Raw genomic sequence first — 98142 nt, forward strand, 5'->3', positions numbered from 1 at the left:
ATGGTGGCCGACGCCGAACAGCACCGCGAGCGGCTGGCCACGTGCAACGAGACCGACGGCCCGATGTTCAAGATGCGCCGCGACCCTCGCGTCACCCGGGTCGGCCGACTGCTGCGCCGCTCGTCCCTGGACGAGCTGCCCCAGCTCCTCAACGTCCTTCGAGGTGACATGTCCCTGGTCGGCCCGCGTCCGCCGCTGCCGGACGAGGTGTCCCGCTACGACGAGCGCGAGCTGAGACGGCTCTCGGTCAAACCGGGGCTGACCGGCCTGTGGCAGGTCAGCGGACGGTCCGACCTGTCCTGGCAGGAGACCGTGTCGCTCGACCTCTGGTACGTGGACAACTGGTCGGTGGCCACGGACATGGGACTGATGGCCCGCACACTGCGCGCCGTCACCGACGGCCGCGGGGCGTACTGAGTGCGGCGGCGGAGGCTGGTTTCCGGCGGCCCGGCGGGCGGCGGCGTGACGGTGTCCGCCCGGCCGGCCGGCCGGGCGGTCCGCCGGTCAGACCTGGGCGCCCTGCTCCTGGAGCCACCAGGCGTAGGTCGCGGCGATTCCGTCACGCAGCGCGATCCTCGGCGCGAAGCCGAGAGAGGCCAGCCGGGACACGTCCAGCAGCTTGCGCGGGGTGCCGTCGGGCTTGTCGCCGTCCCATTCGATCCGCCCCTGATAGGACGTCACATCAGCTACTGTCGAAGCGAGTTCACGGATCGTCAGATCTTCGCCGGAACCGACGTTAACGGGCTCCTCGCCGTCGTAGCGTTCCAGCAGCAGCACGCAGGCGGCGGCCAGATCGTCGACGTGCAGGAACTCCCGCCGGGGGCTGCCGGAGCCCCAGAGCGTGACGGCCGGGGCCCCGTCGCGCCGCGCCTCGTGGAAGCGGCGGATCAGCGCGGGCAGGACGTGCGAGGTCTCCAGGTCGAAGCTGTCGCCGGGCCCGTAGAGATTGGTGGGCATGGCGCTGATGTAGGAGGCGCCGTACTGCCGGCGGTAGGACTGGATCTGCACGATCCCAGCGATCTTCGCGAGCGCGTACGCCTCGTTGGTCGGCTCCAGCGGGCCGGTCAGCAGGGCGCTCTCCGGAATGGGCTGCGGGGCGTGCTTGGGGTAGATGCAGGACGAGCCGAGGAAGAGCAGCCGCTCGATGCCCGCCGCGTGCGCCCCGGAGATCACGCTCAGCTGGATCCGCAGATTCTCCTCCAGGAACTGCACCGGGTACGTGCTGTTCGCCATGATCCCACCGACCTTGGCGGCGGCCAGCACCACGGCGTCCGGCCGCGCGTCACGCAGAAAGGCCGCGGTGCGCCCGGCGTCGCGCAGATCCAGCCGGTCGCGGCCGCGAGTGACCACCTCATGGCCTTGCGCGGTGAGGCGGCGCACCACGGCGGAGCCCACCAGACCTCGGTGGCCGGCGACGAACACCCGGGCGCCGGGCCGTAGCAGGGACGGGACGGATTCCTGGGAAGGGCCGGGGAGATCAGTCGTCATGGCTCGGATTGTGCCAGCAGCTCCACGACGCGGTGACGTTTTACCGCAGATCGCTCAAACTCTGAAATTTCGACGGCCAACAGCCTCTCGGGCGACCACAGAAGGGGGAGACGTGGCGAAGACCGCGCTCATCACCGGCGTGACCGGACAGGACGGTTCGTACCTGTCCGAGCTGCTGCTCCACAAGGGATACACGGTCCATGGACTCATCCGCCGTTCGTCGAGCTTCAACACCGAGCGGATCGACCACATCTACCAGGGCCCGGAGGAGGCGGACCGCTCGTTCGTCCTGCACCACGCCGATCTCGCGGACGGGGTCGCCCTGGTGAACCTGCTGCGCGACATCCGGCCCGACGAGGTCTACAACCTCGGCGCGCAGTCACACGTCCGGGTCTCCTTCGACGCCCCGCTGTACACGGGGGACATCACCGGGCTCGGCACCACCCGCCTGCTGGAAGCGGTGCGCGCCAGCGGCATCGACACCCGGGTCTACCAGGCGTCCTCCTCCGAGATGTTCGGCGCCAGCCCGCCGCCGCAGCACGAGCGGACGCCGTTCCACCCGCGTAGCCCGTACAGCGTCGCGAAGGTCTACTCGTACTGGTCCACGGTCAACTACCGTGAGGCATATGGGATGTTCGCGGTCAACGGTATCCTTTTCAACCACGAGTCCCCGCGCCGCGGCGAGACCTTCGTGACCCGGAAGATCACTCGCGGGGTGGCCCGGATCAAGGCGGGGCTCCAGACGCGGCTGCACCTGGGGAACCTGGACGCGGTCCGCGACTGGGGTTACGCCCCCGAGTACGTGGACGCCATGTGGCGGATGCTCCAGTGCGATACCCCGGACGACTACGTGGTGGCCACCGGCGAGGGGGTCAGCGTGCGGCAGTTCCTGGAGTACGCCTTCGAGCACGCCGGTCTGGACTGGCGCGAGCATGTCCGCTACGACGCGAAGTACGAGCGTCCCAGCGAGGTCGACGCGCTGATCGGGGACGCGTCGAAGGCGGCGGAGCTGCTCGGCTGGAAGCCGGCCGTCAAGTCCCGGGAGCTGGCCCGGATCATGGTCGACGCCGATATCAGGCAGCTGGCCGACCAGCTCACCGGAGCCGCGGTGCGGGTGGACCGGTGAGCGGCCCCGAGCGGCCGGGGCCCACCCGGGGTGGGGTCTTCGCCGCCGTCCTGGCGCTCACCGCCGGGGTGCTCACCGTCTCCGGGGCCGCCGCTCCCCCGGCCGCCGCGCTGACCCCGCCCGTCGCCTTCACCGCCGACAGCCTCGCCACCTACCAGACGAACGGGATCGTCTGGTCGCTCGCGGAGGCGAACGGCGTCGTGTACGCGGGCGGCACGTTCACCGGCGTGCGCCCGGCCGGCTCCCCCGCGGGCAGCGACACCACCCCCGCCGTCAACTTCGCCGCGTTCGACGCCGCGACCGGCGCGCCCACCGGCTGCGCCCTCTCCTTCACCCGGAGCAGCGGCACGGCGACCGTGCGCGCGCTCGCCGTATCGCCCGACAAGTCCACGCTGTACGTGGGCGGTTACTTCAACCGGGTCAACGGGACGGGCGCCAACGGCCTGGTGGCCGTGAACACCGCGAACTGCACGCCGCGTCCCGGGTTCGCGCCGAACTTCAGCGCGACCGTGCGGGCGCTGGACGTGGCGAAGGACGGAACCGTCTACGCGGGCGGCGACTTCCAGAGCCTCGACAACCTGCCCCGCCGGTTCTTCGGCGCGGTCACGGCCGCCGGTGCGGTGACGGCGTGGAACCCGGACGCCGACGATCCGGGCAGGACCCTGAAGGTCACCCCGGACGGGCGGAACGTGCTGATCGGCGGTGACTTCTTCACCGTCGGCGGGGCGGCCTCGCATGCGCTCGCGGTGACGAGCGCCGGTTCGGGCGCGCTGACCCGTGCCTACGCCGGCGGGTTCGTCCCGTCGTCCGCCGTGATCAAGGACATCGTCACGGATCCGGCGTCGGGTGGCTGGTACGCCGGTGGCGAGGGGGCCGGCGGCGCCTCCTTCGACGGACGCCTGGCGATGGGGCTCGACACCTTCGACCAGCGCTGGCGGGACACCTGCCAGGGCGCCACGCAGGCCCTGCGGGTCTACCGGGGGGTGCTCTACGCGGGCAGCCATGTCCACGACTGCTCGACCATGGGCGAGTTCCCCAACCAGGTCCGCAAGCACCTCACCGCCCAGTCGGTCGAGGACCCCGCCATGCTGGGCTGGCTCCCGGACACCAATGACGGCATCGGTGAACCGGTGGGGCCGCGCGCCCTGACCGTGTCGTCCGGGGGCGGCCGCGACTTCCTCTGGGTGGGCGGCGAGTTCACCACGGTGAACGGGGTGGCGCAGCAGGCTCTGACCCGGTTCGCCACCGCCCCGGACACCGGGGCGCCCTCCGTGCCCGTGGTGAGCGTCTCCGCGCCGAGGTCCGGTGAGGTGCGGGTCAGCTGGCGCTCCTGCCTGGATCTGGACGACAGCCTGCTCACGTACCGGGTGTACCGCGACGGCGGCTCCACGCCCGTCCACACCACGACCGGCTCCTCGCTCTTCTTCAGCAGGCCCCAGCTCACCTTCACCGACACCGATGTGGTGGCGGGCCGGAGCTACTCGTACCGGGTCACGGCGAGCGACACCGCCAACACCAGCGCGCTGTCCGCCGACGCCTCGGTCACCGCGGCCGGTTCGGCGAGTCCGTACGCGGAGCGGGTGCTCGCCGACGGAGCGGATCTGTACTGGCGCTACGACGAGGCGGGCGGCGCCTTCGCGGCCGACGCCTCGGACAACGACGACGGCGGCGTGTACGCGAACGTCCCCTCGTACCGTTCGACGCCGTCCGCCGTCGCCGGGTCCGCGGCGCTCACGCTCAACGGCAGCGACACGTACGTCTACAGCGACCGGCTGCACCACTACAGGTCACCGGCCCCCTACTCCATCGAGACCTGGTTCCGTACGGACACCCGTCGGGGCGGCCGGATCGTCGGCTACGGCAACAACATCGGAACCGGCCAGGGGCACACCAGCGGGATCTCCGACAAGGTCCTCTACCTCACCGACAACGGGCGCCTCGCCTTCGGCGTCCAGGTCGGCAGCACCAGCAGCCGCCCCACCGTCACCTCCGCCGCCTCGTACAACGACGGCGTCTGGCACCACGCGGTCGCCACCCAGGGACCGTCCGGCATGCGGCTGTACGTGGACGGGGTGTCCGTCGGCTCGAACGCGACGGCCGGGAACCGCTCGTACAACGGGTACTGGCGGGTCGGCGGGGACGCCATGGCCAACGGCTGGCCGAACCGCCCGACCAGCACCTATTTCGCCGGGCAGGTCGACGAGACTGCGGTCTATCCGTCGGCGCTGACCGCGGCGCAGGTGGCCGCGCACCACGATCTGGCGGACGCCCCGCAGGGCCCCGGTGACACCACGGTCGCCCTGACGCCGACGGAGGACGCGTACGTGAACAGCGTCGCCCCGAACACCACGTACGACGACAACCAGCTCGCGTCGCGGGGCACCACGGCCTATCTCAGCTATCTCCGTTTCCAGCTGCCCGCCGCACCGGCCGGGCAGCGGCTCAGGAGCGCCCGGCTCGGCTTCCGTACCTCGTCGGACCCCACCGCGGGCTCGGCCGACAGCCACCGTCTCGTGCCGGTCACCGGCGCATGGACCGAATCGGCGGTCACCTACAACTCCCGGCCCTCGCTCGCCCCGACGGTGCTGGGGACCATATCCGGCGCGACCGCCGTCTCCACCGGCTACTCGGTGGAGCTGGACGCGCCGGCCCTGGGCGGGGCCCTGGGCTCCGCCTACTCGTTCGCCCTGACCAGCGACGGAGCGGATTCGCTCCGCATCTGGTCGGGCGACGTCGCAACCGCGGCCCACCGGCCGCAGCTCGTTCTCACCTTCGGAGCTGAATAATGAACGAAAGTACGGGGCGCAGATCCCGTGGTCACGGCCGGGTACGGGCCGCGGCCGCCGCGCTCTGCCTGCTCGCAGGGGCCCTGGGCGCCGCTGCCGGGGGCTCTCCCGCGGCGGCGCTCACCCCTCCGGTCTCGCTCACCGCGGACGACCTCTCCACCTGGCAGACCAACGGAATCGTCTGGTCGTTGGCCGCGACGGACGACGGGCTCGTCTACGCGGGCGGTACGTTCTCCACCGTACGGCCGCCGGACGCACCGGCCGGGACGTCGGAGCAGCCGGCGGTGAACTTCGCCGCGTTCGACGCCGCGACCGGTGCGCCGACCGGTTGTAAGCTGTCGTTCACACAGTCCTCCGGCACCGCGACCGTGCGGGCCCTGACCCTCGCCCCCGACGGCAAGACCCTCTACGCCGGGGGCCAGTTCGCCTCGGTGAACGGCGTCGGGGTGAGCAACATCGCGGCCATCGACACGGCGAGCTGCACCCCGCGCACGGACTTCAAGCTCGCCGTCTCGGCGACGGTACGGGCGCTGGCCGTCACCGACGACACGGTCTATCTCGGCGGTGACTTCAACAGTGTCGCGGGACAGACCCGGAACAAGTTCGCCGCGGTCACCACGGCCGCGGCGCTGAAGCCGTGGAAGGCCAACACGGATGAGGTCGGCCGGGCCGTCCAGGTCACTCCCGACGGCCGGCACGTGGTGATCGGGGGCGACTTCTTCACCGTCAACGGCACCACGTCGCACGCGCTCGCGGTGGTGAACGCGACGACGGGCGCCCTGGACAAGAGCTATCCGGGCTTCATCCCGAACACCTCGACGGTGCAGGACCTCACCGCGGACGCCACCAAGTTCTACACCGCCAACGAGGGCACCGGGGGCGGTGTCTTCGACGGCCGGATCGCGGTGGACCTGACCACCTTCCAGCAGGTCTGGCGCGATACGTGCCTCGGTGCCACCCAGGCCGTCCTGGTGCACAGCGGGGTTCTCTACAGCGGCAGTCACGCGCACGACTGCTCCTCGATGGGCGAGTTCCCCGACCAGCCGCGCAAGCATCTGCTGGCCCAGTCGGTGGACGATCCCAAGCTGCTGCCGTGGTTCCCGGACACCAACGACGGCATCGGGGAGCCGGTCGGCCCCCGGGCGATGACCCAGACCGACAAGGGCGGCCACCACTACCTCTGGGTGGGCGGCGAGTTCACCACCGTCAACAGCTCACCGCAGCAGGGGCTCACCCGCTTCGCCGACGGTCCGGACACCGGGGCGCCCTGGGTGCCCAACGTCAGCGTCTCCACGGTCGCCGCGGGCAAGGTGGACGTGAACTGGCAGACGAGCTTCGACACGGACGACGGTGAACTGACCTACCGCGTCTACAAGGACGGCGCGAGTACCCCCGTGTACACCACGACGGGCTACTCGGTGTTCTGGGACCGGCCGCAGCTGCGGTGGACCGACACCGCTGTCGCGGCGGGCGAGACGCACACCTACCGGATCAGTGCGAGCGACGGCACCAACACCAGCGCCAAGTCGCCCGCGGTGACCGCGACCGTGGCGGCGAAGGCCGAGGCCTACCCGGCCAGGGTGCTGTCCGACGGGGCGAGCCTGTACTGGCGCTACGACGAGGGCACGTCCACCTTCGCCGCCGACACCGGTACGGGCAAGGACAACGGCTTCCTGCGCAACTCGCCCTCCTACCGGCAGACCCCGGCGGCCGTGTCCGGCCCCTCGACCGCGATCGGGTTCAACGGGACCACCCAGTACGCGTACAGCAACCGGGCCCATGACCAGACCTCGAAGTTCTCCGTGGAGACCTGGATCAAGACGACGACGACCAAGGGAGGGAAGATCATCGGCTTCGGCACCAACACCATGGAGCTCAGCGGCAAGTACGACAAGCATGTGTACATGCTCAACAACGGGCGCCTCACCTTCGGCACGCACAACACCGGCGGTCAGACCGTCAGCACGACCGGGGCCTACAACGACGGCGCCTGGCACCATGTGGTCGCCACCCAGGGATCCGGAGGCATGGCCCTGTACGTGGACGGAAAGCTCCGCGCCTCGAACGCGTCGTACACCAAGAACGAGACCTACAAAGGCTACTGGCGGGTGGGCGGGGACAACCTGGCGACCTGGCCGAACCGTCCGACCAGCAACTTCTTCGCGGGGCAGATCGACGAGACCGCCGTGTACCCGACCGCGCTGACCGCTGCCCAGGTCAGCGCCCACTACGCCCTGAGGACAGGTGGATGAGACATCCGTTCCTGGCCGGTGCCGCCGCCGTGATCACGGCGGCGGCGCTGGCCGCCTGCGGCTCCTCGTCCGGTGGCGGCGGGGAGAAGACGGCCGCCGCCGGGCCCGCGTCCGCCGCGGGGCCGGTGGCCGGCTCGCCCGCGGAGCCGTCCGGCTCCGCGCCGGCCGGTCCGCGGGCCTCGCGCTCCAGTGAGCCGCCCAAGACCCCGACCGACGAACTCACCCCGGCCACCGGCACGTTCACCAAGAAGCAGAAGAAATACCTGGTCGACCGGGTACCCAAGGGCATGGACCCGGCGGCGGTGCTCCAGACCGGACAGGCGACCTGCGACCGGCTGACGTATCTGGTCAAGGTCGACCGGGACATCGCGATCGGGGCCGTGGCCACGGGCGAGATCGCTGATGCTGAGCCCGCGGCCGGGCAGCTCTGCACCCAGCACAAGGAGCTGGTGGCGGAGGCCTCGCGGGCCTACCCCGACGGCCGTTACGAGGGCGCGCGGCTGCGGCCCGGCCGCTACCGCGATGTCTCGCCGACGAAGAACTGCGGCTGGGAGATCACCGGGGCGAACGGCAAGAACCTGGCGTCGGGTTCGTCCGACGACGGGAAGCGCAGCAGCATCACGATCCCGGCGGGGGCCACCGCCTTCACCTCCACAGGCTGCTACGCCTGGCTGCCCGAGGGAGGCAACGGATGAACAGGCTGCCGATAGCCGTGGCCATCCCCACGAAGAACGAGGGTCTCAACATCGCGGAGGCGGTGAAGTCGGTCCTCGGGCACTTCGAGGCGGTCGTCGTGGTCGATTCCCACAGTACGGACGACACGGCGAAGACCGCCGCGGAGTGCGGGGCCGAGGTCGTCATGTACACCTGGGACGGCGGGCATCCCCGGAAGAAGCAGTGGTGCCTGGACCATGTCCGCACGGACCTGGACTGGATCCTGCTGCTCGACGGGGACGAACGGCTGAGCCCCGGTCTGCTGGCCGAACTGCGGCAGATCTTCGCGGATCCGGAAACGCCGAAGCCCGCGGCGTACGACATTCCGCTGGGGTACTGGTTCTCCGGGAAGCGGCTGCGGCACGGCTACACCATCCGCAAGCGGTCGCTGACCGACCGCACCCGCAGCCGGTACCCGGAGGTCGGGGATCTGGACGCACCCGGCATCGGTGAGGTCGAGGGCCACTACCAGCCGGTCGCTGAGAGCGCCGGTACCCTCCGCAACCCGATCGAGCACCAGGATCTCGACCCGGTGACCGCCTGGTTCGAACGGCACAACAGGTACTCGGACTGGGAGGCGTGGCTGGAGCACCATCCCGAGGTCAAGGAACAGGTGCGCAGGGTCAAGTCCCGCCAGGGGCAGCTGTTCCACAAGGCGCCGTTCAAGCCGCTGGTGTCGTTCGCGTACATGTACGTGTACCGGCGGGGCTTCCTGGACGGCCGGGCGGGCCTGGACTTCGCCCTGGCGATGAGCTTCTACCGGTGGCAGATCGCGCTGAAGTCGCGCGAGGCGCCCGCTGGTTGACTCACCGGCGCTTCCGGCGGACCACGTCCTCGTAGGTCCGCCGGAGCGTCCGGGTCACGGCGTCGATGGTGAAGTCCTTCCCGACCAGCTCCCAGGCCGCCTGTCCCGCCTCGGCGTTGGCCTTCGGTTCCAGCAGTTCCAGGACCGCCCGCGCGACCTTGTGCGCGTTGGCCCCGTCCTCGCCCACCCGGCTGTCGATCACCCGGCCCGCACCGGCCCGCGCGACGTCCGGCCCGAGGCCGCAGGTGCGGGTGATGACCACGGGGGTGCCGACGGACATCGCCTCCAGGACCGAGACGCCCAGGGGTTCCTCGATCGACGGAAGGACGTACACATCGGCCTGCCGTCCCGCCGCCAGGACCTCTTCGTGGCCCAGCGGTCCCACGTGGTCGAGCGAGCCGAGCACGCCCAGCTCACGGGCGAGCCGGAGGGTGCCGGGCAGGGCCCCGGTGTCCGGTCCGGCCAGTACGAATCTGGCGTCCGGGTGCTCCGCCAGCACGGCGGGCATCGCGGCGACGAAGTCCTGCGGGCGCTTGCGCTCCTGGATCCGGGCGAGGAAGAGCACCGTCGGCGGGCGCGCGGGATCGCGGGCGGGCTTGGGCTCCTGCGGCCGGACGCCGTTGACCAGGCGCACGGTCCGGGTGAGCGGTACGGGCGCCGCGACGGCGTTCACATCGACGCGCTCGGCCTCTGTGAGGTGCAGCACGGCGTCCGCCCGGCGCAGGACCCTGCGTACGCCCAGCAGGTCGGTCAGCCGCGCGACGCGGTTCTCCGTCGGGTCCACCATGCCGTGCGTCTGGACGACCAGCGGGGTCCCCGACGCCAGTGCGAGCAGGGCGGCGGGCAGCGTCACCAGATCGCGCATCAGGTGCACGTGGACGATGTCGGCGCCGCGCATCATCCGGCGTGCGGCCAGCAGCAGCGGTGCGGAGGTGATGCCGCTGACCTCGAAGCGGGGCAGCAGGTGGCGGGCAGGGTAGAGGTGGGCGGGCACCCCCTCCACGAGGGATGGCGGCGGACCCTCGAAGCCGTCCCCGAGCGCCATGATCCGGGCGTCGTCCCCCTCGGCGCGCTGGACCCGGGAGAGATTCAGGGCCACCCGGGTCGGACCGCCGAAGGCGTGGTCCGGGGTGTGCAGTGTGACGACGTGCAGAATCTTCACCAGGGTTCCCCTCGACCTCGGCAGCTGTACACAGACTAGTCATCACATCACCCCAAGTGGGTTGATTCGTTAGAGTGTTCACACGCTCACGGAACGGGGAACAGATGACGTCCGTGCACGGGGCGGCGCCGTCCGGTCCCGTCCTGGGGGGCGGTCCGCCCAGTCCGGTGGAGCCGCCCGCCAAGCCCATGTCCTGGGCGATGCTGTCGCGGGCGATGGCCGTACCGCTGATCCTCGGCCTGGTCTGCTTCCTGCCCGCGCTGATCGCCGCGCAGCCGGGGAGCGGGACCCGGGACACCGGTTACTGGCTCCAGCTGGTGCTGACGTGCTATTCGGGGGCGCGGCTGGCGACGATGATCCTGTCCACCCGGCGCCGGCTGCTCCAGGGCGTCTTCTGGATGTTCGTGTACATCGCGATGGGGGTGGCCCCGTTCGCCCAGGCGGTGATCGGGCAGACCCCGACCCCGATGGTCGGGCCGCGCTCCGATCTGGTGACCGCGATCGCGCTGGTCCTGGTGGGGTGCGCGGCGTTCGACCTCGGGGCGCTGCTCGCGTCGCGGCGTCCGCTGCGCAGGCGTACGGCCGCGCGCGGGGGCGGTGGCCGGGCCACCGCGCACCCGGTCCGGCTGCGGCTGCTGGTGCTGCTGGCGTTCGCCGCGAGCGGCTACTACGTGCTGAAGCTGGGCGGGCCCGCGGTCTTCTTCTCCAGCAGGCAGGAGATCAGCGCCTCGGTCGCGGAGAGCGGGGTGGTGTCGGGCGGTTCCAATGTGGGCTCCGCGTTCCTCAAGGGGTTCGGCACGGTTCCGGCGCTGCTGGCGCTGCTCTTCTTCACCCGGCGGCTGGTGACGTCGCGCCGGGCCCGTCGCGCACCGTCGACCGTACTGGTCTGGTGCGCGCTGCTGATCGTGAACCTGATCGTGAACAACCCGGTGTCCAACGCCCGTTACTGGTTTCTGACGGTGCTGGTCTCGCTCCTGTTCACCGCGTTCCCGAGCAGCGCGGCGATGTACCGCTCGGTGCTGGCGACGGGGGTGATCGGGGCGCTGGTGCTGTTCCCGTACGCCGACCGGTTCCGCTACGACGACTCCGGGTACCGGCCCGTCGAGTCGTCCTCGGTCTTCGAGCCGCTGGCCACCAAGGACTACGACCAGACCGTCATGTTCGCCAACACCATCTCCTGGGTCGACACCCGGGGCCACACCTACGGCCGTCAACTGGCGGGCTCCGCCTTCTTCTTCGTGCCCCGGGCGGCCTGGAGCGGGAAGCCCGAGGACACCGGGGTCCGGGTCGGGCAGTGGATGGGGATGAACATGACCAACCTCTCGGCGCCGCTCTGGACCGAGCTGTGGGTCGACTTCGGCGCCCCTGGCATGATCGGCGGCTTCGCCCTGATCGGGTACGCGGCCGCGCGCACCGACCGCCGGTACGCGCGGGCGGTCTCCCGGGACGGTCCGGGGCCCGGCAGCGTCCTGGCGATCGCCGCGCCGCTGATCGCCGGTTACACCTTCATCCTGCTGCGCGGCCCGCTGTTGCAGGCGGCGGGGAAGCTGGCCATCGCCGCGCTGTGCCTGGCGCTGGTCACGAGTTTCAGGGACCGGAACGGACAGCGTCCGCGCTGACCGGGATGCCCTCGGCGGCACGGCGACGGTTCAGCCGGGCCACCCGGGTCCAGGTCGCGACCGCCTTGCACGCGGAGCCCAGGCACAGGCCCCAGGCCGCGCCCGGCACACCGCCGAGCCAGTAGCCGCCGGCCAGAAAGCCCACAGAGGCGAGCGAGAAGACCACCTGGATGGAGAGCGTGGTGCGCGGATCGAGCAGTCGCAGCGCCAGCAGCCCGCAGGTGCCGACGGCCATCGCCGCGTACTGGCTGCCGGTCGCGGGGAGCAGCGCCGCCGCCGTGGGCCAGGTGTCGCCCAGCAGATGGCGGCCCACGGAGCCGGGCAGCAGCGCCAGCACGGTGGCCCAGCAGGCGGCGGTCGCCGCCAGTGCGGCGGCCAGGGCGGCGGTGGCCCGGACCCGCAGCCGGTCGGTGGCAAGCCGTCCGAGCAGCGGGGGGCCGAAGCCGGTGGCGGAGGTGAACAGCACGTTCAGCGGGCCGAAGAGGGTGGTGGCGCCGCGCAGTGCCCCGACCACGAGGGGGTTGCCGACCACGCCCAGGCCGAGCACGGAGAGCTGGCTGGTGGCGTTGCCCACCCCGAACTCGACGACGAACCGCCGGCCCAGGTGTCCGCGCCGCAGCAGCGGAGCCAGCCGCACGGGCGTTCCCGCCGTCCGCCGGTGCAGCAGGGTGACGGACAGCAGGAGTGCGGGCAGCGCGGACAGGCCCCAGACGGTGACGAGCCGGGCGGCCGGGGCGCCGTGCGGCTGTACGGTCAGCGCGCCGAGCACGCAGGCCAGCCGGAGCGTGTCCGCGCCCAGGGCCAGGTGCTGGGCCTGGAGCGTGGCGAAGGCGTAGCGGGCGGTGTCCTGCGCGAGGACGACGGGCAGGACCAGCCCCAGTGTCATCAGGGCCCGCGCGGTGTCTCCCGCGAGTACGGCGCAGACCCCGGCGAGCGCGCCGCCGAGTACGGCCGAGACGAGCAGGGTGAAGGTGACGGCGGAGCGGCAGGCGCCACGGGTCTCCTCGCCCGTGCCCCGGCGCAGCACGAGCGGCTGTCCGGTGTAGGCGCCGAAGACGCCGAGCAGCACGGTGAAGACCAGGTAGACGCCGGAGAACCGGGCGAAGTCGGCGACGGTGGAGAGCCGGGCCGCCACCACCAGGACCAGGATGTTGGTGAGCGCCGCCACCCCCTGGTCCGCGACCGAGCAGACGACCGCGGTGCGTGCCTTCACCTCTGTCCCGGCTGTCCCGCGGAACTGCTGTGGCCGCTGCCGCCGGTGTGGCCGTTCCCGCCGCCGTGCCAGGTGCTGCCGCCGTCCAGGGTGCGCAGGCCGAGCGTCTCCGCCGGGTCACCGGCGCTGCCGCCGGTCCGGCCGGGCCCGTCCGGGTGTGCCCGGCCGCCCTGTCCGTCGCGCCCCGGTCCCGGTGTCTGACCGTCACGGGCGCGGCGCTTGGCCTCCTTCCGGCGCGACCGGCCCTCCAGCCGTCCGTGACCTGGGTGCAGCAGGGTGCCGAGCACGGACCCGCCCGCGGCGCCGATGATCTCGCGGATCCGCTCCAGGTCGCTGCGGTGCACCTCGCGCGGGTCGCACACCACCACGACGCCCTCCACCCGGTCGATGAGGGCGACGGCGTCGGCGTACGAGAGGACGGGCGGGGCGAGCACGATGACGACGGCTCCGGGCCGGCCGCCCTCCGCGAGGATCCGGCCGACGGGCGCGGAGGTCAGGGCGCGCGGCACGTTGTCCATCCGGCGGCCCGCGATCAGGGTGAAGGCCCCGGAGCCCGGCACGTCCACGTTGGTGCGGCTGTCGGAGGGCCAGCCGCGCCCGTCGCGCCCGTCGGCCCAGCGGGGCCGCCCGCCCCGGTTCGCGGCTCCGAGGTCCCTGGCCAGTGACGGGGTGCGCAGATCGGCCTCGACCAGCAGGACGTCACGCCCCATCTCCGCGAAGGCGGCCGCCAGGTTGACCGCCGCGGCGGCGGCCATGGCGTTGTCGCCCCGGGGCGCCGTGACCAGGAGCCGTCGCCGCTCGGCGAACGAGGGGTCGTACGCGAGCCGGAAGGCCACCGCCCGGTACTCCTCCGCCAGCCGGCTGCCGCCGCGTCCGATGGCGAGCAGCCGGCCCGCCCCGGCGCGTTCCCTGGGCAGGGTGCCGAGCAGCGGGGCACCGAGCGAGCGGACGAGTTCCCTGGTGGAGCGGACCGCCGGGTCGAAGACGAGCCGTACCCAGGACAGCAGCAGGCCGAGGGCGAGTCCGACGACGCCGCCGAGTCCGAGGAGCAGGGGCAGTCCCGCGCCGGTGGGCCGCTCGGGCGCGACGGGCTTCTTGTTCAGGTAGCCGGGCGTGGTGTCCAGGGCGCGCAACTCCGAGATCTTCTGACTCAGTTCGGAGATGGCGACGATGATGTTGGCGCGGGCGCTGGTGACGTCGCTGCCGGCGGTGCCGGTCTCCTGCTCCGCCAGCCGGTCGCGCTGCTCGGTGAGCGGCTTCAGCTGGGCGCGGTAGCCGTCGACCATGTTGTCGATGCTGTTCTCGGTGCGTTCGCGGCGGATCTCCAGGTAGGCCTCGGCGAGCGCCTGGGCGCGCGCCCTGGCCTGTTCCGGGTCGCGGGCGGTGTAGGAGAACCTGAGCACCAGGGTGTTGGGCGGGTTGGTGACCTGGAGGCCGGTCAGCAGCTTGCCGACCTCGATCCGGTCGCCGTGCTTGACCAGCGAGCCGACGGCGACGGTGCCCACGACGTCGCTGACGGCGGTCTGGCGTTCGGAGCCGATGTTGATGCCCTTGTCGGCCGAGGCGCCCGCCGCGAACGGGTCGGAGGTGGCCGAGCGCACCGATACCTCCCCGACGGAGGTGTAGGTGTCCTCGCCGCTCAGGGCGAGCCAGCCGCCGCCGAGGAGCCCGAGGACCACGCCGCACACGAGCAGGGCGCGGTAGCGCAGGAGCTGCCTGAACTGATCGCGCAGCAGGGCGGGTTCGTCCTGGTCCTCCAGGGCACGGATCGGCTGGGTCATCGGCGTGGTCTCCCTTGGGCGGCGTCCTGAAGGACCTCGGTGAGCAGTGCGTCGAAGCGGGCGAGACCGGCTTCCCGGCCGAGGTGCCGTGCCACGTAACGGGGGCCGTGGGCACCGAGTTCGTCGGCGGCGGCCGGCTGCTCGACGAGCTTGCGGACGGCCGCCAGCACCGCGGCCGGGTCCTCGGGCGCGACGAGCAGCCCGGCCCCGGAGCGCTGCACCTCCTGGGCGGTGCCCCCCTCGTCCGCCACGGAGGCGACGACGGGGCGGCCGGAGACGAGGTACGAGGTCAGCTTGGAGGGCACGCTCATGTCGAGTACGGACGCACGCTGGGTCACGGCGAGGACGTCGGCGGCGGCCAGTATGTCGGTGAACTCGTCGGCCCCGGCCGCCGGCCGGAACTCGACGTTGGGCAACCCGGCCGCGCGGGCCAGCAGGGCTTCGCGCTGGTTGCCGTCGCCCATCAGCACGACGCGTATTCCGGGGGCGAGCCGGGCCGCGTCGACCAGGACCTCCAGCCCCTGCTTGAGCCCCATGTTCCCGGAGTGCAGGACCACCGGGGCGCCCTCGTCCCAGCCGAGGCGTGCCCTGGTCACGGTCCGGTCGACCGAAGGAGGCTTCACGTGGGTCCAGTTGGGGACGAGCCGGATGCGTTCCGGGTCGACTCCGTAGGCGGTGACCCGGGGGACGAAGCTCTCGTGGATGACGCCGACGAGGGTGGCGGCACGCAGTGCGTACCGCTCGGCCCGGGAGGCCACCGCCGCCGCCCTGTCTCCGCCGCGGATGCCGCTCTGCGCGGCGGCGGCGCCCATCAGGTCCTGCACGACGGGAACGTAGGGGACGCCGTGGCGGCGGGCCAGCCGCGCGCCGAGGACGCCGCCCGCGAGGCTCGGCATCTGGGAGATCACCGCGTCCGGCCGCACAGGGGGCGGGGAGAGTAGTCCGTGCGCGAGGACGGATGCCTCGAACGCGGCTCGGCGCAGGGCGCTCTGACGGGGCGGCACATAGTGTCTTCGCCGGTGGACCGTCACCCCCGAGCGCTCCTCCCGCGTCCGCCACACGCCCCGGTACTCCGGCTCGGTCCGCCAGGACGGGTAGTGCGGCATGCCGGTCAGCACATGGGTATCGGCACCGGACGCGGCCCAGTGTTCCGCGAGTTGAGCGGCGTACGGGCCGATCCCGGTCAGTTCCGGCGCGTAGTTGGTCGAGACGACCAGCAGGCGGCGGTTGTGGAACGGCTCGTGCCGATCCGCGTACGGCAGCTGATCTTCGTCTGGCATCGGACGGTCGCCTTCCCCCGGAGCCACCTGTGTTCCCCCCAAGGAACAGCCCCAAAAGTGAGCTTATCCGTTCACGAGATGCGCAAGTGGTCTTCACAGTAAGGTCGTTGCACGATCAACACCGATACCGATATCCCGCCGGACCGGACGCCATGTCCGGAAACCTGCCGGTGGGACACGGACATCGCGTTCACCGTGGGGGGAGAGAACGGATGGTGCACAGGGTCGGCTACGCGCCGGGTGTCTACGACCTGTTCCACGTGGGTCACCTCAACATCCTGCGGCATGCCCGCAGTCAGTGCGACTATCTCGTCGCGGGGGTCGTCTCGGACGAGATGGCCGCACTCGCGAAGGGCCACAGACCGGTCATTCCGCTGCCGGAGCGGCTGGAGATCGTCCGGAGCGTCCGGTACGTGGACGCCGCGTTCGTCGAGACCGTCCCCGACAAGGTGGAGACCTGGCAGCAGGTCAGGTTCGACGTCATCTTCAAGGGCGACGACTGGCGGGACACGGAGAAGGGCAGACGGCTCGAACGCGACTTCGCGGAGGTCGGCGTGGAGGTCGTCTACTTCCCGTACACCGTGCACACGTCCAGCACCCAGCTGCGCCGGGCGCTGGACTCGCTGGTCAGCCTGCCCGGAGCGCTTTCAGCTCCCTGAACCACTTGGCCAGGAACGCCACCAGGAACAGCGCGTGCACGGCGGCGAGCACGGCATAGCCGATCCGGAACGCCGTCTCGTCACCGAGCAGCAGGAACACCAGGCAGAAGACCCCGTAGTCGGCCGGCAGCAGCGCCGCGGCCCGCAGCCGGGAGACCGCCCTCGGGGGTCCGGCGCCGCCGTCCGGCTCCGGGCGGGCGGCGGCGGCCGCCTTCCCGAGCTGTTCCCGCAGCAGCCCCGCGCAGAAGGTCAGCACCGCCACGAACAGGAAGCCGAGCGGCAGCAGCAGCCAGCCGTCCGCCGGCAGGGCGAAGAAGCGGTGGAACGAGATCAGTACGGCGGTGTGGACGAGGATCATCTTGGCGCAGTCGACGACGTGGTCGAGCCATTCGCCGTCGGGGCCTCCCCGGCCGGTGAGCCGCGCGAGCTGCCCGTCGGCCGAGTCGAGCGCGAACCCCACGGCGAGCCCCAGGTAGACCAGCACGGCCAGCGTCCACGTGGGCCTGGCCAGCGCCACGGAGGCGACGGCCGCGAAGGTGAACACCGCGCTCACCGATGTGACTTGATTGGGCGTCATACCCAGTCGGAACGCACCGGCCGCGAAGATCCGCCCGGCCGGCCGGTTCACGTACCGCGAGTAGAGCGACACCCCTTTGGCCGATTTCTGCGCCCCGCGCAGCTCACGCAGCACCGTTCCCGTGCTTTCCATACGCCCCCCAGCGTGTCGCCGTTGCCCACAGCTCCCCCGGCGGCGCGTCGGCCGCTCCGCCGGAGCCGCATCATGGCACGCGGAACCCGCCGCGCGGGGCGGTTCCACAGGTTCAGCGGCGGGTTCAGGCGGAGGCGGTGCGGCACTCCGGGTGGCCCCAGCCCTGGTCGTTCTTCGCGATCGTGTCCTTGGCCGCGTACGGCTTGCCGCAGTGGCACCGCCCCGCGTACCTGGCGCGGATGGTGGCACCGGTACGGGCCGCCCCGCCGGTGCTCTTCGCCGCGCCCTTCGTCGCGCTCTTCGCCGTACCGCCGGCCCGGCGCCCTTCGGAGGCGCGGGCGGCCACGGGCACCGGCAGGTCCGCGGAGCCCTGGGAGGTGCCTGCCGCGCGCTGCGCCACGGCCACCTCGCTGGCCGCCTGGTCGGCCAGGGCGTTCAGCGGGTCGCCGTCCACCTGGTGGGCGGGCACATAGACGAACTCCACGGACCGGCCGGTCAGCAGGGCGTCGATGCGGACGACCAGCTCGCGGTTGGCGACGGGTTTGCCGGCCGAGGTCTTCCAGCCGTTGCGCTTCCAGCCCCGGAGCCACTTGGTGACGGCGTTCATCGCGTACTGCGAATCCATCCGGACCTCAAGCGCCACAGCCGGGTCCACGGACTCCAGCAGCTCCTGGAGCGCGGTGAGCTCGGCGACGTTGTTGGTGGCGGTGCCCAGCGGCCCCGCCTCCCACCGGAACGGCCTGCCGTCCGCGTCGGCCACCACATACGCCCAGGCCGCGGGCCCCGGATTCCCCTTCGACGCCCCGTCACACGCGGCGATCATGCGCTCGTTCATACCCCTGATCATGCCAGCGTCGCGGGCCCGCCGGTGCCAGGCCCGCTCCCGGAGCCCGTCCCACCTGGCACCTTCACGGTACGTAACGCTTCGGGGTGCGACGGTCCCGGAGCGCTGGTTCTCTGAGGGAGCCCGCTCTTCCCTACCGTCCAAGGAGCGACGATGAGCGTTGCAGGAGAAACCGGCCGAGCCGACCAGATGCGCGAGAAGGCCAGGCACATGACCGAGGCCGCGGAGCGCACCAACGACCCGGAGCAGCGCCGCCGGCTTCAGGAGAAGGCCCGGAAGCTGCAGGAGCAGAGCGAGCGGCCGGCCGGCCGGGGCGGCAGCGACCTCCCCGTGTAGCACCGCCTCACGTGTACCGCCGGTGGACTGTCACTCTTCCATGAGTGGGTGACAGTCCACCGAGCCGTTTCCGGACCCTCGCCGGACGGCGTTCGATCAGCACTCTCTACGCTGGCCCCTCGGCGGGAGCCACCGGGTCCTCGCACGGGAGTTCAGGGGTATCCACATCATGAGCCGTCATCCGGTCACTGTGGTCACCGGCGGCAGCCGCGGGATCGGCGCGGCCGTCTGTCTGCGTCTGGCGGCGGACGGCCACGACATCGCGCTGGGCCACCGTTCCGACGTGGCAGCCGCGGAGGCCGTGGCCGAATCCGTACACCGGACGGGCCGGCGCTGCGTCACGGTGCGGATGGACACGACCGACGAGTCGGGTGTCGACCGGCTCTTCGAGGCGGCGGCCGACGGGCTCGGCCCGGTCACCGGACTGGTCAACAACGCGGGCGTCGGCGGCCCGACGGGCCCGCTCGCGGACGCCGACCCGGCAGGGCTCCGACGCGCCCTGGACGTCAACGTCATCGGGTACCTGCTCTGCGCGCGGCGGGCCGTGCGCGACATGGGCCGCACCGGGGGCGGGGCCATCGTGAACATGTCCTCAGCGGCCGCCACCCTCGGCAGCCCCGGCGAGTACGTCCACTACGCCGCCGCCAAGGCCGCGGTGGACACGATGACCATCGGACTGTCCAAGGAGGTCGCCGCGGCGGGCATCCGGGTCAACGCGGTATCGCCCGGCATCATCCGCACCGAGTTCCACGAGGACCCCGAGCGCCCCGACAAGGCCGCCGCCGGCATCCCGCTGGGCCGGCCCGGACACCCGGACGAGGTCGCCGGAGCCGTCGCCTGGCTGCTCTCCGACGACGCCTCCTACACCACGGGGGCGATCCTGCGGGTGGCGGGCGGACGCTGACGCCCGGCGGTACGGTGCGCCGGTGACCGGTTCCGGCGGGCTTCCGCTGCTCTTCCTCGACGTCGACGGCCCGCTCCTGCCGTTGGGCCCCGCGACCGGGCCGGGCGGCGGCCACCCGACGTATCCGGCCGGTCCGTTTCCGCCCGGGTCCCGGGCGCACCCGCTGCTCGCCAGGATCGATCCGGGGCTCGGGCCCCGGCTGGCCGCGCTCGGCTGCGAGCTGGTGTGGGCGACGACCTGGACGCACCAGGCGAACGAGATCGTCGCGCCGCGGCTCGGGCTGCCGCCGCTCCCCGTGGTGCTGTGGCCGGAACCGTCGGCGGAGGACGAGCGGGACGCGCGTGCGGGTCTGCACTGGAAGACCCGCACGCTCGTCGGCCGGGCCGCCGGGCGGGCCTTCGCGTGGGTCGACGACGAGATCGGCGCGGCGGACCGGAGATGGGTGGCCGCACACCATCAAGGGCGGTTCCTGCTCCACCGCGTCGACCCCGGACGCGGTCTCACCGACGCCGACTTCCGGCAGCTCGACGCGTGGCTGCGCACGGTGTGAGGCTGTTGGGAGCGGTCCCGGCCGCCGTCCGGGTCACACCGGGGCGGCGCCGCGCACCAGCAGCAGTGCCACGTCGGCCGCCGCCACGGCCACGGCGGCGGCGAGCGCGGCCTCGCGCCAGTACCGGCCGAGCACCAGCCCAGCCAGCGCGACCGGCGCCGCCACCGCCAGGGTCACCGCTCCCCATCGCCCCGGCGGTCCGGCCGGGCCGAACGCCAGGACCGCGGAGGCCGCCACCAGCGGCACCGGCAGCAGCAGCCGGGTCGCGGTGGCACCCAGCCGGTGGGGCAGTCCGCACACCCCGTTGCGCAGGTCGTCGTCGATGTCGGGGAGCACGTCGCCGAGATGGGCGGCCAGGCCCAGCAGCGCACCGGCCGTGACGGCCCACCAGGCCGGGCCCGGACTCCCGGGCAGGGTCAGGGCGGCCACCGCCGGCAGGGCCGCGAACCCGATCACGTACGGCAGCCAGGACAGGACCGTCGCCTTCAGTCCCAGGTTGTACGCCCAGGCCGCCGCCACCGCGGCCAGGTGAACGGTTCCGGCGAGCGGGCCGCAGGCCAGCGAGAGCGGAACGCAGAGCAGCGCGGCGGTGAACGCCGCCGTCCACACCGCCCGGCGGCTCACGGACCCGTCGGCCACCGGCTTGCCGCGACGGCCGGACGCCGCGTCCCGCCGCGCGTCGAACGCGTCGTTGCACCAGCCCACCGAGAGCTGACCGCTCAGCACCGCTGCGACCAGGAGCGCGCTGCGGACCCCGTCGAGGCCCACGCCGACGCCGAGCGCGCCGGCCAGCACGCTCACCGCCACCACCGGGCCCGGGTGGCAGGAGCGGGCGAGCGCCGTCGCGCGGCGCGGCGGCCAGCCGGTCGCGGCGTAGACGCGCGGCGGGTCTGGGGTACCCATCCGGTGATCGTAGGTACTCCGTGCCGGAGAGGCATGACAGCCACACGGGCCGTTTGCGACGTTTTGCCTGCCATGCCCGGCTCTTTTGCGGGGTTTTGTCCGCCGAGTGGGGCAGGGTTGGGCCATGACGCCTCCGCACCAGGACCCGGGATGACCCGGATCGCCGCCGTTCACGGCACCCCGGCTCCGTACCGCCACACCCAGCGCGAGGTCACCGACATGGTGGCCCGCACCTGCCTGCCGCCGGGGGCAGACCGGCGGGTGCTGGACCGGCTGCACGAGAACGCCCGGGTGCGCACCCGGAACATGGTGCTGCCCCTGGAGCGGTACGCGGAGCTGGACGGGTTCGGCGAAGCCAACGACGTGTTCATCGGCGCTGCCGTCGACATGGGCGCCGACGCGCTGCGCGGGGCGCTGCGGACGGCCGGGCTGCGGCCCGACGATGTGGACTTCCTGATCTTCACGTCCGTCACCGGGGTGGCAGCTCCCTCGGTCGATGCCCGGCTGGTGGGGCGGCTCGGTCTGCGCCCCGATGTGAAGCGGCTGCCGGTCTTCGGGCTCGGCTGCGTGGCCGGGGCCGCCGGGGTGGCCAGGCTGCACGACTACCTGCTCGGCCACCCGGACGAGGTGGCGGTGCTCCTCTCGGTGGAGCTGTGCTCCCTGACGTTCCAGCGCCACGACGCGTCGGCCGCCAACCTGGTGGCGACCGCGCTGTTCGGAGACGGGGCGGCAGCCGTGGTGGCGCTCGGCGCGGGCCGGGCGTCCGGGACCGGGCCGCAGGTGGTGGCGACGCGCGGCCGCATGTATCCGGACACCGAGCACGTGATGGGCTGGGACATCCGCAGCTCCGGCTTCAAGGTGCTGCTCGATCCGGCCGTCCCCGATGTCGTGCGGCGGTATCTCGCGGACGACGTACGCGACTTCCTGGCGGAGCACGGGCTCAAGCCGAAGGACGTGGCGCACTGGGTGTGCCACCCGGGCGGCCCGAAGGTCTTGGAGGCCGTCTCGGAGGTCCTCTCGCTCCCCGACGGCGCTCTCGACGTCACCTGGCGCTCGCTGGCCGAGGTGGGGAACCTCTCGTCCTCGTCCGTGCTCCACGTCCTGCGGGACACGCTGGAACAACGGCGGCCGGAGCCGGGGTCGCCGGGGCTGCTGATGGCGATGGGGCCGGGATTCTGCTGCGAACTGGTGCTTCTGCGCTGGTAGGTCGGAGGACACATGATCTGGTACATGGCGCTGGTGCTGGCCGTGGCGGGCGAACGGCTCGCCGAACTCGTCGTCGCGCTCCGGAACACCCGCTGGGCGCTGGCACGGGGCGGTGTCGAGACCGGCCGCGCCCACTACCCGGCGATGGTCGCGCTGCATACGGCCCTGCTGCTGGGCTGCCTCGTGGAAGTCCGGCTGGCGGAGCGGCCGTTCGTACCGCTGCTCGGCTGGACGATGGTGGCCGTGGTGGCGGCCGCACAGGGCCTGCGCTGGTGGTGCATCCGTACGCTCGGCCACCGGTGGAACACCCGGGTGATCGTCGTGCCTGGGCTGCCGCTGGTGACCGGCGGGCCGTACCGGCTGCTGCGCCACCCGAACTACGCCGCCGTCGCCGCCGAGGGGCTCGCGCTGCCGCTCGTCCACGGCGCGTGGCTGACCGCGGCGCTCTTCACCGTGCTCAACGCGGCGCTCATGGCCGTACGGGTCCGGTGCGAGGAGGCGGCTCTCACCGCCGCGCCCGCGGACGTGACGGCGTGATCGACGTGCTGGTGGCGGGCGGCGGCCCGGCCGGTCTGGCGGCGGCGATCCGGGCGGCCCGGCTGGGCCTGGAGACGGTCGTGGTCGAACCCCGCGCCTCCCCCATCGACAAGGCCTGCGGCGAGGGCATCATGCCCAGCGGGGTCGTCGCGCTGCGCGCCCTCGGCATCGAGGTGTCCGGGCACCGGCTGCGCGGCATCCGGTACCTGGAGGGGACGCGCAGCGCGGAGGCGGTGTTCCGGGGCCGGACGGGGCTCGGCGTGCGGCGGACCGAGCTGCACACCGCCCTGCACGGCCGCGCGGTGGAGCTCGGCGTCCGGATCGTGCCGGGCAAGCTCTCCGGTGTGACGCAGCGCGACGACCGGGTCAGCGCGGGCGGTCACACGGCGCGTTGGCTGGTCGCGGCCGACGGGCTGCACTCGCCGCTCCGCCGCGAACTGGGCCTGGACGGACCGGGCTCGGCGGTACGCCGGTACGGGCAGCGGCGGCACTACCGGATCGCCCCGTGGACGGAGTTCGTGGAGGTCCACTGGTCCCGGCACGGGGAGGCGTACGTGACGCCGCTCGGGGACGGCCTGGTGGGGGTGGCCGTACTCAGCCGGGAACGGCGCTCCTACGAGGAGCATCTGACGGCGTTCCCCCGGCTGGCCGACTCGCTCGCCGGCCGGGACGCGGGGCCCGTACGCGGCGCCGGACCGCTGCGCCGGCGGGCGCTGGACCGGCGGGCCGGCCGGGTCCTGCTGGTCGGTGACGCCGCCGGGTACGTGGACGCGCTGACCGGCGAGGGGGTGGCACTGGCCCTGGCGACGGCCGAGGCCGCGGTGGACTCACTGGCGGCCGGCCGGCCGCAGGACTACCCGGCCCGGTGGCGGAGCCTGACCAGACGTCATCGCATGCTCACGGAGGGCCTGTTGGCGATGGCACGGCATCCGGCGACCGCCCGCCTGATCGTCCCGGCCGCATACCGCGCACCGGCCGTCTTCGGGGCGGCCGTGCGCGCGTTGCAGTAGTCCTCGGCGGCGCGAATACTGTCGGGACGGGGGCCGGTGACACGGCCGGGAGAGAGTGGATCGAGATGGATTCAGGTCAACAGAACACTGCTGCAGCACTGTTCGACGCCATCGGCGCCGAGTACGAGCAGGCGTTCGCCGGATCGGCCGCACACCACGCCTCGTTGGCACTGCTGCTGGAGCACCTGGCACCGCACAGCCGGGTGCTGGACGTCGGCAGCGGCACCGGACGGCCGACCGCTCAGACCCTGACCGCCGCCGGCCACGAGGTGCTCGGCGTCGACGTCTCGCCGGTCATGGTGGACATCGCGTCCCGGCAGGTGCCCCGGGCCGAGTTCCGCTGTGCCGATATCCGCGAACTGCCTCTGGAGGACGGGAGCCTCGACGCCGCGTGCGTGTACTTCTCCCTCCTTCAGATGTCGCGCGCCGACCAGTCGGCGGTGCTGGTCCGGCTCGGACGGGCGTTGCGGACCGGCGGCCATCTGGCCGTCGCCACAGTCCCGTTGGACCTGGAGGACGTGAGTGGTGAGTTCATGGGGCGGCCCGCGCGGGTGACCAGCTTCGGGCCCGCGCAATTGACCGCGCTGGTGACCGGGGCCGGATTCACGGTCCTGTCGGAGAGCAGCACCGTATTCACGCCGGCCCACCCTGCGGCAGCGCCCGAACCCCACCTGTTCCTGCTCGCCCGGCGGGGCTGACGGAGCCGGCAGGGCTCGCGGCGCACGGGGCTCGCAGAGCCGGCAGGGCGAACCTTGATCATCGTCGCACTTGCTGGTTGAGTGGGCCGGCATGACTGACGACCGCCCCCTGACCTGGCCGACCGCCCCGATACGGACCGAGCGGCTCGTGCTGCGCCAGTCCAAGGCGCGGGACCGTGCGACAGCCATCGAGCTGAACGCCTCGCCGGAGGTGACCACGTACCTCGGTGGCCCCCAGCCGCGCGAGGAGCTCGAACGCACGGTGCCCGAAGTACCCGGACAGCGCCCCGGCTTCTTCGTCGTCGAGCTCGACGGTGCGACGATCGGCACGATCCAGCTCGATCCGCACGCGGAGCGTCCGGGGCACATCCGCCCGGACCTCGGAAAGACCGAGCTCGGCTATCTGTTCCTGCCGCAGTCGTGGGGGCACGGGTACGCCGCGGAGGCGTGCGCGGCGGCCCTCGACTGGCTGGCCGGCGAGCTACCCGGCGAAGGGGTGGTGCTCCGCACCCAGACCGCCAACAAGCCCTCGATGCGCCTCGCGGCCAAGCTGGGATTCACCGAGGTGGAGCGATTCCAGGCCTTCGGCGCCGAGCAGTGGTTCGGTGTCCGGTCCCCGGCACAGTGACCCGGCGGGACGAAGGTGACGACCAGTACGAGCCGTCCGGCCGTCTCAGCATTCACCCGCGCAGGGTCAGGCGTCGTAGCAGCGACCGGGGTGCGAGGGCCTGTTCGACGCTGAGGAGGTAGCTGGCGACGGGGGCGGCGGCGCGTAGATCGCCACGGTCCTGGCCGGCTGTCCGGCGGAGGGCCGACAGGCCGAAGGCAGCGCCGACGGCCGCACCGATGAGGGGCTGTCCGGCCAGTGCGCCGCCGCCGACGGCAGCGATTCCGGCCGGCAGGTCGAACTTGAGATTGGCGGCGCTGAACACGGTGTCGATCCGTGCGCCCCGCAACGCGTCGCGCAGTTCCATCAGTGGCGTATCGAAGCGGCGCTCGACCTCGATCGCGGTGTACTGGAGCTGTGCGGCGGGCAGTGAGACGTCGGCCAGCCGGTCGCGCAACAGCTCCACGACATCACCGACCGCGGCATGGAAGGCTTCGAACTCCGCCCGGTGGCGGCGGCGTACGTCCGCGATCGTGCCGACCGCGACCGCGTCCAGATCCCGCGGCAACACCGTCCGGATCGCGAGCAGCCCCACGGCGTCCGTCGGGTCGGGCCGGGCGACGTCCTCGTGCGGCGTACCCTCCAGCGCCGAAAGGAGGAGGTCACCGGACCATGTGTGGAGCGACAGGTGGGCGTCGTCCTGGTCGGTGGCGGGTGTGAACTGTCCCGCCTCGGCGATCCGGGCGCTCAGAACGCACTTGTAGATCCAGGCCAGGCGCGGGTGCATGGCTATCCAGTGAAGCAGCGGCCCGCCGCCGGGCGAGGCCCTGGTCGCCTCGATGGCCAGCCCCGCGCCGATCAGCGCGTCGGCCAGGCCTGTTGCCATCTCGTCCCGGTGCACGGCCGCCAGCCCGGCGTTCACCTGGTGCCCACCGGCGTAGGGGGCGACAGTGGCGTCACCGATCCGGCTTCGGGCCACGGGGCCGCCCAGCGCGGCCACCAGCCGGTCCCGGTGGGCGTCGAGAACCTCCAGGAAGACCGGCGCCACAGTCCGGGCGGCCGCGTCCGGGGACACCGGGACGATGAACCCGAGCTCGTCGTCAAGAACGCGCGCGGTGTCCGTGTCGGCTATCGGATACCCGTCCGGGACCACCCGGGCGATCCGCGGCCAGTACAGAGCCGCCGCTTTGAGCCACCGCTCGTCACGGACATGGATGTACGGGTAATACAGCGCGATGTCCCGCACGATCGGCTCCTCCCCGGCCGGGGCGCCCGGCCGGCGACCGCCGTCGATGCCTCCCGGCCCGTCACACTCGGAACGTTACGCGGACGGGCTGTCGAAGTAGTGGCCCTTGCCGAGGTCCTCAAGGAGCCCGGGGTGGGTCGGCTGCCACCCGAGCAGTTCGCGGGTCAGGGCGCTCGACGCAGGGCCGTCCAGACCCAGGAGCCCGCCCAGCCAGCCGAAGTGCTCGCTGGCGTCCTCCACCGGGACGGCGGCCACGGGGAGATCGAGACCGCGTCCGATCACTTCCGCGACGTCGCGGATCGGGACGCCCTCGTCAGCGACCGCGTGCAGTACGGATCCTGCGGGAGCCTGCTCCAGCGCCAGGCGGAAGAGGCGTGCGGCGTCGAGCCGGGCCACGGCAGGCCAGCGGTTGGAGCCGTCACCGACATATCCGGAGACGCCCTTGTCGCGGGCGACGCCGACCACGGACGCGATGAAGCCCTTGTCGCCGTCGCCGTGCACCGTCGGGGGAAGCCGCACCACGGACGGGCGGACACCGCGTGAGGCGAGGGAGAGCGTCAGCTGCGCGTTGGCCAGCCGGGCCCCCGCGCCCTCGAACGGCATCTCGCCGCCGGAACTCAGCCCGTCCCGCTCGGTGGCGACCCGCCCCGGCGCGAGCCCCATCGTCCCGGACGCGATGACGAAGGGCCGGTCGGACCCCGCGAGCGCGTCGCCGAACGTCTCGATGGCGGCGCGGTCCGCGTCGGCGGCACCCTGGAAGTCGCCCGAGAAGGCGATGTCGTGCTTGAACGCGAGGTGGACCACGCCGTCCGAGGCCTCGGCCGCACCCCGCAGCGCGTCGAGATCTTCGAGGCTGCCCCGGTACACCTCGGCCCCGGCCGCGTCGAGCGCGGCGGCCGAAGCGTCCGAACGGGCGAGTCCGACGACCTGATGGCCCGCGCCGATGAGCTCGGGAACGACGGCGGATCCGATCCAGCCCGACGCTCCGGTAACGAAGACACGCATGGGATACCTCCCGGATATGCCGACCGCCCACGTCGAAAAGATCCATGGACAGTCGATGTCAGCAACTGTCATCACCGTACACCTGATGCCAGTCACTGTCATCACATAGAATCGCCGCTATGAGCAGATGGGAGCCGAACGCGCGCGGCAGGCTGGAACAGGCGGCGATGGAGCTTTACAGCGAGCACGGGTTCGAACAGACCACCGTGACCGGGATCGCCAAGCGGGCGGGGCTCACGGAGCGGACGTTCTTCCGGCACTTCAGCGACAAGCGCGAGGTCCTGTTCGCGGGCTCGTCCACGCTCCAGGACCTCTTCGTGGACACGCTCGCGGGCGTACCCGAATCGGCGGCCCCCATCGATGCCGTGGCCGCGGCCCTCGACGCGGCCGCGACGGTCTTCCAGGACCGTCACGAACAGGCAAGCCAGCGCCAGAGGATCATCAACGCCAACGCCGAGCTGCAGGAGCGCGAGCTGATCAAGCTCGCGAGGCTGTCGGCGGCCATCTCCGACACCTTGCGCCGGCGCGGCGTCGCGGAACCTGCCGCGAGCCTGGCCGCAGAGGCGGGGATCGCCGTCTTCAAGGTGACGTTCGAGCGATGGATCGACGGGCCCGGCTCCCGGGACATGTCACAGCTCATCCGGGAGGTCCTCGACGAGCTGAAGGCCGTGACAGCGGGCGGGTAACCCCTCGGCACGTCCCCGCGACTCCCCACCGGCCCACCGCACGGATGCCGAGATGCCGAAGCTCGTACCAGCGCATACCTTCCACTTGGCTCATGTTCGCGCTTCGGGAGGTGCTGATGCGGAAGGCAGGCCGCACCCTGAGGGCCCGTACCGCGTCCGCAGGCCTGTTCGCCGCCGCGCTCCTCCTCGCGACGGCGACGACGGGGGCGGGGGCGGGGGCGGCGACAGCAACGACTGCCGGATCTCGGTCGCCGTCCACCGGTCCGAGCCAGGTCTACCGGTACGGCTACTCGCTGGGCTTCCACCCCTTCACCAGCCCGCACGACGTCCGCGAGCAGCTCACCGGCAACTTCTGGCTGTTCCCGGTGAGCGGTGACTGCCCGGCCGTGATCCATCCGGCGGACGAATGCGATCTGCTGGGCGGAAACCCGGTCCGGGTGGAGGCGATCGGGTACGACAGCCTGCAGATCGCGACGCTTCCCGGCCACGACCTGGGCGACGGCATGCACATCCGGTTCACGTTCGCCAGCAGTCTCGGGCTGCACTGTCTGGTGGTCAGGGCCTGGCAGGACCGGCCCACCCGGTGCAGCGAGAGGACGTTGTGCAGCGCGGCAAGCCGTACGGGTGCCTGGGTCCTGTGGCGCGTCCTCGCCGAGACGCTGAAGATCTCCGCCTACGCCGCCTGAACCGGCCCGCCGGGACAGGAAGGGCGCTGCCTCAGGCGTGGAAGCCGTTGCACACGACGGGGGTGTAGTCCGTCGGCCCGCCGTCGACGCGGTAGATCACCACCGTCCAGTCCCCCCGGTCGTCCCCGACCGGGATCGCGTCGAGGGTCTTCGCCCCGAAGTGGGCCCGGAAGTCGTCGGGGTACTTGAGCCTGACGGCCCCGCCAGAGGACCAGCGGGAGTAGATGTCGACCGGCTTGCTGGTGAACCCGATGCCCTTGGCCCCGGACCGGAGCGGCCGTCCGGTGACGCGGTCGGTCTCGTGCGGGGGCCGCACGCCCACCGAGACGTAGTAGGGCTCCGGTCTCTTCCCCTTCCCGGCGCCCTTCCCGGCGTCCTCGAACCGCATCGACACCGAGGCGGTGTCCGAGCCGGTGGTGTGCGACACGGTGGAGATCAGACCGGGCGGCGGAAAGGATTCGGGAACCTCGTCCGTATCGCAGCCGCCGCTGCCCAGAGCGGCCTGGTCCGGATCGTCGGACAGGGTCCAGCGATCCTGCGAGTCCCGGTCGTTCGCTATGTGGTCCGGTGGGCTCTTCGGCTTCTGCGCGGCTGCGGAACGGCTCGCGGCAGGGCGGCCGGACTCGCTCGCACCGGGCTCGGCGGCGGCGCCGGTGCCGGCGCCGTCCGTCTCCGGGAGCAGCCAGACCGTCACCGGCACCGCGATCGCCACCGCGCACACGGCGGCCCAGATCCTCCCCCGCTTCGGGCGCCGGCCCACGGTCCCGGCCGTCGAGGGTCCCGCCGCCGGCCGGTCGGCGGGGCCGGGCTCCGCCCGCCGGGTCGGTGCGGCGGTCCCCCGGGCCAGGACTGTGTCCGTCTCGGGCGCCGGGTGCGCGCCGGAGGCCATGGGCGCCGTGGCCGCGTCGTCCCCCGCGTCCCCCGGCACACCAACGGCGCCTTCGGGGGCGCGGACCAGCGCGCCGTAGTGGGCGTCCGACGCCAGCGGCGAGTCCACCCCGCACAGCGCGATCACGACGGCGGGCGCCGGCCGTTCCTCCGGGTCCTTCTCCACGCACATCCGGATCAGCGCGGCCAGGTCCGGCCGCACTCCCGCCAGGTCGATCTCCTCGTGCACGGTCCGGTAACTCACCGAGGCGGCGTCGCCCGTGCCGAAGGGGGGCCGGCCGGTCGCGGTGTACGCGAGCGTGGCGCCCAGCGCGAAGACGTCCGCCGCCGGGCCCGCCTCGTTGCGCAGCAGCACCTCGGGGGCCGTGTATCCGGGTGTCCCCGATGCCATCCCCTCCGGGGTGAGAACCGACTGTTCGATGCCCCGTGCGATCCCGAAGTCGATGAGCTGCGGTCCCTGCGGCGAGAGGATGACGTTGTGCGGCTTCAGGTCCCGGTGTGTGACCCCGTGCACGTGGACCGCGGCCAGCCCCTCGGCGAGCGCGGCCAGCAGCCGCAGCGCGCTGTCCGGCGGGAAGGGCCCGTCCGCGCGGACGGCGGCGCGCAGCGTGGGCCCCGGTACGTACTCCGTGGCCAGCCAGTAGGGGGACGCGTCGAGCGAGGCCTCGATCAGTTGGGCGGTGTACACGCTGCGTACGGTCTCTACGGTCGCGGCCTCGCGCCGGAACCGGGCCAGTGCCTCGGGGTGATCGCTGATCTCGTCGCGGATGACCTTGACGGCGACCAGCCGTCCGCCGGGCGACCGGCCGAGGTACACCTGCCCCATCCCGCCCGCGCCGAGGCGGCCGAGCAGCTGGTAGGTGCCTATGCGGGCGGGGTCCTGGGGCCTCAGTGCGTCCACGGCCCGACTGTGCCACATCCGCACACGCCGGACCACAACTCCCGCCCGCACGACCGGGGTCCGCGCGCGGGAAGGCGTTCCTGCCGCTTTCCGGGCGGTGTCGCGGACCGGGCGGCGGCCGTTCGCGCCGCCGCCCGGTCCGTCACGTTCACCGCGGGTCCGTGGCCTCGAACCAGGTGGGTCCGTCGTTGAGCGACTGCTTGATGCGCAGGAGCGCGAAATCGTCCAGCGGCGGGAGCGCGTCGACGCCGAACCAGCCCACCTCCAGCGACTCGTCGTCATTGACGCGGGCCTCCCCGCCGGTGGCCCGGCAGCGGAAGGTGATGTCCAGGAACTGGCACCGGTCGCCGTTGTCGTACTGGATGGCGGGCAGCGCCTGGGTCAGTACGACGCGCTCCGCGACGCAGTGCACGGCCGTCTCCTCGTGCACCTCGCGCTCCGCCGTCGCCGCCGGCTGCTCCCCCGGCTCCGAGATGCCTCCGATGATCGACCAGTTTCCGGTGTCCGCACGCCGTCCGAGCAGCACTCTGCCCTCCTCGTCGAAGACGACGGCGCTGACGCCGGGGAGCAGGAGCAGCTGTTGACCCGCCGTGGCGCGGATCTCTCGGATGAAGTCAGGAATTGCCATGCGATGAGCCTACGTCGCGCGCGGAGCCGTTCAGCGGGCGCGGCGCGTGCGGACCGCCCGCGCGCCGACCCAGCCGAGGCCGATGACGGCGAGCAGCGAGAGCACCCCTTCGGGCAGCGGCCCCATCCTGGTCGCGGGGGTCAGCGAGGACCGCAGCGGCACCTTTTCCACCAGCGCGTCCGGGGTGAACACCTTCGTCTCGCTGACGACGGTGCCGTCCGGGCGGATGACCGCGCTGACGCCGCTGGTGACCGGGACGACGACGGACCGGCTGTGCTCCACCGCGCGCACCCGGGACATCGCGAGCTGCTGGTAGGTCATCTCGCTGCGGCCGAAGGTGGCGTTGTTGCTGGGCACCGCGATCATCTGGGCGCCGTGCTCGACCGTGTCGCGTACGGCGTCGTCGAACGCGGCCTCGTAGCAGGTGACGAGGCCGACGTAGGTGCCGGAGAGGTCGAAGACGCCGACCTTCTTTCCCGGTCCGAAGTCGCGCTGCACCCGGTCCACGTCCGAGCTGAAGAGGCGCACGAAGGAACGCATCGGCATGTACTCGCCGAACGGCTGGATGTGCCGCTTGTCGTACGTGGCCACCGGGCCCTTGTCCGGGTCCCACTGGATGAGGGTGTTGCGCAGCTTGCCGGTGTCGGGCTCGACGACCGCGCCGACGACGGTCGGCACCCCGATCGCCCGCACCGCGTCGTCGATCACGATCTTCGCGTCGGCGTTGCGGTAGGGGTCGAGGTCGGAGGAGTTCTCCGGCCACAGGACGAAGTCGGGCTGCGGCACCTTGCCCGCCTTCACGTCCCGGGCGAGCTGCTCCGTGCGGTTCGCGTGGTTGTCCAGGACGGCCCGGCGCTGGGAGTTGAAGTCGAGGCCGAGCCGGGGCACGTTGCCCTGGATCGCGGCGACGGTGGCGGTGCCGTCCTCGGCCGAGTCGTCGACCAGCGGCAGCGACGCGAGCGCCGCGGCGACCGGTACGAGGACGGCGGCGGCGGTCACCGCGGCGGCCAGCCGGGGCAGCTCACCGGTGGCGCGGCGGACCCGGAAGCGCCGGACCGCCTCGAAGAGCCCGAAGCCGCAAAGCACCACGGCGAAGGAGAGCAGCGGTGTGCCGCCGAGCGCGGCGAGCGGCAGGAAGACGCCGTCCGCCTGGCCGAAGGCGATCCGGCCCCAGGGGAAGCCGCCGAAGGGGACCCTGGCCCGTACCGCCTCGTCCAGGGCCCAGACCGCCGCGGCCCAGAACGGCCAGCCGGCGAGCCGGGACACGGCGGAGATGCCGACGCAGCCCAGCGCGACGAACAGTGCCTCGGCGGCGGCCAGGGCCAGCCACGGCACCGGGCCGACGTCTTCGCCCGTCCAGTGCAGCAACGGCAGCATGAAGCCCAGCCCGGCGAGCAGACCGAGGCCGAACGCGGCCCGGAGCCTGCGCTCGAACAGCACCCAGCCCAGCAGCGCGAACCCGGGCAGAACCAGCCACCACAGGGGCCGGGGCGGGAAGCTCACGTACAGCATCAGCCCGGAGAGCACGGCTGCGCAGGGACGGACGAGCCGAGGCAGCAGGCGCCTGGCTCGATGGACGGAGGCGGGCTGCTGCGGGTCGCCGACCGGGGCGATAGTGGTGCTCACCCGGCGGAGTCTACGGTGGCCCGCTGTGCGTCCGGCGGCCTGTCCCGATGGCGGAATCCGGACCACCGGATCGTTTCTCCACATGTTGCGCACATATCCCTGACGGGTGCCCGCCGGGGCCGTTGATCTGTGCGGCGGTCCCCCGCCGACCGACCGGATCCGGCCGTCGCGTCCGGCCCCGGCATCGCCGCGGTGTCTCAGGCTCCGGCCGGGGCGCCGGTGGCCGGCAGGTGCAGCCGGTCGCGGATGAACCGGACGCCCGCCTCGGCGTCGTCCACCGTCACGGTGAAGGTCCTGCCGTCACCGAGCCTGAGCACCAGGCCCTCGCCGCGTCGTACGACCACGGCGGTGCCCTGCTCGGGGCGCCAGCGGTAGCCCCAGCCGCCCCACTGGCGCGGGGTGACCCGGGGTGCGAACTCCGCGCCCACCACATGGGTGAGCAGGATCCGGCGTCGTGGCAGGCCCATGTGGCCGCAGCGCACTTCGAGGGCGTCGCCGTCGACCCGGACGGCCACGTTCACGAAGGCAAGGGTGCCGAAGAGCATCAGCAGTCCGGCCGCCATGCAGCCGATCACCGACATCAGCAGCGGTGCGATGCCGGAGGTCCAGTTGGAGCTGACGGCGAGCTGGATGCCGAGCGCCAGGCAGGCGGCGCCCGCTGCGGCGAGCACCCACTGGGTCCGGTTGGTGGCCCGGCCGGTCCAGACCGCCGGGTGGGAGTCGGCTCCGCTGTGCCTCGGTTCTCGGGGGTGGTCCCTCATGCCAAGCAGCGTACTGAAGAAACCGCGCGGCGGAACGGGTCCGGCGGCGCCGGCCGGGTCGCCCGGAGGTCAGCGGGCGGGGGTGGCCACCATGAGCCGACGCCCCTCCGGGTAGGCCAGAGCGGCTGCCGGCGGCTCGGACACCCGGCCGCCGAGGAGCACCACGAGACCGGCACCCGGTTCGGCCGACGGAGCGGGTTCGGCCCCGATCCGGCGCAGCGCCTGGGCCGCGACGGCTCCCGCGGAGGGGTACAGGTCCACGGCGGGCCGGCCGGGCCGGCGCACGGCGTCGCGGATGCGCTCGGCGACCAGCTCGTAGTGGGTGCAGCCCAGTACGACGGCCCGGACGTCCGGCGGGGTGAGCGCGGCGGCCGCGGCGATGGCCCGGTCGATGCCCTCCTCGTCCGCGTACTGCACGGCGTCGGCGAGGCCCGGGCAGGGGACCTCGGTGACGGCGGCGGAGCCGGCGAAGTCCCTGATGAGTCCGCGCTGGTACGGGCTGCCCGTGGTCGACGGGGTGGCCCAGATCGCGAACGGTCCGCCCGCGGCCGCGGCCGGCTTGATCGCGGGGACGGTCCCGATGACCGGCAGGCCGGGTTCGAGCTCCGCCCGCAGCGCCTGGAGCGCGCGCACCGAGGCGGTGTTGCAGGCGACGATCAGCGCGTCGGGCCGGTGGGCGGCGGCCGCACGGGCGACACCGAGCGCGCGCTCCGTCACGTACTCGGGGGTGCGGGGGCCCCACGGCATGCTGTCGGGGTCGGAGGAGAGCACCAGATCGGCGTCCGGCCTCAGCCGGCGCACTTCTGCGGCGGCGGCGAGCAGCCCGATTCCGGAGTCCATGAGCGCGATCTTCACCCAGTCACCATAGTCGACCACCCTTGCGGTCCCGGCTCAGTGGGGCAGACTTCGGCCAATGAGCGCCATTGTCTGGATCGCCGTGGGTTCCCTCGCCGCCTGGGTGTGGCTGCTGCTGGGCCAGGGCTTCTTCTGGCGGACGGACCAGCGGCTGCCGGACAGCACGGAGCCCGCCGACTGGCCGTCCGTCGCGATCGTCGTCCCCGCGCGGGACGAGGCCGACATGCTCCCGATGAGCCTGCCGTCGCTGATGGCGCAGGACTATCCGGGACCGGCCGAGATCTTCCTGGTAGACGACTGCAGCGAGGACGGCACCGGGGATCTGGCCCGCGCGCTGGCCGTGCGGCACGGTGGGCTGCCGGTGACCGTGGTGTCGCCCGGGGAGCCCGCGCCGGGCTGGACGGGAAAGCTCTGGGCGGTACGGCACGGAATGGCACTGGCCCGGACCAGGGACCCGGATTACCTGCTGCTCACCGATGCCGATATCGCACACGAGCCGGACAGTCTGCGGGAGCTGGTGGCGGCCGCCGAATCGGGCGGGGTCGACCTGGTGTCGCAGATGGCGCGGCTTCGGGTCCAGAGCACCTGGGAGCGGCTCGTCGTCCCGGCCTTCGTGTACTTCTTCTCGCAGCTCTATCCGTTCCGGTGGGTGAACCGGGCGGGAGCACGGACCGCCGCGGCCGCGGGCGGCTGCGTACTGCTGCGGACCGAGGCAGCCGTACGGGCGGGGGTGCCGGAGTCGATCCGGCAGGCGGTGATCGACGATGTCTCGCTGGCCCGTGCGGTGCGGGACAGCGGCGGCCGGATCTGGCTGGGGCTCGCGGACCGGGTGGACAGCGTGCGGCCGTACCCCTGCCTGGCCGACCTGTGGCGGATGATCTCGCGGAGCGCGTACGCCCAGCTGCGGCACAATCCGCTGCTGCTGCTCGGCACGGTGCTGGGGCTCGCGCTCGTCTACCTCGCGCCGCCCGTGACGCTCGTGGCGGGACTGCTGGCCCCCAATTCGCTGGCTGCCTGGACGGGGGGCGTCGCCTGGGTCGTGATGGCCGGTACGTACATGCCGATGCTGGGGTACTACCGGCAGTCCCTGTGGCTGGCGCCGCTGCTGCCGTTCACCGCGCTGCTGTACCTGCTGATGACGGTCGATTCGGCCGTCCAGCACTACCGGGGCCGCGGTGCGGCCTGGAAGGGGCGTACGTACGCGCGTCCCGAGGCCGCACCGGACCGGTGAACCGGCGGGCCGGGGCTCATTTGCGGCCGGGGGTCCAGTTCATGCCCCAGCCGTAGGCCTGGTCGATGGTGCGCTGCGGGCTCACGCCGCGCTGCGGCACCAGGTAGCGGGCCTCCCGCTGCACGGTGAGGTCGCCTCCGTCGTTGCTGATGAGCGCGAGTGCGCAGACCGTGGACGGGACGGTGCACTCGTCGAGCGAGAAGTCGATCGCGGCGCCGTGTTGGGGCTGGAGGGTCACCGTCGCGTGCAGATCGGCGAAGCTCCGGGCCCCTTCGTAGATGGTGACGAAGATCAGGATCCGGCGGATCCTGGACTTCTGGTCGAGGTTGATGGTCAGGTTCTCACCGGAGGCGACGGCACCCGTCCGGTCGTCGCCGTCGAGGTGGATGTAGGGCGCCTGCCGGAGGGCTCCGAAGGCGTTTCCGAGCGCCTGCACCACGCCCTTGCGCCCGTCGGTCAGCTCGTAGAGGGCGCAGAGGTCGAGATCGAGGTCCGCGTGGTTCGCGACGGCCCGGCCCAGCTTGCTCCCCCACCCCTTGAACTGCTTGCGCACCTCCCAGTTGAGATTGACCCGCATGGATCCCGAGGTGCCGCCCTGCTTGGCGAGCGAGACCGACGGCGCTTCCTTGGTGAGCGTCACCTTGGTGAGCCGGACGGGTTGGGCGACCGGCGGCGGCACGGAGTCGACCCGTGTCGCCGGGTTGGGCCGCTCGGGCGCCTGGGGCCGCTCGGGTGCCTGGGGCCGCTCGGGTGCTGGGGGCTGGGGGGCCGCCTGCGGTCGCTGCGGTTCGTCGACGGAGATCCCGAAGTCCGTGGCGAGGCCTTCGAGCCCGCTCCCGTATCCCTGGCCAACGGCCCGGAACTTCCAGGCACCGTGGCGCCGGTAGAGCTCACCGAGAATGAACGCGGTCTCGACGGTGGCGTCGGCGCTGTCGAACCGGGCCAGTTCCGAGCCGCTCGCCACGTCCGTGATCCGCACGTACAGCCCGGTCACCCGGCCGAAAGTGCCGCCGTCCGCGGAGGCGGCCAGCACGATGCGCTCCACGGCGGGCTCCACCCGTGCCAGATCAACGGCCAGGCTGTCGGTGGCCGCACCCCCGGCGGTCCGCTTGCCCTCGTGGCGCACCGCACCGGACGCGTGGGACGGCTGGTTGTAGAAGACGAAGTCCGCGTCGCTGCGCACCTTTCCCGACCCGAGGAGAAGGAGCGCGGAGGCGTCCACGTCCGGCGTCCCGGGGGTGGTGTGCCACCCCAGCTCGACGCGCACGGCCTGTGCCGCAACTGGAACGTTGGTTCCCTTGAGCATGGTCATGCTCGCCCCCATCATGAGTCCGGCTGCCGAAACCTTCCCGGTCAACCTAATGGTTTCTGCCCCGGGGCCTCCATCTTCGGCCGCGACTCCGTGCGCTCCTCCCTAGCCAGCCGACGACTCGCCGGCCCAGTTGCTCGGCCAGTGGCGGACCGACGCCGACGGGGTGCCGGAGCAGCCCGGCCCGCACCTCGCTCCTGCCCTGCGGAAGGACGGGAACCCCACGGCCGCCTACCGCGATGGTCCAGGTGGAGGGCGGTCGATCGATGGTGCTGGGGCCGCCCGTGGTGCTGCCGGCAGTCGAGCTGTCCAGGACCGCCGGCTCCTGCAGCTGATGCTGTCAGGTCTGACGGACGCGGCGACAGCCCACCAGTTCGGCACGTCGCCCCGTACGGTCCAGCGCCGGCTCCGCGCCTGATGGACGTGGCGGCGGTCTCCTCGCGGATCCAGCTCGGCTGGTACGCGATGCGCAACAACTGGGTGTGAAGGGTGGCTCGGTCAAGGTCATCCCGGCGAAGCTGCGTCGGGCCCTGTCCAGCGGCCGGTGGTTCAGCCGTCCACCGCTGTGGTGGTGAAGCGGTCGCCGCACACCCGGAGGCCGGAGGTCCGCAGGGTGAGCGCCTCCTTGGAGCCGGGCGGGTAGACCCTGAGGTAGTCGGGCTTGCGCCAGCAGCCGGACCCCTTGATCCCCTGGTTCAGGGTGTGCAGCGTGACGGCTGCCGTCCTGCCCGCGCCGATCACGGTCCGCTGCCCCTGAGCGCCCTCGCGCCCGGCCGGGACGCCGATCACGCTGCCGTCGCGCCTGATCATCGAGACACCCGGAAACCCTTGCAGGGTGCAGGAGTGCCCGGACTTGTTGGCGAACGTGAGGCGGTAGTGGATCTGGCCCGCGCCCGCGTCGGCGGTGCCCAGGCTCATCGCCAGGGCCTTGGTCGTGCACCGACCGGCTTCCGGCGCCCCGGCGGCCGCTGCCGCCGGGGAGGACGACGGATCGGCGGGGTGACTCGCCGCCGGGGAGGATGCCGGGTCCGCGGGATGACGCGCCGACGGCGTACTTCCGGCGGCGGAGCCGCTCGCGGCAGGCTGCCCGGCCGAGGCCGCGGTGGAGCCGCAGCCGGCCGTAACCAGGGCGATCGACGCGGCCGCGACCGGGGCGAGAAGCCGGGGCCGGAGCGTGCCGGCCCGCCGAGCCGTGCTCCTCTCCCGCGACCGGAGCGGCTGCTCTGACGGTGATGGGGTGGTTCGAAGAAGTGAGCCCATACCTCTCGCCTGCTCAATTTCTCGCGGTCTGCACCTGCCGGGGGGGAACTCTTCCCGTCGCACGCCCCGTGTCGGTCATACGCCCGCACGGCCGCTCGTCACCCGCGCCGCACCACACCCTGGCCGTCGAAGGCGGGCTCGCTCCGCGAGCCGAGGTCCAGCCACAGTTCGGTGAACCGGTCGAGCAGCCCGGCCGCCGCCGTCACATCGTCCGTCAGCGGCCGGTCCGCCAGCTCCGCGTCGAGCACCGCGTCCGCCAGCGCGAAGGCCCGGCCGACCGGCAGTTCCGGGTCGAGCCGCATGTCACGCTGGCGCAACGCCCGTACGGCCGCGACGAGTTCGCAGCCCACCACCAGTCGGTAGGCCTCGCACGCGCGCAACGTCTGCCGGGCCGCCAGCGAGGCGAAGCTGGCCTGCTCCTCGACCCCGCGCGAGAGCACCGCGTGGCCGAGCGAGGCGGGCGCGGAGAAGGCGCGCAGGTCGCCGAGCGCCGCACCGGCCGCGTACTCAAGGATCATCACGCCCGACGCGGCGGGCGCGCCGTCCGCGAGGAACGGCCGCAGCCGGGTGAAGGCAGGTTCGTTGAGCGTGGACAGCCGGGAGGTCGACAGCCGCGCCACCTGTGTCACCGCCAGCCTGAAGTGGTCCAGGGAAAGGGCGAGTTGGGCGATGTAGAAGCCACCGTGGTGGTAGGCCGCCATATCGTCCGCCGAGATCAGCGGGTTCTCCGCCGCCGCGTTGATCTCGACGGTGATGACGTCTTCGAGCGCGTCCGCCGCGTCGTGCGCGGGTCCGTGGATCTGGGGCACGCAGCGGAAGCCGTACGGGTCCTGGATCCGGCCGAGCGGCGGTGTGGGGCGGTCTGCGGCGCCCAGCAGTAGCCGCATCCGTTCCGCGACCGCGTAGGAACCGGCGTGCCGACGCGCCTCGTGCACGGGCAGCGCGTACGCCTCGTACGATCCGTCGGTCGCCATCAGGGACAGCGCCGCCACCACCTGGGTGGCCGCGATCAGGCCGCGCAGCTCGTGCAGGGCGAGCGCGGACTGGCCGAGGGTGAGCGCGTTGCTGCTGATCAGGGCGAGGGCGTCGTTGTTGTCGAGGGGCTGCGGGGCGGGGGCGGCACCGGGGCCCTGCCAGGGGTGTTCGCCGGCCAGCGCGAGGCCCATCTGCGCGAGCGCGGCGATGTCGCCGGTGCCGACCGAGCCGAACTCGTTGACCTTCGGGTGGGCACCCGTCTCCAGCGCCTCGCAGAGCGCCGTGACGACGGTCGGGCGCAGACCGGCGCCGCCCGCGAGCAGTTGGTTGGCCCGGACGGCGAGCATGGCGCGGACCTGTCGCGCGGGCAGCTCCTCCCCGATCGATCCAGCGTGGCTGCGCAGCAGCCGCAGACCGTGGTCGGCGGCCTCCTCCGTCGGGACGGACTCGTTCCGGTTAGCGCCCACACCGGTGGAGCGGCCGTAGACGCGACCCCATGAGGCGATCTCCCGGGCAGCGTTCCACGAGGTCTCCACACGCTTCATACCATCCGCCCCCGGGACGGGTTTTACGGTGGATTCGGCCATGCGTACGACATCTGCGACCATCAGTCCGCGGCCGTCGAGGGTGACAACCGCATCGCCGCCGACAGTCACCCCGTCCGCGATATGAGACGACATCACGCGCAATTCCTCCTCAACCGGAAGCTCCGTCTTGCCCTACGGCCATTTGTCACCAGGGATTTACCGCTGAACGGCGACTGACTATTGACAATCTATTCAGACACCAAGAACTCTGCATGATGATATGCAGCCGGGCAAGGGACTCCACATGATCCAATTCGACACGGTCAACAAGCGCTTCCCGAACGGCACAACCGCGGTGCGCGACCTCACGCTAGACATGCCGGAAGGCGGCGTGACCGTCCTCGTCGGATCTTCCGGTTGCGGCAAGACAACGACGCTCCGCATGATCAACCGGATGGTCGATCCGACCTCCGGGACGATCAGGGTCAACGGCAAGGACGTCCTTGAGCAGGACGCCGCCGAACTGCGCCGCTCCATCGGCTACGTGATCCAGCAGTCCGGGCTCTTCCCCCACCGCACGGTCCTCGACAACATCGCGACCGTGCCCCTGCTGCTCGGCTGGGGCCGGAAGAAGGCGCGGGCACGGGCGGCCGAACTCCTGGAGACGGTGGGGCTGGCCGCCGACGCCGGGAAGCGCTATCCGCACCAGCTCTCCGGCGGCCAGCAGCAGCGGGTCGGCGTGGCGCGGGCACTCGCCGCGGACCCGCCGGTACTCCTGATGGACGAGCCGTTCGGCGCCGTCGACCCCGTGGTGCGCACCCAGCTTCAGGATGAACTCCTGCGCCTTCAGCAGGAGTTGAACAAGACCATCGTCTTCGTCACGCACGACATAGACGAGGCCGTCCGGCTCGGGGACCGCATAGCCGTCTTCCGTACCGGCGGCCACCTCGTCCAATGCGCCGGCCCCGCCGAGCTGCTGGCCCGCCCCGCGGACGCTTTCGTCGCGGACTTCCTCGGCGCGGAGCGCGGTCTGAAGCTGCTGTCGCTGACCGCGCTGACGGAGGTCGCCCAGGGCCCCGCCCCGGAGGGCGCCCGCTGGCAGCTGACCCTCGACGCCGCCCGCAAGCCGCTGGCCTGGCACGACACCGAGAGCGAGGCGCGGGCGCCGGTCCGGCCGCTGCGCGACACGGACTCGCTCCTCGCGGCCCTCAACGAATCGATCGCCGCACCGAGCGGACTGGTCGCCCGGGTCGACGCGGACGGCGTCCTCACCGGTGTGACGTCCCGCGAGGACATCCACGACCACGCGGGACGCGTCCACAGCGCGGCGAGCACGGTGGACGCATGAGCATCGACTGGTCGTGGATATCCGACCACTCCGGTGACCTCACCACCCTGGCCGTCTCCCACCTCCAGGCCGCCCTCACCGCCGTCCTGCTCGGCCTGGTCGTATCGCTTCCGCTGGCCGTCCTCGCGCACCGGGTGCGCCGGCTGCGCGGACTGCTCCTCGGGCTGTCGAACATCCTGTTCACCATTCCGTCCATCGCCGTCTTCGTGCTCCTCCTACCGGTCAGCGGGCTCACCCGCACCACCACCGTCATCGGCCTGACGATCTACACCCTCGTCGTGCTCCTGCGGAACACCGTCGAGGGTCTGGACTCCGTACCGGCCAGGACCAAGGAGGCCGCGAAGGCCATGGGAACCCGGCCGTTGCGCACCCTGCTCACCGTCGAACTGCCCCTCGCCCTTCCGGTGATCATGGCGGGCGTGCGGATCGCGACGGTGATGGCCATCTCGCTGGTCTCCGTGGCCACGTACATCGGGGACGGCGGACTGGGCCAGCTCTTCACGGACGGCTTCCAGCGCAACTTCCCCACCCCCGTCATCGTCGGTGTCGTCCTGACCCTGCTCCTCGCACTCGTCGCGGACGCGGTGCTCGTCGCCCTCCAGTACGTCCTGACTCCGTGGACCCGCCGGCAGAAGCAGGGGGCCTGAGCGCTCATGTACGAACTCTTCAAGAACCTCGGCGCCTGGCTGGTCAGCGGTGAGCAGTGGACCGGTCCCGACGGCATCGGTCACCGCCTCGCGGAACACCTGCAGTACTCGCTGCTCGCCACCCTGATCGCCGCCGCCATCGCACTGCCCATCGGGCTGCTCATCGGGCACACCGGGCGCGGCGCCTTCCTCGCGATCAACCTCTCCAGCTTCGGGCGCGCGCTGCCCACGGTCGGGCTCGTCGTGCTGGTCTTCCTCGCCAGTGGCCTCTCCATGTGGCCGGTCTACATCGCGCTCGTGGCGCTCGCCGTGCCGTCCATCGTCACCAACACGTACGCCGGGATGACTGCCGTCGACCCGGAGGTCCGGGATGCCGCGCGCGGTCAGGGGATGCGCTCGCACCAGGTCCTCCTCCAGGTCGAACTGCCCCTCGCGCTCCCGCTGATCATGACCGGACTCAGGCTCGCCCTCATCCAGGTCGTCGCGACCGCCACCATTGCCGCGTATGTCTCCTTCGGCGGGCTCGGCCGGTACGTATTCGACGGTCTCGCCCAGCGCGACCTCGTACAAGTACTGGGCGGAGCCGTGCTCGTGGCGGTCGTCGCCGTCGTCCTCGACCTCGCGCTCTCCGTCCTGCAGCGCTTCCTCTTCCGCTCCCATGGCCCCAAGGGCATGGGAAGCACCCCCTCCCGCCCCGCCAAGTCGGCCTAGGAGCACACACGATGAACCGCAGAAACCTCCTCGGCGGGCTCCTCGCCGCCGCTTCCGTCCCCGCTCTCGCCTCCTGCAGCGGCGGCGTCACCTCGCTCGACGGGCAGGGGTCCGGTGGCGGGGGCGGGGGCTCCAGCAAGGACGGCGTCACCATCGGCACCGCCAACTTCACCGAGAACCAGGTCCTCGGGTACCTGTACGCCGCCGCGCTCGAAGCCGCCGGTGTGAAGACCGAGGTCCGCCCCAACCTCGGCACCCGCGAGATCCTCATCCCGGCCCTCAAGGGCGGCGACATCGATCTCCTGCCCGAGTACCAGGGCGCCCTGTTGCACTACCTCGACACCAAGTCGAAGGCCGCGGAGGAGGGCGAGATGCAGAACGCCCTCGCCGTGGCCCTGCCCGCCGGACTGCAGATCCTGCCGTACGGGCGCGCCGAGGACTCCGACGCGTTCGTCGTCACCCGGGAGACCGCCGCCGAGTACGGTCTCAAGTCGCTCGCGGACCTCGCCCGGCACAACGGCAAGCTCGTCATCGGCGCGGCGCCCGAGGTCAAGAAGCGCGCGGTCGGCGCGGTGGGCCTCAAGGACGTGTACGGCGTGGAGTTCAAGGAGTTCAAGTCCCTCGACTCCTCCGGGCCGCTGGTCAAGGGCGCCCTGAAGAAGGGGGACGTGGACGTCGCGAACCTCTTCACCACCGACACGGACATCGCGGCCGAGCACTGGGTCGTGCTCACCGACCCCAAGAACCTGGTGCCGGGCCAGCACGTCGTCCCGCTCATCGCGGACCGCAAGGCCGACTCGACGGTCCGCAAGGCGCTCGGCCGGCTCGGCAACGCGCTCACGACCGAGGACCTCACCGAGCTGAACCGGCTGGTGGACAAGGACAAGAAGGACCCGGAGGACGTCGCGGGCGACTGGGCGGCACGGCACGGAATCAAGTAGCACCCACCGCCGGACCGCACGGCGGGACACATCAACGAGAGGCCGGGTAACCGAGTCATGGCAGCTGAAGACCTGGTGGAGCGGCGCTCCATCGACGTCGTCCCGGACGGCGAACGGCACGGAACCGCGTTCAGTCAGTTCACCCTCTGGCTCGGCGCGAACCTGCAGATCACCGCGGTCGTCACCGGCGCGCTCGCCGTCGTCTTCGGCGGCGACGTGGTGTGGTCGCTGGCCGGACTCCTGCTGGGCAATCTGCTCGGCGGCGCCGTCATGGCCCTGCACTCCGCGCAGGGACCGAAGCTCGGTCTGCCGCAGATGATCCAGTCCCGCGCCCAGTTCGGGGTGCGCGGCGCGGTCGTCCCCCTCCTCCTGGTCGTCCTGATGTACGTGGGGTTCTTCGCGAGCGGCAGCGTCCTCGCCGGACAGGCCACGGCCGAGCTGACGCACACGAACGACACCACCGGCATCATCGTCTTCGCACTGGTCACCGGGGTGGTGGCGGCGGTCGGCTACCGGGTGATCCACGCCCTGGGGCGGGTGGCGAGCGTGGTCTGCGCACTGGCCTTCATCTACCTGGGTATCCGGCTCCTGGACCGCGTGGACCTGTCGGCACTGCTCGGTGACGCGCACTTCGGTCTGCCGATGTTCCTGCTCGCGGTGTCGCTCTCGGCGTCCTGGCAGCTCGCCTTCGGGCCGTACGTCGCGGACTACTCACGCTATCTGCCGCGTGCGACGTCCGGCCGGGCAACGTTCTGGTGGACGCTGTCCGGTTCGGCCGTCGGATCGCAGTGGTCGATGACGTTCGGGGTGCTCGTGGCGGCGAGTGCGGGGGACGCGTTCCTCTCCAACCAGGTCGGATACGTGGTGGGCCTGGGCGGTGCGGGCCTGATCGCGTCGTTCCTGTACTTCGTGGTCGCGTTCGGCAAGCTGACCATCAACGTGCTGAACACCTACGGCGGCTTCATGTCGATGGTGACCGGCATCAGCGGATTCCGCGGCCAGAAGACGCTCTCGCAGCGCGGCAGGGCCGTCTACATCGCGGTGATCATGGTGGCGGGGACGGCGGTGGCGCTCCTGGGCAAGGACAGCTTCCTGACGTCCTTCAAGGACTTCCTGCTGTTCCTGCTGACGTTCTTCACACCGTGGTCCGCGATCAACCTGGTCGACTACTACCTGATCTCGCGGGAGCGGTACGACATTCCGGCACTGTCCGACCCCGGGGGCCGCTACGGTGCCTGGCGCTGGGACGCGCTCACGGTCTACGGGGTGGGCGTGCTCGCCCAACTCCCGTTCCTCGCGACGAACTTCTACACGGGGCCGCTGGTGGATCCGCTGGGCGGCGCGGACATCTCCTGGATCGTGGGCCTGGTGATCCCGGCGGCCCTGTACTGGCTGCTGGCCCGCCGCGACACGTCGCACATCCCCGAGGAGACGCGGTACACCCTGGCGCCTCCCCGGTAACAGCGGTCCTGCGGTGGCGGCGTCAGGCGATGGCGGGGACGGCCTCCGCGGAGCTGGTGGCCCAGTTGGTGACGATGGGCTTGTCGACGTGGGCGGTGTCGGGGAGCTTCAGCTCGGCGGGGTTGGCGTCGTCCTCCATCGTGGAGATGATGACGGTGTCGAACTCCTTGCCGTTATCGCCGTTGGTCGTGTTGGGGCTGATCCCGGTGTACGCGACGCTGGAGCCGCTGAGCTTGATGGAGTCCTCGCCGCCCTGTCCGACGGGGGACGCGACGCCGTCGGCACTGGAGCCGAAGGAGACGCTGGGCGTGTTGGGGTCCAGGTAGCAGGTGATGCCGGACTTCGCCTTGGCGGTGACGAGGTAGTACCCGCCCGCCTGCGTCTCCGAAGTGACCGTGAAGTCCAGGTCGTTGGCGCCGCAGACCTGCCCGTAGCCGCTCTTCCCCCCGTCACCGGAACCGTTCTCGTCACCGGAACCGGACGCGTCACCGGAGCCGGACGAGGCCTTGTCCCCCGAGCCGGTGCTGTCGCCGGATCCGGTCGAGGGCTCGCCGGTGGCGGTGTCGCCGGAGGGGCTGTCGCCGCCCGCCGAGCCGGCGGCGGAGGGCGCCGCGGAGCTGCCGGTGTCCGCGGAGTCGTCGGGGCCACAGGCGGTGGCGGTGGCGGCGAGCGCGGTCACCGCCGCGGCGGCCAGGACCAGACGGGCGGAACGGGCGGCGAGACGCGAACGCATCATGAACTCCAGCGGCTTTCGGTTGCGGTGTTTCCTGCTCACCCGGAGACTAGCGCCGAAACGATCATCAAATGATCCTGTACATGTCCAGGTTCTGTCTCAAGACCCGTCTCAAGATCCGTAGCCGGCCCGGCGGAATTTCCCGCGCGAATCCTCTTCGGCGCGGCGGCGGTCCTCTGGGAACGACCCCCGCCGCGACCGGACTTGGGCCCGCTTCCCGGGCCCAAGGGAGTCAGCGCAGTTCGATCCGTACCCGGTGCCGCCCCCGCAGACCGGCGGGGACCGTGGTGCGGTGGTGTCCGTCGACGGTGGACGAGACCACCCGGCGGCCGGAGCCGGTGAGGGTGATGTCCAGGGTCATGCCACGGTAGGGCAGACCGTGCAGGGTCACCGGACCCCAGCCGGGCGGCAGGTTCGGGACGAACCGGATCCCGTCCCGCTCGTGCCGGATTCCGAACACGCCCTGGTGGACGAGGCGCAGGTAACCCGTCGCTGACCAGGTCTGGTCTGGCTCCGAGCCCCACTGGCGCGCGTTCTGCCAGCCGCCGTCCACCGCGCCGGTGAGGGCGTTGTGGATCTCCCAGAAGTGGCCGTCGCGGTGTTCGAGGGTGGCGATGTCCGTGACCGCGCGGGCCAGCAGGTCCGTCCGGCCGCCGGCCGCCGCCGCGTGCCCCCACATCCCGACCGTCATCGGCCACACGATCGCGTTGTGGCGGCCGGGATGCTGGTCGTCGAAGCGTTCGAAGTGCGGCCACACGTTGACCACGCCGTACGGTTCGTGGTGGGTGCGGTCCAGGACCGTACGCGCCTGGCTCTCCGAGGCCACCCCGCACAGCACCGCGAACGCGAGGCCGTTGGCCTCCTGGTACGTCTCCAGCCGGCCGGCCCGCTCGCCCGCGCCGTGGATGAAGTAGCCGTAGGTTCCCGCGGCGGGCCGCCAGAGGTGGGCGTTGATCGCGGTACGCAGCCGGGCGGCGGCCAGCCTGAACTCCCGCGCGGTGCGCCGGTCGCCGGTCTCCTGCGCCATCGCGGCGGTGGCGAGATACCCGGCGTGGAAGAGGCAGTTGGTGGACAGGCACATCATCCTGTCCGTGCCCGGGTGGTCGAGCACGAACGAGGAGGGGTTGTCCGGATCGGCGGGCGGGGCGGGGTAGCCGGCGATGCCGTCCTGGAGGAACGCGGGACCCTCGAAGAGCCCGTAGCGCTCGTTGTGGTGCTGATCGCGGTCGGCCCGCAGGGTGTTGACGGCGCTCTGGAAGGCATCGGCGAGGAACGCGCGGTCCCCGGTGACCAGGTAGTGGTGCCAGGCCGCGACCGCCCACACGATCTGGTCCCACCACTGGTTGTCCTGCTGCACGATCAGGGTGCCGTCGTCCTGCCGCCGGCACACCGCCCACAGGGTGTTCCGTGCCACCTGCGGCGTCAGAAGGCTGGCGGCGTTCCAGGAGTTGACCGACGCGTCCCGGGTCCACGGCTGCTCGTATCCGCCGCCCGCCCGGATGAACGTACCGGGTGACTCCGTCATCAGACCGGTCTGGTTGTACTCCGCCGGGTCGTACGGGACGGTGTTGATGTCCAGCAGGTTGTGGCACGCGGACCGGTAGGCGGCGCCCAGCAGTTGATCCTGTCCGCCGCCGAACTCGATGCCCGGCGGGCCCGCCGCCGTGCGCGCGGCGGCGTGACCGGGCGACGCGTTGGCCACCTGGGCGGCGGCCAGACCGAGTACGGCGCCTGCCTGTAGCAGCCGCCGCCGTGGAAGTCCGCCCTTGTGCTCCTGCGGTTGCATGAGGTCTCCCGCCTAGGACAACGTTGTCAGAGCTGTTCGGGACGGATACTCGCGCACCGTGGAAAGCGCTGTCAATGAGGTGCGTGAAGGCTGTTACTCAGGGCCGGACGGACCCGGGCGGGCCACGGCTCCCCGGTCCGCCTCACGGCCGCAGCCGGCCCGCCGCCTCGGGGGTGAGGTGCCGGGCGAGCACGTCGAGGGCGTCGGTGACCTCGCGCAGCCGCTCGGGGTCGTCCGTGCCGAGCGCGGTGGCCAGCGCGTCGTCGATCCGGGACACCCGGACCTCTGACACCCGCTCCGAGGCGTGGGGTGCCCGCCGGATCAACTGCCTCCTGCCGTCGGCCGGATCGGGCGCGGTCACGATCGAACCGGCATCCTTCAGCCGCGCCACGGCTCCCGACACCTGACTCTGGGGCAGCCCCGTGCGCACCGCGATCGCGCTCACCGAGGTGTCCGGGTGGCCGAGGAGGTCGCTCAGGACGACGAGGGCGGCGCGGGTGCCGACCCGGTGGGTGTCGGCACCCGGCGGCAGCTCGGGGAGCGACTCCTCCCCGATCTTCATGAGGGTCCGGCCGAGGAGGAACAGCTGGACCGGGGTCGTCGAGGAACTCATGGCCCGCACCCTACGCCAGACCCATCACTACCGATGTATCGCCAACGATGGGTCGCCCCGGACGCGCCGGCCGGCCGGCGGTCAGGGGTGGACGGGAACCGTGTGGAACTCCCGTCGCAGGGACGCGAATCCGCGTTCCGCCCGGTCCGGGTGGACGCGGTTGGCCAGCAGCACCGCGTAACGCGCCGCCTCCGGGTCGATCCACAGGCTGGTGCCGGTGAATCCGGTGTGCCCGTACGAGGCGGGCCCGAAGCTGTCGCCCACCGGTGACGTGTGCGGATCCGTCCCCTGCCAGGCCAGCGAGCGGCGCAGGTTCAGGTGGTCGGTACGGGGCGCGGTCATCAGCGCGAGGGTGTCCGGTGCGAGCAACGGCGGTCCGCCGCCGAGCAGGGAGCGCGCGAGCCGTTCCATGTCGGTGAGGGTGGCGAAGAGACCGGCGTGGCCCGCGACGCCGCCGAGCACGACGGCGTTCTCGTCGTGCACCTCGCCGGTCACGGTCCGGCCGCGCCAGGGGCAGTCCTCGGTGGCCACCGCACGGGCCCGCCGTTCCGGGCCGGGCCGGAAGCACAGGTCCGTGAGTCCGAGCGGGGCGCCGACGAGCTCCGCCACCAGCGCGTCCAGGCTCCGGCCGGCGGCCTGCTCGGCGATCAGGCCGAGCAGCATGAACCCCTGGGACGAGTACGCGACATGGGTGCCCGGTTCAGCGGTGCGCTCCAGCGCCCCCAGTGCGGTGAGCAGCGATTCGCGGGTGGGGTGCTCGCGGTAGAGGGGGACGCCGCCGGGCAGTCCCGAGGTGTGGTCGAGGAGTTGGGCGAGGGTGCGGGCGGCGTACGGGCTGTCGCGGTACCGGTCCAGGTGGTGGCCCACGGTGTCGTCGAGGCCGAGTACGCCCCGCTCGACGAGTGCCATGACGACGAGGCCCACGATCGGTTTGGTCACCGAGGCGAGGTCCCACAGGTCGGTGCCGTCCAGGGGGGCTCCGCCGTTGGCCCGGGTTCCGGTCCAGCCCCGGTCGTACGGCCCGTTCGCGTCCCCGAGGGACCAGGCGGCGCCGGAGTACAGGCCGCGCGCCCGTCCCTGTTCGAGGAGGCGCCGGCGTGCGGCGGCGTGCTGAGTGCCCATCACTTGCGCCCCGTCCCCTGGTCCGGCTCCGCCACCAGGCCGAGCCGTGCTCCTGGCTGCGCGGCCAGGCCGGCGGAGACCGCGGCCGCGGCGGAGCGCACCATCGGCCCGTACAGGCGCGCGGCCGCCTCGTCGAGGGTGAAGGCGAGTCCGGTGAGGACGAGTACGCCCACCGGACGGCCCGCGGCGTCGCGGACCGGGGCGGCGAGCGCGCGGCGGTCCCGCCAGGCGTCGGCGCTGTCGAAGGCGTAGCCGTCCCGGGCGGCGGCGGCCAGCGCGGTGCGTGTCGCCTCGTCGGCGGGGGCGCCGTCCGGGCCGGTCAGCAGGGTTTCGGCGTCCTCCGCGGGCAGGGCGGCCAGCAGGGCCAGTCCGGCGGCGCCCGCGATGACGGACTCCCGCGTTCCGGGGCGCAGGTCGAGGGCGGGTCCCTGGGCGGGTGCGTGTACGCGCAGGTGGACCAGGGCCCTGTCGTCGCGCACCGCGTAGGAGGCGAACAGGCCGGTGCGGACGCGGAGTTCCTCCAGGACGGGGCCGGCCTGGCGGGTGGCCGCGTCGTCGGCGAGGACGCCCGCGGCGAGTCCGAGGAGGCGGGGCCCTGGGCGGTAGCTGCCGCCTGCGGCCGGTTCGGCGTAGCCGCCGGCCGCGAGAGCCCGCAGCAGGCGGTGCACGGTGGGTTTGGCGAGGCCCGTGTGGCGGGCGAGGTCCGCGAGGCGGTGCGGCGCTCCGGTTTCCGCGAGGGCGGAGAGCACTTCCATGGCCTTGTCCACCGGGCCTGGCGCGGGTGGAAGGGCTGTCACTGCCGCCTCATCAAGAGCGGTGGCGGACGTCTGCTGCTGCGAACGACTGTTGACCGGTTTCCCCATGGGGATTACCTTACCCGCACTGCATTCCATTCACCGGAACGGGTGTGTTGTTCAATGGAACGAATACGTGGAGGGCAAAGCGGCCCCCGCGCCGGCTGCTCCCGCCGCTCGGTGCTGCGGGCCGGCGCCCTGGCCGCGCCCGCCCTGGCCGCCCCCGCCCTGCTGACCGGGTGCGGGTCGCCGCCCGCGGACGCCGCCGGCAACGTCCTGCGGGTGTCCCAGACCGGGGACCCCAAGACGATGGACCCGCACAAGCAGGGCGACATGACGTCGATGAACGCCCTGATCAACATCTTCGACACGCTCACCTCCCTGGGCCGCGACAACACCCTGCGGCCGCGGCTCGCGCTGTCCTGGAAGGCCGTCGGGGCCAAGGTCTGGCGGTTCGAGCTGCGGCGCGGTGTCACGTTCCACAACGGCGAGCCCTGCGACGCGCAAGCGGTCCGGTTCAGCATCAAGCGGCTGCTCGACCCCGCGACCAAGTCACCGATCGTGGAGCTGCGTTACGTCGAGGACGTCACCGTCGTCGACCGGTACACGGTGGATCTGCACACCTCCGTGCACGACCCGATCCTGCCGGCGAAGCTGTCGCTGTTCGGCGGTGTCGTGGTCCCCCCGCGCTACCTGGCCAAGGTCGGGGACGAGGGCTTCGCCGCACATCCCGTGGGCACCGGCCCCTTCGCGTTCCGCCGCTGGCAGCGCGACCACGAACTGCGGCTGCGCGCCTACGCCGGCCACTGGCAGGGCCGCCCGCATGTCGACGAGCTGGTCTTCGTCCCCGCCCCCAACTCCTCCTCCGCGCTGGCCGCCCTGCAGAGCGGCGGCGTGGACATCGTGGCGGGCATGACCCCGGACGCCGCCCAGCAGCTGGCCGGCTATCCGGGCGTGCGGATCGACCACCACACCGGCGTCCGCACCTCCTACCTGTCGCTCGACACCTTGTCCGACGGGCCGCTGCGCGACCGCCGGGTCAGGCAGGCCATCAACCACGCCGTCGACGTACCGCTGCTCATCAAGGCGGTGCTCGGCGGCAACGCCACCGAGGTACCCGCGATGATCCCGCGCGGGGCGTTCGGCTTCGACGAGACCGTGAAGCCCTACCTGCGCTCGGCCGCCAAGGCCCGCGCGCTGCTCGCCGAGGCCGGGCACCCGGACGGGATCAGCACCTCGCTCACCGCCTCCAACCTCGACGCGAACGTCGCGGAGGCCATCTCCGGGCTGCTCGCCCACGCCGGGGTGCGCGCCAAGGTGGACCTGCTCGACCCGGGCACCTACGCCCAGCGGCTGACCTCGGACAACCACGGCGCGCTCGGGCCGATGTACCTGGCCGCGTCGACCGTGTGGACGCTGGACGGCGAGAGCATGCTCCAGTCCAACGTACGCAGCGACCGGCGCCAGAGCCGCTGGCACGACAAGCGCGCCGACAAGCTCGTGGACACCGAGGAACTGTCGGTGGATCCCGCCGTGCGGCGCCGCGCCTTCTCCGGTCTCCAGCAACTGATCAAGGACGAGGCGCCCTTCGTGTCCCTCTACCAGATCGACAACATCTACGTGCACAACACCCGGCCCAGTTGGACGCCCGGCGCCGCCGGGATCCTCGACATGGCGAGCGCGAAGGTGGCCGTGTGATGAGCGAGTCCCTGACCCTGCCCGCCAAGTCCGCCAAGTCCGCCGGTCCGGCCGGGACGCCGGGCAGCCGCGTCGTGGCCGTGCTGCGCCCGGCCGCCGCCCGCCTGGGAACCGCGGTCCTGGTGCTGCTGTGCACCGCGACCGTCGTCTTCTTCCTGGTGCGGCTGTCCGGCGACCCGGTGAAGGTGATGCTGCCGCCGGACGCCAGCGCCCAGCAGGAGAGCGTGCTCCGGCACAGCCTGGGCCTGGACAAGTCGCTGTTCAGCCAGTACCTCGACTACCTGTGGGGGCTGCCGCGCTTCGACTTCGGCGACTCCCTCTTCTACAACCAGCCGGTGCGCCAGGTGCTGGCGGACCGCATCCCGGCCACCCTGCTGCTCGCGGCGGGCGCCTTCGTGGTGACGCTGCTGATCGCACTGCCCGCCGGGACGATCGCGGCGATGCGCCGGGGCAAGCCGGCCGACCGGGGCGTCATCACTGCCGTGCTCGTCGGCCAGTCCACCCCGCCCTTCTGGATCGGCATCCTGCTGATCCTGGTGTTCGCCGTCGGCCTGCACGCGCTGCCCGCCTCCGGGTACGGCACGTTCGCGCACCTCGTCCTGCCCTCTGTCACGCTCTCCGTCTACTCGGTCGCCGTCGTCGCGCGGCTGCTGCGCTCGTCCCTGATCGACGTGCTGGGCTCCGACCACATCCGTACGGCCCGCGCCCGTGGTCTCGGTCCGGTGCGGACCGTGCTGCGGCACGGGATGCGCAACGCGTCGCTGCCGGTGGTGACCGTCGTCGGCCTGGAGGTCGGCAGCCTCCTCGGCGGCGCGATCCTCACCGAGCAGGTCTTCTCCTGGCCCGGTGTCGGCCAGCTGACCGTGCAGGCCATCGCCAACCGCGACTTCCCCCTGGTCCAGGGCACGGTGCTGCTCTTCGCCGCCACGTTCGTCGTGGTCAACCTGCTCGTGGACCTGTCCTACGGCCTCCTCGACCCGAGGGTGAGGAACTCCCGATGACCACCACCGCCCCCGCTCCCACCACCGCCGACGTCGCCCCGGCCGTCGCGAAGCAGCCGTCCGTATGGCGCTCGCTGCTCCGCAACCGGCTCGCCGCGGTCGCGCTCGTCCTCCTCGCGGTGATCGTCGTGTGCGCGCTGTTCGCACCGCTGATCGCGCCCGCCGACCCGAACGCCCAGAACCTCCTCGGCCGTCTCCAGCCGCCCGCCTGGCAGTCCGGCGGCAGCACCGCCCATCTGCTCGGCACCGACCAGCTCGGCCGCGACCTGCTCTCCCGCGTCGTGTACGGGACCCGTGTCTCACTGCTCGTCGGCGCCGGCGCCGCCCTGCTCGCGGGCGTCATCGGCACCACCGCGGGTCTCGCCACCGGCTACCTCGGCGGCTGGACGGACCGCGTCGTGATGCGCGTCGCCGACGTCCAGCTCGCCTTCCCCGCGATCCTGCTGGCGCTCGCCGTCGTCGGTTTCGTCGGCTCGGGACTGGGTTACGTGATCCTGGTCCTCGGCATCACCGGCTGGGTCTCGTACGCCCGCGTGGTGCGCTCGGAGGTGCTGTCGCTGCGCACCCGCGACTTCATCACCGAGGCCCGCGCCATCGGCGTCGACGACCTGACGATCATGCGGCGGCACCTGCTCCCCAACGTCATGGCGCCCCTCGCCACCATCGGCACCCTGCACATCGCGGCCGCGATCGTCGCGGAGGCCTCGCTCAGCTATCTGGGCCTCGGTGTGCCGAAGGAGACGGTGACCTGGGGCGGCATGCTCGCCGACGGACAGCTGTACCTCGGCACGTCGTGGTGGATCGCGGTGTTCCCCGGTGTGGCCCTGATGCTCACCTCCCTGGCCATCAACATCCTGGGCGACGCGCTGCGCGACGTCGCGGACCCGAAGGCGTACCGCCGATGACCCACTCCCCCGATGCCCCTGACGCGGCGCCCGTCCTCGAATTCCAGGACCTGCGCGTCGACTTCCGCCTCGCCTCCTCCACCGTGCACGCGGTGCGCGGGGTGAACCTGTCCGTCGCCGCCGGTGAGACCCTCGCCGTCGTCGGTGAGTCGGGCAGCGGCAAATCCGCCACCGCGCTGTCCGCGATGCGCCTCAACCCCGAACCTCCGTGCGTGTACGCGGGCGGCCGGGTCCTCCTTGACGGGAGGGACGTACTGGCCCTGCCCGAGCGGGAGTTGCGCAAGGTGCGCGGCGCCGGGATCTCCATGGTGTTCCAGGACCCGATGACCAGCCTCGACCCGCTGCAACGGGTCGGCGCCCAGGTCGCGGAGGCGCTGCGGCTGCACGGCGGCCACAGCCGCGCGGAGGCGCGCCGGGCGGCGCTGACCGCGCTCGACGAGGTGGGCATCCCCGACCCGGAGCACCGCTACCGGCAGTACCCGCACGAACTGTCCGGCGGGCTGCGCCAGCGCGTCATGATCGCCTCCGCGCTCGTGGCCCGGCCGCGCGTCCTGATCGCGGACGAGCCGACGACGGCGCTCGACGTGACCGTGCAGCGGCAGATCCTCGAACTGCTCGTCACGCTGCAGCGCCGGCACGGCATGGCCGTCCTGCTCATCACCCACGACCTGGGCGTGGTCGCGGAGACCGCCGACCGCGTAGCGGTCATGCGGCACGGCGAGGTCGTCGAGACCGGGGACGTGGAGCAGGTCTTCGCCCGCCCCGCCGCGCAGTACACCCGCGACCTGCTGGCCGCCACCCCCCGACTGGAGCCCGCCCCATGACCACCAGCGACCTTCTGGAAATCAGCGGACTGCGCAAGGAGTTCCCCGGCCGGCCGCCGAGTGTGGCCGTCGACGACGTCTCCCTCACGGTCCGCGAGGGAGAGACGTTCGCCCTGGTCGGGGAGTCCGGCTGCGGCAAGACGACGCTGACCCGGCTGCTGCTGCGTCTGCTGGAGCCCACGGCGGGCAGTGTGCGGTTCGACGGTACGGAGCTGCTGTCGCTGACCGGCGCCGAACTGCGGCCGCTGCGACGGCAGATGCAGGTGGTCCTCCAGGACCCGTACTCCAGCATGAACCCGCGCATGCGCATCGCGGACATCGTCGGGGAACCGCTCGTCACCCACGAGGAGTGGGCGCGCGGGCGGCGCGGCAGGGCGGCGGTCCGCGAGCGGGCCGGCGAGCTCCTGGACTCCGTCGGCCTGGACGCGGGCATCCTGGACCGCTATCCGCACGAGTTCTCCGGCGGGCAGCGCCAGCGCGTCTCCATCGCCCGCGCCCTCGCCCTGGAGCCGCGCCTGGTCGTCCTCGACGAGCCGACGAGCGCCCTCGACGTGTCGGTGCAGGCCCGCGTCCTGGACCTGCTCGCGGAGCTCCAGGAACGCCTGGGTCTCACGTACTTCTTCATCTCGCACAACCTGGCCGTCGTCGGGCAGATCGCGGACCGGGTCGCCGTGATGCGCCGGGGCCGGATCGTGGAGAGCGGCGAGGCCCGGCAGGTCTTCACCGACCCGCAGGACGCGTACACCCGGCGGCTCCTGGACGCCGTACCGGTCCCCGACCCCTCGCGGAGCCGCCGCGTCAGGGCGGCCCAGGACGACGCGGCATGACCCCGCTAGCGCCCCGACAGGACCAGACCCGCCGCGCCGAGCAGTGCCCCGGTGTCGGCGGGCTCGCCGAGCACCACGGTGGGGGCCTCGCCGCCGCCGAGCTCATCGGCGCGCAGCAGGGTCTCGACCAGTTCACGGAACGGCTCACCGCCGTCGAGCGCCTCGCCGTGCAGGACGAACAGTCCGCAGGCGAAGAGCTGCTGGACGGTGGCGAGGCCGAGCACCAGGTTCTCCGCGTACCGCACGACGAGGTCGCGGGCCGCCGGGTCGGCCGAGGCGAGCAGCGTGCCCGGCGAGACACCTCGCGGGTCCAGTCCGAGCGCGGCGGCGCGGTCGCGCAGCCAGCGGGTCGTCGCCACGGTCTTCCAGCAGCCGCGCCGGCCGCAGGTGCAGACGTCGCCGCTGGCGGTGACCGTCATATGGGCGCCGCTGCGGCCGCCGACCGGGGCGAGTACCTGACCGTCGTAGAGGATGCCGACGCCGAGCACCTCACCGGTCGCGACGGACGCGAAGGAGCGCCGGCCGCGTCCCGCGCCGAACCACCGGTCCCCCAGTACCTGGACGCGGGCCCGGTGCTCGACCTGGACGGGCGCACCGGCCAGCTCCGTCAGCCGTTCCGCGACCGGGTAGCCGCGCAGCGCGGGCGCGTCGTTGACCTCGACGATCCTGCCGGCCGCCGGGTCGACCACCCCGGCGGCGGCCACTCCGACGCCCAGCGGGGCGTGGCCCGCGAACACCGCGGCCGCCTCCCGCAGCGCCTCGTCGACCACAGCCGGGTCGGCGCTGCCCGCGTCGAAGCGGGCCTGCGCGCGTTCCCGTACGACCCCGGTGCGCTCCAGCAGCGCGGACCGCACCAGACCGGGCAGCACCTCGACGGCGCCCAGCACACCGACGTCCCGCCCGGCCGGCTCGTCCGGCCGCGGATCGGGTACCAACCGCAAAGGAATACGTTCATGCGCCATGCGCCGACTCTGTCATGCCACCGATCCGGGGAGACAGCGGCATGACCCACCGGAATCTGACCGAGAGCACCTGGCGCGAGACCCGCGCCGCAGGGGCCGAATCGATCGCGATCCTGCCGATCGGCTCGCAGGAGCAGCACGCCGAGCACCTGCCGATGGGCACGGACACGATGCTCGCGGACGCGGTGGTCTCCCGCGCCCTGGCCGTCCTGGCGGAGCGGGCCGCCGCCGGCGCCGACGTGCCCGGCCTGGTCCGGCTGCCGACGCTGCCGTACGGGCACAGCCCGCACCATCTGTTCGCCGCGGCGCTGACGCTGTCGGCCCCGGTGCTCGGCACCGTCCTGGACGAACTGCTGGACTCGCTGGCCGCCTGCGGCTACCGCCGGGTCCTCGTCGTCAACGGCCACGGCGGCAACGACGAGATCATGCGCCTCGCGGTCAAGCGGTTCGCGCTGCGCGCCGAGGTGACCGCGGCGGCCTGCTCGTACTGGACGCTCACCGACACCGGGGAGCCCGGGGAGGGCCCGGAGGAGGACGGGGACAGCGGGCTGATCCCCGGCCACGCCGGCTGGTTCGAGACCTCGCTGATGCTGGCCGCCCGGCCCGAGCTGGTGCGGACGGAGCGGGCCGGGCGCGAGCCCGTCGACCCGCCGCCGCTGTTCGACAAGCCGCCCTACCCCGGTCTGACCGTGGAGCGGCACGGCGAGTGGGAGCGGGTGGGCGGCTCCACGGACGACGCGTCCGGCGCCGACGCCGTGAGCGGGGCCCGGCTGCTGGAGCGCCGGGCCCTCGGCCTGGCGCGCGCGGTACTCGCGTTCGACGCCGCCACCCGCCCCACCGCGTGACCCGCCCACGACCTGCCCCCACCGAGAGGAACCCGCACCCCATGAAGATCACCGAGGTCGACGTCCAGGTCGTCAACCTTCCCCTGGTCAACCCGTTCACCAGCTCGTTCGAGACGAAGACCGGGGAGACGCGCACCGTGGTGCGCGTCAGGACCGACTCCGGCGTCGAGGGGTGGGGCGAGACGATGTGGGGCCGGCCGGTCGCCGCGATCGTCCGCGACCTCGCGGCGGAGCTGATCGGGACGAGCCCGTTCGCCCTGGAGTCCTTTCACCGCCGCCACCACATGGTGCCGTTCTTCTACGGCTACCTGGGCTACGCGGCGCTCGCCGCGATCGACGTCGCCTGCTGGGACGCCATGGGCAAGGCCACCGGCCAGTCGGTGACCGACCTGCTGGGCGGCCGGGTCCGCGACGAGGTGCCGCTGACCGCGCTGATCACCCGCGCCGACGCGCCGGGCGCCCGCTCCGCGGACCTGCCGGGCGCGCTGGCAGACCACACCGTACGGGTGGTGGCGGAGGGCGGCTTCACGGCCGTGAAGCTCAAGGGCACCAAGGACGTGGAGGGCGACGTCGCCATCCTGCGCGCCGTGCGCGAGGCGCTGCCGGGCGTGAACCTGCGCGTCGACCCGAACGCGGCCTGGTCGGTGCCGGACTCGATCCGGGCCGGCATCGCCCTGGAGGAGCTGGACCTGGAGTACCTGGAGGACCCGTGTGTCGGGATCGAGGGCATGAGCCAGGTCCGGCAGAAGGTCCGCATCCCGCTGTGCACCAACATGTGCGTGGTGCGCTTCGAGGACTTCGCGCCGGCGATGCGGCTGAACGCCGTCGACGTGATCCACGGTGACGTGTACAAGTGGGGCGGCATCGCGCCGACGAAGGCGCTGGCCGCGCACTGCGAGACGTTCGGGCTCGGCATGAACCTGCACAGCGGTGGTGAGCTCGGCATCGCGACGGCGGCGCACCTCGCGGTGGTGGCCTCCACCCCGGTGCTGTCGCGCGCCATCGACTCCATGTACTACCTGCACGCCGACGACATCATCGAGCCGCTCACGCTGGAGAACGGCCGGCTGCGGGTGCCGGAGGGCCCCGGGCTGGGCGTCACCGTCGACGAGGACAAGCTGCGCCACTACGCGGGCGTCAACGAGCGCGAGGGGGACCTGACCCGATGAGTACCGCTCCCCGGCCCGCCACGGCCCCCGTCAAGCGCGCCGTGCACAGCGACCGCACGCCTCCGCCGGCCGGCGGCTACAGCAAGGCGATCGCCGCCGGACCGTATCTGTTCACCTCTGGCCTGGGCCCGCAGGACCCGGACACCGGGGCGGTGGCAGACACCGTCGGGGAACAGACCCGCCAGGTCCTGGCGAACCTGCGCGCCCTGCTCCGGGCGGACGGACTCGACCTGGACGACGTGGTGAAGTCGACGGTCCACCTCCAGCACCTGCGACGGGACTTCGCGGCGTACGACGAGGTCTACCGGGAGCACTTCAGCGATCCGCGCCCGGTGCGCACCACCGTCGGCTCCGATCTGATGAACATCCTCGTGGAGATCGACGTGGTGGCGCTGCGGCGCGACCCGGCCGTCTGACCGGCCGACGAGGAATCAGGGGAGGGAGCGGGACCGACCAATGCGGCGGTCCCGCTCCCTCCCTTTCCTTGAGTGGTTCATGACCATCCTGCCGCCGAACTCCCTTAGCCGGGCGGCCGGCTCGCTAATCCCGATTCGACCAAGCCCTATTCACGTCCTGCGGAACCTCCAACTGAAAAGCCCCCTCTGTTAACGAAGGCTTTAACATTGTTCTGGCAGGTCAGGACGGCAGAATCCGCGTAAAACGGATAACCGCAAGATGGGGACTCCCCAATCGGCACATCGTGGGCTTAACTTAGGTGGCATGACCTCCCCTCGCTCCACCTACGGTGGTGGCTACTACGCCGCGCCGTCGTTCCCCGACACTCCGATCTACGACTCGCTGGTCGCGGAGCGGGGCACCCCTCAGATCGCGCCGATCCGAGTGCCTGCCGCCTATGACACCGGCAGCAGCTACCTCCCGGCACTCCCGTCGGCCCTGCCCGCCCTTCCGGCGGCGCCCTCCCAGCCGACTCCGTCGTACGGCTACCCGCAGCCGGCCGCGCAGCAGGGCTACGCGCCGATGCAGCCGGCCCATCTGCAGCACGCCCCGGCGCCGTACATCCCGCAGCAGCCGGCCGCGAGCCGGGGCGGGTACCAGTCGCCGCCGCAACAGCAGCAGCAGCCCCGGCCCGCGCCGAGTACCGGCTACGAGTCGATGCGCCCGGCGTCGCCGCGTCCGGTTCCCGCGCAGTCGCCGTACGAGGACCCCTACAACCGCCCGTACCAGGGCCGGGGGTACTAGGAGACCTGAGGCGGGTAACGCCCCGCGGACGGCGTGCTGTCGGCGGCGGCTGGCAGAATGGGCGCATGCGCCCTGCCGTACCCCGTGCTGTCCACAGCCACGAGAGCGCGGTCGAGCCATGGGGACTCGACGGCCGCTCTCGCCGGACGCCCGTGACGGAACGTCCCCCGTTGACGGGAACTCCCGGAGCGGGCCGGTGCGTTGGACGGCGTGAGGTTGCTCTCTCCCGGTCGCTCCGGCGCGCGGACCGCACCGTATCGGGTTAAGACGGATACGGAAGGGGGTGCAGGACTGTGCGGGCACTTTCGGGGGTCTGGCGTTGGCGGCACAACCCTCTGCGCCGTGCCACGGACCGGCACGAGGCGTGGGTGGCCCTGGTCGCGTTCGTACTGCTGGTGCTCGCGGCGCCGGCGTCCGGCTGGCTGTCCGGTTCGCTCGTCGACGGCGCGTTGCAGGAATCCGTACGGGCCCAGCAGGCGCGGACCCATCTCACCACCGCCGTCGTGGTGCGCCGCTCCACGGCTTCACGGCACTTCGTCGCCGACCCGGAGAGCTCCACCGACCGCGCGGCCATGACCACGGTGCCGGCCCGCTGGCACGCGCCGGACGGCACGGCCCGCAGCGCCACGGTGACGACCTATTCGCGCAACACCGCTCCGGGTGCCCGGATCAGGATCTGGACCGACCCGCGGGGGCATCCCACGCTGCGCCCCATGGACGCGCCGACGGCGCACACCCACGCGGTGCTCGCCGGGCTCGGCACCACGATGCTCACCGCCCTGCTGATCGAGGCCGGACGCCGCCTGATCGTCTGGCGCATGGTCCGGCGACGGTACGAGCGGCTCGACCGGGCCTGGGCCAAGGCCGGTCCCGACTGGGGCAGGACCGGTACCGGCAGCTGAGCCGGGCCCGTCCCGTCCGGGAGGCTTTGCCCGTCACGGCGGCGCGAGGCTGCCCATCAGGTCAACTCCCGCCCTCCGCGCGCGCTACGGTGGACCGGCCCGCCTCTCACTCAGGCAGGGCGGACTCTGGGTGGTCACTGCCGCGAGGCCGGTGACCAGGGCATCACACACGCACGAGGCGGGGGCACGTCAGCGCCATGGCACAGGGCACGGTCCAGGTGACGCACACCGGCACATCGCGGTGGCGGCGCCGCACTGGCGAATACGCCTCCCTTACCGCGGCGCTGGAAGCGGCGGCGGACGGTGATGTGCTCACCGTCGCACCGGGCACCTACCGGGAGAACCTCGTCATCGCCCGCGCGGTGACGCTGCGCGGGCCGGAAGGCTCCCTCGGGTCCGTCCGGATCGCCCCCGTGGACGGCGTACCGCTGACACTGCGCGCCTCCGCCGTCATCCAGGACCTCCACGTCGAGGGCCAGGACTCCGCGGCCCCCGCCCTGCTGATCGAGGAAGGCGCCCCGGAACTCGCGGACCTACGGATCGTGACCCGGTCCGCCGCCGGCCTTGAGGTGCGCGGCGCGGCCCGGCCCACCGTGCGCCGCTGCACCGTCGACAACCCGGCCGGCGTAGGCATCGCCGTACTCGACGGCGCGGGCGGCGTGTTCGAGGAGTGCGAGATCGTCTCGGCCGGACAGTCCGGTGTCTCGGTGCGCGACGGCGCACATCCCCGGCTGGAGCGCTGCCGTATCCACCACTCCTCGGGGGCGGGACTGTCCGTCACGGGTGAGGGCAGCGGCCTTGAGGCGGTCGGCTGCGAGATCTACGAGATCAAGGGCAGCGGCATACAGGTGGCCGCCCGCGCCTCGGCCCACCTCACCGACTGCACCGTCCACCGCACCTCCGCGGACGGGGTCACCCTCGACACCGACGCGGTGCTCACGCTGGCCGACTGCGACATCCACGACATCCCGGAGAACGCGGTGGACCTGCGTTCGCGCTCCGTCCTCACCCTGACCCGCTCCACGGTGCGCCGGTTCGGCCGCAACGGGCTCTCGGTCTGGGACCCGGGCACCCGGGTCGACGCCAACCAGTGCGAGATCCACGACAGTACGGGCGACTACCCGGCGGTCTGGGTCAGCGACGGTGCGACGGTGATACTGGACTCCTGCCGCGTCCACGACGTACCGGACGCCATCTTCGTACTCGACCGGGGCTCCCGCGCCGACGTCGTGGACAGCGATCTCTCCCAGATCCGCAACACGGCGGTGTCGGTGAGCGACGGGGCGACGGCGCAGCTCGACGACTGCCGGATCCGTGAGACGTCCACCGGCGCCTGGTTCCGCGACCACGGGAGCGGCGGCACCCTGAACAACTGCACCATCGATGCCGCCCAGACCGGCGTGATCGTCACCAAGGGCGCCGATCCGACGATCGAGCGCTGCACGGTCACCTCACCCGCAGAGGCCGGTTTCTATGTGTCGGCCGAGGGCCGCGGCACCTTCCACGGCTGCCGGGTCACCGGCAGCGAGGGCTACGGCTTCCATGTGATGGAGGGCTGCCGTACGACGCTGACCCGCTGCCGTACCGAGCGCTGTGCGCGCGGGGGTTACGAGTTCCCGGAGGGCGGTGCCCAGAGCGACGGGTCAGGGACCGGCCCGGTCGTGGAGGACTGCTCCAGCGACGAGAGCGCGCTGCGCACCGCCACTCCCCCGCCGCCGGCCGTCCTGACGGCGACCCAGACGACCCCCGGACTGCTCGGGGCGGTCCCGGCGCCGCGTGCGGTCGAGCCCGTCGCCGTGGAGCCGCCGGCCCAGCCGGTGCGCACCTCCGCGGCGGTGCTGGGCGAGCTGGACACGCTGGTCGGGCTCGACAGCGTCAAGCGCGAGGTGCGCGCCCTCACCGACATGATCGAGGTGGGACGGCGGCGCCAGGAGGCCGGTCTGAAGGCCGCCTCCGTCCGCCGCCACCTCGTCTTCACCGGCTCCCCCGGCACCGGCAAGACCACGGTGGCCCGGCTGTACGGCGAGATCCTGGCCGCCCTCGGCGTACTGGAGCGGGGCCATCTGGTCGAGGTGTCCCGGGTCGATCTGGTCGGCGAGCACATCGGCTCGACCGCCATCCGGACCCAGGAGGCGTTCGACCGGGCGCGCGGCGGGGTGCTGTTCGTCGACGAGGCGTACGCCCTGTCCCCCGAGGACTCCGGGCGGGACTTCGGCCGCGAGGCGATCGACACGCTCGTGAAGCTGATGGAGGACCACCGGGACGCGGTGGTCGTCATCGTCGCCGGGTACACCCATGAGATGGAGCGGTTCCTCACCGTCAACCCCGGTGTGGCGTCCCGTTTCTCACGCACGATCACCTTCAGCGACTACGAACCGGGCGAGCTGCTGCGGATCGTCGAGCAGCAGACGGAGGAGCAGGAGTACAGCCTGGCGTCCGGGACCGACGAGGCGCTGCTGAAGTACTTCACCGAGCTCCCCAAGGGCCCCGCGTTCGGCAACGGCCGCACGGCCCGCCAGACCTTCGAGTCGATGGTCGAGCGGCACGCGGGCCGGGTCGCCCAGCTCGCGGAGACGAGCACGGACGACCTCACCCTGCTGTACCCGGAGGACCTCCCGGAACTTCCCTGAGCTCCTGGCGGGGCTCGTCGGCCTGCTGGGGCAGGAGCGGGGTCAGCCGTTCCAGGAGCGTGGCCCGCTCCTGGGCGAAGACCGGGTCGGCCTGGTAGTCGGAATGGCCGAGCACCGGCTCGGGCAGCGGGTGCTCGGGGGTGCGTCCGTAGACCAGGGGGTCCTTCAGGGGGCCCCGGTCCACCTCTGGCCCGGACTCCTCGCCGAGCCGGATCTCGCCGCCGATCGGGTCGGTGGCCCGCCACAGGTTGCGCCAGCAGTGCACGGAGCGGTGCAGCCCGTGCAGCTGTGCGGGACCGAAGTAGGCCGGGAACCAGCGCCCGTAGAGCCGCTCGATCGGTGATCCGTAGGTCAGCAGGGCGACCCTGCGCCGGGTCCCGGCGGGCAGCTGCCAGACCGCGGACGCGGCCAGGACACTGCCCTGGGAGTGCCCGGAGATGACGAGCCGGCCGCGGGTCCTCGCCGTCCAGCCGGACATGCGGGAGGCCAGGTCGGGGACGGCGCGCTCGGCGTAGCAGGGCGGTGCGAAGGGGTGGGCGGCGCGCGGCCAGAACGTACCGACGTCCCAGAGGATGCCGATGGTGCGCCGGGCTGAGGGGTCCCGGTAGGCGCGCCGGCCGCAGGCGACGAAGACCAGGAAGCCGAAGCCGATCATCCAGGAGCCGGTCGACTGCGCCGCCTCGGCCACCGATTCGACGAAGGGGCTGCTGCCGTCCATCGCGAGCCCCGGCACCTGCCCGCTCGCCCAGGCCCCGCCGACCGCCCCGGCGCCGAGCAGCAGGGTGGCGCCGGACACCAGTCCGACGATGCCGGGCGCGGAGTCGGTGAGCGCGGCCGTGGCGCGGGTCCGGGCGATCTGCTTGGTGCGGGCGGGGTCGGGCCGCCGCTCCCCGTACTCCGCGTCGACCTCGGGCTCCAGGCGGCGGGCGGCGAGGTAGGTCCGTACGCCGAGGGCGGCGCCGGGGAGCAGGAGCAGCACCAGCAGTACGGGGATGACGGAGGCCTGCCAGCTGAGCAGGACCGGTGGCCCGTCTATGACGGCGCTGCGGCCCATGCCGGGGCTGCCGGGTCCGTCGAGCCAGTCGGCCACCCGCTGGGCCACCCCGCCGGTCATCACGCCGCCGAGCGCGCAGGCGAGCATCGCGACCGAGGGGCCGCCGAGTCCGCGCATCACGGTGCGCGGCTCCGGGCCGCACCGGTACAGCCGCCACGCCACCGCCGCGAGGGCGACCACGAAGGCGCCCTGGGCGAGGGTGACGACGCGGAAGGTGATGTCGCCGGGGAGGGTGCCCGCCGAGGCCCAGCCGGGGCGGGACCAGGCCGCGTGCACCGAGGCGAGGACGAGCAGGGCCAGCGCGGCCCCGGGCAGGTAGGTGATGACGGCGCGGTCGAGCCGGTTGTCGAGGCGCCGTTCGCTGCGGCCGCGCCGGCAGACGACCCAGAGCACCACGAGCATCCCGAGGACGAGCAGCGCTTCGATGACCCGGCCGTACACGGCGGGGACCGGGCCCTGCGCGGCCCGGTCGTGCCGGGCCGCGGCGCCCGCGACGGAGGCGGTGACGGTGAGGAACCCGGCGGCGGTGTGGGCGGCGCGCAGCCGGGCGACGAGCCGGCGCCCGAACCAGAATCCGGGGCGCCCGAGCGCGGGCCGTACGGGCTCGGCGGGGGCGGCCCCGTCGCCGTCGTCGTCGGGGGCGGGGGCGGTCAGCGGGCGCTGGGACTCGTAGGCGCTCCAGGTGCGGTTGGACAGGTACCAGAGCAGCCCCACCAGCGCGGTGGGCACCAGGGCCGCGAGGGCGAGCCGGCGGCCGGGCTGGGACCACCAGCCGCCCTGGGCGGCGGACAGGAATCCCAGCCAGGAGCGCTGGTCGGAGCAGGCCGCCACCCCGGCGCACTGCCAGGCGGTCAGGTCGAGCGCGACCTCGCAGGCCGCGGCGGTCAGCAGGACGGTCAGGCTCAGCGCGACCAGCCGGACCAGCGCCCCGTAGAGCCGGACGGTGCGGGGGCGGCCGGTGGCGGCCGGGCGCATCCAGTGGGCGAGGTTGATCACCATGAACGGGAGCAGCAGGAGCCACAGCGCACGGGAGCCGTTGCCGGAGGTGAGGTTGGACCAGCAGTAGGCCTCGGGGATGGGCCGGTCCCGGTACCGCTCGGGGTGCCGCTCCGCGTCGATGTCGCCGGAACGCCGGTAGATGGCGGCGGTGGCGTCACCGGTGACGCGGACCGTGCGCGGGTCGACGAGCATCTCCTGGGGCGTGGTTCCGCCCACACCGTGGACCAGCAGTTCCAGCGCTGGCCCGGTGCTCTGCGTGGTCTGGGTGGGAGGTGGCACTGGGTGACTCGCTCTCGGAGGGGGGATGGCGGCTGATGGCCGGTCACCAGAGTCGCGGCCGGACGGCGGTGTCCGGGCCGCTCTCACGAAATCTCCCCAGTGCGGCGGCCCGCGACACCGCGTGGCAGGATGAGCCCCGTCCGAACGGACTCCTGCACGGCCACAGGGAAGGACCGGACCCGGCGTTGAGCGAGAATCAGAATCTGCTCGCGGAGCAGCGGCGCGCGCTGATCCTGGACGAGGTGCGCAGGCGCGGCGGGGTCAGGGTCAATGAGCTGACCCGCAAGCTGAGCGTCTCCGACATGACCGTCCGCCGGGACCTGGACGCGCTGGCCCGGCAGGGTGTCATCGAGAAGGTGCACGGCGGCGCCGTACCGGTGGTCGAGGCGAGTACGCACGAGCCCGGTTTCGAGGCGAAGTCGACGCTGGAGCTGACCGCCAAGGAGGACATCGCGCGGGCCGCCGCCGCGATGGCAGTGCCCGGCAGTGCGATCGCGCTGTCCGGCGGCACCACGACGTACGCGCTCGCCCAGCATCTGCTGGACGTGCCGGACCTGACGGTGGTGACCAACTCGGTGCGGGTCGCCGATGTGTTCCACGCGGCGCAGCGTCCGGGATCGCCGGGTGCCCGGCCGGGTGCCGCGACCGTGGTGCTGACCGGCGGGGTGCGGACGCCTTCCGATTCGCTGGTCGGCCCGGTCGCGGACCAGGCGATCGTCTCGCTCCACTTCGATGTGCTCTTCCTCGGTGTGCACGGCATCTCGGTCGAGGCCGGCCTGTCCACGCCGAATCTGGCGGAGGCAGAGACGAACCGCCGTTTCGTCCAGTCGGCGCGGCGCGTGGTGGTGGTCGCGGACCACACCAAGTGGGGCACGGTGGGGCTGAGTTCGTTCGCCACGCTGGAGCAGGTGAACACGTTCGTGACGGACGCGGGCCTGTCGGACGAGGTCCACGAGGAGATCGAGGAGCACCTGCCCGGTCTGGTGGTCGCGGGCCGGAACGCCGACGGCGGGCCCGCCCGGGGCTGAGGCGGTCCGGCCCGGCCCGCGGTCGCCCCGGATCGCGCTCAGCTCGCGGGATGTCCGGCAGGCTCTAGGATCATGTGGTGGCCGTTTTCCGGATCGAGCGCTTCACCCCACTGCCCGCAGCCGAGTCCTGGCGCCGGGTGACGGACTGGGAACGGCACGCCGCGCAGGTCCCGCTGACCACGATCACGGTGCCGGCGGGGACGGCGACCCGTGTCGGGACGGTCTTCGTGGCGCGCACCGGAATCGGCCCGCTGGCGTTCGACGATCCGATGGAAGTGGTCCGGTGGTCACCGCCGTCCGGCAGCAGGGCGGGGATGTGCCGTCTGGAGAAGCGTGGCCGGGTGGTGCTGGGCCGGGCGTCGATCGATGTGTACCCCACTCATTCCGGCTCCCATGTGGTGTGGGTGGAGGAGCTGAGCGTGCGGCTGCTCCCGAGGTGGGGCGATCCGCTGATCTCGGGGGCGGGGCGGCGGATCTTCGGCCGGGTGCTCGACTCGATGCTCGACCGGCCGGCGCAGGGCTCCTTGTGACCGGATCCGTACGGTGCTGACGGGTGCCCTGAGCAGGTGATGTGACCGTCACACGATCGAGTCGTTTGTCGGTGTGACGGTTTCCGCCTACGGCTCAGGAAGCATCGAATTCATGCCGATCCACCAACCGCAGCAGCGGTCCTCCGGCAGCAGCGAACGCCCCGGCGTCCCGCAGGCCGAGGCCGCGCTCGTGGAGCACTACCCGCGTCTCGTCCGGCTCGCCTATCTGGTGCTGCCGCCCGCCCTCGGCCGGCACCGCAGGGTGCTCGCCGCCCACGCCGCCGTGCAGCGTGCGCTGCCCGGTGCGGGTACGGCGCCGGAGGCTCCGGCGCCCGCCCGGGTACCGGCGCAGACCCGCGGCGCCTCCGCCGGGCCCGCTCCGGACGACGGGGTGACCTCGGCCTACGCCTGGATGCGGTTACGTGTACTGCGCACCGCGCTGGCCCACGAGCGGCGGCCGCGCTGGTGGCCGGGGCGGCTGCCGGCACCGGCCGCGCTGCGCCCCTCGCTCCCGGCCGTCTGGGGCCTGCGGCTCTTCCCCCGGGCCGGCGGGGCGGCCGAACTGGCGCTGGACCAGGAGCTGTCGGCGGTGCCGGCGGCCGTCAGGGCGGCGTTCGCGCTGCGGCTGCTGGAGGAGCTGGACGAGCCGGAGGCGCAGTCCCTGCTCGCCCGCGCGGACGCACGGGACCCGGCGAACGCGGTACGGGCGGCCAGGCGGCTCGGGACCGGCGACCGTGCGGGGGCCGGGGCGCTGCTGCGTTCCGCGGAGTTCGATCCGTGCGTGCTCCAGACGCGGCCGAGCGATCTGCTGCGGCGCCGGCACCGGATGCGGGTGGTGGCGGGCGTCGCCGCGCTCTGTGTGGTGGCGGGCGGCGTGGTCGCGCTGGCCCAGGAGGGTTCGGCGGTCCGCCTCCCCGACGCCGGGAGCACGCCCGCCCCCGCCCCCGCCCTCGATCCGGCGGCGCTGCTGCGTACCGCCGCGCAGGAGTGGGCGGACACCTCCCGAGTCGACTTCACCGCGTGGCCGGCCCGCGGTGACCGCACCGACGACCGGGCGCTGCTCGGCCGGGCGCTGCGGACCTGGGGCCGGACGCCGAAGGGCACCGCCGTCTCGACCACCCCGGGGGCGCTCTCGGTGCCCCCCGCCCAGCCGCCCCGGCTGCTGTACGCCGGTGAGGTGGACGGCGCCGCCGTGGTGCTGTTCCACGACGGCGGGGTACGGGTGGTGCGCTACGCGGAGCCGCTGTCCGGGACCGGGGCGCCGGCTCTGGACTTCGCCCGGACCGATGACGCGGATGTGACGACGGGTGCGGCCGTGGTCGTCAGCCGCAGCGGGGACCGTGCCCGCTTTCTGCTGGCGCCCTGGATCGCGGAGTCCACGACGCGCGATCTGCTGCGGCCGGACACTCCGGCGCGCGCGCTGGAGGTGGGGGCGGACGGTGTGACGGCCGCCGTCCCGCGTCCGTCGCCGGACGGCGGCTGCGACTCCTGGCCGGTGATGCAGCTGCGGTCCTCGGAGCGCATCGTGGAGAAGCACGCCTTCCTCGTCACCGACCTGGGCGATCTCGCCCCGGTCCACCTCACCTTCACGCCGAAGCCCGGCGGTGGCGCGCCCGCACGCCAGCCGAGGGAGGCGACGGGCGGCCCCGCGCTGCTGAGCTGGGCGCGCACCGCGTGCTCCCTCCGTGCGCTGGGCGGCACCGGGGTGCGGGCGGTCAACAACTGGGACTTCGCCGAGCAGCGCCTCCCCGAGGGCGGCGCACCGGCCCAGTGGGTCTGCACCCGGGCCGACACCTGGCAGGGGCCCGGCCGGGTGCTGGTGCAGTTCCTGGCACCCGATCCGTCGACGACGGCCCCGGCGACCGTGGTGGGCGACCAGCGCGACACGGCGCTGTGCAGCCGGTTCGGTCAGCACGTCCTGGGCGGCACGCACTGGAAGGCGCCGTCGGGGCGGTGGTACGTGCTGGCCGCGGGTAGCCGTGCGGTCGACCGGATCCAGGCCACCGGGGCGGTCCGTGCGTCGGCCTCCGGTACGACGCTCGCGGTGCGGGCGCCGCGCGACGCCTCGGTGGAGCTGAAGGCCCGGCTCCGGGAGGGCGGTTCGCTCACGGCGGTGCGCTGACCCGGACCGGGTACGGCCCGCTGTCCGGACCGGGCCGGGTCGACTCAGGTACCGCAGGGGACATCTGACGGTGTGCCAGATATGGTGGCGGCGGCTTGCCGCCGCCGACCGCACGGGAGGTGCGTTCCATGACCCGCCGACTCCGCTCCATGGACCTCGACTTCGTCGAGACCGCTCCGCTGAGACTGGTCTTCGCCGCCGAGGTGGCCGCGCCCCCCGATGCGGTGTACCGCGCCCTGGCCGATGACGTCGAGGGCTGGCCCTGCTGGTTCACCCAGCTGACGTCGGCGCGGCCGGTCGACGCGGGCGCGGGCCGCGAGGTGCGGCTCCGGGGCGGGATCAGGTTCCGGGAGACGGTCGTCGCCGCGGAGCCCGGCAGCCGGTACGCGTACCGGATCGACGACTCCAACGCCCCGGGGCTGCACGCCCTGGTGGAGGAGTGGCTGCTGACCCCGGCCGGTACCGGCACCCGGGTGCAGTGGACCTTCGCCGCCGACGGCTCCGCGCTGTTCCGGTTCACGATGCGACGGGCGCGCCCCGCGGTGGGCAAGTCGTTCCGGGACGCCGTGCGCAACCTCGGCCGACGGCTCTCCGGACCGGCCGCCGCCTGAGGAGGGCGGCGGCCGGTCCGGAGTACGGCGGGTCGGCCTGCGCCGGATCAGACCGTGCCGCCCTGCGGGCCGGGCCATCTGCCGGTGGTCAGGAACTGGTCGATGGTCCGGGTGTACGGCGCGATGTCCAGGCCCTGCGCGGCCAGCCAGGAGTCGGAGTAGTACTTGTCGAGATAGCGGTCGCCGGGGTCGCAGATCAGCGTGACGATGCTGCCGGTGGCGCCCTGCGCGAGCATCTCCGCGACCAGCTTGAAGGCGCTCCACAGCCCCGTCCCGGTGGAGCCGCCGGCCTTGCGGCCGATGGACCGCTCCAGCGCGCGCACGGCCGCGACCGTGGCCGCGTCCGGGACCTTCATCATCCGGTCGATGGCCCCCGGCACGAAGCTCGGCTCCATCCGGGGCCTGCCGATGCCCTCGATGCGCGATCCGCAGTCGCTGGTGGCCAGCGGGTCGTGATTGGTCCAGCCGTCGAAGAAGCAGGAGTTCTCCGGGTCGGGCACACAGATCCGGGTGTCGTGCTGCATGTAGTGCACGTACCGCGCGATGGTCGCGGAGGTGCCGCCGGTGCCCGCCGTGGCGACGATCCAGGTGGGCTCCGGGTACCGCTCCAGCCGCAACTGCTGGTAGATCGACTCCGCGATGTTGTTGTTGCCGCGCCAGTCCGTGGCCCGCTCCGCGTAGGTGAACTGGTCCATGTAGTGACCGCCGGACTCCGCCGCGAGCGTCGCGGACTCCTCGTACAGCCTGCGCGAGTCGTCCACGAAGTGGCAGCGGCCGCCGTGGAATTCGATGAGCCGGCACTTCTCGGGGCTGGTGGTGCGGGGCATCACGGCGATGAACGGCACCCCGATCAGCTTGGCGAAGTACGCCTCGGAGACGGCGGTCGAACCGCTCGACGCCTCGATCACCGGCCGTCCGGGGCGGATCCAGCCGTTGCAGAGCCCGTAGAGGAAGAGCGAGCGTGCCAGCCGGTGCTTGAGGCTGCCGGTGGGGTGCGTCGACTCGTCCTTGAGGTAGAGGTCGATGCCCCAGCTCTCGGGCAGCGGGAAGCGCAGCAGATGCGTGTCGGCCGAGCGGTTGGCATCGGCCTGCACCTTGCGTACGGCTTCCTTGAGCCAGGCCCGGTACGCCAGGTCGGTGCGGTCGATGTCGACGGTCGCCACCGCTTCGCCGTCGTTTCTGTGCCCACTTCTGTGCTCACTCGTGTCCATCAGCGCGCTTCTCCTCGTACGACCGGTCTCGGCGCGCCCCACGATAGGCCCCCTACCTGCACAAACATTGACTTTGATGCTCCATAGCCCTGCCTTGGTGTTGCGAACGGGGCGCTTGCGGGAACCGTCGCGGCCCGAATGCGTCATTGCGCCCCACCCCGGTCTGGTGCAGCCGGTCCGGGTTGTGCACACTTTCATTCGGGGGCGTGACGAAGGGGGCGAAGGGGCCATGTCCGAAACGGAGTTCAGTGAGACAGGCGTACGGATCGACCGGTGGGCGCGCTCGCTCTCACGGGCCGGGCAGGTGACCGTCAAGGACGGCCGGCTGGCGCTGCTGACCAGTTACGGCCGGGAGATCGACAGCGCACCGGTGGGGACGGTGAGCACGGGCAGAGCGTGGTTCTCCGGCGCGGACGCGACGGTGGCACGGGTCAACGGGACGCGGTACCGGCTGACGATGCCGCGCCGCTCGGACAAGCCCGACGAGGCCGGTCCCGCGCGCCGGTTCCTCGAAGCGCTGCGCGGGGCGGCCGCCGCGCACGGCTGACGGAGCGGCGCCACGGGGACACCGCGAGTTGCGGAGCCGGAACCCCTGAGCGACATTGGAGTCACGTCACTCATGGTTTACCGGCGGTCACACTGTGATCCAGGCCGCCGGCCCGGAATCAGCAGTCAGCCATCTGCTGGATCCGTCCCTTCGTCTTCTTCCGGACCTATTTCGGGGAGTCGCAGCCGTGATCAGCGAGCCAAGCAGGCACTGCACGGTGGAGCTCCAGGCCCTGCCGTCGCGGATCGGTCAGGTCCGCAGAATCATCTCGGCGCAGTTGCGCTACTGGCATCTCGATCCCTTGATCGACCAGGCAGCGCTGGGCGTCACGGAACTCCTGACCAATGTCCACCGGCATGCACAGCCGGACAAGTCATGCACCGTCGAGGTCGAGTTGCTGCTCGAACGGCTGACGGTGTCCGTCCACGACCACGACCCACGGCTGCCGACCGTGCGCGAGGCCGACGACTCCAGTACGTCGGGGCGCGGACTCGCACTGATCGCCGCGGTCAGCGAGAGCTGGGGTGTCCGTCCCCGCGGCGGAGCCGGAAAGGTCGTCTGGTTCACCCTTCCGGCCCCTTCCCTGTTCGCCGTCCAGCCAACGCATTCGGTGTACGGGGCGACGACCGACGGACCGTTCGACCTGAGCGGCATCATGTCGCCGGAGGGTGTGCAGCCCTCGGTGGCACGGTCCGTGTCGGTCGGCTGACACGGCAGGAGCGGGACGCCCAACGGGGCGTCCCGCTCCTGCCGTGGTGGGAGCCGATTTGACCCTCCCCTTACGTCAGGCCCAAGACTGTCGGGCGACGAAGGGGCTGGTACATGGGCTACTCGGTGGGACAGGTCTCGGCTCTCGCCGGGGTGACGGTGCGGACACTGCACCACTACGACAAGACGGCGCTGCTCTCGCCCAGCGGCCGCAGCGGAGCCGGCTACCGGGTCTACAGCGACGCCGACCTGGCGCGTCTCCAGCAGATCCTCTTCTATCGCGAACTCGGCTTCTCCCTCGACGAGATCGCCGCGATCCTGAAGGATCCCCGGGCGAGCGCCCTGGAACACCTCAGGTCCCGACAGCGGGAGCTCGGTGAGGAGATCGCCAGGCTCCAGCACCTGGCCGAGGTGGCGGAACGGGCCATCGAGGTCCAGCAGACCGGTGTGGCCCTCACCCCCGAGGAACGGTTCGAGGTCTTCGGGGAGATCACCTTCGACCTCAGCTACGCCGCGGAGGCCGAGCGGAAGTGGGCGCACTCGGACGGACAGCGTGAGGCGATGTCGCGCGCGGCCGCCCACACCAAGGACGACTGGCGGCAGCTCATGCGGGAGGCCGCGGCCTGGCGCGCGGAGTTGCTCGCCGCCTTCGACGACGGGGAACCGAGCGACGGCGAGCGGGCCATGGACCTCGCGGAGGAGCACCGGCTGCACATCTCACGCTGGTTCACCTCCTGCCCGCCCGGGATGCACCGGCGCATCGCGGACGACTTCGTGGCCGACCCCCGCGCCTTCGCCCTCGTCGTACCGGCGTCGCAGCAACGCCCCGGCCTGTCCGCGTACATGCGCAAGGCCGTGCACGCCAACGCGGACCGCCACCCGGCCGGCCCCGACGACCGCACCGGCTCGCGGGACTGCCGATGAGAATCCTGATCGCCGCGGCCGGATCGCGGGGCGACGTCGCCCCGTACACGGGCCTGGGCGCCGAACTGCGCCGGGCCGGTTACGACGTCACCCTCGCCGCCACCGACGCCTTCGCCTCTCTCGTACGGGACGCCGGGCTGGAGTTCCGCAGCCTCGCCGCCGGGCCGGAGGCGGCCGGCGGTGGCGGCACAGAGCGCAGTGACCTCATGCGCACCGCGGCCGCGTTCATCGCCGGGCTGGGCCAGGGGCTCGCCGACGCGATGGCCGACGGCGCGGATCTGCTCCTGCTCTCGACCACGATGGCCCCGCTCGGCTGGCACCTGGCCGAGGCCACCGGCACCCCGAGCCTGGGCGTGTACCTTCAGCCCACCGCACCGACCGGCGACTTCCCGCCCGTCGTCACGGGTTCCCGCTCGCTGGGCAGGCTCGCCAACCGGGCCTCCGGCCGCTTCGCCCTCCGCATGGCCGACCGTGTCTACGCGCACGCCGCCGCGGAGCTGCGCCGGAGCCTCCGGCTGCCCCCGGTCGCCGCGTCCGCGATGCGCCGCCGGCAGGACCAGGCCGGCTGGCCCGTCCTGCACGGCTTCAGCACAGCGCTGGTGCCCCGCCCCTCCGACTGGCGCGCCGGCCTGGACGTCGTGGGCAACTGGTGGCCCGCCCTCGAACCGGCGGAGCGGCTGCCCGCCGATCTGGAGGACTTCCTGCGCGCCGGTCCCCCGCCCGTGCTCATCGGCTTCGGGAGCATGGCGGGCGGTGACGGGGAGCGGCTGAGCGACATCGCCGTGCGCGCCCTGCGCCGTGCGGGGCTGCGCGGCATCCTGCAAGCCGGCAGCGCGGGTCTGGCGGCCACCGGTGACGGCGTCCTCGCGATCGGGGACACACCGCATGCCCTGCTCTTCCCCCGGCTGGCCGCGGTGGTCCACCACGCCGGCGCCGGCACGTCGGCTGCCGCGCTGCGCGCGGGGGTTCCCGCGGTCACGGTTCCGGTGACCGCGGACCAGCCCTTCTGGGCCGCACGGCTGGCCGCACTGGGCGCCGCGACCGAGCCCGTCCCCTTCCGCTCCCTCACCGAGGAACGGCTCGCGGACTCACTCGGTCACGTCGTCGGAGAGCGGACATACGCCCGCGCCGCCGCGGAAGCGGCGCGGCATATGGCGGCCGAGGACGGCGCGGGCCAGGTACTCAGGGCCGTCCGGCAGCTGACCGGGGCATGAGGCCCGCCCCCTCAGGGGCCGCGGGCGAACACCCGCTGGTGGAGGTCATGCCGCGCCGCCGCTGCCACGGGTGCCGAACTGCTCGTCGAGGACGGAGAGACGGCGCCAGTACTCGTCCTCGTCGATCTCCCCGGCGGCGAAGCGGCGCCCGAGCATGTCGATCGGTGAGGGTTCGGCGTGGCCGGCCTGTCCGGCCCGGACCTGCCAGGGTCCGCGCCGGCCGTACCGGACGGTGCGTCGTACGACCGTGACGACGCCGATGACGACGGCCGCCCAGACGAGCGGGAAGAGGAGGATCCACGGTCCGGGTCCCCCGCTGAAGGCCAGGGTGTTCATCTCGGTCAGCTCCTCTGTCAGGGCTCGTGTTCTTCTGTCACCTACGAGCCTGGCTCCGGGGAGGGGGCCGCGTCGTCGTACGGGCAGCGGCAGTGCACGTACCTCCTCGGGAGTAGCCGGCGGGCGGGCGGCTGCTCCCGCCCGCCGCCGCGTCTTCCTGATCACTGACCGTGGACTCTGTACCTACTAGTATGTACAGTGTCTGCATGAGCACTCCGGACCGTCTGATCGAAGCCACCCAGGAGCTCCTGTGGGAGCGCGGATACGTGGGCACGAGCCCCAAGGCCATCCAGCAGCGGGCGGACGCGGGCCAGGGCAGCATGTACCACCACTTCAGCGGGAAGCCCGAGCTGGCCCTCGCCGCCATCCGGCGTACGTCCGCGGAGATGCGCGAGACGGCCGGCCGCACCTTCGACGCGCCCGGCTCCGCGTACGAGCGCATCTCGCGCTACCTGCTGCGTGAGCGCGATGTACTGCGGGGCTGCCCGGTGGGGCGGCTGACGATGGACCCGGACGTGATCGTGAGCGACGAACTGCGCGCCCCCGTCGACGAGACGATCGGGTGGCTGCGCGGCAGGCTGGCCGCGATCGTCCAGGAGGGCCTGGATCGGGGTGAGTTCACCCGTGGTCTGGTACCCGACGATGTCGCGGCGACGATCGTCGCGACGGTGCAGGGCGGCTATGTACTGGCCCGCGCCTCCGGTTCGACGGACGCCTTCGACGCCGCCGTCCGGGGACTGCTCACGCTGCTCGCCCCCGCCACGGATGCCGGCTGAACCCCCGCCATACGCGACCGACCGCACAAGGAGCACCCCACACATGCGCATCACCAGGAACCGCCCGGACACGCAGACCGGGCCGCCCGAGCACTTCACCGGCAGCGTCTGGCTCGACGAGCTCGCGGCGCCCGAACCGCCGTCCCACATCAGGATGTTCAGCGTTCACTTCGCCCCGGGCGGGCACACCGCCTGGCACACCCACCCGCACGGTCAGGTCCTCCATGTCACCGAGGGCGAGGGCCTGGTGCAGCGCAGGGGCGGTCCGGTGGAGTCGATCCGGGCGGGTGACACCGTGTGGATCGAGCCGGACGAATGGCACTGGCACGGGGCCGCGCCCCGCACCTTCATGACCCATCTGGCCCTCGTCGAGGCGGCCGAGGACGGCTCCACCATCCACTGGCACCCCGACGCCCGCGTCTCCGAATACCCGGCGGCCTGAGAAGTCGCGGACCTGAGGAGCAGACGATGCACGCCATGCAGTACGAGATCACCCTTCCCGCCGACTACGACATGGGCATCATCCGGGACCGGGTGGCGACCAGGGGCCACCTCCTGGACGACTTCCCCGGACTCGGCGTCAAGGCCTACCTGATGCGGGAGCGCGGCGAGGACTCGCCGGTCAACCAGTACGCGCCGTTCTACCTGTGGTCGACGCCCGAAGGCATGAACTCCTTCCTCTGGGGCTCCGGATTCCAGGGCATCGTGCGGGACTTCGGGCGCCCCGAGGTGCGGCACTGGACAGGGCTGTCCTTCGCGCAGGGCCCCTCGTCGGCCGCGCTCCCCCGCACGGCCATCCGCCGCCGCGAACCCGTTCCGGCGTCGGCCGCCCCCGCTGACGCGGTAGAAGCCGCGCTGGAGGAGAGCCGCCGGCTCGCGAAGGCGCCCGGCGCCGTCGTCACGGCGCTCGCCGTGGACCCGCGCCACTGGGAGCTGGTCCACTTCACGCTCTGGGACGGTCCCGCGCCGGAGGAGCCAGGAGAGTGCTTCGAGGTGCTCCACGTCAGCAGCCCGGAACGCGAAGAACTCAAGGAGGGACGCCAGTGGTAGCCACGGTCCGCACCGTGCTCGGGGACGTCGCCCCCGGCGAACTGGGCGTGTGCGACGCCCACGACCACCTCTTCATCCGCAGTCCCATGCTGCCGGGCCAGGAACTGGACGACCCGCAGGACGCCGCCCGGCGGCTCGGCGCCTTCAAGGAGTTGGGCGGCCGCGCGGTGGTGCAGTGGACGCCGCACGGGATGGGACGCGGAGCCGGATCGCTGGCCGCGCTCTCGCGTTCGACGGGCGTGCACGTGGTGGCCGCCACCGGGCTGCACCAGGCGGCGCAGTATCCGCCCGCGCTGCTGGACCGGATCCGGGACCGGCTCGCCCCGCTCTTCGTCGCGGAGCTCACGGAGGGCATCGGCTCCACCGGGGTACGGGCGGGGCTCATCAAGGTCGCCGGGGCCTTACACGCGGTCGACGCGCACGCCCGGCTCACCATGACGGCGGCGGCCGAGGCGCATCACCGCACGGGCGCGCCGATCGCCGTCCACCTGGAGCTGGGCACCGCCGCGCTCGATGTGCTCGATCTGCTCTGCGGGGAACTGGGCGTCGCGCCGCAGCGGGTGATCCTCGGGCATCTGGGCCGCTCACCGGAGGGTGCCGTGCAGCGGGAGGCGGCGCGGGCGGGGGCATTCCTCGCGTTCGACGGTCCGTCCAGGGCCCACCACGCGACGGACTGGCGCCTCCCCTCGGAGCTGGCGGAGCTGGCCGAGGCGGGGTTCGGCGGGCAGCTGCTGCTGGGCGGCGACACCACCGTGCCGGAGACGCCGGGCATGCCGCATCTGCTGCGCCGGCTGCGTCCGCGCCTGGAGGAGGCCCTGGGGGCGGAGGTCATGGAGGCGGTGCTGGTCGGCAATCCGGCGCGGGCGTTCGCGTTCGAACCGGTCCGGGGGGTTTGAGGGCCGACGGGGCACCGCCCCGACGGCCCGCCCGCTCAGGCAAGTGCGACCAAGGGGTCGTCCAGCACCGGCTGCCAGGCCAGTTCCGCCGCACCGACCAGGCTGTTGTGGTCGAGGCTGCAGGCCAGGATCGGCACACTGCCGCTGCGCCCCCACAGACTGCGGTCGGCGACCACCGCCCGCAGCCGTTCCGGGTCGGCGTCGAGCAGCGCGCGGTGCAGTCCGCCCAGGATGATCCGGTCCGGGTTGAGGATGTTGACCAGCCCGGCGAGACCGAGTCCCAGGCGGTCGATCAGCTCCTCTGCCGCGACGCGTACCGCCATGTCGTCGTACTCGTTGCGCAGCAGGTCTCCGGACTGCTTGAGGAGCGACTCCTCGGGGCCGGGCCGGCGCCCGGCCGCGGTCAGGAAGGCGAGCGGGTCGGTCTCGACGTCGAGGCAGCCCCGGCCGCCGCAGTGGCAGGGCCGGCCCTCCGGGTTGACCGTGAGGTGGCCGACCTCCAGGGCAAGCCCCGAACTCCCGCTGTGCAGGCGGCCGTCCAGGACGAGCGCCCCGCCGACGCCGCGGTGGCCTGTGGCCACGCAGAGCAGATGCTGGGCGCCGCGCCCGGCTCCGTGCCGGTGCTCGGCGAGCGCGGCGAGGTTGACGTCGTTGCCGGTGAACGCCGGTCCCTCGATGCCCGCTTCGCGGACGCATGTGGCGAAGATCTCGCGGACCGGGGCGCCGGCCGGCCAGGCGATGTGGAGGGGGTTGAGGGCCGTTCCTTCCGGCTCGGCCACCGCGGACGGCACGGCGAGTCCGGCCCCCACGCAGCGCAGCCCGCTGTCCCGCAGCAACCGGGCGCAGTCGTCGACGACTTCACCGATGACCTGCGCCGGGTCCGCGGTGATGGTGACGCAGCCGGGGGCGGTCGCGACGAGGCGGCCGCCCAGTCCGACCAGCGCGGCCCGGAAGCCGTCCGCGTGGACCTGGGCCGCGACGGCCACCGGCCCGGACTCCCGCACCGCCAGCCGGTGCGAGGGGCGCCCCTGCGAGCCCGCCGCGGAGCCGGGCCTGGAGTCCACCCTGATCAGACCGAGCGCCTCCAGCTCCGCGGCGACCGCGCCCGCCGTGGCGCGGGTGACGCCGAGCTCGGAGGTGAGGACCGCACGAGTGGGCGCGCGTCCGGTATGGACCAGTTCCAGCGCGGGGCCCAGCGCGCTGCGGCCCCTCTCCAACTTCGTCCGGGTGTGGGTCACCTTGCCGTTCATGGGGGCGAGTCTCCCATGATCCGGAGGTGTTGCCGACGCCGCGGTGGCCGGGTTCGCCCCTTGTGCGACGCCCGTCGGCAGCCGTCTTGCGTCCGCTGTCCGCAGGCCTCTATGCTGACTTTGTGCCGCACCTAAACAAACTGCGGACGGCCCTGCCGGGGGGACCGGGCGGCAACCCCGCCCCACCCTCGTCCTCCCGTCTCCGTACCGCGCTGACCGTGTTCTTCGCCCTCGACGGGTTCATCTTCGCCGGCTGGGTGGTCCGTATCCCGGCCATCAAGCACCAGACCGGCGCCTCTGCCGCCACCCTCGGCCTCGCACTCCTCGGCGTGTCCGCCGGCGCCGTCATCACCATGATGCTCACCGGCAGGCTCTGCAACCGCTTCGGCAGCCATGCGGTGACCGTGGTCTGCGGTGTCCTGCTCCCCCTCAGCATCGCGCTGCCCGCACAGACCCACTCGGCCCTCTCACTCGGCCTGGTACTGCTGGTGTTCGGCGCCGCGTACGGCGGGATGAACGTGGCGATGAACAGCGCGGCGGTGGACCTCGTCAACGCCCTGCGGCGCCCCGTGATGCCCGGCTTCCACGCCGCGTTCAGCCTCGGCGGCATGGTCGGTGCCGGGCTCGGCGGGCTGGTCGCGGGTGGTCTCTCCCCCTCCGCCCATCTCCTGATCCTGACCGGATTCGGACTGCTCGTGACCGCCTTCGCGGGCCCCGTGCTGCTCCGCAACACCGTCGCGAAGCCCCCGCGGGCGGCGGCCGCGAGCAGCGAGCGCCCCAAGCGCCTGGGCAGGCGGGCCCGCCGGGTGGTGCTCCTCTTCGGCATGATCGCGCTCTGCACGGCCTACGGCGAGGGCGCCCTGGCCGACTGGGGCGCCCTCCACCTGGAGCAGGACCTGCACGCCCATCCCGGGATCGCGGCGGCGGGCTACTCGCTGTTCGCCCTGGCGATGACGGCGGGCCGGCTCACCGGCACGGCGCTGCTCGAACGGCTCGGCCAGACCCGGACCCTGGTCGCGGGCGGCGGCACCGCCGCGGCGGGCATGCTGCTCGGCGCGCTCGCCCCGACCACCTGGCTCGCGCTGCTCGGGTTCGCGATCACCGGGCTCGGGCTGGCCAACATCTTCCCCGTGGCGGTCAGCAGGGCCGGTGAGCTGGCGGGTCCCGGCGGGGTGGCGGCGGCCTCGACGCTCGGTTACGGCGGAATGCTGCTCGGACCGCCCGCGATCGGGTTCCTCACCGACTGGTTCTCGCTGCCCGCGGCCCTGACCACCGTGACCCTGCTGGCGGCCGCGGCCGCGGCGCTGGGGTACGCCGCCCGCAATGTGTCGCATACCGTCACGAGTGAGTAGCCGTACTCAGGCAGAAACGGTTCCCCGGACGCACGCTGGAGAGGTCGGCCACCAACGGGGAGTATCGATGAACAAGCCTGCTACGACCACGCGGCACCTCCGCACATTCGCGCGCCTGGCCTTCGGCAACGCCGCCTCACTGATCTATCTGGGCGTGGTCGCGGCCACCGCCGTGTTCGTCACGGTGGACACGCTGTTCGTCGCCCACGAGGACGCCTCGTTCTCCGGGGTCTGGCTCTTCTTCCTGGCCGCACCCACCGTGTTCCTCTTCCTCATCCTCGACAGCACGTTGTGGGGAGCGGGTTCGGCCGGACCCGACTGGTACATGTACCTCGCCCTGGTCGTGTCCGTGCTGGCGCAGTCGTTCGTCCTCGGCTGGTTCGTACGTCTGCTGCGCGGCGGGCCGGGGCGGACGCGCTCGCGCTCGGCCCACCCGCAGGGTGCCTGAGCGCTGGCACAATCCCTGCCATGACATCGCGGAGCACATCAACACCCTGGACGAAGAGGGCCGGTTGCTGGCCGAGGCAGCCACGGAGGCCGGGACCGGCGCGCCCGTGCCGACCTGCCCGGACTGGCAGGTACGGGATCTGCTGCGGCACACCGCGATGGTGCACGCCTGGGCGACCGCCTTCCTGACCGAGGGGCACACCACGTACGTCCGCGGCCCCGCCGAACCGGACCTGGACGGGCCGGAACTGCTCGACCGGTTCCGCGAGGGACACCGCCGGCTGGTGGACGCCCTGAAGGGCGCGTCCCCGGACGTACAGTGCTGGACCTTCTTCGCCGCGCCTTCGCCGCTCGCCTTCTGGGCACGGCGGCAGGCGCACGAGACGGCCGTCCACCGGGTCGACGCGGAGTCCGCACGTGGCGGCGCGCTGTCCCCGGTGGCGGCCGCGCACGCCACCGACGGCGTCGACGAGCTGCTCCGGGGCTTCCACGCCCGCCCGAAGACCCGGCTGCGCACCGAAGTGCCCCGCACACTGCGGGTGCGGGCCACCGACACCGGCGCGGTGTGGACCGTGGAGCTCTCCGCGGATCCGCCGCGAACCGTACGCGGGACCGGGGCGCCGACGGACCGTGCCAAGGACCGTTCCGTGGACTCCGAGTTGAGCGGCACGGCCCGGGACCTGTATCTCTCGCTCTGGAACCGGCTGCCGCTCACCGCCCTCACCGTGACCGGCGACCCCGCTCTCGCCCGGCTGTGGCAGGAGAAATCAGCGGTCAACTGATCATCGGCGCCCGCCTCCGCGGGCCCCGCTCCGCGCCGGAGGCGTGGTTGTCCTCCGGTCATCCCGACTGTGACACTTCAGACATGGGACACCGAAGCCAGGCCGACCGGGACGCCATGACCGTCGAGATCGGTTTCGCCGTGCTGACCGGTGCCGTGATGGCCGCCGCGGCATTCGTCGTGGCCTGCGTCCCCACCGCCTTCCTCTCGCCGGACAGCGGCCTGCGGTCCGTGCTGCTGATGGTCGCGGCGGGAGTGGCGGGGCTCGTCTTCACGGGACGGGTCGTCGACGTGCTGTGGCGGTTCGGCCGCCGGGACTCCACTGTGGACCTCGGCCCCACGGGTCCGGCGCGCGGTGCGGCAGGCGGTAAGGGGCGTGGCCCGGCAGTGCCGGTTCAGCCGAGCCAGCCGGGCCGGACGAGCCCCGACTCGTAGGCGAGCACAACCAGTTGGGCCCGGTCGCGGGCGCCGAGCTTCACCATGGTCCGGCTCACGTGGGTCTTGGCCGTGAGCGGGCTGACGACGAGCCTGCGGGCGATCTCCTCATTGGAGAGCCCGATGCCCACCAGGGCCATCACCTCGCGTTCCCGTTCGGTCAGTTCGCTCAGGCCGGTAGCCGCGACGGGTTCCTTGGAACGGGCCGCGAACTCCGCGATCAGCCGGCGGGTGACGCCCGGGGACAGCAGCGCGTCACCGGCGACCACCGCGCGGACGGCCCGCAGCAGCTCTTCCGGTTCGGTGTCCTTCACCAGGAAACCGGAGGCTCCGGAGCGGATCGCCTCGAAGACGTACTCGTCGAGTTCGAAGGTGGTGAGCATGACCACCCTCACCTCGTCCAGCGCGGGGTCCCCGGTGATGGCGCGGGTCGCGGCGAGGCCGTCGAGACGCGGCATCCGGATGTCCATCAGTACGGTGTCCGGGCGCAGTTCGCGCACCAGCCGGACGGCCTCCTCGCCGTCGGCCGCCTCGCCCGCCACCTCGATGTCCGGCTGGGCGTCCAGGAGGGCCCGGAATCCGGCCCGGACCAGCAGCTGGTCATCGGCGAGCAGTACGCGAATCACGGTGTCTCCTTCTCGTGCGGGGGTGCCCCGCCGGTGGCCCCGGCCGGCAGCGGAAGCTCGGCTCGCACCCGCCAGCCGCCGTCGGGCCGGGTACCCGCCTCGATCGTGCCACCCAGCGCCGCGGCCCGCTCCCGCATGCCGGCCAGTCCGTTGCCGCTGCCCCCCGCGTCGGTGCCGGTGGCGGGTCCCCGGTCGTCGATCCGGAGCAGGATGCGGCCGGGCCCGTACCCGACCGCGACCTCCGCGGTACGCGAACCGGAGTGTCGCACCACGTTCGTCAGCGCCTCCTGCACGATCCGGAACGCGGCCAGGTCCGCGCCGGGCGGCACGGCGCCGCGTGCGCCGTCCGTCGTTACCGTGACGGTCAGGCCGGTGCTCGCGGCCTGCTCCACCAGCTCGGGCAGTCTGTCGAGTCCGGGAGCCGGCGCCCTGGGCGCGTCCCCGGGGGTGCGAAGCGTGTCGAGTACCTGTCTGACCTCGCCGAGCGCCTCCTTGCTGGCGGCCTTGATGGTGGTGAGCGCCGTACGGGCCTGCTCGGGGTCGGAGTCGAGCAGGGCGAGGCCGACCCCGGCCTGGACGTTGATGACGGAGATGCTGTGGGCGAGGACGTCGTGCAGCTCCCGGGCCATCCGCAGGCGCTCCTCGTCGGCCCGCCTCCGCTCCGCGGCCGCCCGTTCCATCCGCTGCGCCGCCCACTGCTCACGTTTTACCCGGACGAACTCCGCGGCGGCGACGATCGCCACCACCCAGGCGGCGACCCCGACTTCCTGCCCCCAGGGCGGGGCCGAGTCGCCCGGGGGAGGCAGCCATCGGTAGAGCCAGTGGGCGACCAGCAGATGCCCCAGCCACACCATGCCGACGGCCGACCACGCGGCCCGGCGATGCCCGGCGACGACCGCGCTGAAGCAGCCCACGGCGACGGCCAGGAAGACCGGCCCGTACGGATATCCGGCCCCGAGATAGACCATCGCCGCGGCCGAGCTCACGAAGACGGCCACGACGGGGTGACGGTGGCGCACCAGCAGCACGGCCACGGAGACGAGGAGCAGCAGCCGGGCGAAGAGGTCCAGCGGGGCCTTCTCGCCGAGCTGGCCGTGGGCCGCGATGCTCGACCCGACCATGACGACGATGCCGAGCAGCAGTGTCGACAGCCACGGCAGGCGAGCGGCGGAGCTCCCCCGTGCTCCGGTCAGCCAGCGCGGCGGCCCGCCCCGGCCACCGGGGGGACCGCCGCTTTCCTGTGAGCGCTGCTCTTCCATGCGGTCACGCTAGACGGAGGACCACCCCGCGGGCGTCCGCCGGGCGTGGCGATCACCCGTACTCCCTGTGGAGTACGGCGAACGGGGACAGCCGGGCGCGGGGCAGGGCGGGGGCAGCGGCTCAGCGCCGTGCCCGGCCGCCCTGGCCCGCCGTGCCGCGCGCCGCACTTCCCAGCAGGCCGACCGTGCGGCCCAGCTCCTCGACGGCCTGGCGGAAGAAGACCGCCCTGGCCTCGACCACCCGGTCGAACTGGCCGAAGATCTCGAACGACACCAGCCCGAAGAGCTGCGCCCAGGCGGCGACGATCGGTGGGGCGACGGCGGGGGGCAGGCCGGGGGCCAGGTCCGCGGCGAGCCGTTCGGCCTCGGGGCGCAGCTCCTCCGTGAGCGGCGGCAGCGCGAGCCCCACCTCGCGGTGGGCCTCCTCGACAACGGCGACGAGGACCAGGCCGACGCGCGACGCGGGGGCGATGGTGACCTGCGGCGCCGTGTAGCCGGGCACCGGCGAACCGTAGATCAGGGCGTACTCGTGGGGATGCGCCAGCGCCCAGTCACGGACGGCACAGGCGACCGCGACCCAGCGGGCCAGATGCGCGACGGGCGCGGAGCCGTCCGGGGAGGCGGTCCGGTGGGCGTTCTCCGCGGCCTCTCCCACGGAGTCGTACGCATCGACGATCAGCGCCGTGAGCAGCTCGTCGCGGCTGGGGAAATAGCGGTAGAGGGCCGAGGAGACCATGCCGAGCTCCCGCGCGACCGCGCGCAGCGAGAGTTTGGCCGCCCCTTCGGCGGCGAGCTGCCTGCGCGCTTCGTCCTTGATCGCGGCGGTGACTTCGATGCGGGCCCGTTCCCTGGCTCCTCTGATGGCGCTCATGGGCAGCATTCTGTCACGCGATCAGAGCGGCGACCAATAACGAGAGCAGTGCTCTTGCTTTCGAGCACCACTCTCGCGCACACTGATCTCAAGCGAGAGCACCGCTCTCCCAACAGTAGGGATCACCATGTCGCAGGCTTACTACCTTCAGGGAAGCCCACTCACGGTCCGCCTGAACAGCGTCGTCGGCCGGCTCGCCCGGCACGGCGTCAGCCTGCTCGGTACCCATGAGCTGTCGGTCCGCGGACGCAAGAGCGGCCGGATGCAGCGCATCCCCGTGAATCCTCACAAGCACGAGGGCGCTCAGTACCTGGTCTCGGCACGCGGCCACTCGCAGTGGGTGCGCAACATGCGGGCCGCGGGCGGCGGAGAACTGCGCAAGGGCCGCAGCGTTCGCCCCTTCACCGCTGTGGAGATCGCCGACGACGAGCAGAAGGTGATCGTCGTCCGCGCCTACCTGAAGCGCTGGGGCTGGGAGGTCAATCAGTATTTCCAGGGCATCACGGTGAAGTCGACGGATGCCGAGCTCCTCGCGGCCTGCCCCGACCATCCCGTCTTCCGGATCACCGTCGAGGGCTGACCGGACGGCCGGCCCCGACGGCTCTCCTCCCCCGTACCGCGACGGCTAAGTGCGGTCCATGGTCGACAGCGCCCGCTGCGCCAGCGGATGCGAACGGACCAGTTCGGCCAGCGAGGTCGTTCCCCGGGTGATCCCCGCGAACGCGTTCCACGCCGGACGGAATCCCGTCAGCACCGCGTGCAGCAGACCCGGGCGGCGCTCGAAGAGTTTCAGCATCCGCCGCCCCACGCTCATCTCGACACCCAGCCCGGCCTTGATGGCGAAGGCGTAGTTGAGCGCCTGGCGGCGGGCGTCCACCGCGTCGTGCGACTCCGCGACCCGGACCGCCCACTCCCCGGCGAGCCGCCCGGAACGCAGCGCGAACGAGATTCCCTCGCGGGTCCACGGCTCCAGCAGACCGGCCGCGTCACCGCACACGAGGACCCGGCCGCGCGAGAGCGGCGAGTCGTCGCTGCGGCAGCGCGTCAGATGGCCGGAGGAGATCTTCGGCTCGAAGCCGGCCAGGCCGAGCCGCGCGACGAAGTCCTCCAGATACCGCTTCGTTCCGCCGCCGTCGCCGCGCGCCGAGATCACACCGACCGTCAGGGTGTCGCCCTTGGGGAAGACCCAACCGTAACTGCCGGGCATCGGACCCCAGTCGATCAGGACCCGGCCGGCCCAGTCCTCCGCGACCGTCGGCGGAACGGGGATCTCCGCCTCCAGGCCGAGGTCCACCTGATCCAGCTTCACCCCGACATGGGCTCCTATCCGCCCGGCGCTGCCGTCCGCGCCCACCACCGCACGGGCCAGGACCGTCTCACCGCCGGACAGCACGACCGCGACCGTACGCCGGTCGGGCACCGCCGCCCCGTGCTGCTCCACCCGGGACACCGTCGCACCGGTGCGCAGTTCGGCTCCGGCCTTCTGCGCCTCCTCGACCAGCCCCGCGTCGAACTCGGGGCGGTTGATCAGCCCGAAGAGCATGCGCTTGGAACGGCGAGTCCGCGAGAGCCTGCCGTTCAGCGAGAACGTGACCGCGTGGATCCGGTCCCGCAACGGCAGTTCGAATCCGGGTGGCAGCGAATCACGCGAATATCCGATGATTCCGCCGCCGCACGTTTTGTAACGGGGCAGTTCCGCCTTCTCCAGCAGCAGCACCCGACGGCCGGCTACCGCCGCCGCGTATGCCGCGGAGGCGCCCGCCGGTCCGGCGCCGACTACGACGACATCCCACACGGACGACTCTTCGTGCTCATGTCCGGCGTCTGCGTTCTCGCTGCTCACGATGTGCTTCTGCTCCCGATCCGACCAGTGGCCCAAGCTGCTCACGGCATCCTACGGCGCGTTCGGGCCAACCCCTGCTGTGGGAGGATCGACCGTGCCTCCGTCGTCACCACAACGCCGCGCTCGCGGCGTTCAAGTACACGGATTCGTACACATAACGTCGCACCTGCTAGGAGCGTGCCCATGACCGCCCATCCGATTTCCGAAACCATCGCCTCGCTGATGCCCCGCGCCAAGACGGAGCTCACCGAGCTGGTGGCCTTCCAGTCGGTGGCGGATCCCGCTGTGTACCCCAGGAGCGAGTGCGACGCCGCGGCCGAGTGGGTCGCCGGGGCGCTGCGCGACGAGGACTTCCAGGACGTCGCCCTGCTCGACACCCCGGACGGCAGCAAGGCCGTCTACGGCTTCCTGCCCGGCCCGGCCGGGGCGCCCACCGTGCTGCTCTACGCGCACTACGACGTGCAGCCGCCGCTCGACGAGTCCGCCTGGCTCTCCCCGCCGTTCGAGCTGACCGAACGCGACGGCCGCTGGTTCGGCCGGGGCTCCGCCGACTGCAAGGGCGGCTTCGTCATGCACCTCCTCGCGCTCCGCGCCCTGAAGGCGAACGGCGGGGTGCCGGTCTCCGTGAAGGTGATAGCCGAGGGCTCGGAGGAGCAGGGCACCGGCGGTCTGGAGCAGTACGCGCAGGCCCATCCGGAACTGCTCGCCGCGGACACCGTGGTGATCGGCGACACCGGCAACTTCCGCGCCGGGCTGCCGACGGTCACCTCGACCCTGCGCGGGATGACGATGCTCCGGGTGAGCCTCGACACCCTCGAAGGGAACCTGCACTCCGGGCAGTTCGGCGGCGCCGCGCCCGACGCGCTGGCCGCGATGATCCAGCTGCTCGCGTCGCTGCGCGCGGAAGACGGCACGACCACCGTCGACGGCCTGACCACCGACGCGAAGTGGGACGGCCTCCAGTACCCGGAGGCCGACTTCCGCAAGGACGCGAAGGTGCTGGACGGGGTGGAACTGATCGGCACGGGTACGGTCGCGGACCGGATCTGGGCGCGGCCGGCCGTCACGGTGATCGGTATCGACTGCCCGCCGGTCGTCGGCGCGACGCCCTCGGTGCAGTCGAGCGCGCGGGCCCAGATCAGCCTCCGGGTGCCGCCGGGCGGCGACGCCGACGAGGCGACGAAGCTGCTCACCGCGCATCTCCTGTCGCACGCCCCGTGGGGCGCCAGGGTGTCGGTCGAGCAGGTCGGCCAGGGGCAGCCCTTCCGCGCCGACGTCTCCAGCCCGGCGTACACGGCGATGGCGGACGCCATGCGGGTGGCGTATCCCGGTGAGGAGATGCAGTCCTCCGGCATGGGCGGCTCGATCCCGCTCTGCAACGCGCTCGCCGAGCTGTACCCGGAGGCGGAGATCCTGCTGATCGGGCTGAGCGAGCCGGAGGCGCAGATCCACGCGGTGAACGAGAGCGTGTCGCCCGAGGAGCTGGAGCGGATGTCGGTGGCCGAGGCGCTGTTCCTGCGGAACTACGCCGACTCCAAGAAGGCCTGAGCGAGGCGCGCCCGGCGCGCGGGTACGCGGCGGACGTCCGCCGGGTACCCGCGCCGCGCGGATCGCCTCGGGGCTCAGCCCACCGGGACTCCGGCCTCCAGGTTGAACACGGCCGACTTCTCGCGGGCACGCAGCGCCCAGCGCAGTCGTTCGTAACGGGTGGGCGGCAGCATGGTGGCCGCCTCCGCCTCCGTGACGAACCGCCAGCCGCGCAGTTCGGATCCGGGCAGCACCAGCCGCTCGGCGTCCCGGTCCGGCAGCAGGCCCCCGTCGAAGAGCAGCCGCAGTCCGCCGTAGCCGGGCGGCTCCGGCGCCTCCCAGTCGATGACCAGCAGTCTCGGTATCCGTTCGAGCTGTATCCCGATCTCCTCCGCGACCTCCCTGATCCCGGCACGGGCCGGCGCCTCGCCCGACTCCACGACGCCGCCGGGGAACTCCCAGCCGGGCTTGTAGGTGGGGTCGACGAGCAGCACCCGGTCCTCCTCGTCGAAGAGCAGCACACCGGCCGCGACGGTCTCCGCGGTCGGGTCGGGTGTCTGCACGATCCCGCAGGCCGGGGCCGCCCCGGTGTGCACGGCCTCGGCTATCAGTACAGCGGTCTCCCGGGGAGTGAGGGCACTGTTGTCGATGGTGTGGGCGTCCCCGGCGATCCAGTCGAGCGCCGACCGATAGGGTCCGATGTGCTCGTACGCCCACTGGCGGACCTGCTCGCTGCGTTCGGGGTCGTCCTCGGCTTCCACTCGGTCGGCGATCCGTTGCCGCAGGATCGTTTCCTCAGGTGAGAGCAGCACATGGCGCACCGGAATGCGCCGGGAGGCGAGCCCTCCGAAGATCTCGTCGCGATACTCCTGTCGCAGCAGCGTCATCGGCACCACCAGTACCCCACCGACCTCGGCGAGCAGGGCCGCCGCGGTGTCCACCACCAGACGCCGCCAGATCGGCAGGTCCTGGAAGTCGGTCACCTCGGCGAGCCTCTTCTGGGGCAGCAGACTGCGCAGCCCCCCGCCGGTCAGTTCCGGGTCGTAGAAGGTGCTGTTCGGGATCAGATCGATCAGTTCGCGCGCGGCGCTGGTCTTCCCCGCGCTGAACGCACCGTTGATCCAGACGATCACGGTTCCCCCTCTTCCCTAGCCCCCTGTGGCTTGCCCGCATCACCCTGCCGCGAAAACCCGTTTGGGGCGATGCCGTTGCACGAACGCGGCCTTTCATGGCCTCCGTCGCCGTCATGAAGTACGGGAAGCGGCGCCCGCGCAGGCCGTGACGGGGACCGCCCGGACGTCGTTGGAGCGGACAGCAGAACGAACGACAGGGGGTGGACCGTGCTTCGCACCGTGCTTGAGCAGTTCCCCGCAGGAGGCCCGCGGGGCAGCTGGCCGGCGGAGGAGTTCGCGGCGGCCCGCCGCGGCGAGGGTGTCGCGGCGGAGGTCGTGATGGACCTGGAGCAGGACGCTTTCCTGGTCGTCGTGCCTCAGCAGCATCCGGACCGGGGCCGCTGAGCGTCACGCCACCCGGCTGCCCTGCCCATCTCTCAGGGTGTGTCGCCCCGCCAGTCCCACTTGTACGGCTCGTTCGGCCTCGGTCCGTACTCGGCCCTGCCGCCGGCCCCGTAGGAGCCGATCTCGGTGATCAGGGCGGAGCCGTCCGCGAGGGCGACCTCCGTCCAGCCCGTCACGTCCAGCAGCAGCCCGTCGAGCGGGCCGCCCACCAGCTCCCGGTAGACACGCCCCGGCCGGGGCCCCGGGTCGGGGTCGTCGTGATCGGCGCCGTACACGCGCCGCCGCATGATCTCGTCCATACCAGCAGGATCGCACCGACCACTGACACTTCCCCTGTCGGCGGGACCGGGTGACTCGATCGGAGGCATCTCCGCCGTCCGGTCGGGGCCGTTCGTCCACGGCGGCGGAGTCGGACGACGGAGGTGATGTCGCGGGGTCAGCGGGCGACGGTGACGGCGAAGGGCTGGAAGCCGTGCCTGCGCAGGATGTGAGGGACCAGCAGGATCATGGCCTCGGTGGCACGGGCGGTCGTGATGCCGCCGAGGTCCTCGATCCATTCGGGCTGCCAGCCCAGTTCGCCGAGCAGGCCGGTGACCGTCTTCTTGGCGTCCTCGTCGTCGCCCGACAGGTAGACGGCCGGCGGGGTGGCCAGGGACTCGGGGGCTGTCATCACCATGAACAGCATGGTGTTGAGGGTCTTGACCACGTGGGTGGCGGGCAGGGCGCTCTGGAGCTGTTCGGCGAGACTGCCGCCCGGGTAGCAGAGGTCGCCGGGCAGCCCGTCGTCACTGTCGCGGGTCGCGTTGGAGACGTCGACGAGGATCTTTCCGGCGAGCTGGGAGCGCAGGCCGGTGAGGCGTTCGAGAGCCGTGTCGCCGGGCGTCGCGTTGATCACGACGTCCGAGGCGCGGGCGGTGGTGAGGTGGTCGGCGTACCGGATGCGGGGGCCGGTTCCGGCGGCGCGGGCGGCGGTCTCCTCCTCCGGGTGCCGGCAGCCGAGGGTGACTTGGTGCCCGGCCTCGGCGAGTTTGCGGGCGAGATTGCCGCCGACGCGGCCGGAGCCGAGGATTCCGATGCTGGTCATGATGTTCCTTGGGGTTCTCGGGAGGGATGAGCGGGGGCGCGGGACCGGTCTTCCGGGTCAGGCGACCGAGGACAGGACCTTCAGGGCGGCAGGGTGGACGCCGGGGGCGGCGGCCAGGAAGTCTTGGCTGGACACGGTCCAGGGCCCGCCCGCCAGGTCGGTGACGACGCCTCCGGCCTCGGAGACCAGGAGGGCGCCGGCGACCAGCCCGGAACGGACGTCGGAGAACTGCCAGAACGCGTCCGTCCGCCCGGCGGCGACATGGATGAGCTGCAACGTGGCGGGGACCGAGACACGCACGACAAGGCCGTTGACGAGCATGGCGGTGACCGAGTCGCCGATCCGTCGCAGGGTGCGCTCGTCCTCGCCCGGTCTGGCCTGGCCGGTGCCGGTCAGGGCGGCCCCCAGGTCGGTCTTGGCGGACGCCTTGAGGGGCCGGCCGTTCAGACGGGTACCGGCTCCCGCGGCCGCGGTGTAGGTGTCGCCGGTCAGCGGCAGATGGACGACGGTGAGGACCGGCTGATTGTCGCGGACCAGAGTGGCGGTGACGGCCCAGTCCGTCATGCCGTGGACGTGGTTGATGTTGCCCTCCGCAGGGTCGACGACCCACCACTCCCCCTGCGGGAGCGCACCGCCCGCCAGCTCGTCCTCGGCCCACATCGATCCCGGCCGGGCCCGCGACAGGGGTTCGCGCAGCACGGCCAGGACCGCGTCGTCGTTGGCGTGGATCTCGTCGACGATCCCGCTCAGCCGCACGCCCCTGGCGTGCGGGGTGTAGCGGTCGCGCAGCACCGCGCCGGCCGCGGTGACCGCGCCGGTCACCTCCGACATGAGCGTGGAATCGGCGGCGAACGGCATGGCTGTGGACATGGTCGGCTCCCCTGGTTTCGGTCGATGCGGCGGGTTGTCCCTGCTCGCACTTCGACGGTAGGCAGCCCGTTGGTTAACAGCAAGTGCATGCTTTGCACTTGTAGAGTTACCGCCATGCAACTGGATTTGAATCTGCTCACGTCCCTGGACGCGCTCCTGGAGGAGGGCAGCGTCGCCGGGGCGGCGGCCCGCCTCCATGTCACCCCGCCCGCGATGAGCCGCTCACTGGGCCGGATCCGCAAGGCCACCGGGGACCAGATCCTGGTCCGCACCGGCCGCACCATGGTCCCCACCGCACACGCGCTGGCGATCCGGGCGCAGGTCCACGACCTCGTGCAGCAGGCACAGCTGCTGCTGTCCTCGGAGCAGGACGTGGACCTGACGACGCTGGACCGGGTGTTCACGGTGCGCTGGCACGACGCCCTCACGGCGGCCTGCGGGCCGGCCCTGATCACCGCCGTCCACCGCCAGGCCCCCGGCGTCCGGCTCCGGCTGCTGGCCGAACCGGGATCGGACACACCGGAGTTGCGCCGCGGCGAGATCGACCTCGAATCCAGCTCCAGCCGGCCGACGCTGCCCGGCATCCGAAGCCGCCTCGTCGGCGAGGACAGACTGGTCGTCGCCGTCCGGGCCGGCCACCCGCTCGCGGAGGGCTCCGTGAGCGCCCGCCGTTACGCGGCCGCGGAGCACATCACCGTCTCGCGGCGCGGACACCTGAGCGACCCGATCGACGAGGCCCTGGCCGAGCAGGGCCTCGAACGCCGGGTCGTCGCGGCGGGCCTCACCGTCACCACCGCGCTCCAACTCGCGCTGCAATCGGACCTGGTGGTCACCCTGGCCGACGCGGTGACCCGCGCCGCCCGCGACCGGCTCGGCCTGCTCACTCTGCCACTGCCGGTGGAGATGCCCGCCATCCCGCTCCACCTGGTGTGGCACCAGCGGTACGACAACGACCACGCCCACACCTGGCTGCGGGAGCAGGCCACCGGAACCATCCAGGCCCTGTTCCAGCCATGAGGAGGACCGCCCCCTCCCGCCACCCCGGCAGCGGCCCACCGCCCAGGAGCACACTCCCAACCAGGCTGTCGGTCAAGGGGTTTGAGCGATAACGAACAAACGACATCACCCCTCTTCCAACATACTTCAACACGCTCTAACGTAATCGCTCGTATTGGCGTGCACATGCCGTCACGTGAATTGGCACGAGTCCGGAGGAACGTAACGATGCGTCATCTTCCAGCCCGTACGACCCGCACAGGCCCGCGCAGAGTCGTCGGAGCGCTGACCGCAGGCCTTCTGTGCGCGGCGGGTATCGCCTTCCCCGCCGCCGCGGACTCCCCGGGACCCGCCCCCGCACCGCCGTCCGCGGTGGGCGCGAAGGCGGACAACGGTCTCGCTCTCACACCGCCCATGGGGTTCAACAACTGGAACTCGACCCACTGCCGGGCCGAGTTCAACGAGTCGATGGTCAAGGGCATCGCGGACATCTTCGTCGAGAAGGGCCTCAAGGACGCCGGCTACCAGTACATCAATCTGGACGACTGCTGGGCCGTCCCGCAGCGCAACGCGGACGGCAAGCTGGAGGCCGATCCGACGCGATTCCCGAACGGCATCAAAGCCGTCGCGGACTACGTCCACTCCAAGGGTCTCAAGCTCGGCATCTACACCAGCGCGGGCACGAAGACCTGCGACAGTGTCGGACTTCCCGGCGCGCTCGGCCATGAGTACAGCGACGCACAGCAGTTCGCGGACTGGGGCGTCGACTACCTCAAGTACGACAACTGCAACAACCAGGGCGTCGACGCGAAGGAGCGCTATACGACGATGCGCGACGCGCTTGCCGCGACCGGCCGGCCCATCGTCTACAGCATCTGCGAATGGGGGGAGAACAAGCCCTGGGAATGGGCCGCGGAACTCGGCAACCTCTGGCGCACCACGGGTGACATCAACGACAGCTGGAGCAGCATGCTGTCGATCATGAAGCAGAACCTGCCCCTGGCCTCGGCAGCGGGACCGGGGCACTGGAACGACCCCGACATGCTGGAGGTCGGGAACGGCGGGATGACGGACACCGAGTACCGCACCCACTTCTCCATGTGGTCGGTGATGGCCGCGCCGCTGCTCATCGGCTCCGATCTGCGCAAGGCGACGCCCGAGACGTTCGACATCCTCTCCAACCACGAGGTCATCGCGGTCGACCAGGATCCGCTGGGCAAGCAAGGCACCGTGCTCTCCTCCGACGAGGGGCGCTGGGTCGTCGCCAAGGAACTGCGGGACGGCAGCCGGGCGGTAGCGCTGTTCAACGAGACCGGCAGCCCACAGCGGATCACGACGACGGCAACGGCTGCGGGCCTGCCGCGAGCGGCCGCGTACACCATGCGCGACCTGTGGGAGCACACGGACTACAACACGGCGGGCGACATCTCGGCGACCGTTCCGGCGCACGGCACGGTACTGCTGCGGGTGGCCGCCGACAACGCGTGGGCCTCGCATCCCCCGGCCGCCGAACTGGGTCTGAAGGGCAGCCCGCTGGTCGAGGCCGGACAGACGGCCGAGCTGACGACCACGGTCACCGACCTGGGCCGCACCCCCGCCCTGAACGTCTCGGCGGCCCTCACCGGCCCGTCGGGCTGGAAGGTCCGCGCCGGCTCCGCGACGACCGCCGCCGCGCTGCCCACCGGACGGGCGCTGACCACGCGCTGGCGGGTGACGCCCCCGGCCGGCACCGCGACCGGCGACTACGACCTGACACTCACCGCGCAGTACCGCTCACCCACCGGAAAGAAGGTCCGGTCCTCGGTTCCGTTCCAGGCCCATGTGGTCGTGCCGCCACCGGCCGGCGGCGGCTACCTGAGCGATCTGCCTCAGCTGTCCGCCTCCAACGGCTACGGGCCGGTCGAGAAGGACACCAGCAACGGTGAGAGCGCGGCGGGCGACGGGAACCCGATCACCATCGGCGGCGAGGTGTACCCCAAGGGACTGGGTGTGCACGCGGACAGCGCCGTCGAGTACTACGCGGGCGGCGCGTGCAGCGCCGTGACGGCCCGGGTCGGCGTGGACGACGAGAAGGGCGCCAAGGGCAGCGTGGCCTTCGAGATCTGGGCGGACGGCACGAAGGCGGCCTCCACCGGGGTGCTGACCAACGCGATGCCGGCGCAGTCCGTCTCCGCGGACGTGACCGGCGCACAGGTCGTCCGTCTCGTCGTCACCGACGGCGGGGACGGCGACGACTCCGACCACGCGGACTGGGGGGATCTCAGGATCACCTGCTGACCACGAAGCCGGGCGCCCTCCCCCCGGAGGGCGCCCGGCCCCGGCACTCGCGGGCACGGCCTCCGAACGACACGCCCTAGACCGGAACGACGCCGTCCGTGCCCGCGCGGACCGTGAACGCCGCGGCGGCAGCGCCCACCAGCCCGGCGTCGTTGCCCATGACCGCCGGTGCCACGGCCAGCTGCTGGACGAACGAGAGCGTGGCGTAGCGGCGCAGGGCGCCGCGCAGCGGGGCGAACAGGATGTCGCCCGCGCCGGCCACTCCCCCGCCGATCACCGCGATGTCGATCTCGACCAGGGTGGCCGTCGCGGCGATGCCCGCGGCCAGGGCCTGCGCGGCCCGCTCGAAGGAGGCCACCGCCAGCGGGTCACCCGCCCTCGCCGCGGCCGCGACCGCGGCGGCGGAGGTGTCGCCGTCCGGGCCGGGCCGCCAGCCGCTCTCCAGGGCCCTGCGGGCGATGTTGGGGCCGCTGGCGATGCGCTCGACGCAGCCGCGCGAACCGCACGGGCAGGGATCGCCGTCCAGGTCGACGCTGATGTGGCCGATGTGACCCGCGTTGCCGCTCGGGCCGGGGCGGAGGGTGCCGCCGAGGACGAGCCCGCCGCCGACGCCGGTCGAGACGACCATGCACAGCGCGTTGTCGTAGCCGCGGGCCGCGCCCAGCCAGTGCTCGGCCGCGGTCATCGCGACCCCGTCGCCGACCAGCTCGACCGGCAGCCCCCCGGTCGCCCGGCTCACCCGCTCCACCAGCGGGAAGTCGCGCCAGCCGGGCACGTTGACCGGGCTGACCGTTCCGGCGGAGGCGTCCACGGGACCGGCGCTGCCGATCCCGACGGCCGATACCCGTCCCCACAGCGGTGAGCAGGTCAGCTCGGCGAGTACGCCGGAGACGGCCTCCATCACCTTGTCGCCGCTCTCGCGGGCGGGCGTCGGGCGCTGCGCGCGTACGAGGAGCTTGCCGTTGCCGTCGACCAACGCTCCGGCGATCTTGGTGCCGCCGATGTCCAGCGCGGCTACGAGGTCGGTATGCATCGGTGTGGGCTCCGGATGGTGAGGGGGTGGGACCTGCGGCTTCAGTAAATAGTCTGCATAGTCTCCATTCAGCTGACAACGTTGTCCAGGGCCTATGCTCAAGGCCACAGCCTCCGGCACCCCCACGCGGTACCCTCCGTGGCCCCGCCGGACCGCCCGCACCCGACGACAGGACAGCGCACCGTGGCCGAGACCACCCGTCACTCCGAGCCCCGTTACGGCAACCGGCCGACCATGAAGGACGTGGCGGCGCGCGCCGGAGTGGGGCTCAAGACGGTCTCCCGGGTGGTCAACAGCGAGCCGGGCGTCACGCCCGACACGGAGCGCCGGGTGCAGGAGGCCATCGACGCGCTGGGCTTCCGCCGCAACGACAGCGCCCGGGTGCTGCGCAAGGGCCGCACCGCCTCCATCGGCCTCGTCCTGGAGGACCTCGCGGACCCCTTCTACGGGCCGCTGAGCCGCGCCGTGGAGGAGGTCGCACGCGCGCACGGCGCCCTGCTCATCAACGGTTCGAGCGCCGAGGACCCGGAGCGTGAGCAGGAGCTCGTCCTCGCGCTGTGCGCGCGCCGGGTCGACGGGCTGATCGTGATTCCGGCCGGCGACGACCACCGCTATCTGGAGCAGGAGATAAAGGCCGGTATCGCGACCGTCTTCGTGGACCGTCCGGCGGGCCGGATCGATGCCGACATGGTGCTCTCCGACAGCTTCGGCGGCGCCCGCCAGGGTGTCGCCCATCTGATCGCGCACGGCCACCGCCGGATCGGCTTCATCGGTGACCAGCCCCGCATCCACACCGCCACCGAGCGGCTGCGCGGCTATCACACCGCCATGACGGACGCCGGGATAACCGTGCGGGACTCCTGGGTCTCCCTGGGCTCGACGGAACCCGAGCGGGTCCGCCTGGCAGCCGAGACGATGCTGTCCGGCCCGGAGCCGGTCACCGCGCTCTTCTCGGGCAACAACCGGGTGACGGTGACCGCCGTACGGGTCCTGGCGGAGCGGGAGCGGCCGGTCGCCCTGGTCGGTTTCGACGACATCGAGCTCGCGGATCTGCTCGGTATCACCGTCATCTCCCAGGACGCCGCGGCCGTCGGCCGTACCGCCGCCGAACACCTCTTCCGCCGTCTCGACGGCGCCGACCACGCCCCGGTGCGGGTGGAACTGCCCACCAGGCTCATCGCACGCGGTTCGGGCGAACTGCGGCCGTCCTGAGCGGCGGCCGCAGTTCGGGGGGCGGTACCGGCTACGGAGCGGTGACCGTCAGCCCGCCGCGCCTCGGTGAGGCGAAGGCATCCAGGTCCGCGCGGGTCAGCCCGGTCAGCCGGGCCACCTCCGCGGTGTCCAGCGCTCCGCAGTCGATGCCGCGCAGCAGGTAGCCGCTGAGCGCCTTGGCGGTGGCGGGTTCGTCCATCACGTCGCCGCCCGCCTTGGCCACGTACGCGGCGAGCCGGGCCGCGGCCTGCTCCAGGCCCTCGCGGTAGAAGGTGTAGACGGCCGCGTAGCGGGTCGGCAGATGGGCCGGGTGCATGTCCCAGCCCTGGTAGTAGGCGCGCGCCAGAGCGCGCCGGGTGAGTCCGTAGTGCAGCCGCCAGGCTTCGTGGACCTGCGCGCTCCCGCCGACGGGGAGGACGTTGGTCGAGCCGTCGGAGACCCGTACGCCGGTGCCCGCGGCGGCCACCTGCATGACGGCCTTCGCGTGGTCGGCCGCCGGGTGGTCGCTCGCCTGGTAGGCGGCGCTGACGCCGACGCAGGCGCTGTAGTCGAACGTGCCGTAGTGCAGACCGGTCGCGCGGCCCTGCGCGGCGTCGATCATCCGGGCGACAGCGGCGGTGCCGTCTGCGGCCAGGATGGACTGGCTGGTCTCGATCTGGATCTCGAAGCCGATCCGGCCGGCGGGCAGGCCGTGCGCCTTCTCGAAGGCTTCGAGGAGCCGGACGAAGGCGGTGACCTGTTCGGGGTACGTCACCTTCGGCAGGGTGAGCACGAGCCCCTCGGGCAGGCCGCCCGCCTCCATGAGGCCCGTGAGGAAGACGTCCGTGGTGCGGATGGACCGGTCCCGTACGGCGGCTTCCATGCACTTCATACGGATGCCCATGTACGGGGCGGCCGTGCCGTTCGCGTACGCCTCGGAGACCAGCCGGGCCGCGCGGGCGACGGCCTCGTCCTCCTCGGCGTCGGGGCGGGGGCCGTAGCCGTCCTCGAAGTCGATCCGCAGATCCTCGATGGGCTCCCGCTCCAGCTTGGCGCGTACCCGGTCGTGGACGGCCCCGGCGAGCTCGTCCGGGATGCCGAGGACCGCGGCGAGGGAGGCCGCGTCCGGGGCGTGCTCGTCGAGCGCCTCCAGCGCCTGGTCGCCCCAGGAGCGGATGGTGCCGGCGGTGAAGGTGTCCCCCGGTACGTAGACCGTGTGGACGGGCTGACGGGTCCCGGGGTCGCCGGGGTAGCGGCGGGCGAGTTCGGCGTCCACCTCCGTGAGGGAGGCGCTGATCCCGTCGCTGACCGCTCCGGCGAGACTCGTCGCCACCTTCTCCTGCTGACCCATTTCCGCACCCTCCACACTCTCGTTGTTTCCGCTTCCCGGAATCAACAATCCGTATAGTGAAGTTATAAGGCCGCCGTACCCGCGTCAATGGTGATCGGAAACGGTGCGGGGCCGCGCGGTGTGTTCACCGTGCGGCCCCGGGCCGTTGGATCGTGGTGCGGGTGGGGGTCAGCCCTTGCGGGCGGTGACCTCGTCGGTGAGCTGGGGCACGACGTTGAAGAGGTCGCCCACGACGCCGTAGTCGACGAGGTCGAA

General features: G+C 72.4%; 95 protein-coding genes (1 of these 95 running past the window's edge). 57 read left to right on the plus strand and 38 right to left on the minus strand.

Annotated elements, in window-relative coordinates:
- Window positions 1-417 carry the end of an exopolysaccharide biosynthesis polyprenyl glycosylphosphotransferase gene (locus ACFVQ0_RS34085; protein WP_390093041.1) on the plus strand. The gene continues 1086 nt to the left of window position 1, outside the view, so 417 of the gene's 1503 nt are visible here — the last part of the coding sequence; its start codon lies beyond the left edge, outside the window; it ends in the stop codon at window positions 415-417.
- 87 nt (window positions 418-504) lie between these two features.
- Here ACFVQ0_RS34085 and ACFVQ0_RS34090 read toward each other — a convergent pair whose 3' ends face one another.
- Window positions 505-1488, minus strand: coding sequence for a GDP-L-fucose synthase family protein (locus tag ACFVQ0_RS34090; protein ID WP_390093042.1), 984 nt, complete (start codon window positions 1486-1488; stop codon window positions 505-507).
- Window positions 1489-1600: 112 nt separating this feature from the next.
- On the opposite strand from ACFVQ0_RS34090, the gene gmd reads away from it, so the two are divergent.
- The 5 genes from gmd to ACFVQ0_RS34115 are packed head-to-tail and all read left to right on the plus strand — an operon-like array spanning window position 1601 to window position 9171.
- Window positions 1601-2614, plus strand: a complete 1014-nt coding sequence (gene gmd / locus ACFVQ0_RS34095) for a GDP-mannose 4,6-dehydratase (protein WP_390093043.1) — start codon at window positions 1601-1603, stop codon at window positions 2612-2614.
- Window positions 2611-5400 carry a LamG-like jellyroll fold domain-containing protein gene (locus ACFVQ0_RS34100; RefSeq protein ID WP_390093044.1) on the plus strand — a complete coding sequence of 930 codons (2790 nt, stop codon included), beginning with the start codon at window positions 2611-2613 and terminating at the stop codon, window positions 5398-5400. Before gmd ends, ACFVQ0_RS34100 begins: the two co-directional genes overlap by 4 nt.
- Window positions 5400-7652, plus strand: a complete 2253-nt coding sequence (locus tag ACFVQ0_RS34105) for a LamG-like jellyroll fold domain-containing protein (protein WP_390093045.1) — start codon at window positions 5400-5402, stop codon at window positions 7650-7652. Before ACFVQ0_RS34100 ends, ACFVQ0_RS34105 begins: the two co-directional genes overlap by 1 nt.
- Window positions 7649-8347 carry a hypothetical protein gene (locus ACFVQ0_RS34110; protein ID WP_390093046.1) on the plus strand — a complete coding sequence of 233 codons (699 nt, stop codon included), beginning with the start codon at window positions 7649-7651 and terminating at the stop codon, window positions 8345-8347. Before ACFVQ0_RS34105 ends, ACFVQ0_RS34110 begins: the two co-directional genes overlap by 4 nt.
- Window positions 8344-9171, plus strand: coding sequence for a glycosyltransferase family 2 protein (locus ACFVQ0_RS34115; protein WP_390093047.1), 828 nt, complete (start codon window positions 8344-8346; stop codon window positions 9169-9171). Before ACFVQ0_RS34110 ends, ACFVQ0_RS34115 begins: the two co-directional genes overlap by 4 nt.
- 1 nt (window position 9172) lies before the next feature.
- On the opposite strand, the gene ACFVQ0_RS34120 is transcribed toward ACFVQ0_RS34115, so the two are convergent.
- Window positions 9173-10333 carry a glycosyltransferase gene (locus tag ACFVQ0_RS34120; protein ID WP_390093048.1) on the minus strand — a complete coding sequence of 387 codons (1161 nt, stop codon included), beginning with the start codon at window positions 10331-10333 and terminating at the stop codon, window positions 9173-9175.
- Window positions 10334-10437: 104 nt separating this feature from the next.
- Here ACFVQ0_RS34120 and ACFVQ0_RS34125 point away from each other — a divergent pair, with 104 nt between their 5' ends.
- Window positions 10438-11952, plus strand: coding sequence for a hypothetical protein (locus ACFVQ0_RS34125; protein ID WP_390093049.1), 1515 nt, complete (start codon window positions 10438-10440; stop codon window positions 11950-11952).
- Here the strand turns inward: ACFVQ0_RS34125 and ACFVQ0_RS34130 are convergent.
- Genes ACFVQ0_RS34130 through ACFVQ0_RS34140 form a run of 3 tightly spaced genes read right to left on the minus strand, consistent with a single transcriptional unit; the run spans window position 11921 to window position 16226 of the window.
- Entirely contained in the window at window positions 11921-13165 is a 1245-nt protein-coding gene (locus ACFVQ0_RS34130; RefSeq protein ID WP_390093050.1) for a hypothetical protein, read from the minus strand. The two genes, ACFVQ0_RS34125 and ACFVQ0_RS34130, sit on opposite strands and share 32 nt — an antisense overlap.
- The gene (locus ACFVQ0_RS34135) at window positions 13162-14946 is read right to left on the minus strand and encodes a lipopolysaccharide biosynthesis protein (RefSeq protein ID WP_390093051.1); all 1785 of its coding nucleotides are present in this window, start codon (window positions 14944-14946) and stop codon (window positions 13162-13164) included. Before ACFVQ0_RS34135 ends, ACFVQ0_RS34130 begins: the two co-directional genes overlap by 4 nt.
- Entirely contained in the window at window positions 14943-16226 is a 1284-nt protein-coding gene (locus ACFVQ0_RS34140; RefSeq protein WP_390093052.1) for a glycosyltransferase, read from the minus strand. Before ACFVQ0_RS34140 ends, ACFVQ0_RS34135 begins: the two co-directional genes overlap by 4 nt.
- Window positions 16227-16438: 212 nt before the next feature.
- Between ACFVQ0_RS34140 and ACFVQ0_RS34145 the strand changes: the two genes are divergently transcribed.
- Window positions 16439-16885, plus strand: coding sequence for an adenylyltransferase/cytidyltransferase family protein (locus ACFVQ0_RS34145; RefSeq protein ID WP_073738042.1), 447 nt, complete (start codon window positions 16439-16441; stop codon window positions 16883-16885).
- Here ACFVQ0_RS34145 and ACFVQ0_RS34150 read toward each other — a convergent pair.
- Together ACFVQ0_RS34150 and ACFVQ0_RS34155 are read right to left on the minus strand one after the other, a co-directional pair.
- Window positions 16854-17594, minus strand: coding sequence for a CDP-alcohol phosphatidyltransferase family protein (locus ACFVQ0_RS34150; protein ID WP_390093053.1), 741 nt, complete (start codon window positions 17592-17594; stop codon window positions 16854-16856). The genes ACFVQ0_RS34145 and ACFVQ0_RS34150 overlap by 32 nt on opposite strands.
- A 124-nt stretch (window positions 17595-17718) precedes the next feature.
- The gene (locus ACFVQ0_RS34155) at window positions 17719-18429 is read right to left on the minus strand and encodes a ribonuclease H (protein ID WP_390093054.1); all 711 of its coding nucleotides are present in this window, start codon (window positions 18427-18429) and stop codon (window positions 17719-17721) included.
- A gap of 162 nt (window positions 18430-18591) precedes the next feature.
- On the opposite strand from ACFVQ0_RS34155, the gene ACFVQ0_RS34160 reads away from it, so the two are divergent.
- The 3 genes from ACFVQ0_RS34160 (at window position 18592) to ACFVQ0_RS34170 (ending at window position 20228) form a co-directional block, all read left to right on the plus strand.
- Window positions 18592-18774, plus strand: coding sequence for a DUF6381 family protein (locus ACFVQ0_RS34160; RefSeq protein WP_328697839.1), 183 nt, complete (start codon window positions 18592-18594; stop codon window positions 18772-18774).
- A gap of 169 nt (window positions 18775-18943) precedes the next feature.
- A complete protein-coding gene (locus ACFVQ0_RS34165; protein WP_390093055.1) occupies window positions 18944-19678 on the plus strand; it encodes an SDR family NAD(P)-dependent oxidoreductase in 735 nt (244 codons plus the stop codon).
- Between the two features lie 22 nt (window positions 19679-19700).
- Entirely contained in the window at window positions 19701-20228 is a 528-nt protein-coding gene (locus ACFVQ0_RS34170) for an HAD domain-containing protein (protein WP_390093056.1), read from the plus strand.
- Window positions 20229-20261: 33 nt separating this feature from the next.
- Here the strand turns inward: ACFVQ0_RS34170 and ACFVQ0_RS34175 are convergent, their stop codons facing one another.
- On the minus strand, window positions 20262-21131 hold the full coding sequence (locus ACFVQ0_RS34175) for a UbiA family prenyltransferase (protein ID WP_390093057.1): 870 nt from the start codon (window positions 21129-21131) through the stop codon (window positions 20262-20264).
- Between the two features lie 150 nt (window positions 21132-21281).
- Here ACFVQ0_RS34175 and ACFVQ0_RS34180 point away from each other — a divergent pair, with 150 nt between their 5' ends.
- The 5 genes from ACFVQ0_RS34180 to ACFVQ0_RS34200 all read left to right on the plus strand — a co-directional run bounded on the left by ACFVQ0_RS34180 (window position 21282) and on the right by ACFVQ0_RS34200 (window position 25210).
- Window positions 21282-22337, plus strand: coding sequence for a type III polyketide synthase (locus tag ACFVQ0_RS34180; RefSeq protein WP_390093058.1), 1056 nt, complete (start codon window positions 21282-21284; stop codon window positions 22335-22337).
- A 12-nt stretch (window positions 22338-22349) separates the two neighbouring features.
- A complete protein-coding gene (locus tag ACFVQ0_RS34185; RefSeq protein WP_390093059.1) occupies window positions 22350-22874 on the plus strand; it encodes an isoprenylcysteine carboxyl methyltransferase family protein in 525 nt (174 codons plus the stop codon).
- Window positions 22871-23884 carry an NAD(P)/FAD-dependent oxidoreductase gene (locus tag ACFVQ0_RS34190; protein WP_390093060.1) on the plus strand — a complete coding sequence of 338 codons (1014 nt, stop codon included), beginning with the start codon at window positions 22871-22873 and terminating at the stop codon, window positions 23882-23884. Before ACFVQ0_RS34185 ends, ACFVQ0_RS34190 begins: the two co-directional genes overlap by 4 nt.
- Before the next feature lie 65 nt (window positions 23885-23949).
- Window positions 23950-24582 carry a class I SAM-dependent methyltransferase gene (locus ACFVQ0_RS34195; protein WP_390093061.1) on the plus strand — a complete coding sequence of 211 codons (633 nt, stop codon included), beginning with the start codon at window positions 23950-23952 and terminating at the stop codon, window positions 24580-24582.
- A 91-nt stretch (window positions 24583-24673) separates the two neighbouring features.
- Complete coding sequence (locus ACFVQ0_RS34200) at window positions 24674-25210, plus strand: GNAT family N-acetyltransferase (protein ID WP_390093062.1); 537 nt, start codon at window positions 24674-24676, stop codon at window positions 25208-25210.
- Between the two features lie 52 nt (window positions 25211-25262).
- Here the strand turns inward: ACFVQ0_RS34200 and ACFVQ0_RS34205 are convergent, their stop codons facing one another.
- Window positions 25263-26435 (minus strand): DUF6236 family protein, encoded by a 1173-nt coding sequence (locus ACFVQ0_RS34205; RefSeq protein WP_390093063.1) that lies wholly within the window; start codon window positions 26433-26435, stop codon window positions 25263-25265.
- A gap of 75 nt (window positions 26436-26510) precedes the next feature.
- Window positions 26511-27440, minus strand: a complete 930-nt coding sequence (locus ACFVQ0_RS34210) for an SDR family oxidoreductase (protein ID WP_390093064.1) — start codon at window positions 27438-27440, stop codon at window positions 26511-26513.
- A 119-nt stretch (window positions 27441-27559) separates the two neighbouring features.
- On the opposite strand from ACFVQ0_RS34210, the gene ACFVQ0_RS34215 reads away from it, so the two are divergent.
- Together ACFVQ0_RS34215 and ACFVQ0_RS34220 are read left to right on the plus strand one after the other, a co-directional pair.
- Window positions 27560-28126: a TetR/AcrR family transcriptional regulator gene (locus ACFVQ0_RS34215; protein WP_390093065.1), complete on the plus strand. Its 567-nt coding sequence runs from the start codon at window positions 27560-27562 to the stop codon at window positions 28124-28126.
- Window positions 28127-28218: 92 nt separating this feature from the next.
- On the plus strand, window positions 28219-28812 hold the full coding sequence (locus ACFVQ0_RS34220) for a hypothetical protein (RefSeq protein WP_390093066.1): 594 nt from the start codon (window positions 28219-28221) through the stop codon (window positions 28810-28812).
- Between the two features lie 31 nt (window positions 28813-28843).
- On the opposite strand, the gene ACFVQ0_RS34225 is transcribed toward ACFVQ0_RS34220, so the two are convergent.
- The 5 genes from ACFVQ0_RS34225 to ACFVQ0_RS34245 form a co-directional block, all read right to left on the minus strand.
- A complete protein-coding gene (locus ACFVQ0_RS34225; protein ID WP_390093067.1) occupies window positions 28844-30601 on the minus strand; it encodes a serine/threonine protein kinase in 1758 nt (585 codons plus the stop codon).
- Between the two features lie 148 nt (window positions 30602-30749).
- A complete protein-coding gene (locus ACFVQ0_RS34230) occupies window positions 30750-31229 on the minus strand; it encodes an NUDIX domain-containing protein (protein ID WP_390093068.1) in 480 nt (159 codons plus the stop codon).
- Between the two features lie 30 nt (window positions 31230-31259).
- On the minus strand, window positions 31260-32855 hold the full coding sequence (gene lnt / locus ACFVQ0_RS34235; RefSeq protein ID WP_390093069.1) for an apolipoprotein N-acyltransferase: 1596 nt from the start codon (window positions 32853-32855) through the stop codon (window positions 31260-31262).
- Between the two features lie 197 nt (window positions 32856-33052).
- A complete protein-coding gene (locus ACFVQ0_RS34240; protein ID WP_390093070.1) occupies window positions 33053-33616 on the minus strand; it encodes a hypothetical protein in 564 nt (187 codons plus the stop codon).
- Window positions 33617-33685: 69 nt separating this feature from the next.
- On the minus strand, window positions 33686-34471 hold the full coding sequence (locus ACFVQ0_RS34245) for a glutamate racemase (RefSeq protein ID WP_390093071.1): 786 nt from the start codon (window positions 34469-34471) through the stop codon (window positions 33686-33688).
- Window positions 34472-34529: 58 nt separating this feature from the next.
- Between ACFVQ0_RS34245 and ACFVQ0_RS34250 the strand changes: the two genes are divergently transcribed.
- Window positions 34530-35702, plus strand: a complete 1173-nt coding sequence (locus ACFVQ0_RS34250; protein WP_390093072.1) for a glycosyltransferase — start codon at window positions 34530-34532, stop codon at window positions 35700-35702.
- Between the two features lie 16 nt (window positions 35703-35718).
- Here the strand turns inward: ACFVQ0_RS34250 and ACFVQ0_RS34255 are convergent, their stop codons facing one another.
- The 3 genes from ACFVQ0_RS34255 to ACFVQ0_RS34265 all read right to left on the minus strand — a co-directional run bounded on the left by ACFVQ0_RS34255 (window position 35719) and on the right by ACFVQ0_RS34265 (window position 39926).
- Window positions 35719-37026, minus strand: a complete 1308-nt coding sequence (locus tag ACFVQ0_RS34255) for a TerD family protein (RefSeq protein ID WP_390093132.1) — start codon at window positions 37024-37026, stop codon at window positions 35719-35721.
- A gap of 534 nt (window positions 37027-37560) precedes the next feature.
- The gene (locus ACFVQ0_RS34260; RefSeq protein ID WP_390093073.1) at window positions 37561-38271 is read right to left on the minus strand and encodes a DUF4232 domain-containing protein; all 711 of its coding nucleotides are present in this window, start codon (window positions 38269-38271) and stop codon (window positions 37561-37563) included.
- A gap of 98 nt (window positions 38272-38369) precedes the next feature.
- Window positions 38370-39926: an aromatic amino acid ammonia-lyase gene (locus tag ACFVQ0_RS34265; protein WP_390093074.1), complete on the minus strand. Its 1557-nt coding sequence runs from the start codon at window positions 39924-39926 to the stop codon at window positions 38370-38372.
- A 151-nt stretch (window positions 39927-40077) separates the two neighbouring features.
- Between ACFVQ0_RS34265 and ACFVQ0_RS34270 the strand changes: the two genes are divergently transcribed.
- Genes ACFVQ0_RS34270 through ACFVQ0_RS34290 form a run of 5 tightly spaced genes read left to right on the plus strand, consistent with a single transcriptional unit; the run spans window position 40078 to window position 44881 of the window.
- On the plus strand, window positions 40078-41121 hold the full coding sequence (locus ACFVQ0_RS34270; RefSeq protein WP_390093075.1) for an ABC transporter ATP-binding protein: 1044 nt from the start codon (window positions 40078-40080) through the stop codon (window positions 41119-41121).
- Entirely contained in the window at window positions 41118-41768 is a 651-nt protein-coding gene (locus ACFVQ0_RS34275; RefSeq protein WP_371774704.1) for an ABC transporter permease, read from the plus strand. The genes ACFVQ0_RS34270 and ACFVQ0_RS34275 overlap by 4 nt, the downstream gene beginning before the upstream one ends.
- A gap of 6 nt (window positions 41769-41774) precedes the next feature.
- On the plus strand, window positions 41775-42479 hold the full coding sequence (locus ACFVQ0_RS34280; protein WP_390093076.1) for an ABC transporter permease: 705 nt from the start codon (window positions 41775-41777) through the stop codon (window positions 42477-42479).
- An 11-nt stretch (window positions 42480-42490) separates the two neighbouring features.
- Window positions 42491-43420 carry an ABC transporter substrate-binding protein gene (locus ACFVQ0_RS34285; RefSeq protein WP_390093077.1) on the plus strand — a complete coding sequence of 310 codons (930 nt, stop codon included), beginning with the start codon at window positions 42491-42493 and terminating at the stop codon, window positions 43418-43420.
- 57 nt (window positions 43421-43477) lie between these two features.
- Window positions 43478-44881, plus strand: coding sequence for a purine-cytosine permease family protein (locus tag ACFVQ0_RS34290; RefSeq protein WP_390093078.1), 1404 nt, complete (start codon window positions 43478-43480; stop codon window positions 44879-44881).
- 22 nt (window positions 44882-44903) lie between these two features.
- On the opposite strand, the gene ACFVQ0_RS34295 is transcribed toward ACFVQ0_RS34290, so the two are convergent.
- The 5 genes from ACFVQ0_RS34295 to ACFVQ0_RS34315 form a co-directional block, all read right to left on the minus strand.
- Window positions 44904-45614 (minus strand): hypothetical protein, encoded by a 711-nt coding sequence (locus ACFVQ0_RS34295; protein WP_390093133.1) that lies wholly within the window; start codon window positions 45612-45614, stop codon window positions 44904-44906.
- Window positions 45615-45846: 232 nt separating this feature from the next.
- Window positions 45847-47400 carry a hypothetical protein gene (locus tag ACFVQ0_RS34300; RefSeq protein ID WP_390093079.1) on the minus strand — a complete coding sequence of 518 codons (1554 nt, stop codon included), beginning with the start codon at window positions 47398-47400 and terminating at the stop codon, window positions 45847-45849.
- 142 nt (window positions 47401-47542) lie between these two features.
- On the minus strand, window positions 47543-48013 hold the full coding sequence (locus ACFVQ0_RS34305; protein WP_390093080.1) for a MarR family winged helix-turn-helix transcriptional regulator: 471 nt from the start codon (window positions 48011-48013) through the stop codon (window positions 47543-47545).
- An 81-nt stretch (window positions 48014-48094) separates the two neighbouring features.
- Window positions 48095-49135: a serine hydrolase domain-containing protein gene (locus ACFVQ0_RS34310; protein ID WP_390093081.1), complete on the minus strand. Its 1041-nt coding sequence runs from the start codon at window positions 49133-49135 to the stop codon at window positions 48095-48097.
- Window positions 49135-49998: an IclR family transcriptional regulator gene (locus ACFVQ0_RS34315; RefSeq protein ID WP_390093082.1), complete on the minus strand. Its 864-nt coding sequence runs from the start codon at window positions 49996-49998 to the stop codon at window positions 49135-49137. Before ACFVQ0_RS34315 ends, ACFVQ0_RS34310 begins: the two co-directional genes overlap by 1 nt.
- 54 nt (window positions 49999-50052) lie before the next feature.
- Here ACFVQ0_RS34315 and ACFVQ0_RS34320 point away from each other — a divergent pair, with 54 nt between their 5' ends.
- From ACFVQ0_RS34320 to ACFVQ0_RS34340, 5 genes are read left to right on the plus strand one after another with little or no spacing between them, the layout of a single operon-like run.
- A complete protein-coding gene (locus ACFVQ0_RS34320; protein ID WP_390093083.1) occupies window positions 50053-51627 on the plus strand; it encodes an ABC transporter substrate-binding protein in 1575 nt (524 codons plus the stop codon).
- On the plus strand, window positions 51627-52628 hold the full coding sequence (locus tag ACFVQ0_RS34325; protein ID WP_390093084.1) for an ABC transporter permease: 1002 nt from the start codon (window positions 51627-51629) through the stop codon (window positions 52626-52628). Before ACFVQ0_RS34320 ends, ACFVQ0_RS34325 begins: the two co-directional genes overlap by 1 nt.
- The gene (locus ACFVQ0_RS34330) at window positions 52625-53533 is read left to right on the plus strand and encodes an ABC transporter permease (protein ID WP_390093085.1); all 909 of its coding nucleotides are present in this window, start codon (window positions 52625-52627) and stop codon (window positions 53531-53533) included. Before ACFVQ0_RS34325 ends, ACFVQ0_RS34330 begins: the two co-directional genes overlap by 4 nt.
- Window positions 53530-54357: an ATP-binding cassette domain-containing protein gene (locus ACFVQ0_RS34335; RefSeq protein ID WP_390093086.1), complete on the plus strand. Its 828-nt coding sequence runs from the start codon at window positions 53530-53532 to the stop codon at window positions 54355-54357. Before ACFVQ0_RS34330 ends, ACFVQ0_RS34335 begins: the two co-directional genes overlap by 4 nt.
- A complete protein-coding gene (locus ACFVQ0_RS34340; protein ID WP_390093087.1) occupies window positions 54354-55184 on the plus strand; it encodes an ATP-binding cassette domain-containing protein in 831 nt (276 codons plus the stop codon). Before ACFVQ0_RS34335 ends, ACFVQ0_RS34340 begins: the two co-directional genes overlap by 4 nt.
- Window positions 55185-55189: 5 nt before the next feature.
- Here ACFVQ0_RS34340 and ACFVQ0_RS34345 read toward each other — a convergent pair whose 3' ends face one another.
- Window positions 55190-56146, minus strand: a complete 957-nt coding sequence (locus ACFVQ0_RS34345; protein WP_390093088.1) for an ROK family protein — start codon at window positions 56144-56146, stop codon at window positions 55190-55192.
- A 41-nt stretch (window positions 56147-56187) separates the two neighbouring features.
- Between ACFVQ0_RS34345 and ACFVQ0_RS34350 the strand changes: the two genes are divergently transcribed.
- The 6 genes from ACFVQ0_RS34350 to ACFVQ0_RS34375 all read left to right on the plus strand — a co-directional run bounded on the left by ACFVQ0_RS34350 (window position 56188) and on the right by ACFVQ0_RS34375 (window position 62892).
- Complete coding sequence (locus ACFVQ0_RS34350; protein WP_390093089.1) at window positions 56188-56991, plus strand: creatininase family protein; 804 nt, start codon at window positions 56188-56190, stop codon at window positions 56989-56991.
- 41 nt (window positions 56992-57032) lie between these two features.
- Window positions 57033-58160, plus strand: a complete 1128-nt coding sequence (locus ACFVQ0_RS34355) for a mandelate racemase/muconate lactonizing enzyme family protein (RefSeq protein WP_390093090.1) — start codon at window positions 57033-57035, stop codon at window positions 58158-58160.
- On the plus strand, window positions 58157-58576 hold the full coding sequence (locus ACFVQ0_RS34360; protein WP_390093091.1) for a RidA family protein: 420 nt from the start codon (window positions 58157-58159) through the stop codon (window positions 58574-58576). Before ACFVQ0_RS34355 ends, ACFVQ0_RS34360 begins: the two co-directional genes overlap by 4 nt.
- A gap of 304 nt (window positions 58577-58880) precedes the next feature.
- Complete coding sequence (locus ACFVQ0_RS34365; RefSeq protein WP_390093092.1) at window positions 58881-59360, plus strand: DUF6643 family protein; 480 nt, start codon at window positions 58881-58883, stop codon at window positions 59358-59360.
- A 293-nt stretch (window positions 59361-59653) separates the two neighbouring features.
- On the plus strand, window positions 59654-60262 hold the full coding sequence (locus tag ACFVQ0_RS34370; protein WP_390093093.1) for a hypothetical protein: 609 nt from the start codon (window positions 59654-59656) through the stop codon (window positions 60260-60262).
- A gap of 197 nt (window positions 60263-60459) precedes the next feature.
- On the plus strand, window positions 60460-62892 hold the full coding sequence (locus ACFVQ0_RS34375) for a right-handed parallel beta-helix repeat-containing protein (protein ID WP_390093134.1): 2433 nt from the start codon (window positions 60460-60462) through the stop codon (window positions 62890-62892).
- Here ACFVQ0_RS34375 and ACFVQ0_RS34380 read toward each other — a convergent pair.
- Window positions 62852-65224 (minus strand): hypothetical protein, encoded by a 2373-nt coding sequence (locus tag ACFVQ0_RS34380; protein WP_390093135.1) that lies wholly within the window; start codon window positions 65222-65224, stop codon window positions 62852-62854. The genes ACFVQ0_RS34375 and ACFVQ0_RS34380 overlap by 41 nt on opposite strands.
- Before the next feature lie 185 nt (window positions 65225-65409).
- On the opposite strand from ACFVQ0_RS34380, the gene ACFVQ0_RS34385 reads away from it, so the two are divergent.
- The 4 genes from ACFVQ0_RS34385 to ACFVQ0_RS34400 all read left to right on the plus strand — a co-directional run bounded on the left by ACFVQ0_RS34385 (window position 65410) and on the right by ACFVQ0_RS34400 (window position 69515).
- Window positions 65410-66252 (plus strand): DeoR/GlpR family DNA-binding transcription regulator, encoded by an 843-nt coding sequence (locus ACFVQ0_RS34385; RefSeq protein ID WP_390093094.1) that lies wholly within the window; start codon window positions 65410-65412, stop codon window positions 66250-66252.
- A gap of 77 nt (window positions 66253-66329) precedes the next feature.
- Complete coding sequence (locus tag ACFVQ0_RS34390; RefSeq protein ID WP_390093095.1) at window positions 66330-66782, plus strand: SRPBCC family protein; 453 nt, start codon at window positions 66330-66332, stop codon at window positions 66780-66782.
- Between the two features lie 112 nt (window positions 66783-66894).
- Window positions 66895-68904 carry a hypothetical protein gene (locus tag ACFVQ0_RS34395; protein WP_390093096.1) on the plus strand — a complete coding sequence of 670 codons (2010 nt, stop codon included), beginning with the start codon at window positions 66895-66897 and terminating at the stop codon, window positions 68902-68904.
- Between the two features lie 128 nt (window positions 68905-69032).
- Window positions 69033-69515, plus strand: coding sequence for an SRPBCC family protein (locus ACFVQ0_RS34400; RefSeq protein ID WP_390093097.1), 483 nt, complete (start codon window positions 69033-69035; stop codon window positions 69513-69515).
- 47 nt (window positions 69516-69562) lie between these two features.
- Here ACFVQ0_RS34400 and ACFVQ0_RS34405 read toward each other — a convergent pair whose 3' ends face one another.
- Window positions 69563-70726, minus strand: coding sequence for a PLP-dependent cysteine synthase family protein (locus tag ACFVQ0_RS34405; protein WP_390093098.1), 1164 nt, complete (start codon window positions 70724-70726; stop codon window positions 69563-69565).
- Window positions 70727-70955: 229 nt separating this feature from the next.
- Here ACFVQ0_RS34405 and ACFVQ0_RS34410 point away from each other — a divergent pair, with 229 nt between their 5' ends.
- The 4 genes from ACFVQ0_RS34410 to ACFVQ0_RS34425 all read left to right on the plus strand — a co-directional run bounded on the left by ACFVQ0_RS34410 (window position 70956) and on the right by ACFVQ0_RS34425 (window position 74119).
- Window positions 70956-71273 carry a hypothetical protein gene (locus ACFVQ0_RS34410; RefSeq protein WP_390093099.1) on the plus strand — a complete coding sequence of 106 codons (318 nt, stop codon included), beginning with the start codon at window positions 70956-70958 and terminating at the stop codon, window positions 71271-71273.
- Between the two features lie 187 nt (window positions 71274-71460).
- Window positions 71461-71982, plus strand: a complete 522-nt coding sequence (locus tag ACFVQ0_RS34415; protein WP_390093100.1) for an ATP-binding protein — start codon at window positions 71461-71463, stop codon at window positions 71980-71982.
- 113 nt (window positions 71983-72095) lie between these two features.
- Entirely contained in the window at window positions 72096-72905 is an 810-nt protein-coding gene (locus ACFVQ0_RS34420) for a MerR family transcriptional regulator (RefSeq protein ID WP_390093101.1), read from the plus strand.
- Window positions 72902-74119, plus strand: a complete 1218-nt coding sequence (locus tag ACFVQ0_RS34425) for a glycosyltransferase (protein ID WP_390093102.1) — start codon at window positions 72902-72904, stop codon at window positions 74117-74119. Before ACFVQ0_RS34420 ends, ACFVQ0_RS34425 begins: the two co-directional genes overlap by 4 nt.
- Window positions 74120-74164: 45 nt before the next feature.
- On the opposite strand, the gene ACFVQ0_RS34430 is transcribed toward ACFVQ0_RS34425, so the two are convergent.
- Window positions 74165-74455 (minus strand): SHOCT domain-containing protein, encoded by a 291-nt coding sequence (locus ACFVQ0_RS34430; RefSeq protein ID WP_390093103.1) that lies wholly within the window; start codon window positions 74453-74455, stop codon window positions 74165-74167.
- A 206-nt stretch (window positions 74456-74661) separates the two neighbouring features.
- Here ACFVQ0_RS34430 and ACFVQ0_RS34435 point away from each other — a divergent pair, with 206 nt between their 5' ends.
- Genes ACFVQ0_RS34435 through ACFVQ0_RS34450 form a run of 4 tightly spaced genes read left to right on the plus strand, consistent with a single transcriptional unit; the run spans window position 74662 to window position 77177 of the window.
- On the plus strand, window positions 74662-75231 hold the full coding sequence (locus tag ACFVQ0_RS34435; protein ID WP_390093104.1) for a TetR/AcrR family transcriptional regulator: 570 nt from the start codon (window positions 74662-74664) through the stop codon (window positions 75229-75231).
- A 43-nt stretch (window positions 75232-75274) separates the two neighbouring features.
- Window positions 75275-75673: a cupin domain-containing protein gene (locus ACFVQ0_RS34440; RefSeq protein ID WP_390093105.1), complete on the plus strand. Its 399-nt coding sequence runs from the start codon at window positions 75275-75277 to the stop codon at window positions 75671-75673.
- A 26-nt stretch (window positions 75674-75699) separates the two neighbouring features.
- Window positions 75700-76281, plus strand: coding sequence for a DUF4865 family protein (locus ACFVQ0_RS34445; RefSeq protein ID WP_390093106.1), 582 nt, complete (start codon window positions 75700-75702; stop codon window positions 76279-76281).
- On the plus strand, window positions 76275-77177 hold the full coding sequence (locus ACFVQ0_RS34450; protein WP_390093107.1) for a phosphotriesterase: 903 nt from the start codon (window positions 76275-76277) through the stop codon (window positions 77175-77177). Before ACFVQ0_RS34445 ends, ACFVQ0_RS34450 begins: the two co-directional genes overlap by 7 nt.
- A 35-nt stretch (window positions 77178-77212) precedes the next feature.
- On the opposite strand, the gene ACFVQ0_RS34455 is transcribed toward ACFVQ0_RS34450, so the two are convergent.
- Complete coding sequence (locus tag ACFVQ0_RS34455; RefSeq protein WP_390093108.1) at window positions 77213-78427, minus strand: ROK family protein; 1215 nt, start codon at window positions 78425-78427, stop codon at window positions 77213-77215.
- A gap of 122 nt (window positions 78428-78549) precedes the next feature.
- On the opposite strand from ACFVQ0_RS34455, the gene ACFVQ0_RS34460 reads away from it, so the two are divergent.
- The 4 genes from ACFVQ0_RS34460 (at window position 78550) to ACFVQ0_RS34475 (ending at window position 81442) form a co-directional block, all read left to right on the plus strand.
- Window positions 78550-79779, plus strand: a complete 1230-nt coding sequence (locus tag ACFVQ0_RS34460) for an MFS transporter (RefSeq protein ID WP_390093109.1) — start codon at window positions 78550-78552, stop codon at window positions 79777-79779.
- Window positions 79780-79846: 67 nt separating this feature from the next.
- On the plus strand, window positions 79847-80227 hold the full coding sequence (locus ACFVQ0_RS34465; RefSeq protein WP_390093110.1) for an SCO4225 family membrane protein: 381 nt from the start codon (window positions 79847-79849) through the stop codon (window positions 80225-80227).
- Entirely contained in the window at window positions 80220-81008 is a 789-nt protein-coding gene (locus tag ACFVQ0_RS34470) for a maleylpyruvate isomerase N-terminal domain-containing protein (protein WP_390093111.1), read from the plus strand. The genes ACFVQ0_RS34465 and ACFVQ0_RS34470 overlap by 8 nt, the downstream gene beginning before the upstream one ends.
- A gap of 83 nt (window positions 81009-81091) precedes the next feature.
- A complete protein-coding gene (locus tag ACFVQ0_RS34475; RefSeq protein WP_390093112.1) occupies window positions 81092-81442 on the plus strand; it encodes a DUF6332 family protein in 351 nt (116 codons plus the stop codon).
- On the opposite strand, the gene ACFVQ0_RS34480 is transcribed toward ACFVQ0_RS34475, so the two are convergent.
- The 3 genes from ACFVQ0_RS34480 to ACFVQ0_RS34490 all read right to left on the minus strand — a co-directional run bounded on the left by ACFVQ0_RS34480 (window position 81403) and on the right by ACFVQ0_RS34490 (window position 84198).
- Window positions 81403-82068 carry a response regulator gene (locus ACFVQ0_RS34480; protein WP_390093113.1) on the minus strand — a complete coding sequence of 222 codons (666 nt, stop codon included), beginning with the start codon at window positions 82066-82068 and terminating at the stop codon, window positions 81403-81405. The genes ACFVQ0_RS34475 and ACFVQ0_RS34480 overlap by 40 nt on opposite strands.
- Window positions 82065-83327 carry a sensor histidine kinase gene (locus ACFVQ0_RS34485; RefSeq protein WP_390093114.1) on the minus strand — a complete coding sequence of 421 codons (1263 nt, stop codon included), beginning with the start codon at window positions 83325-83327 and terminating at the stop codon, window positions 82065-82067. Before ACFVQ0_RS34485 ends, ACFVQ0_RS34480 begins: the two co-directional genes overlap by 4 nt.
- 121 nt (window positions 83328-83448) lie before the next feature.
- Complete coding sequence (locus ACFVQ0_RS34490) at window positions 83449-84198, minus strand: TetR/AcrR family transcriptional regulator (protein ID WP_390093115.1); 750 nt, start codon at window positions 84196-84198, stop codon at window positions 83449-83451.
- Window positions 84199-84325: 127 nt separating this feature from the next.
- Here ACFVQ0_RS34490 and ACFVQ0_RS34495 point away from each other — a divergent pair, with 127 nt between their 5' ends.
- On the plus strand, window positions 84326-84778 hold the full coding sequence (locus ACFVQ0_RS34495; RefSeq protein WP_390093116.1) for a nitroreductase family deazaflavin-dependent oxidoreductase: 453 nt from the start codon (window positions 84326-84328) through the stop codon (window positions 84776-84778).
- Between the two features lie 45 nt (window positions 84779-84823).
- On the opposite strand, the gene ACFVQ0_RS34500 is transcribed toward ACFVQ0_RS34495, so the two are convergent.
- Window positions 84824-86041 (minus strand): geranylgeranyl reductase family protein, encoded by a 1218-nt coding sequence (locus ACFVQ0_RS34500; protein WP_390093117.1) that lies wholly within the window; start codon window positions 86039-86041, stop codon window positions 84824-84826.
- 183 nt (window positions 86042-86224) lie between these two features.
- On the opposite strand from ACFVQ0_RS34500, the gene ACFVQ0_RS34505 reads away from it, so the two are divergent.
- A complete protein-coding gene (locus ACFVQ0_RS34505) occupies window positions 86225-87589 on the plus strand; it encodes a dipeptidase (RefSeq protein ID WP_390093118.1) in 1365 nt (454 codons plus the stop codon).
- Between the two features lie 74 nt (window positions 87590-87663).
- Here ACFVQ0_RS34505 and ACFVQ0_RS34510 read toward each other — a convergent pair whose 3' ends face one another.
- Entirely contained in the window at window positions 87664-88701 is a 1038-nt protein-coding gene (locus ACFVQ0_RS34510) for an NUDIX domain-containing protein (protein ID WP_390093119.1), read from the minus strand.
- Window positions 88702-88908: 207 nt separating this feature from the next.
- Between ACFVQ0_RS34510 and ACFVQ0_RS34515 the strand changes: the two genes are divergently transcribed.
- The gene (locus tag ACFVQ0_RS34515) at window positions 88909-89085 is read left to right on the plus strand and encodes a hypothetical protein (RefSeq protein WP_199884506.1); all 177 of its coding nucleotides are present in this window, start codon (window positions 88909-88911) and stop codon (window positions 89083-89085) included.
- Window positions 89086-89117: 32 nt separating this feature from the next.
- Here the strand turns inward: ACFVQ0_RS34515 and ACFVQ0_RS34520 are convergent, their stop codons facing one another.
- The 3 genes from ACFVQ0_RS34520 to ACFVQ0_RS34530 form a co-directional block, all read right to left on the minus strand.
- A complete protein-coding gene (locus ACFVQ0_RS34520; RefSeq protein WP_024490055.1) occupies window positions 89118-89384 on the minus strand; it encodes a hypothetical protein in 267 nt (88 codons plus the stop codon).
- Window positions 89385-89521: 137 nt separating this feature from the next.
- Window positions 89522-90169, minus strand: a complete 648-nt coding sequence (locus tag ACFVQ0_RS34525) for an NADPH-dependent F420 reductase (RefSeq protein ID WP_390093120.1) — start codon at window positions 90167-90169, stop codon at window positions 89522-89524.
- A 57-nt stretch (window positions 90170-90226) separates the two neighbouring features.
- A complete protein-coding gene (locus ACFVQ0_RS34530; RefSeq protein ID WP_390093121.1) occupies window positions 90227-91039 on the minus strand; it encodes an inositol monophosphatase family protein in 813 nt (270 codons plus the stop codon).
- A 114-nt stretch (window positions 91040-91153) separates the two neighbouring features.
- On the opposite strand from ACFVQ0_RS34530, the gene ACFVQ0_RS34535 reads away from it, so the two are divergent.
- Together ACFVQ0_RS34535 and ACFVQ0_RS34540 are read left to right on the plus strand one after the other, a co-directional pair.
- Entirely contained in the window at window positions 91154-92056 is a 903-nt protein-coding gene (locus ACFVQ0_RS34535; protein ID WP_390093122.1) for a LysR family transcriptional regulator, read from the plus strand.
- 207 nt (window positions 92057-92263) lie between these two features.
- Window positions 92264-94312, plus strand: coding sequence for an NPCBM/NEW2 domain-containing protein (locus ACFVQ0_RS34540; protein WP_390093123.1), 2049 nt, complete (start codon window positions 92264-92266; stop codon window positions 94310-94312).
- A gap of 76 nt (window positions 94313-94388) precedes the next feature.
- Here the strand turns inward: ACFVQ0_RS34540 and ACFVQ0_RS34545 are convergent, their stop codons facing one another.
- Window positions 94389-95345: an ROK family protein gene (locus ACFVQ0_RS34545; RefSeq protein WP_390093124.1), complete on the minus strand. Its 957-nt coding sequence runs from the start codon at window positions 95343-95345 to the stop codon at window positions 94389-94391.
- 183 nt (window positions 95346-95528) lie between these two features.
- On the opposite strand from ACFVQ0_RS34545, the gene ACFVQ0_RS34550 reads away from it, so the two are divergent.
- On the plus strand, window positions 95529-96557 hold the full coding sequence (locus ACFVQ0_RS34550; RefSeq protein WP_390093125.1) for a LacI family DNA-binding transcriptional regulator: 1029 nt from the start codon (window positions 95529-95531) through the stop codon (window positions 96555-96557).
- 31 nt (window positions 96558-96588) lie between these two features.
- Here ACFVQ0_RS34550 and ACFVQ0_RS34555 read toward each other — a convergent pair whose 3' ends face one another.
- Window positions 96589-97887: a DUF6986 family protein gene (locus tag ACFVQ0_RS34555; RefSeq protein WP_390093126.1), complete on the minus strand. Its 1299-nt coding sequence runs from the start codon at window positions 97885-97887 to the stop codon at window positions 96589-96591.
- Window positions 97888-98142 lie beyond the last annotated feature (255 nt).

This window comes from Streptomyces sp. NPDC057900 (assembly GCF_042887885.1).
Taxonomy (GTDB): domain Bacteria; phylum Actinomycetota; class Actinomycetes; order Streptomycetales; family Streptomycetaceae; genus Streptomyces.

What these genes read in the sequence shown, in the direction of transcription:
- ACFVQ0_RS34090 (WP_390093042.1), bottom strand. Translation starts at nt 1,488, where the DNA reads ATGACGACTGATCTCCCCGGCCCTTCCCAGGAATCCGTCCCGTCCCTG.
- ACFVQ0_RS34105 (WP_390093045.1), top strand. Translation starts at nt 5,400, where the DNA reads ATGAACGAAAGTACGGGGCGCAGATCCCGTGGTCACGGCCGGGTACGG.
- ACFVQ0_RS34110 (WP_390093046.1), top strand. Translation starts at nt 7,649, where the DNA reads ATGAGACATCCGTTCCTGGCCGGTGCCGCCGCCGTGATCACGGCGGCG.
- ACFVQ0_RS34115 (WP_390093047.1), top strand. Translation starts at nt 8,344, where the DNA reads ATGAACAGGCTGCCGATAGCCGTGGCCATCCCCACGAAGAACGAGGGT.
- ACFVQ0_RS34125 (WP_390093049.1), top strand. Translation starts at nt 10,438, where the DNA reads ATGACGTCCGTGCACGGGGCGGCGCCGTCCGGTCCCGTCCTGGGGGGC.
- ACFVQ0_RS34135 (WP_390093051.1), bottom strand. Translation starts at nt 14,946, where the DNA reads ATGACCCAGCCGATCCGTGCCCTGGAGGACCAGGACGAACCCGCCCTG.
- ACFVQ0_RS34140 (WP_390093052.1), bottom strand. Translation starts at nt 16,226, where the DNA reads ATGCCAGACGAAGATCAGCTGCCGTACGCGGATCGGCACGAGCCGTTC.
- ACFVQ0_RS34145 (WP_073738042.1), top strand. Translation starts at nt 16,439, where the DNA reads ATGGTGCACAGGGTCGGCTACGCGCCGGGTGTCTACGACCTGTTCCAC.
- ACFVQ0_RS34150 (WP_390093053.1), bottom strand. Translation starts at nt 17,594, where the DNA reads ATGGAAAGCACGGGAACGGTGCTGCGTGAGCTGCGCGGGGCGCAGAAA.
- ACFVQ0_RS34155 (WP_390093054.1), bottom strand. Translation starts at nt 18,429, where the DNA reads ATGAACGAGCGCATGATCGCCGCGTGTGACGGGGCGTCGAAGGGGAAT.
- ACFVQ0_RS34160 (WP_328697839.1), top strand. Translation starts at nt 18,592, where the DNA reads ATGAGCGTTGCAGGAGAAACCGGCCGAGCCGACCAGATGCGCGAGAAG.
- ACFVQ0_RS34165 (WP_390093055.1), top strand. Translation starts at nt 18,944, where the DNA reads ATGAGCCGTCATCCGGTCACTGTGGTCACCGGCGGCAGCCGCGGGATC.
- ACFVQ0_RS34175 (WP_390093057.1), bottom strand. Translation starts at nt 21,131, where the DNA reads ATGGGTACCCCAGACCCGCCGCGCGTCTACGCCGCGACCGGCTGGCCG.
- ACFVQ0_RS34180 (WP_390093058.1), top strand. Translation starts at nt 21,282, where the DNA reads ATGACCCGGATCGCCGCCGTTCACGGCACCCCGGCTCCGTACCGCCAC.
- ACFVQ0_RS34185 (WP_390093059.1), top strand. Translation starts at nt 22,350, where the DNA reads ATGATCTGGTACATGGCGCTGGTGCTGGCCGTGGCGGGCGAACGGCTC.
- ACFVQ0_RS34195 (WP_390093061.1), top strand. Translation starts at nt 23,950, where the DNA reads ATGGATTCAGGTCAACAGAACACTGCTGCAGCACTGTTCGACGCCATC.
- ACFVQ0_RS34200 (WP_390093062.1), top strand. Translation starts at nt 24,674, where the DNA reads ATGACTGACGACCGCCCCCTGACCTGGCCGACCGCCCCGATACGGACC.
- ACFVQ0_RS34210 (WP_390093064.1), bottom strand. Translation starts at nt 27,440, where the DNA reads ATGCGTGTCTTCGTTACCGGAGCGTCGGGCTGGATCGGATCCGCCGTC.
- ACFVQ0_RS34215 (WP_390093065.1), top strand. Translation starts at nt 27,560, where the DNA reads ATGAGCAGATGGGAGCCGAACGCGCGCGGCAGGCTGGAACAGGCGGCG.
- ACFVQ0_RS34220 (WP_390093066.1), top strand. Translation starts at nt 28,219, where the DNA reads ATGTTCGCGCTTCGGGAGGTGCTGATGCGGAAGGCAGGCCGCACCCTG.
- ACFVQ0_RS34230 (WP_390093068.1), bottom strand. Translation starts at nt 31,229, where the DNA reads ATGGCAATTCCTGACTTCATCCGAGAGATCCGCGCCACGGCGGGTCAA.
- ACFVQ0_RS34240 (WP_390093070.1), bottom strand. Translation starts at nt 33,616, where the DNA reads ATGAGGGACCACCCCCGAGAACCGAGGCACAGCGGAGCCGACTCCCAC.
- ACFVQ0_RS34250 (WP_390093072.1), top strand. Translation starts at nt 34,530, where the DNA reads ATGAGCGCCATTGTCTGGATCGCCGTGGGTTCCCTCGCCGCCTGGGTG.
- ACFVQ0_RS34255 (WP_390093132.1), bottom strand. Translation starts at nt 37,026, where the DNA reads ATGGGGGCGAGCATGACCATGCTCAAGGGAACCAACGTTCCAGTTGCG.
- ACFVQ0_RS34260 (WP_390093073.1), bottom strand. Translation starts at nt 38,271, where the DNA reads ATGGGCTCACTTCTTCGAACCACCCCATCACCGTCAGAGCAGCCGCTC.
- ACFVQ0_RS34265 (WP_390093074.1), bottom strand. Translation starts at nt 39,926, where the DNA reads ATGTCGTCTCATATCGCGGACGGGGTGACTGTCGGCGGCGATGCGGTT.
- ACFVQ0_RS34270 (WP_390093075.1), top strand. Translation starts at nt 40,078, where the DNA reads ATGATCCAATTCGACACGGTCAACAAGCGCTTCCCGAACGGCACAACC.
- ACFVQ0_RS34275 (WP_371774704.1), top strand. Translation starts at nt 41,118, where the DNA reads ATGAGCATCGACTGGTCGTGGATATCCGACCACTCCGGTGACCTCACC.
- ACFVQ0_RS34280 (WP_390093076.1), top strand. Translation starts at nt 41,775, where the DNA reads ATGTACGAACTCTTCAAGAACCTCGGCGCCTGGCTGGTCAGCGGTGAG.
- ACFVQ0_RS34285 (WP_390093077.1), top strand. Translation starts at nt 42,491, where the DNA reads ATGAACCGCAGAAACCTCCTCGGCGGGCTCCTCGCCGCCGCTTCCGTC.
- ACFVQ0_RS34290 (WP_390093078.1), top strand. Translation starts at nt 43,478, where the DNA reads ATGGCAGCTGAAGACCTGGTGGAGCGGCGCTCCATCGACGTCGTCCCG.
- ACFVQ0_RS34295 (WP_390093133.1), bottom strand. Translation starts at nt 45,614, where the DNA reads ATGCGTTCGCGTCTCGCCGCCCGTTCCGCCCGTCTGGTCCTGGCCGCC.
- ACFVQ0_RS34300 (WP_390093079.1), bottom strand. Translation starts at nt 47,400, where the DNA reads ATGCAACCGCAGGAGCACAAGGGCGGACTTCCACGGCGGCGGCTGCTA.
- ACFVQ0_RS34305 (WP_390093080.1), bottom strand. Translation starts at nt 48,013, where the DNA reads ATGAGTTCCTCGACGACCCCGGTCCAGCTGTTCCTCCTCGGCCGGACC.
- ACFVQ0_RS34310 (WP_390093081.1), bottom strand. Translation starts at nt 49,135, where the DNA reads ATGGGCACTCAGCACGCCGCCGCACGCCGGCGCCTCCTCGAACAGGGA.
- ACFVQ0_RS34315 (WP_390093082.1), bottom strand. Translation starts at nt 49,998, where the DNA reads ATGGGGAAACCGGTCAACAGTCGTTCGCAGCAGCAGACGTCCGCCACC.
- ACFVQ0_RS34320 (WP_390093083.1), top strand. Translation starts at nt 50,053, where the DNA reads ATGGAACGAATACGTGGAGGGCAAAGCGGCCCCCGCGCCGGCTGCTCC.
- ACFVQ0_RS34325 (WP_390093084.1), top strand. Translation starts at nt 51,627, where the DNA reads ATGAGCGAGTCCCTGACCCTGCCCGCCAAGTCCGCCAAGTCCGCCGGT.
- ACFVQ0_RS34330 (WP_390093085.1), top strand. Translation starts at nt 52,625, where the DNA reads ATGACCACCACCGCCCCCGCTCCCACCACCGCCGACGTCGCCCCGGCC.
- ACFVQ0_RS34335 (WP_390093086.1), top strand. Translation starts at nt 53,530, where the DNA reads ATGACCCACTCCCCCGATGCCCCTGACGCGGCGCCCGTCCTCGAATTC.
- ACFVQ0_RS34340 (WP_390093087.1), top strand. Translation starts at nt 54,354, where the DNA reads ATGACCACCAGCGACCTTCTGGAAATCAGCGGACTGCGCAAGGAGTTC.
- ACFVQ0_RS34345 (WP_390093088.1), bottom strand. Translation starts at nt 56,146, where the DNA reads ATGGCGCATGAACGTATTCCTTTGCGGTTGGTACCCGATCCGCGGCCG.
- ACFVQ0_RS34350 (WP_390093089.1), top strand. Translation starts at nt 56,188, where the DNA reads ATGACCCACCGGAATCTGACCGAGAGCACCTGGCGCGAGACCCGCGCC.
- ACFVQ0_RS34355 (WP_390093090.1), top strand. Translation starts at nt 57,033, where the DNA reads ATGAAGATCACCGAGGTCGACGTCCAGGTCGTCAACCTTCCCCTGGTC.
- ACFVQ0_RS34360 (WP_390093091.1), top strand. Translation starts at nt 58,157, where the DNA reads ATGAGTACCGCTCCCCGGCCCGCCACGGCCCCCGTCAAGCGCGCCGTG.
- ACFVQ0_RS34365 (WP_390093092.1), top strand. Translation starts at nt 58,881, where the DNA reads ATGACCTCCCCTCGCTCCACCTACGGTGGTGGCTACTACGCCGCGCCG.
- ACFVQ0_RS34375 (WP_390093134.1), top strand. Translation starts at nt 60,460, where the DNA reads ATGGCACAGGGCACGGTCCAGGTGACGCACACCGGCACATCGCGGTGG.
- ACFVQ0_RS34395 (WP_390093096.1), top strand. Translation starts at nt 66,895, where the DNA reads ATGCCGATCCACCAACCGCAGCAGCGGTCCTCCGGCAGCAGCGAACGC.
- ACFVQ0_RS34400 (WP_390093097.1), top strand. Translation starts at nt 69,033, where the DNA reads ATGACCCGCCGACTCCGCTCCATGGACCTCGACTTCGTCGAGACCGCT.
- ACFVQ0_RS34405 (WP_390093098.1), bottom strand. Translation starts at nt 70,726, where the DNA reads ATGGACACGAGTGAGCACAGAAGTGGGCACAGAAACGACGGCGAAGCG.
- ACFVQ0_RS34410 (WP_390093099.1), top strand. Translation starts at nt 70,956, where the DNA reads ATGTCCGAAACGGAGTTCAGTGAGACAGGCGTACGGATCGACCGGTGG.
- ACFVQ0_RS34420 (WP_390093101.1), top strand. Translation starts at nt 72,096, where the DNA reads ATGGGCTACTCGGTGGGACAGGTCTCGGCTCTCGCCGGGGTGACGGTG.
- ACFVQ0_RS34425 (WP_390093102.1), top strand. Translation starts at nt 72,902, where the DNA reads ATGAGAATCCTGATCGCCGCGGCCGGATCGCGGGGCGACGTCGCCCCG.
- ACFVQ0_RS34430 (WP_390093103.1), bottom strand. Translation starts at nt 74,455, where the DNA reads ATGAACACCCTGGCCTTCAGCGGGGGACCCGGACCGTGGATCCTCCTC.
- ACFVQ0_RS34435 (WP_390093104.1), top strand. Translation starts at nt 74,662, where the DNA reads ATGAGCACTCCGGACCGTCTGATCGAAGCCACCCAGGAGCTCCTGTGG.
- ACFVQ0_RS34440 (WP_390093105.1), top strand. Translation starts at nt 75,275, where the DNA reads ATGCGCATCACCAGGAACCGCCCGGACACGCAGACCGGGCCGCCCGAG.
- ACFVQ0_RS34445 (WP_390093106.1), top strand. Translation starts at nt 75,700, where the DNA reads ATGCACGCCATGCAGTACGAGATCACCCTTCCCGCCGACTACGACATG.
- ACFVQ0_RS34455 (WP_390093108.1), bottom strand. Translation starts at nt 78,427, where the DNA reads ATGAACGGCAAGGTGACCCACACCCGGACGAAGTTGGAGAGGGGCCGC.
- ACFVQ0_RS34465 (WP_390093110.1), top strand. Translation starts at nt 79,847, where the DNA reads ATGAACAAGCCTGCTACGACCACGCGGCACCTCCGCACATTCGCGCGC.
- ACFVQ0_RS34475 (WP_390093112.1), top strand. Translation starts at nt 81,092, where the DNA reads ATGGGACACCGAAGCCAGGCCGACCGGGACGCCATGACCGTCGAGATC.
- ACFVQ0_RS34485 (WP_390093114.1), bottom strand. Translation starts at nt 83,327, where the DNA reads ATGGAAGAGCAGCGCTCACAGGAAAGCGGCGGTCCCCCCGGTGGCCGG.
- ACFVQ0_RS34490 (WP_390093115.1), bottom strand. Translation starts at nt 84,198, where the DNA reads ATGAGCGCCATCAGAGGAGCCAGGGAACGGGCCCGCATCGAAGTCACC.
- ACFVQ0_RS34495 (WP_390093116.1), top strand. Translation starts at nt 84,326, where the DNA reads ATGTCGCAGGCTTACTACCTTCAGGGAAGCCCACTCACGGTCCGCCTG.
- ACFVQ0_RS34505 (WP_390093118.1), top strand. Translation starts at nt 86,225, where the DNA reads ATGACCGCCCATCCGATTTCCGAAACCATCGCCTCGCTGATGCCCCGC.
- ACFVQ0_RS34520 (WP_024490055.1), bottom strand. Translation starts at nt 89,384, where the DNA reads ATGGACGAGATCATGCGGCGGCGCGTGTACGGCGCCGATCACGACGAC.
- ACFVQ0_RS34525 (WP_390093120.1), bottom strand. Translation starts at nt 90,169, where the DNA reads ATGACCAGCATCGGAATCCTCGGCTCCGGCCGCGTCGGCGGCAATCTC.
- ACFVQ0_RS34530 (WP_390093121.1), bottom strand. Translation starts at nt 91,039, where the DNA reads ATGTCCACAGCCATGCCGTTCGCCGCCGATTCCACGCTCATGTCGGAG.
- ACFVQ0_RS34535 (WP_390093122.1), top strand. Translation starts at nt 91,154, where the DNA reads ATGCAACTGGATTTGAATCTGCTCACGTCCCTGGACGCGCTCCTGGAG.
- ACFVQ0_RS34540 (WP_390093123.1), top strand. Translation starts at nt 92,264, where the DNA reads ATGCGTCATCTTCCAGCCCGTACGACCCGCACAGGCCCGCGCAGAGTC.
- ACFVQ0_RS34545 (WP_390093124.1), bottom strand. Translation starts at nt 95,345, where the DNA reads ATGCATACCGACCTCGTAGCCGCGCTGGACATCGGCGGCACCAAGATC.
- ACFVQ0_RS34555 (WP_390093126.1), bottom strand. Translation starts at nt 97,887, where the DNA reads ATGGGTCAGCAGGAGAAGGTGGCGACGAGTCTCGCCGGAGCGGTCAGC.